This is a genomic window from Streptomyces sp. TAA486 (assembly GCF_000426165.1).
In genome coordinates this window covers 286,190-399,888 of sequence record NZ_AUEV01000002.1, presented here as the reverse complement: position 1 = coordinate 399,888, position 113,699 = coordinate 286,190, and the positions used below count along the sequence as shown (strand labels likewise).

The 113,699-nt window shown below is 70.2% G+C and carries 106 protein-coding genes and 1 pseudogene (1 of these 107 cut by a window edge); 53 read left to right on the top strand and 54 right to left on the bottom strand.

Translation table 11 applies throughout. The features are described 5' to 3' along the window. On the top strand, positions 1-447 hold the 3' portion of the coding sequence (locus tag I004_RS0105725; protein ID WP_028434686.1) for an SAM-dependent methyltransferase. 369 nt of this gene lie to the left of the window's left edge; the window shows 447 of its 816 coding nt (coding positions 370-816); its start codon lies beyond the left edge, outside the window; its stop codon occupies positions 445-447. Positions 448-526: 79 nt separating this feature from the next. On the opposite strand, the gene I004_RS0105720 is transcribed toward I004_RS0105725, so the two are convergent. After that, the gene (locus tag I004_RS0105720) at positions 527-1,444 is read right to left on the bottom strand and encodes a Scr1 family TA system antitoxin-like transcriptional regulator (protein ID WP_028434685.1); all 918 of its coding nucleotides are present in this window, start codon (positions 1,442-1,444) and stop codon (positions 527-529) included. Between the two features lie 172 nt (positions 1,445-1,616). Continuing rightward, a complete protein-coding gene (locus tag I004_RS0105715; RefSeq protein ID WP_199779332.1) occupies positions 1,617-1,859 on the bottom strand; it encodes a DUF397 domain-containing protein in 243 nt (80 codons plus the stop codon). 213 nt (positions 1,860-2,072) lie between these two features. On the opposite strand from I004_RS0105715, the gene I004_RS32455 reads away from it, so the two are divergent. From I004_RS32455 to I004_RS0105700, 3 genes are all read left to right on the top strand, one after another. Further along, positions 2,073-2,276 (top strand): hypothetical protein, encoded by a 204-nt coding sequence (locus I004_RS32455; protein ID WP_037975058.1) that lies wholly within the window; start codon positions 2,073-2,075, stop codon positions 2,274-2,276. A gap of 198 nt (positions 2,277-2,474) precedes the next feature. Next, positions 2,475-3,374, top strand: coding sequence for a universal stress protein (locus tag I004_RS0105705; RefSeq protein ID WP_028434683.1), 900 nt, complete (start codon positions 2,475-2,477; stop codon positions 3,372-3,374). Between the two features lie 124 nt (positions 3,375-3,498). Next, the gene (locus I004_RS0105700) at positions 3,499-4,971 is read left to right on the top strand and encodes a dihydrolipoyl dehydrogenase family protein (RefSeq protein ID WP_028434682.1); all 1,473 of its coding nucleotides are present in this window, start codon (positions 3,499-3,501) and stop codon (positions 4,969-4,971) included. 34 nt (positions 4,972-5,005) lie between these two features. Here the strand turns inward: I004_RS0105700 and ligD (I004_RS0105695) are convergent, their stop codons facing one another. Continuing rightward, positions 5,006-5,956 (bottom strand): non-homologous end-joining DNA ligase, encoded by a 951-nt coding sequence (ligD, locus tag I004_RS0105695; protein ID WP_051344736.1) that lies wholly within the window; start codon positions 5,954-5,956, stop codon positions 5,006-5,008. 134 nt (positions 5,957-6,090) lie between these two features. Here ligD (I004_RS0105695) and egtA point away from each other — a divergent pair, with 134 nt between their 5' ends. From egtA to egtD, 4 genes are all read left to right on the top strand, one after another. After that, entirely contained in the window at positions 6,091-7,311 is a 1,221-nt protein-coding gene (egtA, locus tag I004_RS0105690) for an ergothioneine biosynthesis glutamate--cysteine ligase EgtA (protein WP_028434680.1), read from the top strand. 120 nt (positions 7,312-7,431) lie between these two features. Next, positions 7,432-8,790 carry an ergothioneine biosynthesis protein EgtB gene (egtB, locus tag I004_RS0105685; protein ID WP_028434679.1) on the top strand — a complete coding sequence of 453 codons (1,359 nt, stop codon included), beginning with the start codon at positions 7,432-7,434 and terminating at the stop codon, positions 8,788-8,790. Next, positions 8,790-9,644 carry an ergothioneine biosynthesis protein EgtC gene (gene egtC / locus I004_RS32450; RefSeq protein ID WP_051344735.1) on the top strand — a complete coding sequence of 285 codons (855 nt, stop codon included), beginning with the start codon at positions 8,790-8,792 and terminating at the stop codon, positions 9,642-9,644. Before egtB ends, egtC begins: the two co-directional genes overlap by 1 nt. Further along, positions 9,644-10,645 (top strand): L-histidine N(alpha)-methyltransferase, encoded by a 1,002-nt coding sequence (gene egtD / locus I004_RS0105675; protein ID WP_028434678.1) that lies wholly within the window; start codon positions 9,644-9,646, stop codon positions 10,643-10,645. Before egtC ends, egtD begins: the two co-directional genes overlap by 1 nt. A gap of 4 nt (positions 10,646-10,649) precedes the next feature. Here egtD and I004_RS0105670 read toward each other — a convergent pair whose 3' ends face one another. Together I004_RS0105670 and I004_RS39800 are read right to left on the bottom strand one after the other, a co-directional pair. Beyond that, complete coding sequence (locus I004_RS0105670) at positions 10,650-10,988, bottom strand: DUF4190 domain-containing protein (RefSeq protein ID WP_486579757.1); 339 nt, start codon at positions 10,986-10,988, stop codon at positions 10,650-10,652. Positions 10,989-10,999: 11 nt separating this feature from the next. Further along, complete coding sequence (locus I004_RS39800; protein ID WP_199779331.1) at positions 11,000-11,158, bottom strand: hypothetical protein; 159 nt, start codon at positions 11,156-11,158, stop codon at positions 11,000-11,002. Positions 11,159-11,302: 144 nt separating this feature from the next. Between I004_RS39800 and I004_RS0105660 the strand changes: the two genes are divergently transcribed. Further along, positions 11,303-11,938 (top strand): TetR family transcriptional regulator, encoded by a 636-nt coding sequence (locus tag I004_RS0105660; protein WP_028434676.1) that lies wholly within the window; start codon positions 11,303-11,305, stop codon positions 11,936-11,938. Positions 11,939-11,971: 33 nt separating this feature from the next. Here I004_RS0105660 and I004_RS0105655 read toward each other — a convergent pair whose 3' ends face one another. The 5 genes and pseudogenes from I004_RS0105655 to I004_RS32445 form a co-directional block, all read right to left on the bottom strand. Continuing rightward, complete coding sequence (locus tag I004_RS0105655; RefSeq protein ID WP_037975056.1) at positions 11,972-13,570, bottom strand: serine/threonine-protein kinase; 1,599 nt, start codon at positions 13,568-13,570, stop codon at positions 11,972-11,974. Between the two features lie 150 nt (positions 13,571-13,720). Beyond that, on the bottom strand, positions 13,721-14,752 hold the full coding sequence (gene ligD, locus I004_RS0105650; RefSeq protein ID WP_028434674.1) for a non-homologous end-joining DNA ligase: 1,032 nt from the start codon (positions 14,750-14,752) through the stop codon (positions 13,721-13,723). A 128-nt stretch (positions 14,753-14,880) separates the two neighbouring features. Further along, positions 14,881-15,155, bottom strand: a pseudogene (locus I004_RS40175) (GNAT family N-acetyltransferase); the annotation flags it as partial. Between the two features lie 97 nt (positions 15,156-15,252). Further along, on the bottom strand, positions 15,253-16,461 hold the full coding sequence (gene manD, locus I004_RS0105645; RefSeq protein WP_028434673.1) for a D-mannonate dehydratase ManD: 1,209 nt from the start codon (positions 16,459-16,461) through the stop codon (positions 15,253-15,255). Then, entirely contained in the window at positions 16,404-17,819 is a 1,416-nt protein-coding gene (locus tag I004_RS32445) for an MFS transporter (protein ID WP_078510858.1), read from the bottom strand. The genes manD and I004_RS32445 overlap by 58 nt, the downstream gene beginning before the upstream one ends. A 101-nt stretch (positions 17,820-17,920) precedes the next feature. Between I004_RS32445 and I004_RS0105635 the strand changes: the two genes are divergently transcribed. The 3 genes from I004_RS0105635 (at position 17,921) to I004_RS0105625 (ending at position 20,465) form a co-directional block, all read left to right on the top strand. Next, a complete protein-coding gene (locus I004_RS0105635) occupies positions 17,921-18,700 on the top strand; it encodes a GntR family transcriptional regulator (RefSeq protein ID WP_106965267.1) in 780 nt (259 codons plus the stop codon). 78 nt (positions 18,701-18,778) lie between these two features. After that, positions 18,779-19,858 (top strand): ATP-dependent DNA ligase, encoded by a 1,080-nt coding sequence (locus tag I004_RS0105630; RefSeq protein ID WP_028434671.1) that lies wholly within the window; start codon positions 18,779-18,781, stop codon positions 19,856-19,858. 22 nt (positions 19,859-19,880) lie between these two features. Next, positions 19,881-20,465 carry a DoxX family protein gene (locus I004_RS0105625; protein WP_486579756.1) on the top strand — a complete coding sequence of 195 codons (585 nt, stop codon included), beginning with the start codon at positions 19,881-19,883 and terminating at the stop codon, positions 20,463-20,465. A 20-nt stretch (positions 20,466-20,485) separates the two neighbouring features. On the opposite strand, the gene I004_RS0105620 is transcribed toward I004_RS0105625, so the two are convergent. Continuing rightward, complete coding sequence (locus I004_RS0105620; RefSeq protein WP_028434669.1) at positions 20,486-20,863, bottom strand: thioredoxin domain-containing protein; 378 nt, start codon at positions 20,861-20,863, stop codon at positions 20,486-20,488. Between the two features lie 391 nt (positions 20,864-21,254). Between I004_RS0105620 and I004_RS0105615 the strand changes: the two genes are divergently transcribed. The 3 genes from I004_RS0105615 (at position 21,255) to I004_RS0105605 (ending at position 25,299) form a co-directional block, all read left to right on the top strand. Continuing rightward, the gene (locus tag I004_RS0105615; RefSeq protein WP_028434668.1) at positions 21,255-21,770 is read left to right on the top strand and encodes a lytic polysaccharide monooxygenase; all 516 of its coding nucleotides are present in this window, start codon (positions 21,255-21,257) and stop codon (positions 21,768-21,770) included. Between the two features lie 219 nt (positions 21,771-21,989). Continuing rightward, positions 21,990-23,063, top strand: coding sequence for an LLM class flavin-dependent oxidoreductase (locus I004_RS0105610; RefSeq protein ID WP_028434667.1), 1,074 nt, complete (start codon positions 21,990-21,992; stop codon positions 23,061-23,063). Positions 23,064-23,175: 112 nt separating this feature from the next. After that, positions 23,176-25,299: a neutral/alkaline non-lysosomal ceramidase N-terminal domain-containing protein gene (locus tag I004_RS0105605; protein WP_486579755.1), complete on the top strand. Its 2,124-nt coding sequence runs from the start codon at positions 23,176-23,178 to the stop codon at positions 25,297-25,299. Positions 25,300-25,351: 52 nt separating this feature from the next. Here the strand turns inward: I004_RS0105605 and I004_RS32440 are convergent, their stop codons facing one another. After that, positions 25,352-26,638: a S1 family peptidase gene (locus I004_RS32440; RefSeq protein WP_486579754.1), complete on the bottom strand. Its 1,287-nt coding sequence runs from the start codon at positions 26,636-26,638 to the stop codon at positions 25,352-25,354. A gap of 363 nt (positions 26,639-27,001) precedes the next feature. On the opposite strand from I004_RS32440, the gene I004_RS0105595 reads away from it, so the two are divergent. Then, positions 27,002-27,574, top strand: coding sequence for an LAETG motif-containing sortase-dependent surface protein (locus tag I004_RS0105595; protein WP_028434665.1), 573 nt, complete (start codon positions 27,002-27,004; stop codon positions 27,572-27,574). A gap of 98 nt (positions 27,575-27,672) precedes the next feature. Here the strand turns inward: I004_RS0105595 and I004_RS0105590 are convergent, their stop codons facing one another. From I004_RS0105590 to I004_RS0105580, 3 genes are all read right to left on the bottom strand, one after another. Then, on the bottom strand, positions 27,673-29,019 hold the full coding sequence (locus I004_RS0105590) for an MFS transporter (protein ID WP_028434664.1): 1,347 nt from the start codon (positions 29,017-29,019) through the stop codon (positions 27,673-27,675). Positions 29,020-29,160: 141 nt separating this feature from the next. Next, positions 29,161-30,393, bottom strand: coding sequence for an acetyl-CoA C-acetyltransferase (locus tag I004_RS0105585; RefSeq protein WP_028434663.1), 1,233 nt, complete (start codon positions 30,391-30,393; stop codon positions 29,161-29,163). A 120-nt stretch (positions 30,394-30,513) separates the two neighbouring features. Next, positions 30,514-31,437 carry a LysR family transcriptional regulator gene (locus I004_RS0105580; protein ID WP_028434662.1) on the bottom strand — a complete coding sequence of 308 codons (924 nt, stop codon included), beginning with the start codon at positions 31,435-31,437 and terminating at the stop codon, positions 30,514-30,516. 146 nt (positions 31,438-31,583) lie between these two features. Between I004_RS0105580 and I004_RS0105575 the strand changes: the two genes are divergently transcribed. The 5 genes from I004_RS0105575 to I004_RS0105555 all read left to right on the top strand — a co-directional run bounded on the left by I004_RS0105575 (position 31,584) and on the right by I004_RS0105555 (position 37,107). After that, positions 31,584-32,531 (top strand): CoA-transferase, encoded by a 948-nt coding sequence (locus I004_RS0105575; protein WP_037975051.1) that lies wholly within the window; start codon positions 31,584-31,586, stop codon positions 32,529-32,531. 108 nt (positions 32,532-32,639) lie between these two features. Next, the gene (locus I004_RS0105570; protein ID WP_028434660.1) at positions 32,640-33,407 is read left to right on the top strand and encodes a 3-oxoadipate--succinyl-CoA transferase; all 768 of its coding nucleotides are present in this window, start codon (positions 32,640-32,642) and stop codon (positions 33,405-33,407) included. A gap of 92 nt (positions 33,408-33,499) precedes the next feature. Beyond that, complete coding sequence (locus I004_RS0105565) at positions 33,500-35,053, top strand: 3-hydroxyacyl-CoA dehydrogenase (RefSeq protein WP_028434659.1); 1,554 nt, start codon at positions 33,500-33,502, stop codon at positions 35,051-35,053. Continuing rightward, a complete protein-coding gene (locus I004_RS0105560; RefSeq protein WP_028434658.1) occupies positions 35,050-36,210 on the top strand; it encodes an acyl-CoA dehydrogenase family protein in 1,161 nt (386 codons plus the stop codon). The genes I004_RS0105565 and I004_RS0105560 overlap by 4 nt, the downstream gene beginning before the upstream one ends. A gap of 90 nt (positions 36,211-36,300) precedes the next feature. Further along, positions 36,301-37,107, top strand: coding sequence for an SAM-dependent methyltransferase (locus tag I004_RS0105555; protein ID WP_028434657.1), 807 nt, complete (start codon positions 36,301-36,303; stop codon positions 37,105-37,107). Between the two features lie 76 nt (positions 37,108-37,183). Here I004_RS0105555 and I004_RS40170 read toward each other — a convergent pair whose 3' ends face one another. Continuing rightward, a complete protein-coding gene (locus I004_RS40170) occupies positions 37,184-37,450 on the bottom strand; it encodes a hypothetical protein (protein WP_158677006.1) in 267 nt (88 codons plus the stop codon). Here I004_RS40170 and I004_RS39795 point away from each other — a divergent pair. Then, entirely contained in the window at positions 37,443-37,952 is a 510-nt protein-coding gene (locus I004_RS39795; protein ID WP_486579753.1) for a VanZ family protein, read from the top strand. The two genes, I004_RS40170 and I004_RS39795, sit on opposite strands and share 8 nt — an antisense overlap. Here I004_RS39795 and I004_RS0105540 read toward each other — a convergent pair. Beyond that, complete coding sequence (locus tag I004_RS0105540) at positions 37,927-38,556, bottom strand: DUF4230 domain-containing protein (RefSeq protein ID WP_486579802.1); 630 nt, start codon at positions 38,554-38,556, stop codon at positions 37,927-37,929. The genes I004_RS39795 and I004_RS0105540 overlap by 26 nt on opposite strands. A gap of 180 nt (positions 38,557-38,736) precedes the next feature. After that, complete coding sequence (locus tag I004_RS0105535) at positions 38,737-40,026, bottom strand: FAD-binding protein (RefSeq protein ID WP_028434653.1); 1,290 nt, start codon at positions 40,024-40,026, stop codon at positions 38,737-38,739. Between the two features lie 360 nt (positions 40,027-40,386). On the opposite strand from I004_RS0105535, the gene I004_RS0105530 reads away from it, so the two are divergent. Beyond that, positions 40,387-41,289 carry a Scr1 family TA system antitoxin-like transcriptional regulator gene (locus I004_RS0105530; RefSeq protein WP_051344733.1) on the top strand — a complete coding sequence of 301 codons (903 nt, stop codon included), beginning with the start codon at positions 40,387-40,389 and terminating at the stop codon, positions 41,287-41,289. A 38-nt stretch (positions 41,290-41,327) separates the two neighbouring features. Here I004_RS0105530 and I004_RS32435 read toward each other — a convergent pair whose 3' ends face one another. Continuing rightward, positions 41,328-42,452, bottom strand: coding sequence for an MBL fold metallo-hydrolase (locus I004_RS32435; RefSeq protein ID WP_078510855.1), 1,125 nt, complete (start codon positions 42,450-42,452; stop codon positions 41,328-41,330). 224 nt (positions 42,453-42,676) lie between these two features. On the opposite strand from I004_RS32435, the gene I004_RS0105520 reads away from it, so the two are divergent. Both I004_RS0105520 and I004_RS32430 read left to right on the top strand, forming a co-directional pair. Further along, positions 42,677-43,258, top strand: coding sequence for a TIGR03086 family metal-binding protein (locus I004_RS0105520; RefSeq protein WP_037975257.1), 582 nt, complete (start codon positions 42,677-42,679; stop codon positions 43,256-43,258). Between the two features lie 369 nt (positions 43,259-43,627). Continuing rightward, a complete protein-coding gene (locus I004_RS32430; RefSeq protein ID WP_051344732.1) occupies positions 43,628-45,250 on the top strand; it encodes an FGGY family carbohydrate kinase in 1,623 nt (540 codons plus the stop codon). Positions 45,251-45,441: 191 nt separating this feature from the next. Here the strand turns inward: I004_RS32430 and I004_RS0105510 are convergent, their stop codons facing one another. The 6 genes from I004_RS0105510 to I004_RS0105485 form a co-directional block, all read right to left on the bottom strand. Continuing rightward, the gene (locus tag I004_RS0105510) at positions 45,442-45,735 is read right to left on the bottom strand and encodes a hypothetical protein (protein WP_028434650.1); all 294 of its coding nucleotides are present in this window, start codon (positions 45,733-45,735) and stop codon (positions 45,442-45,444) included. An 86-nt stretch (positions 45,736-45,821) separates the two neighbouring features. Beyond that, on the bottom strand, positions 45,822-47,690 hold the full coding sequence (locus tag I004_RS0105505) for a GMC family oxidoreductase (RefSeq protein WP_028434649.1): 1,869 nt from the start codon (positions 47,688-47,690) through the stop codon (positions 45,822-45,824). Then, positions 47,687-49,087 (bottom strand): hypothetical protein, encoded by a 1,401-nt coding sequence (locus tag I004_RS32425; protein WP_078510854.1) that lies wholly within the window; start codon positions 49,085-49,087, stop codon positions 47,687-47,689. Before I004_RS32425 ends, I004_RS0105505 begins: the two co-directional genes overlap by 4 nt. Then, on the bottom strand, positions 49,087-49,779 hold the full coding sequence (locus I004_RS0105495) for an FCD domain-containing protein (protein ID WP_028434648.1): 693 nt from the start codon (positions 49,777-49,779) through the stop codon (positions 49,087-49,089). Before I004_RS0105495 ends, I004_RS32425 begins: the two co-directional genes overlap by 1 nt. Positions 49,780-49,987: 208 nt before the next feature. Then, positions 49,988-50,806 carry an SDR family NAD(P)-dependent oxidoreductase gene (locus I004_RS0105490; protein WP_486579752.1) on the bottom strand — a complete coding sequence of 273 codons (819 nt, stop codon included), beginning with the start codon at positions 50,804-50,806 and terminating at the stop codon, positions 49,988-49,990. A 184-nt stretch (positions 50,807-50,990) separates the two neighbouring features. Next, entirely contained in the window at positions 50,991-51,899 is a 909-nt protein-coding gene (locus I004_RS0105485) for an AraC family transcriptional regulator (RefSeq protein ID WP_028434646.1), read from the bottom strand. Between the two features lie 188 nt (positions 51,900-52,087). On the opposite strand from I004_RS0105485, the gene I004_RS0105480 reads away from it, so the two are divergent. From I004_RS0105480 to I004_RS0105470, 3 genes are all read left to right on the top strand, one after another. Further along, positions 52,088-52,405, top strand: a complete 318-nt coding sequence (locus I004_RS0105480; RefSeq protein WP_028434645.1) for an antibiotic biosynthesis monooxygenase — start codon at positions 52,088-52,090, stop codon at positions 52,403-52,405. Positions 52,406-52,494: 89 nt separating this feature from the next. Further along, positions 52,495-53,466: an alpha/beta hydrolase fold domain-containing protein gene (locus I004_RS0105475; protein WP_028434644.1), complete on the top strand. Its 972-nt coding sequence runs from the start codon at positions 52,495-52,497 to the stop codon at positions 53,464-53,466. Positions 53,467-53,574: 108 nt separating this feature from the next. After that, on the top strand, positions 53,575-54,219 hold the full coding sequence (locus I004_RS0105470; protein ID WP_199779330.1) for a nitroreductase family protein: 645 nt from the start codon (positions 53,575-53,577) through the stop codon (positions 54,217-54,219). A gap of 239 nt (positions 54,220-54,458) precedes the next feature. Here the strand turns inward: I004_RS0105470 and I004_RS0105465 are convergent, their stop codons facing one another. The 7 genes from I004_RS0105465 to I004_RS32420 all read right to left on the bottom strand — a co-directional run bounded on the left by I004_RS0105465 (position 54,459) and on the right by I004_RS32420 (position 64,846). Beyond that, a complete protein-coding gene (locus I004_RS0105465; protein ID WP_028434642.1) occupies positions 54,459-54,989 on the bottom strand; it encodes a hypothetical protein in 531 nt (176 codons plus the stop codon). A 124-nt stretch (positions 54,990-55,113) separates the two neighbouring features. Then, on the bottom strand, positions 55,114-56,268 hold the full coding sequence (locus tag I004_RS0105460; protein ID WP_028434641.1) for an AAA family ATPase: 1,155 nt from the start codon (positions 56,266-56,268) through the stop codon (positions 55,114-55,116). A gap of 798 nt (positions 56,269-57,066) precedes the next feature. Continuing rightward, entirely contained in the window at positions 57,067-59,868 is a 2,802-nt protein-coding gene (locus I004_RS0105455) for a family 78 glycoside hydrolase catalytic domain (RefSeq protein WP_028434640.1), read from the bottom strand. Between the two features lie 15 nt (positions 59,869-59,883). Further along, on the bottom strand, positions 59,884-60,768 hold the full coding sequence (locus I004_RS0105450) for a carbohydrate ABC transporter permease (RefSeq protein ID WP_486579751.1): 885 nt from the start codon (positions 60,766-60,768) through the stop codon (positions 59,884-59,886). Further along, positions 60,765-61,712 (bottom strand): carbohydrate ABC transporter permease, encoded by a 948-nt coding sequence (locus I004_RS0105445; protein ID WP_028434638.1) that lies wholly within the window; start codon positions 61,710-61,712, stop codon positions 60,765-60,767. The genes I004_RS0105450 and I004_RS0105445 overlap by 4 nt, the downstream gene beginning before the upstream one ends. Positions 61,713-61,724: 12 nt before the next feature. Next, positions 61,725-63,047 carry an extracellular solute-binding protein gene (locus I004_RS0105440; RefSeq protein ID WP_028434637.1) on the bottom strand — a complete coding sequence of 441 codons (1,323 nt, stop codon included), beginning with the start codon at positions 63,045-63,047 and terminating at the stop codon, positions 61,725-61,727. A 569-nt stretch (positions 63,048-63,616) separates the two neighbouring features. Continuing rightward, a complete protein-coding gene (locus I004_RS32420) occupies positions 63,617-64,846 on the bottom strand; it encodes an ROK family transcriptional regulator (RefSeq protein WP_199779329.1) in 1,230 nt (409 codons plus the stop codon). A gap of 209 nt (positions 64,847-65,055) precedes the next feature. Between I004_RS32420 and I004_RS0105430 the strand changes: the two genes are divergently transcribed. From I004_RS0105430 to I004_RS0105420, 3 genes are all read left to right on the top strand, one after another. Next, positions 65,056-66,303: a glycoside hydrolase family 1 protein gene (locus I004_RS0105430; protein WP_028434636.1), complete on the top strand. Its 1,248-nt coding sequence runs from the start codon at positions 65,056-65,058 to the stop codon at positions 66,301-66,303. Between the two features lie 33 nt (positions 66,304-66,336). Next, a complete protein-coding gene (locus tag I004_RS0105425; RefSeq protein WP_037975044.1) occupies positions 66,337-67,686 on the top strand; it encodes an MFS transporter in 1,350 nt (449 codons plus the stop codon). A gap of 164 nt (positions 67,687-67,850) precedes the next feature. Beyond that, complete coding sequence (locus tag I004_RS0105420) at positions 67,851-68,114, top strand: hypothetical protein (protein WP_158677005.1); 264 nt, start codon at positions 67,851-67,853, stop codon at positions 68,112-68,114. Between the two features lie 39 nt (positions 68,115-68,153). Here the strand turns inward: I004_RS0105420 and I004_RS0105415 are convergent, their stop codons facing one another. The 3 genes from I004_RS0105415 to I004_RS0105405 all read right to left on the bottom strand — a co-directional run bounded on the left by I004_RS0105415 (position 68,154) and on the right by I004_RS0105405 (position 73,547). Beyond that, on the bottom strand, positions 68,154-68,531 hold the full coding sequence (locus I004_RS0105415; protein WP_028434633.1) for a hypothetical protein: 378 nt from the start codon (positions 68,529-68,531) through the stop codon (positions 68,154-68,156). A gap of 238 nt (positions 68,532-68,769) precedes the next feature. After that, positions 68,770-70,926 (bottom strand): OmpL47-type beta-barrel domain-containing protein, encoded by a 2,157-nt coding sequence (locus I004_RS0105410; RefSeq protein WP_037975248.1) that lies wholly within the window; start codon positions 70,924-70,926, stop codon positions 68,770-68,772. Positions 70,927-71,015: 89 nt separating this feature from the next. Then, positions 71,016-73,547 (bottom strand): ThuA domain-containing protein, encoded by a 2,532-nt coding sequence (locus I004_RS0105405; protein WP_028434631.1) that lies wholly within the window; start codon positions 73,545-73,547, stop codon positions 71,016-71,018. Between the two features lie 227 nt (positions 73,548-73,774). Here I004_RS0105405 and I004_RS0105400 point away from each other — a divergent pair, with 227 nt between their 5' ends. From I004_RS0105400 to I004_RS0105390, 3 genes are all read left to right on the top strand, one after another. Next, complete coding sequence (locus tag I004_RS0105400) at positions 73,775-74,746, top strand: multicopper oxidase domain-containing protein (RefSeq protein WP_028434630.1); 972 nt, start codon at positions 73,775-73,777, stop codon at positions 74,744-74,746. 195 nt (positions 74,747-74,941) lie between these two features. Further along, positions 74,942-75,145, top strand: a complete 204-nt coding sequence (locus tag I004_RS0105395) for a cold-shock protein (protein WP_028434629.1) — start codon at positions 74,942-74,944, stop codon at positions 75,143-75,145. A 253-nt stretch (positions 75,146-75,398) separates the two neighbouring features. Beyond that, entirely contained in the window at positions 75,399-75,821 is a 423-nt protein-coding gene (locus I004_RS0105390; protein ID WP_028434628.1) for an LAETG motif-containing sortase-dependent surface protein, read from the top strand. A 174-nt stretch (positions 75,822-75,995) separates the two neighbouring features. Here I004_RS0105390 and I004_RS32415 read toward each other — a convergent pair whose 3' ends face one another. Then, complete coding sequence (locus tag I004_RS32415; protein ID WP_486579750.1) at positions 75,996-77,525, bottom strand: hypothetical protein; 1,530 nt, start codon at positions 77,523-77,525, stop codon at positions 75,996-75,998. A 145-nt stretch (positions 77,526-77,670) separates the two neighbouring features. Between I004_RS32415 and I004_RS0105380 the strand changes: the two genes are divergently transcribed. Then, on the top strand, positions 77,671-78,588 hold the full coding sequence (locus I004_RS0105380; RefSeq protein WP_028434627.1) for a 2-dehydropantoate 2-reductase: 918 nt from the start codon (positions 77,671-77,673) through the stop codon (positions 78,586-78,588). Between the two features lie 92 nt (positions 78,589-78,680). Here I004_RS0105380 and I004_RS32410 read toward each other — a convergent pair whose 3' ends face one another. Then, positions 78,681-79,082, bottom strand: a complete 402-nt coding sequence (locus tag I004_RS32410; RefSeq protein ID WP_037975042.1) for an RNA-binding S4 domain-containing protein — start codon at positions 79,080-79,082, stop codon at positions 78,681-78,683. A gap of 32 nt (positions 79,083-79,114) precedes the next feature. Beyond that, positions 79,115-79,471, bottom strand: coding sequence for a PRC-barrel domain-containing protein (locus I004_RS0105370; protein WP_028434626.1), 357 nt, complete (start codon positions 79,469-79,471; stop codon positions 79,115-79,117). Between the two features lie 120 nt (positions 79,472-79,591). On the opposite strand from I004_RS0105370, the gene I004_RS0105365 reads away from it, so the two are divergent. The 3 genes from I004_RS0105365 to I004_RS0105355 are packed head-to-tail and all read left to right on the top strand — an operon-like array spanning position 79,592 to position 83,255. Beyond that, a complete protein-coding gene (locus I004_RS0105365) occupies positions 79,592-80,131 on the top strand; it encodes a 2Fe-2S iron-sulfur cluster-binding protein (RefSeq protein WP_028434625.1) in 540 nt (179 codons plus the stop codon). After that, entirely contained in the window at positions 80,128-81,120 is a 993-nt protein-coding gene (locus tag I004_RS0105360; RefSeq protein ID WP_028434624.1) for an FAD binding domain-containing protein, read from the top strand. The genes I004_RS0105365 and I004_RS0105360 overlap by 4 nt, the downstream gene beginning before the upstream one ends. Next, on the top strand, positions 81,117-83,255 hold the full coding sequence (locus I004_RS0105355; RefSeq protein WP_051344730.1) for a xanthine dehydrogenase family protein molybdopterin-binding subunit: 2,139 nt from the start codon (positions 81,117-81,119) through the stop codon (positions 83,253-83,255). Before I004_RS0105360 ends, I004_RS0105355 begins: the two co-directional genes overlap by 4 nt. A 59-nt stretch (positions 83,256-83,314) precedes the next feature. On the opposite strand, the gene I004_RS32405 is transcribed toward I004_RS0105355, so the two are convergent. Both I004_RS32405 and I004_RS0105345 read right to left on the bottom strand, forming a co-directional pair. Then, positions 83,315-84,076, bottom strand: a complete 762-nt coding sequence (locus tag I004_RS32405) for an IclR family transcriptional regulator (protein WP_037975040.1) — start codon at positions 84,074-84,076, stop codon at positions 83,315-83,317. 70 nt (positions 84,077-84,146) lie between these two features. Further along, positions 84,147-85,472, bottom strand: a complete 1,326-nt coding sequence (locus I004_RS0105345) for a flavin-dependent oxidoreductase (protein ID WP_486579749.1) — start codon at positions 85,470-85,472, stop codon at positions 84,147-84,149. Positions 85,473-85,786: 314 nt separating this feature from the next. On the opposite strand from I004_RS0105345, the gene I004_RS0105340 reads away from it, so the two are divergent. The 8 genes from I004_RS0105340 (at position 85,787) to paaK (ending at position 92,565) form a co-directional block, all read left to right on the top strand. Then, on the top strand, positions 85,787-86,755 hold the full coding sequence (locus I004_RS0105340; RefSeq protein WP_078510851.1) for an ABC transporter substrate-binding protein: 969 nt from the start codon (positions 85,787-85,789) through the stop codon (positions 86,753-86,755). Beyond that, positions 86,718-87,605: an ABC transporter permease gene (locus I004_RS0105335; protein WP_078510850.1), complete on the top strand. Its 888-nt coding sequence runs from the start codon at positions 86,718-86,720 to the stop codon at positions 87,603-87,605. The genes I004_RS0105340 and I004_RS0105335 overlap by 38 nt, the downstream gene beginning before the upstream one ends. Further along, the gene (locus I004_RS0105330) at positions 87,602-88,453 is read left to right on the top strand and encodes an ABC transporter permease (protein ID WP_078510849.1); all 852 of its coding nucleotides are present in this window, start codon (positions 87,602-87,604) and stop codon (positions 88,451-88,453) included. Before I004_RS0105335 ends, I004_RS0105330 begins: the two co-directional genes overlap by 4 nt. Further along, entirely contained in the window at positions 88,453-89,268 is an 816-nt protein-coding gene (locus I004_RS0105325; protein WP_486579748.1) for an ABC transporter ATP-binding protein, read from the top strand. The genes I004_RS0105330 and I004_RS0105325 overlap by 1 nt, the downstream gene beginning before the upstream one ends. 87 nt (positions 89,269-89,355) lie before the next feature. Then, the gene (locus tag I004_RS0105320) at positions 89,356-89,721 is read left to right on the top strand and encodes a VOC family protein (RefSeq protein ID WP_028434617.1); all 366 of its coding nucleotides are present in this window, start codon (positions 89,356-89,358) and stop codon (positions 89,719-89,721) included. A 170-nt stretch (positions 89,722-89,891) separates the two neighbouring features. Beyond that, positions 89,892-90,650, top strand: coding sequence for a haloacid dehalogenase type II (locus I004_RS0105315; protein ID WP_078510848.1), 759 nt, complete (start codon positions 89,892-89,894; stop codon positions 90,648-90,650). Between the two features lie 146 nt (positions 90,651-90,796). Then, positions 90,797-91,216 carry a hydroxyphenylacetyl-CoA thioesterase PaaI gene (gene paaI / locus I004_RS0105310; protein ID WP_028434615.1) on the top strand — a complete coding sequence of 140 codons (420 nt, stop codon included), beginning with the start codon at positions 90,797-90,799 and terminating at the stop codon, positions 91,214-91,216. Beyond that, positions 91,213-92,565 carry a phenylacetate--CoA ligase PaaK gene (paaK, locus tag I004_RS0105305; protein WP_028434614.1) on the top strand — a complete coding sequence of 451 codons (1,353 nt, stop codon included), beginning with the start codon at positions 91,213-91,215 and terminating at the stop codon, positions 92,563-92,565. The genes paaI and paaK overlap by 4 nt, the downstream gene beginning before the upstream one ends. Here paaK and I004_RS32400 read toward each other — a convergent pair. The 5 genes from I004_RS32400 to I004_RS32395 all read right to left on the bottom strand — a co-directional run bounded on the left by I004_RS32400 (position 92,554) and on the right by I004_RS32395 (position 96,191). Beyond that, positions 92,554-93,414, bottom strand: a complete 861-nt coding sequence (locus tag I004_RS32400) for an SDR family oxidoreductase (RefSeq protein ID WP_051344729.1) — start codon at positions 93,412-93,414, stop codon at positions 92,554-92,556. The two genes, paaK and I004_RS32400, sit on opposite strands and share 12 nt — an antisense overlap. 88 nt (positions 93,415-93,502) lie before the next feature. Next, positions 93,503-94,210 (bottom strand): methylated-DNA--[protein]-cysteine S-methyltransferase, encoded by a 708-nt coding sequence (locus tag I004_RS0105295; RefSeq protein ID WP_078510847.1) that lies wholly within the window; start codon positions 94,208-94,210, stop codon positions 93,503-93,505. Next, entirely contained in the window at positions 94,207-94,722 is a 516-nt protein-coding gene (locus tag I004_RS0105290; RefSeq protein ID WP_028434612.1) for a sigma-70 family RNA polymerase sigma factor, read from the bottom strand. Before I004_RS0105290 ends, I004_RS0105295 begins: the two co-directional genes overlap by 4 nt. Positions 94,723-94,786: 64 nt before the next feature. Further along, positions 94,787-95,338: a methylated-DNA--[protein]-cysteine S-methyltransferase gene (locus tag I004_RS0105285; RefSeq protein WP_078510846.1), complete on the bottom strand. Its 552-nt coding sequence runs from the start codon at positions 95,336-95,338 to the stop codon at positions 94,787-94,789. A 127-nt stretch (positions 95,339-95,465) separates the two neighbouring features. Further along, complete coding sequence (locus I004_RS32395) at positions 95,466-96,191, bottom strand: DNA polymerase ligase N-terminal domain-containing protein (RefSeq protein WP_078510845.1); 726 nt, start codon at positions 96,189-96,191, stop codon at positions 95,466-95,468. Positions 96,192-96,382: 191 nt separating this feature from the next. Here I004_RS32395 and I004_RS0105275 point away from each other — a divergent pair, with 191 nt between their 5' ends. The 4 genes from I004_RS0105275 to ulaA all read left to right on the top strand — a co-directional run bounded on the left by I004_RS0105275 (position 96,383) and on the right by ulaA (position 100,167). Then, positions 96,383-97,207 carry an LLM class F420-dependent oxidoreductase gene (locus I004_RS0105275; RefSeq protein ID WP_028434610.1) on the top strand — a complete coding sequence of 275 codons (825 nt, stop codon included), beginning with the start codon at positions 96,383-96,385 and terminating at the stop codon, positions 97,205-97,207. A 14-nt stretch (positions 97,208-97,221) separates the two neighbouring features. Continuing rightward, positions 97,222-97,653, top strand: a complete 432-nt coding sequence (locus tag I004_RS0105270) for a TIGR03668 family PPOX class F420-dependent oxidoreductase (RefSeq protein WP_028434609.1) — start codon at positions 97,222-97,224, stop codon at positions 97,651-97,653. 76 nt (positions 97,654-97,729) lie between these two features. Continuing rightward, the gene (locus I004_RS0105265) at positions 97,730-98,539 is read left to right on the top strand and encodes a PTS sugar transporter subunit IIA (RefSeq protein ID WP_028434608.1); all 810 of its coding nucleotides are present in this window, start codon (positions 97,730-97,732) and stop codon (positions 98,537-98,539) included. A 26-nt stretch (positions 98,540-98,565) separates the two neighbouring features. Continuing rightward, positions 98,566-100,167, top strand: coding sequence for a PTS ascorbate transporter subunit IIC (gene ulaA / locus I004_RS0105260; RefSeq protein ID WP_028434607.1), 1,602 nt, complete (start codon positions 98,566-98,568; stop codon positions 100,165-100,167). A gap of 46 nt (positions 100,168-100,213) precedes the next feature. Here the strand turns inward: ulaA and ssuE are convergent, their stop codons facing one another. From ssuE to I004_RS0105240, 5 genes are all read right to left on the bottom strand, one after another. Continuing rightward, the gene (ssuE, locus tag I004_RS0105255; RefSeq protein WP_028434606.1) at positions 100,214-100,798 is read right to left on the bottom strand and encodes an NADPH-dependent FMN reductase; all 585 of its coding nucleotides are present in this window, start codon (positions 100,796-100,798) and stop codon (positions 100,214-100,216) included. A gap of 10 nt (positions 100,799-100,808) precedes the next feature. Continuing rightward, positions 100,809-102,197 carry an MFS transporter gene (locus tag I004_RS32390; protein ID WP_051344728.1) on the bottom strand — a complete coding sequence of 463 codons (1,389 nt, stop codon included), beginning with the start codon at positions 102,195-102,197 and terminating at the stop codon, positions 100,809-100,811. Continuing rightward, complete coding sequence (locus tag I004_RS0105245) at positions 102,194-103,336, bottom strand: LLM class flavin-dependent oxidoreductase (protein ID WP_028434605.1); 1,143 nt, start codon at positions 103,334-103,336, stop codon at positions 102,194-102,196. The genes I004_RS32390 and I004_RS0105245 overlap by 4 nt, the downstream gene beginning before the upstream one ends. Positions 103,337-103,693: 357 nt before the next feature. Continuing rightward, positions 103,694-103,774: a putative leader peptide gene (locus I004_RS40165; RefSeq protein ID WP_486579797.1), complete on the bottom strand. Its 81-nt coding sequence runs from the start codon at positions 103,772-103,774 to the stop codon at positions 103,694-103,696. A gap of 127 nt (positions 103,775-103,901) precedes the next feature. Beyond that, positions 103,902-104,453, bottom strand: a complete 552-nt coding sequence (locus tag I004_RS0105240; protein WP_486579747.1) for a hypothetical protein — start codon at positions 104,451-104,453, stop codon at positions 103,902-103,904. 393 nt (positions 104,454-104,846) lie between these two features. Here I004_RS0105240 and I004_RS0105235 point away from each other — a divergent pair, with 393 nt between their 5' ends. Together I004_RS0105235 and I004_RS0105230 are read left to right on the top strand one after the other, a co-directional pair. Then, the gene (locus I004_RS0105235; RefSeq protein WP_028434603.1) at positions 104,847-105,791 is read left to right on the top strand and encodes an SDR family NAD(P)-dependent oxidoreductase; all 945 of its coding nucleotides are present in this window, start codon (positions 104,847-104,849) and stop codon (positions 105,789-105,791) included. A gap of 284 nt (positions 105,792-106,075) precedes the next feature. Next, positions 106,076-106,672 carry a hypothetical protein gene (locus I004_RS0105230; protein WP_037975036.1) on the top strand — a complete coding sequence of 199 codons (597 nt, stop codon included), beginning with the start codon at positions 106,076-106,078 and terminating at the stop codon, positions 106,670-106,672. Positions 106,673-106,797: 125 nt separating this feature from the next. On the opposite strand, the gene I004_RS0105225 is transcribed toward I004_RS0105230, so the two are convergent. The 4 genes from I004_RS0105225 to I004_RS32380 all read right to left on the bottom strand — a co-directional run bounded on the left by I004_RS0105225 (position 106,798) and on the right by I004_RS32380 (position 111,327). Then, entirely contained in the window at positions 106,798-107,697 is a 900-nt protein-coding gene (locus tag I004_RS0105225; RefSeq protein ID WP_199779328.1) for a carbohydrate ABC transporter permease, read from the bottom strand. Further along, entirely contained in the window at positions 107,684-108,871 is a 1,188-nt protein-coding gene (locus tag I004_RS32385) for a carbohydrate ABC transporter permease (protein ID WP_486579746.1), read from the bottom strand. The genes I004_RS0105225 and I004_RS32385 overlap by 14 nt, the downstream gene beginning before the upstream one ends. 6 nt (positions 108,872-108,877) lie before the next feature. Continuing rightward, positions 108,878-110,125, bottom strand: coding sequence for an extracellular solute-binding protein (locus I004_RS0105215; RefSeq protein WP_028434600.1), 1,248 nt, complete (start codon positions 110,123-110,125; stop codon positions 108,878-108,880). Positions 110,126-110,214: 89 nt separating this feature from the next. Beyond that, entirely contained in the window at positions 110,215-111,327 is a 1,113-nt protein-coding gene (locus tag I004_RS32380) for a LacI family DNA-binding transcriptional regulator (RefSeq protein ID WP_078510843.1), read from the bottom strand. Positions 111,328-111,569: 242 nt separating this feature from the next. Between I004_RS32380 and I004_RS32375 the strand changes: the two genes are divergently transcribed. Beyond that, positions 111,570-113,594, top strand: coding sequence for a glycogen debranching N-terminal domain-containing protein (locus I004_RS32375; protein WP_078510888.1), 2,025 nt, complete (start codon positions 111,570-111,572; stop codon positions 113,592-113,594). The last annotated feature ends 105 nt before the right edge of the window (positions 113,595-113,699 follow it).

Genomic DNA, 113,699 nt, shown 5'->3' with positions numbered 1-113,699 from the left:
ACCAACACCGCCGTCATCCAGGCGGATCTGCGGGACACGGAGAAGATCTTCGGGCACCCCGAGGTGGGCCGGCTGATAGACCCCTCGCAGCCCGTGGGCGCCCTCTTCGTCTCCGTGATGCACTGCATCCCCGACTCCTCCGATCCCGCGGCTGTACTGCGCGGGATCGTCGATCGTCTGCCCTCGGGCAGCTTCCTCGTGATCAACCAGCTGGTGAGCGAGGACAAGGCCACCCGCGACTTCGTCACGGACTTCATGGCGAAAGCCACCGGCGACCGCTGGGGCAGGGTGCGTCAGGCCCACGAGGTCGAGCGCTACTTCGACGGGCTGGAGGTCCTGGAGCCGGGCCTCGGGGAGATCAACGACTGGCGGCCCGACTCGGAGCTCGGGCCGAAGCAACTCACCGACGAGTGGTACGAGTTCGGCGGCGTGGCCCGCAAGCCCTGACGGCGAGGCGGGGCCGCCACCACCCGGTCGGCTCCGCCACACACCACGGCCCGTTCGGCCGTGCCGAACGGGCCTTCCGCTAGCTCGACTGGCGCTCGAAGCGGCTCAGCAGCCGCTCCAGGAACTCGACCGTCATGGACGGCGGTTCGGCGGTGGCGCACAGGCGGTCCATCACCACCATGTAGTTCTCCACCTCTTCGCGCTTCTCCAAGTACAGCGAGGAGGTGAGCTGTTCCAGATAGACGATGTCCGGCAGGTCCGGCTCCTGGAAGCGCAATATCGTCACGGGCCCGCCGGCCGCGGCGAGGCCCCCGATCGCGAACGGCGCGATCTGCACAGTGATGTTGGGCTGTTCCGTTGCCCACAGCAGCCGCTTGGTCTGCTCGCGCATCACCGATGCCCCGCCGAGCGGGCGCTGCAGGGCCGCTTCGTCGACGACGGCCCAGAGCTTGGGGCTGTGAGGCCGGGTGAGGATGTCCTGCCGGTCCTGGCGGAGCTCAACGCGGCGCTCGATCTCCTCCGTCGACGCGCGCGGATGCCCCAGCCTCATGACGGCACGGGAATAGTCCTCCGTCTGCAACAGTCCGGGGACGAACTGCACTTCGTACATGCGGATGACTGATGCCGCTTCCTCCAGGCCGATGAGCCTGTCGAACCACGGCGACATCACGTCGCTGTACTTCTGCCACCAGCCAGGGGTGTTGGCGTGCCGCGCGAGCACCAGGTACTCCTCGCGCTCCTCCGGGTTCGTGATGCCGTAGAGCGAGAGCAGGTCGGCGACATCCCGCTCCTTGCAGCCCACCCTGCCCAGTTCGAGGCGGCTGATCTTGGCATGGGATCCGCGGATCGCGTCTCCTGCCTGCTCACGGGTGATGCCGCATCCCTCGCGGAGCCTCCGCAGCTGTGTGCCGAGCACGATGCGCAGAATCGTCGGCCCACCGCGGGGATGGTCCAGGATCCGCCTGACCGACGAATCGGTTCCCTGCTCTGCTGACATCAGGTGTTCCCTGCTCCCGTGAGTGACGAGCCGAGCGCCCAGTGTCCCACTCGGTCAACGGCCCGTACAGTCATGCTGCTTGCACATACCCCGGCCATGTGCCACACCGTCAGGTGCCGCATACGGCCGGGGGTCACGCGCCCCCCGCTGTGTGCTCCGGCCGGCTTCCGGGTCAGCTGCCCACGGTCAGCAGGTCGTCGAAGTCGCCGTCCTTGGCGCCCTGTACGAACGCCGCCATCTCGGCGGGCGTGTAGATCAGCGCGGGGCCCGAAGGATGGCGCGAGTTGCGCACGGCGACGTGACCGCCCGGCAGGTCGGCGAGCTCGACGCAGTTGCCGTTGGGGTTGCTGCGCGCGCTCTTCCGCCACGTGACGCCCTCGAGACGGGTCGCCTCGATTCCGTTGTCGATCTGCATGAATGGCCTCTCTGTCACTTCCATCTGACAGCTGTACGGGGGGTGTTGGACCGTACTGTCTCACAGCGCGGCGTTCTTGCATCTGTAATTGCAGATGTACTTGCAGCGGTAAGTACGTGTGGGGAGAATGGCTCACGCAGCGGCACTGGAAACGGTGAACGTGCCCCGGCTTCACCGCAGTTCGGCTCATCTGTCCCTCACTCTGGAGTCCTGGTGACCTCATACGGATTCGAACGTCCCGCCTCGGCCGGGCCGCTGGACGCCCAGGCCGCCATCGCGGAGCTCGAACACTGCGACTGGGACGCCCCGTTGACGCGGCTGCTCCTGCTGCTGGAGATCGCCGACCGCCCGGCCTGGCTGCGTGAGGTGGCCCGCAGCGCCCAGCGCGGCGGCTCCGGCGGTTCCTCGGGCACCTGACCACCGGCGGGACCAGAAACACGGCCGGACGGGACGTCACGTCCACAGGGCGTCAGTTCACTCCGCGTCAATCTCGCACCGCCACACTCGGGCGGACACGTCACCTCGTCACCCCGCGGCGCCACGCCTTCTCCCGGCGTTCGCGCGAATCCCGCACACTGGGACATACGGACGAGCCGACCCGAGGAGAGCCGCCAGATGAATGACCGCTCCGCAGCCCCAGCCGCCGAAGGCCGCGTGGTCGTCGGCGTCGACGGATCCGAACCTTCGCTGCGCGCCCTCGACATGGCCGCGGAGGAGGCGGGCCGGAGAGGCGTCGCGCTCGAGATGGCGATTTCCGCCGGATGGCCGCGCCGCTCCAGGGTCCCCGTCACGGAGGCGGACACCGAACGCATCAAGGCCGCCGCGGCGACCGTCCTGGACGACGCGGGGAAGCGCGCCCACGAACACCGTCCCGGACTGCGCGTCATGGCGCAGATCCACACCGAGGCCCTGGCGGCCGACACCCTCGTCAAGGCGAGCAAGAGCGCCGCACTGACCGTGGTAGGAACCCGCGGGCACGGCGGATTCGCCGGGCTGCTCATCGGCTCGGTCAGCCTCCGCGTCGCCACGCACTGCGAGGGCCCCCTGCTCGTCGTGGGCGACAGCCGGAAGGGTGGCGGTACCGAGCGCGGCACCGTCATGGTGGGCCTGCACTCCGAGTCGGACGAGCCCGCGCTGCGCTTCGGCTTCGAGGAGGCCGCCCGCCGCGGCTCGTCCCTGCGTGTCCTGCACGCCTGGCACCAGCCCCGCATGCCCGGCAGGCTCCAAGTGCCGCCCAGCGAGGCCCAGCAGGCCCGCTCCGCGGCCTCGGACCTCGTACGCACGATGGTCGACCCGGTCACCAAGGACCACCCGGGGGTCGAGGTCAGCGCCGACGAACAGGGCGGCAGCCCGGCCGCGACCCTCATCGAGGCCAGCCGCGCCGCCGACGTCCTCGTGATCGCCGTGCACCGCCACCAGCACCGCCGCCTCGGGCTGCAGCTCGGGTCCGTCGCGCACGCGGTGCTGCACCACGCCCACTGCCCGGTCGTGCTGGTGCCCACCAAGACCGGCTGACCCGGCCCGGGCGAGCCAAGCCGCACCCGCCGGCGCTCGAATACTCCACCGGCCTCCAGAACCGTTTACGACCAGCGCCTGCGCGCACCCGCACCACTCCAGCACCGAGCATGTGGAGGCCGACATGACACGCTCCGAGGCGACCGCTCCGACCACCGGCGCGCTTGACGGCGACGAGTACGACGTCATCGTGATCGGAGCGGGGCCGGTGGGGGAGAACGTCGCCGAGCGCGCGCATGCCATGGGACTCGGCGCGGTCGTCGTCGAGAGCGAACTCGTCGGGGGCGACTGCTCCTACTGGGCGTGCATGCCCAGCAAGGCGCTGCTGCGTCCCGTCGCGGCGCTGGCCGACGCCCGGCGCGTGGCCGGCGCCGCGCAGGCCGTGGACGGCGGACTGGACGCGAACGCGGTGCTCGCCCGGCGTACCTCGTTCACCTCGAACTGGCAGGACGGGAGCCAGGTCGCCTGGCTCGAATCGGTCGCGGTCGACCTCGTACGCGGTCACGGCCGCCTCGACGGCCCCCGCCGCGTGGTCGTCGAGACGCCGGACGGCTCGTCCCGGACGCTCACCGCCCGGCATGCCGTCGCCGTCTGCACGGGCAGCCGCGCCGCACTTCCGGACCTGCCGGGCATCGCCGAGGCGCGGCCGTGGACCAGCCGGGACGCCACGTCGTCCAAGGAGGTGCCGGGACGCCTGGCGGTCGTCGGCGGGGGAGTGGTCGGGGCGGAGATGGCCACCGCGTGGCAGGCACTCGGGTCCGACGTGACGGTGCTCGTACGTGGCGACCGGCTGCTGCCCCGCATGGAGCCCTTCGCCGGGGAGCTGGTCGCCGAATCGCTCACGGAGGCCGGGGCGAAGGTGCGTACGGGCGTCTCCGTCGAGGGCCTGGAGCGGCCCTCCCCGGACCGGCCGGTCACGCTGTCACTCAGCGACGGCAGCAGGCTGGAGGTCGACGAGGTGCTCTTCGCCACCGGCCGCAAGCCACGCACCGACGATCTGGGCCTGGAGACGGTGGGCTGCGAGCCGGGCGGCTGGCTGACGGTGGACGACAGCCTCCGGGTGACGGGCGTGCACGGTGGCTGGCTGTACGCGGTGGGCGACGCCAACGGCCGTGTCCTGCTCACGCACCAGGGCAAGTACCAGGCCCGCATCGCGGGGAGCGCCATCGGTGCGCGGGCCGCGGGCGTGCCACTGCTGGAGACCGACCGCTGGGGTGCGCACGCCGCCACCGCCGACCACGACGCCGTGCCGCAGGTCGTCTTCACCGACCCCGAGGCCGCGTCGGTCGGGCTGACCGCCGCGGAGGCGGAACAGCGGGGCCTGCGGGTGCGCGTGGCGGACCTGGACATGGGGGAGGTCGCCGGCGCCGCGCTGTACGCCGACGGCTACCGGGGCCGCGCCCGCATGGTCGTCGACATCGACCGCGAGGTGGTCGTGGGCGTCACCTTCGTCGGTCCGGGCGTCAGCGAACTGCTGCACTCCGCGACCGTCGCCGTGGCCGGCGAGGTGCCGCTGGAGCGGCTGTGGCATGCCGTGCCCTCGTACCCCACGGTCAGCGAGGTGTGGCTGCGGCTGCTCGAGGCCTGCCGGGGCTGACGCGGGCACGTCCGGCCGTCCGGTTGTGCGGGCGTCAGATCCGCGCCGACAGGCGCCTGTCCGCAGCCCGCACGGACCGGCCCCGGGTGGCGGTCCCGGCCCACGGGTCGTCCTCGCCCAGCCTGTCGGCGATGTTGCGGACGTTCCACCGGTCGGGGCGCAGCTTCGGATCGTCCAGCTCCGACCACCCGATCGGCGTGGCCACGGGTGCGCCGGGCCGTGCACGCACCGAATAGGGGGCGACGGCCGTCTGCGCGTAGGCGTTGCGCTGGATGTCCAGGTAGATGCGGTCGCCGCGGTCGGCCTTGCGGGGCTCGTCGGTGAGCCGGCCGGGATGGCGCGCCACGAGTACCCGGGAGACCCTGCGGGCGAATTCCCGTACGGAGTCGAAGTCCGACTTGCGATCGAGGGCAGCGATGACGTGCAGCCCTCGCGAACCCGTCGTCATCAGCTGCGTCGGCAGCTCCACATCCTCCAGCAGTCCGCCCACGCACGACGCCGCCCACCGCACGTCCTCGAAGTCCGCGCCGCCGTTGGGGTCCAGGTCGAAGACGAGCAGGTCCGGATGGTGGGGCCGGTCCGTCTTCGACATCCAGCGGTGCGTGGTGATGCACGCCTGCCCGGCGAGGTACACCAGGGTGTCGGCCTTGTCGCACACCACGTGCCGCACCGTGCCGTTCTCCTTGGGCAGTTCGGCGGTGTGCACCCAGTCTGGGAAGTAGTCGGGGGCGTTCTTCTGCATCAGCGGCTTCCCGCCGATGCCGTCCGGATGGCGCTCCATCATCAGGGCACGGCCGCGCAGCCGTGGTACGGCGCGGGAGGCCACGCGCCGGTAGTGGTCGGCGAGTTCGCTCTTTGTGATCCCGTCGTCCGGGAAGAGCACCTTCTCCGGTCTGCTGATCTCGATGTCCCTCACGCCGCGACGAGTTGACCACCTCCTGCAGCGCAAACCGCCATTCGGCCCTCTCCGGGCTGTTTCGTCCATCACCCGTGGGTCACCCGGGGCCACACCCCGCCGGGTGCTGCCGTCTTGCGCGCAGCGCTTCCCCGAAGCAGTCTCGGACTCCACAGGGCCAAACGCACACGCACCGTCCGTATCCACAGGAGGCGCCGGATCCCATGGATGCCGTGCTGAACGAGGACGAAGCAGCCGCGTACGTCGGCGGCATCTGTTTCAAGACCGGGCCGCCGCGCCGCGTCGGAGTGGAGCTGGAATGGCTCATCCGCGACCGGTCCGCGCCGTCCCGCGCCGTGTCTCCCGGCAGGCTGGAGAAGGCGCTGGACCCGCTGTGGACCCGTGGCCTGCCGGGCGGGAGCAGACTCACACGGGAACCCGGCGGTCAGCTCGAAGTCTCCTCCCCGCCGGGCGAGACGCTCTCCGAGTGCATCGCCGTCACCGCCGCCGATCTGACCGTACTGCGTCACCGGGTTCGCAGCTCCGGGGCGCTGCTCTACGGACGGGGCCTCGACCCGTATCTCAGCCCGCCACGGGTGCTGGAGGATCCCCGCTACCGCGCCATGGAGGCGCACTTCGACCGTTCGGGCCCCTGGGGCCGGATGATGATGAGGGCCACCGCCGCCGTCCAGGTCAGCCTGGACGCGGGTGACGACTCCGACGGGCCCTCCGGCTACCGCTACCGCTGGCGGCTCGCACACCGGCTCGGCCCGGTACTGGTGGCGGCCTTCGCCAACTCGCCGCTGTGGCGCTCCCGTCCGACCGGGTGGGTCTCCACCCGGCAGAGCGTGTGGGCCCGTGCCGACCCCTTGCGCACCGCCCCACCCCGCGCGCACAGCGACCCCCGCGAAGGCTGGGCACGGCACGCGCTCGACGCCGAACTGCTGTGCCTGCGGCGGGATCCGCCGGCCGAATGGACGGCGCCGCCCCGGCTCTCCTTCCGCGCCTGGCTGAAGGGCGCCCACAGGGAACGCCCGCCCACACGCGACGACCTGGACTATCACCTGGGCACGCTCTTCCCGCCGGTGCGCCCGCGCGGCTGGCTGGAGCTGCGGATGATCGACGCGCAGTGCGGCGACGGCTGGATCGCGGCCACTGCCGTCGCGGCGAGCCTGTTGGACGACCCCGTCGCCGCGGATTCCGCGTGGGAAGCGACGGAACCCCTCGAGTGCGACCCGGTGGTGTGGCAGCGCGCCGCGCGGGACGGGCCCGCCGACCCGCTGCTGGGACCGGCGGTGCGCCGGTGCGTCGCGGCCGCGGAGTCCGCGCTCTCCCGTAATGACCACGGCAGCGTGGTGCACGAGGCGGTCGTCGAGTTCGCCGAGCGCTACTCCGAGCGCGGACGCTGCCCCGCCCACGACCAACTGGACACGATGCGCGGCTGAGACCGCGGCTGATCGCCGCGCGCCCGCCCCCGTAGGCGTGCACACCCCGAGAGACAGTCCAGCAGCCTCTGCCGTGGCTGAACTGGAACCGCCTACTCACTAATTAGGAGACACCCGAAGATGTCCGAACACTCAGCCGCGCAGGCCACCACGGCCGAGGCCGCACCCGCGGGCCGTGAGCGTGCGCTCGCTGCTCTGGAGCGGGCACGGCGGCGCACCGAAGCACTCACGGACTGCCTGGACGAGGCCGAACTGACCGCTCAGCACTCCAAGTTGATGTCACCGCTCGCCTGGGACCTGGCGCACGTGGGCAACCAGGAGGACATGTGGCTGCTGCGCGAGGCGGGCGGCACTAGCGGAGTGCGACCCGATCTCGACGCCGTCTACGACGCGTTCCGGACGCCGCGCGCCGACCGGCCCGCCCTGCCGATGCTCTCGCCCGACGCGGCCCGTGCCTACATCGCCGAAGTGCGCGCCCGCGCGCTGGAGGTGCTCTCAGCGCCACCGCCCGACGGCGTCGACAGTGCGCTCTTCGAGGGCGACTTCGTCTTCGGCATGGTCGCCCAGCACGAGCAGCAGCACGACGAGACCATGCTCGCCACGCATCAGCTGCGCCGCGGTCCGGCCGTGCTCGACGCCCCCGATCCTCCCGCGCCCACCTCCCGGGCCACGGACGCGAGGCGCGGTGAAGTGCACGTGCCGGCGGGCCCGTTCACCATGGGCACCTCCACCGAGCCGTGGGCGCTGGACAACGAGCGTCCCGCGCACACCGTCGACGTCCCGGCCTTCGACCTGGACGCCGTGCCCGTGACCAACGGCGCCTACCAGCGCTTCATCGAGGACGGCGGATATCAGGACGAGCGCTGGTGGCACCCCGAGGGCTGGGCGTATGTGCAGAAGACGGAGCTGGCCGCCCCTCTGTTCTGGCGCAGGGACGGAGAGACGTGGCTGCGGCGCCGCTTCGGCTACACCGAGCGAGTCCCGCCCGGAGAGCCGGTGATGCACGTGTGCTGGTACGAGGCCGACGCGTACGCACGCTGGGCCGGGCGCCGGCTGCCGACGGAGGCCGAGTGGGAGAAGGCCGCCCGCCACGACCCGGAGACCGGCGAGTCCCGCCGCTACCCGTGGGGCGACGCCGAACCCGACGAAGGACGCGCCAACTTGGGCCAGCGCCATCTGCGGCCCGCACCCGCCGGCGCCTACGCGGCCGGTGCCGCACCGTGCGGTGCCCGGCAGCTGATCGGCGACGTGTGGGAGTGGACGGCCTCGGACTTCACCGGCTACCCGGGCTTCAGGGCCTTCCCCTATCGCGAGTACTCCGAGGTCTTCTTCGGAGGCGACCACAAGGTGCTGCGCGGCGGGTCGTTCGGCACCGACGAGGTCGCCTGCCGGGGCACGTTCCGCAACTGGGACCTGCCGGTGCGCCGCCAGATCTTCGCCGGGTTCCGCACGGCGCGCAGCAGCGGAGGAGCGGGCTGATGTGCCGCCATCTCGCCTACCTCGGGCCGGCATCGTCCCTGGCCGACCTCGTGATCCGTCCCCCGGGCGGACTGTACGAGCAGTCATGGGCTCCCCGCATGCAGCGGTACGGGACCGTCAACGCCGATGGTTTCGGGCTGGGTTGGTACCCCACACCACAGCCGCAGGGCGGGCACGCGGCAGCAGGGGACGGGCAACTCCCCGCTCGCTACCGCCGAGCCGTTCCCGTCTGGGCCGACGTGAACCTTCCCGACCTCACGCGGGCGGTGCACAGCACAGCAGTGCTCGCCGCTGTGCGCGACGCCACCGAGGGCACCGCTCAGGACGAGACCGCGGCGGCACCGTACGCGGACGGACGGCTGCTCTTCAGCCACAACGGCGCCGTGCGGGACTGGGAGCGCCTCGTCGAGGACCTCGGCCTGGCCATGGCGCCGGCCGAACTGCTCGGGCTGGAGGCCCGCTGCGACTCCGCGCTGCTGTGGGCGCTGCTCACGAGCAGGATCCGCGGGGGTGAGCCGGCAGAGGACGCCCTCGCGTGGCTCGCGGTGCGCATCAGGGGCATACGCCCGGGCGCCCGGCTCAACTTCCTTCTCACGGACGGCCGCACCGTCTGGGCCACCCGCTGCGGCGACACCCTGTGGTACCGCACCGGGCCCGGAAGCGTGCGCGTCGCCTCCGAGCCGGACGACGCCCCCGCCGACGAATCCGAGGCCGGCTGGCAGGAGGTCCCCGAGGATTCGCTGCTCGTGGCCACTGTCTCGTCCGTACGCACCGTCCCCCTGGTCCACACCGCAGAGCGGCCTCCGGCACATGTGTCCGGAGGCGTCACCGGCATTCACGCGAGGAGATCCTGATGACGGGCTGCTTCGACCTCACCCGCCGTCTGCCCGACGGATACTTCACCGACGCGCTCCACACCGACGTGCTCAAGGGGCTCACCGGCCGCCCCAAGACGCTGCCGCCGAAGTGGTTCTACGACGGCCGCGGGAGCGAACTCTTCGAAGAGATCACGCAGTTGCCCGAGTACTACCCGACGCGGGCCGAGCACGCGATCCTCGCCGAGCGCCGCGACGAGATCGCCGCGGCGACCGGTGCCCGCACCCTCGTCGAGCTGGGTTCGGGGTCGTCGCGCAAGACGCGGCTGCTGCTCGACAGCCTGCTGCGGCACGGCACCCTGGAGTCCTACGCCGCGCTCGACGTCAGCGACGACGCGCTGCGCGAGGCCGGCGAGCAGCTGTGCCGCGACTACCCCGATCTGCGGGTCACCGGCTGCGTGACCGACCTGGAGACCGACCTCGGGATGCCGGACCCGGACGCCGCCCCGGGGCCGCGTCTGGTGGCCTTCCTCGGGGGGACCCTCGGCAACCTCGACGGTGAGGCGCGGCCCGCGTTCTACGCCGCGCTGCGCGCCGAACTCCGGCCGGGGGACGCCCTGTTGCTCGGCGTCGACCTGGTCAAGGACCCGAAGGTGCTCGTCCCCGCGTACGACGACGCTCAGGGCGTGACGGCCGAGTTCAACAAGAACGTCCTGCGGGTGCTCAACCGCCGGCTCGGCGCCGGCTTCGACCCGGACGCCTTCCAGCACGTCGCGGTGTGGAACGAGCAGGAGGAGCGGATCGAGATGCGGCTGCGCTCGCTCCGTGCGCAGGCCGTGGAGCTGCCCGCCCTGGGCATGACCGCGGAGTTCGAGGAGGGCGAGGAGATCCTCACGGAGATCGCCGCGAAGTTCCGCCGGGCCCCGTTCACGGACGAACTCGCGCGTGGCGGCTTCGCGTTGAGCCACTGGTGGACGGACGAGGAGGGACGTTTCGCGCTCCTGCTGGCCGAGCCGTCGCCGGCCCGGCCCGGAACGTAACCGCTCAGCCGGTGATGCTCCACGAGAGCGACTGGTCGGCGGCGGCGACCGTCGCGAGCACGGCGAGGTCGGCGACGCCGAGCGTCAGCCCGAGCACCGCCCGGGTGCGGCGCGTCGTGCCGCGCATCAGGGCGAGGCCGGCGAGCACCAGGGCGCACGGGCCGAGGAGGAGGTTGAAGACGAGCAGCCCGGCCAGGCCCATGACGAACGAGGCGACGGCCATGCCGTCGGCGTCACGCAGGCGTGCCGCGGCCGCGGTGCGGGGCTGTTCGCCGGCGGTCTGCGAGTCATTCACCTCGTGTGCCTTCGGGTTCGAAGTGCCGGGCCGGACAAGGGTGTTCATGGCGTTCACGGTCAGCTCCCCTGACGGTGGTGCTTGCGCTCACGGACGGCGAAGATCAGCAGCCAGGCACCGATGGCCGCGGCTGCGGCGAGGGTCGCCGGCAGCGGGATGTGCGCCGCGGTTCCCACCAGGAGTCCCAGCAGGAGGAGTGCGGCAACGATGAAGATCATGTCTGCCCTTTCGTCTCGGAGCTGCGGTGATCGCGGATTCGACCGTCCGCCTCTCCACTTCTCAGTGAACAGTTGGAGTTACAACTGTTCACTGAGAACAGGTTACCTTGGCAGAGGAGCGAGAACACCTGTTTACTCAATGACATGAGCCACACCTCCACGCCGACCGCCCGGGAGACACAGAAGGCCAGGACCCGCAGCGCCCTTCTCGACGCGGGCCTGCGGCTGCTGGAGCACCAGAGCCTCAGCAGTCTCGGCCTGCGCGAGGTCACGCGTGTCGTGGGAGTGGCTCCGGCCGCCTTCTACCGGCACTTCAGGGACATGAGCGATCTGGGAGTCGCCCTCGTCGAGGAGTCGCTCGGATCACTGCACGACGTCGTGCGCGAGATCCTCTCCGGCCCCGCCGACGAGGCCGCACGCATCGAGCGCACCGTCACCGCGATCGCCCGCTACGTACGCGAGCACCCGACGCACATCCGCTTCGTCGTGCGGGAACGCCACGGCGGTGTACCGGCCGTACGGGCCGCCATAGGCGCCGAGTTGGACCGTTTCGCCGAGGAGGTCGCCGATGCGCTGGCCGCCGACGAGGTCTCGGCCGGATGGAGCGCCCAGGACATGCGGATGCTCGGCGAACTCTTCGTCGACCACATGGTCATGACGGCGTCGGCATTCCTGGACGCCGCACTCGGCGAGGGACCGGACGAGGAGAGCGTCGCGCACACCGCACGGCGGCAGCTGCTGCTGGTCAGCACCGGCCGGCGGCACTGGCAGGACGGCTGAGCAGTGGCCGGCGGACCGCCGGCCACTGCCCCGTCAACTGCCCTTGGTGATGCGGAAGGTCTTCACCGCCATGTCGAAGTGCTTCTTGGAAGCGCCCCATTCGGCGTCCGGCGCTGAGAGGTACAGCGCGTAATGCTGCTGGCCCTCCTCGCCGAAGCCGAGGTCCACGGCGTGGTAGGTCCGTGCACGGCCCTGCCACGTGTACTCCCAGATGGCGGCCTTCCGGCCCTGGTAAGTCGTGGCGTTCATACGGAGGTTGCGGTAGCCCGGCGACTTCGCCCGGACCTCGGGCTCCAGCCGGCGCCAGTGCTTGAGCGGGCTGTTGCCCGCGAAGTCCAGCACGCTGAACTTCAGGTCCGTACGACCTGACGGGCCGCCCAGGAAGTCGACCTCCTGGCCGCCCGGCTTCTCCTGCCGCGTCCAGCCTTCGGGCACGTCCACGGAAAAGCCGAGGTCCTCCTTGACGCGCTGGTAGCCCTCCGCGACCGGTGGACGCGGAGGGGGCCCGGACTGGGACGGACCGGAGTGGGAGGCGGACGGACCCGGCTTGCCGGGACCGCCGTCCGAGCCTCCGGCCTCCCGCTTCAGCCACCAGCCGCCGCCCGCGACGGCGGCCACGGCCACCACCGCGCACACGGCCCACGCGGCGGCACGCGACCGGCGCCGCCGCGGAGCGGCGAGGGCCGGGGCGGGAGCGGGGGGAGTGACGGGGGTCGGGGCGGGGGTAGGCGTGGGTTCCCGCGCCCCGTCCCGCCTCGAGCCTGCCGCCGTCTGCTCACGTTCGTTCCATGGTGCGCCCTGAGGCAGCGCCACGGTGCCCGTCGAGCCGGCCAGCCACTCCTCCGCCTGCTGGAGCGTCGGCCGGTCCGCCGGGTCCTTCGCGAGCAGCGCTTCGATCAACTCGCCCAGGACACCGGCTTGTTCCATGGTGCGCGGCGGTTCGCTGGCCGTGGCGTACGCCGTCTCCACCCAGGTGCTCCTGTGGAACGGCGCGATGCCCTCGACCGCCTCGTAGAGTGTCGCGCCCAGTGCCCATGCGTCGGCGGCCGGGCCCGACTCGCCGCCCTGCATCCGCTCCGGGGCCGCGTAGTTGATGGAGCCGACGAACTCCCCGGTGCGAGTGAGAGTGGTCGTGCCGGAGGCCGCGGCGATGCCGAAGTCGGTGAGGACGATGCGCTCCGCGTCCTGCGACAGCAGGACATTGGCGGGCTTCACATCGCGGTGCAGCACCCCTGCCGCGTGGGCGGCACGCAGCGCCGAGGCCATCGCCACTCCCGTGCGGGCCGCGGCCTCGGGCGCCAACGGCCCGTCCTCGCGCAGGACATCGCTGAGCGAACGCGAGGGCACGTACTCCATGACGATGCACGGCAGCCCGTCCTCCTCCACCACGTCGTGCACGACGATGACCCCGGGATGGCTTATCCGGGCCGCGCTGCGCGCCTCGCGGCGCGTGCGCTCGTAGAGCCTGGTCCTCTCGTCGTCGTCCAGATGTGGCGGCACATGCAGTTTCTTGACGGCCACGTGCCGGTCCAGCAGCGTGTCGCCCGCGAGCCACACCGTCCCCATGCCCCCGCGGCCGAGCTGCCGGGAGAGCCGGTACCTCCCCGCCAGCAGCCGGTCCTCGTCGGTCACCTCGTACTCCCCGATCCCCCTTGAACACCCGTTCCAATGGTGAACCCTAGCTGCCCGTACGGGGGCTGGGGCGGCGGACCGGACAGTCGGTTCCGGCCGGGCCGCGGTCGCGGTTCGGGCACCGCTTCGCCGACGGGCCGTCAGGGAGCGTCAACTACCGGAGGACTCGGAGGTGTTGGTGCGCTTCGCCCTGCTCGGTTGTACGCGCTTCGGTTCGCCCTTCACCTTCGGGTGCTCGGGCGGATAGGGAAGGTCGCCGAGCCCGTGCTCATGCTCGTCCCTGTTGGCCAGCTCCAGGGCCGCATCCAGGCGGCAGCGGTGCGCGTCCATCTGCGCGTGCACGTCTCCGACTTCGGCGTACCGCAGCGGCATCGTCACCACGTCGAAGTCGTCGGGATGCGCGCTGCCCAGCTCCTCCCAGCGCAGCGGCGCCGAGACGGTGGCACGGCGGTTGGGGCGCACGGAGTAGGCGCTGGCGATGGTGCGGTCCCGCGCCGTCTGGTTGTAGTCGACGAAGATGCGGCTGCCGCGCTCCTCCTTCCACCACGCCGTGGTGATGCGGGACGGGTCGCGCCGCTCCAGTTCCCTGCCGATGGCGATGGCGGAGCGCCGCACCTGCGCGAAGTTCCACTCGGGCTCGATGGGCACGAAGACGTGCAGTCCGCGGCCGCCGGAGGTCTTCGGCCAGCCACGCAGTCCCAACTCCTCCAGCAGCGGCTGGAGTTGCTGCGCCGCACGTACCGCGTCGCCGAAGTCCGTGCCCGGCTGCGGGTCGAGGTCGATGCGCAGCTCGTCCGGGTGGTCGGTGTCGGCCCTGCGCACCGGCCACGGGTGGAAGGTCAGACAGCCGAGGTTCGCGGCCCACAGCACGGCCGCGGGACCAGTCGGGCAGATCTCGTCCGCGTGCCGTCCGCTGGGGAAGCTGATCCTGGCCGTGGGGATCCAGTCGGGGAGGTTCTTGGGAGCGCGCTTCTGGAAGAACGACTCGCCGCCGATGCCCTCCGGATACCGCTCGAGAGTGGTCGGCCGCTCGAAGAGCGCACGTGCGATGCCGTCCGCGACGGTCACGTAGTACCGGGCGACGTCAAGCTTGGTGAGCCCGCGCTCGGGAAAGTAGACCTTGTCCGGGCTGGACAGCCGCACCTTCTGCCCGCCGACCGTAAGCTCCACCGCCTCACCCATGCCGCAACGCTATGCGGCCCTGTGCCGGATCGCCTCCCGGCGGACGGTAAAGCTTCGAACTGCAGCCGTGCGGCGGGGCAGTGCAGGCAAGGGCGGTGCGGGGGCCGCGGCTCCCGCACCGCCGGGCCTCAGATGCCGAACGGCACGGCGTAGCGCACGGTCCCGCTCGGTAGCCGGTAGCCGGTAGCCGGTAGCCGGCGGCCGGCCCCGAGCGCGAGTGCCATCCCGCCTCGTCCGGGGCCTCGATGGGCAGGCCGATGCCGTGGAGGGAGGCCCGGGTGAAACCGAACCTGGGGTAGTAGGCCGGGTGGCCCAGGACGACGACGTGGTGCTCACCCGACGCCTCCGCCGCCCGCGGAACGGCGCGGACGGCGGCAGGGCCTGCCCCCGTGCCCTGCTCCTCGGTCCCCCGGCCGGACCCCGGCCGGACACGAACGCGCATCACTCTAGGGGAGCGGGCCCGCACCCCGCCCCGCTGCGCGGCGGCTTCCGCCGTCGAGTCACCAGTCGTGCACCGACCCGTCCAGCCGGCGGCTGACCGGCAGATACCTCGGCTCGTACGGAAAGCGCGCAGCGGCCTTCTCGTCGAGTTCCACGCCGAGCCCGGGGTCGTCCGACGGGTACAGGGCCCCGTCCCGCAGTTCGTAGGAGGGACGGAACACCTCGTGGGTGAGCGGGTCGTGCTCCATGTACTCCTGGATGCCGAAGTTCGGCACGGTCACGTCGAGATGGACGGCCGCCGCCATGCTCACCGGCGACAGGTCCGTCGCCCCGTGCGATCCCGTACGCACCTGGTACAGCTCCGCGAGGTTGAAGATGCGCCGCAGGTGGGTGATGCCTCCCGCGTGGGCGACGGAGGCACGGATGTAGTCGATCAGGCGCTCGGTGATGAGCTGCCGGCAGTCCCAGACGGAGTTGAAGACCTCGCCGACGGCGATCGGGGTCGTGGTCGCCCGGCGGATGTCACGGAAACTCTCCTGGGCCTCCGCGGGGGAGGGGTCCTCCATCCAGTACAGACGCAGGTCTTCCACCCTGCGTCCGAAGTGCCCGGCTTCCGTCGGTGTCAGCCGGTGGTGCACGTCGTGGAGCAGATGCAGCCCGAACCCGAATTTCTCGCGCACGGCAGCGAGGTAGCCGGGCGCGAAGTCGAGATACGCCTCGGTCGACCAGGGCTGCTCCTCGGGCAGGGCAGCCGCCGCGGGCTCGTAGAGCGAGCCGCGGCGGATTCCGTAGGTGCCGGAGACGCCGGGAACGGCGGCCTGGGCCCGCACCGCCCGGTAGCCCAGATCCCTGAACCGGGCGACGTCGTCAAGCAGTTCGGGCACGGTGGCGCCGCTGGCGTGCCCGTAGACCATGGCGCCCTCGCGGGCACGCCCGCCGAGCAGGTCGTGCACCGGCATGCCGGCCACCTTGCCCTTGATGTCCCACAGGGCGGTGTCGACAGCGGCAATCGCGGTCATGGTCACGGGCCCGCGGCGCCAGTACGCGCCCTTGTAGAGGTACTGCCACATGTCCTCGATGCGGGCCGGGTCCCGTCCGCTCAGCAGCGGCACCACGTGGTCCCGCAGATAGGAGGCCACCGCGAGTTCCCGGCCGTTGAGCGTCGCGTCGCCGAGCCCGGTGACACCGTCGGACGTCGTGATCTTGAGTGTTACGAAGTTCCGGCCGGGCGAGGTGACGATGACGTCTGCCCCTGTGATGGCGGCCATTCGCTCGCGTCCTTCCCTGACATGTGCGGCCAGGCCGCGTACTCCCTGCCGCCCCGGCGACCGGGGGCGGTCTCCGGCACGAAGAACAGCGCGACGATGCTGACTGCGATCAGAGCGCCGACGTACAGCCCGACCCAGGCGTACGAGCCGTCACCCGCGATCAGCAGGGCGGTCGCCGCCACCGTGAACGGACCGCTGGCGATCATCGACCCGAACTGCCAGACGACCGATACGCCGCTGTAGCGCGTGGCCGCCGGGAAGAGCTCGGGGAAGAACGAGGCCTGCGGCGCGTACGTACCCGCGTGACCCAGGGCGAGCCCGGCCACGAGCAGGACGATGATCACGGCCATGTTGCCGGTCTGCACCGCCTCGAACGCCGGTACCACCAGCAGCAGATTCAGCACGGCGGCTGCCAGATAGACCGGTCGCCTCCCGACGCGGTCGGTGAGCCGGCCGAGCAGCGGGATCATCGCCAGTTCCGCGACGATCGCGATGATGACCGCGTCGAGGACCATCGCGGAATCCACGCCCTGGTCCTCGGCGTAGGCCACCAGGAAGACCGTGTAGAAGGGGAAGACGGCCGCCTCGACGAACTTGACCAGGAGCCCGCCGAGGACCTCGCGGCGGTTGTCCCGCATCAGCGTCCGCACCGGATTGGCAGCCTTCGTCTTCGCCGGACTCCGTTCCTTCTCCGCCAGGAACTCCGCGGACTCCTCGACCCGGAGCCGGATGAACAGCCCTACGACGACCACGAGTGCCGAGAGCAGGAACGGAACCCGCCAGCCCCAGGAGAGGAAGGCCTCCTCGGAGAGCGTCCCGGTGAGGACGGCGAAGAGCCCCGTGGGGATGAGGTAGGCGGCCGGTGATCCCAGCTGCACCAGGGACGCGTAGAAGCCGCGGCGTGGCGGTGGTGCCGCCTCGGCGGTCAGCAGCACGGCACCGCCCTGCTCGCCCCCCACGCCGAAGCCCTGGATGAGACGGACGAGGACCAGGACCACCGCGGCCCAGATGCCGATCTGGTCGTACGTGGGCAGCAGACCGACCACGAAGGTTCCGAGCCCTGTGAGCAGCAGCGTGTACACCAGGGCCTTCTTCCGGCCGATCCGGTCGCCCACGTGCCCCCACACCAGGCCGCCCAGCGGCCGTGCGAAGAAGCCCACGGCGTAGGTCGAGAAGGCGGCGAGCGTGCCCACAGTGGGGTCGACGTCGGGGAAGAAGACCTTGTTGAACGCGAGCGCCGAGGCCGTCCCGTAGATGAAGAAGTCGTAGTACTCGGCGATCGTGCCGACGACGGACGCTCCCACGGTCCGCCGCAGCCCCCGCGGGCCTGGCTGCGCGGCGCCTGGGTGTCCGGACATGGATCCGCCTCCTGAACGGCTGAAAAGAGCCATACGGCTGAGTCGTGTCGGCTACCATACAAGTGTTCCAGTAAGCGTCAACAGTTCGACGGAGGCCGGGAGTGGACTCGATACGGGGACTGAGCGCCGCGCGTGCCCAGGGGCGCAACACGAGACGGCTGGTCCACGGGCTGCTGCGCTCCCGTGTTGTCGCCCTCGAACTGCCGCCTGGGACACCGCTGTCGGAGAACGACCTGGCCGCCGAACTGGGGGTGAGCCGCACCCCGGTGCGGGAGAGCCTGATCCTCCTCCGCGAGGAAGGGCTGGTCGACGTCTATCCGCAGCTGGGCACCTTCGTCTCCCGCATACGGGAGAAGGACGTGGCCTCCGCGCAGTTCGTCCGCGAAGCTCTCGAGTGCGCGGCCCTGCGGGATGCCGTCGACGTTGTGACGGAGGACGACATCGCTGCCCTGCGCGCCCTCCTCGACGGACAGGCGGAAGCGGAACGGCGGGAGGACACCGACGGCTTCTTCCGCCTGGACGAGGAGTTCCACGCCCGGCTGATGGCCGTGAGCGGACACGGGGACGCCTGGCCCGTTGTGAGCCAGGCCAAGACGCAGCTCGACCGGGCGCGCCGGCTCTCCCTTCCGCTCACGCAGCAGCTGTCCCTGCTGATCGGCCAGCACCGCGCGGTGGTCGACCTGCTCGCCGAGCGCGATCTCGACGGGGCGGAGGACGCGCTCCGCTCCCACCTCCGTCTGGTCTTCTCGGACGTCGGGAAGATCCGCGCCCGGCATCCGGAGCTCTTCAGCGACGAGGACGCCTCGGTGCCCCATCCGCCGAGGCGCTCCGCCCGTGGCCGGGCAGCGGCCCCCGAAGGAGCGGCCCCCGGAGGGGACTGACACCGCCGCGCTTGCCTGCGTTCCTCCCGTTACGCGCAGAGCAGGCGGGCGCGCCCGCGCGGGAATACAGTGCTGGGCATGGATCTGCCGGTGATGCCGCCCGTCAAGCCGATGCTCGCCAAGCTCGCCTCGAAGATTCCGGCGGGCATGCAATACGAGGCGAAGTGGGACGGCTTCCGCGCCATCGTCTTCCGCGACGGCGAGGAGACCGAGATCGGCAGCCGAACCGGCAAGTCCCTCAAGCGCTACTTCCCCGAACTGGTCACGGCGCTGCTTGCGAACCTCCCCGAGCGCTGCGTCGTGGACGGGGAGATCGTCGTCGCCCGCAACGACAGGCTCGACTTCGACGCCCTCGGCCAGCGCATCCACCCTGCCGACTCACGGGTGCGGATGCTCGCCGAGCAGACCCCGGCGTCCTTCGTCGCCTTCGACATACTCGCGCTCGGCGACGACTCGCTCATGGAGACGCCACTGGAGGAGCGCCGCACGATCCTCGAGCGCGCACTGCGCCCGGCGCGCGACCCGGTCTTCGTGGCCCCCGCGACCACCGACATCGACCTGGCCAGGCAGTGGTTCGACCAGTTCGAAGGCGCCGGGCTCGACGGACTCGTGGCCAAGGCGCCCAACCTGCCCTACCGGCCCGACGAACGCCTGATGGTGAAGATCAAACACGAGCGAACGGCGGACTGCGTCCTCGCGGGGTTGCGCCCGCACAAGAGCGGTGAGGGCGTCGGTTCGCTGCTGCTCGGCCTCTACGACGACTCCGGCACGCTCCAGCACGTCGGGGTCTGCGCCTCCTTCACCATGAAGCGGCGCCGCGAGTTGATGGACGAGCTGGAACCGCTGCGGATGTCCGACCCCGCGGCGCACCCGTGGGCGCGCTGGCAGAGCGAGGAGGCCCACATGCAGAGCCGCATGCCGGGTGCGCCGAGCCGCTGGAGCGGCACGAAGGACCTCTCGTGGGTACCGCTGCGCCCCGAGCGGGTCTGCGAGGTGGCCTACGACCACATGGAGGGGGACCGCTTCCGGCACACCACGCAGTTCCGGCGCTGGCGCACCGACCGCGATCCGCAGGGATGCACCTACTCCCAGCTCGAAGAGCCCGTCAGTTACGACCTGTCCCGCATGCTGACCGAGTCCCCGGAGACCCCCACCTGAGCACCTGAGAAGGGACGACGCCATGGGCCACCTGATGTGCCATCGCAGACATCACCGGCGCAGTCACCGCATCCACAGCATCCGCCACGACATCGGACTCCTCGCGCTGCGCCTCGGCACCGGAGGCGTGCTCTTCGCACACGGTACGCAGAAGCTCTTCGGCTGGTTCGGCGGTCACGGCCTGGAGGGGACCGGCAAGTTCATGGAGCAGGCCGGCTTCCGGCCGGGACGGGCGAACGCCCTCGCCTCCGGCCTCGGTGAGGCCGGAGGCGGAACGCTGCTCGCACTGGGCCTGGGAACTCCCGGAGCCGGCGCTGCCGTTGCGGCCGCCATGGCGGGTGCCGCCTCGATCCACGCGCCGGCGGGGTTCTTCAACGACCAGGGTGGACTGGAGTTTCCGGCGTTCATGGGGCTGGCAGGGTCGGCGCTCGCACTCTCGGGCCCGGGCGGCCTCTCCCTCGACCACCTCCTGGGTCACCGGCTCAACCAGCCCTGGATGCCGGCGGTGACGTTCGTCGCCGCGGCGGCCGCCGCGGCCTGCGTCATCTCCCGGCGGGCGCGCGTCCTGCGGGACGCCGAGGAGGAGAGGGGCACTCAGCCGGGCTGATCACCCGCGTCCGGCCGGCCTCACTGGTCGGACGGCTCGTCCTCCGGTGCGGCGGCGGACTGGCGTACCTCTTCCATGTCCAGGTTCCGGGCCTGCCCGATCAGGTCCTCGAGGGCGGATTCGGGCAGCGCTCCCGGCTGCGAGAAGACGACGATGCGGTCCCGCACGATCGTCAGCGTGGGGATCGACTGGACCTCGAAGGCCGCGGCCAGCTCCTGCTCGGTCTCGGTGTCCACCTTGGCGAACGTCAGGTCCGAGTGACGCTCGGCGGCAGCCTCGTAGACCGGCTCGAACTGGCGACACGGACCGCACCAGCCCGCCCAGAAGTCGATCAGTACGAAGCCGTCGTCAGCGACGACGTCGTCGAAGTTGTCCTTGGTGAGCTCCGTGGTGCTCATGTGCTCTCCTGCTGTTGAAGACGGTGTCGGACCGTGACGGCCCTCGGCCGGGACCGGCGCTTGAGGCCGGGAGTCCCGGACCGCGTTCCCACGGTCGCACGCGGCGTAAACCGCTCGTCCGGCCCCGATGTTCCGCAAGCGCTGTCATGAATGTCTCCCGGAACTCTTGACCGAGGGCAGACCATCGCTATGGTCTAGACTAATGGCGAGCGTGAATACCGGGTCCCCCAGCTCGAAGCCGTCAGAACTCCCCACGGCTGCCCTTCGCCGCTGACGGGGCGTGCCTTCACATCGCCTCCGTTCTCAACGAGGCCGTCCGTAAGGGTGTGCGGCACCTGTGTGTCCTCCCCTCCTCGCCGCTTGCCGTCGGCCGGACCGTGAAGGAGTTGCCATGAACTTCAAGAGAAAGCTCGCGGCCGGAATCGGGGCGGGGATCGCGCCCCTGCTCGTCCTCACGCTGCCGGCGTCCCCGGCCAGCGCGCACGGCTACGTCAACTCGCCGCCGAGCCGTCAGGCGCAGTGTGCCGCCGGCACGGTCGAGTGCGGGGACATCACGTGGGAGCCGCAGAGCGTCGAGGGGCCCAAGGGGCTCACCAGCTGCAGCGGCGGCAATTCGCGGTTCGCCGAGCTGGATGACGACGGGAAGGGCTGGGCGGTCACGAACGTCGGCAGCTCGACGAGCTTCCAGTGGCGTCTGACGGCACGTCATTCGACCAGCACCTGGCAGTACTTCGTCGGCGGCTCGAAGATCGCGGAGTTCGACGACGGCGGTGCGCAGCCCGGGGAGACCGTCACGCACCAGGTCGACTTCGGCGGTCTGAAGGGCAAGCAGAAGGTGCTCGCCGTCTGGAACATCGCCGACACGGCCAACGCCTTCTACGCCTGCGTCGATGTGAACATCGGCTGAAGAGGACCAGTCTGCTGATCCGCCGCGGCGCCGCCGGAGGAGGTCTCTCCGGCGGCGCCGTCATGTGCGGCCGGGCCCTCTCGCGGCGGGTGTCCTGGCGCTTCGCCGCCCGCGGCACCTCCGCGCGACCATGGAAGAAGACCGCGTGGGAGACTGGTGGGACTGTGTAGTTCAACAGTGAACTAATGGCTCCGCGGAGCCGGCGAGAGGGTGAGAGTGGTGCAGTTCGGGATCTTCACCGTCGGGGACGTCACGACCGATCCCACCGACGGCCGCACGCCGAGCGAGCACGAGCGGATCAAGTCGATGGTCGCGATCGCGTTGAAGGCCGAAGAGGTGGGCCTCGACGTCTTCGCCACGGGCGAGCACCACAATCCGCCCTTCGTGCCCTCGTCGCCGACGACCATGCTCGGCCACATCGCCGCACGCACCGAACGCCTCGTCCTCTCCACCTCGACGACGCTCATCACCACCAACGATCCGGTGAAGATCGCCGAGGACTACGCGATGCTCCAGCACCTGTCCGACGGACGCGTCGATCTGATGATGGGCCGCGGCAACACCGCGCCCGTCTACCCCTGGTTCGGACAGGACATCCGGCAGGGCATCCCGCTGGCGATCGAGAACTACGCGCTGCTGCACAAACTGTGGCGCGAGGACGTGGTCGACTGGGCGGGCCGCTTCCGCACGCCGCTCGAGGGCTTCACCTCCACGCCGCGCCCGCTCGACGGTGTGCCGCCGTTCGTCTGGCACGGCTCCATCCGCAGCCCGGAGATCGCGGAGCAGGCCGCGTACTACGGCGACGGCTTCTTCGCGAACAACATCTTCTGGCCCAAGGAGCACTACATGAAGCTCATCGGGCTCTACCGTGAGCGCTTCGCACACCACGGGCACGGCACCCCGGAGCAGGCGATCGTGGGGCTCGGCGGGCAGGTCTTCATGCGCAGGAACTCCCAGGACGCCGTGCGGGAGTTCCGCCCCTACTTCGACAACGCGCCGGTCTACGGGCACGGGCCGACGCTGGAGGAGTTCACCGATCAGACGCCGCTGACGGTGGGAAGTCCGCAAGAGGTCATCGAGAAGACCCTCACCTTCCGCGAGTCCTTCGGTGACTACCAGCGGCAGCTGTTCCTCATGGACCACGCCGGCCTTCCGCTGAAGACCGTGCTGGAGCAACTGGACATGCTCGGCGAGGAAGTGGTGCCCGAGTTGCGCAAGGAGTTCGCCGCGCGCCGGCCCGCCGGAGTGCCGGACGCCCCGACGCACGCGTCGCTGGTCGCTCAACGCGGCTGAGTCGCCCCGGGATTGGTTCCGACCAATCCCCGCACGCGCATTGTGGCGTGCGTTACACGATGGGATGCTCAACGGGCAGTTACCGGGAAGTAGCCCTACCGAGGAGCACCCGTTGAGTAGCACCCACCCCCACACCCCCCAGTCCGCCGGGCAACCGGAGCACGACCCCCCTCCGGGCCCCCGCAGCAGCCGCCGCACCGTACTGCGTGCCGGCGCCGCTCTGACCGGACTCGGCCTGGCCGGCATCACGCCGGGCGCCCAGGCCTCGCAGTCGCAGAACACCGTGCACGCAGCCGTCGGCAGCGGCTATCTCGTCGGTCGCGGCGTCGTCGACGCCACCGGCGAGATAGCCGAGGTCGGCATGATGGGCTACGGCCGCGTCGACCAGCAGGCGCAAGGTCTCCATACCCGCCTGCGCGCCCGTGCGTTCGTCTTCGCGGACCAGGAGACGCAGGAGCGCGTCCTCCTCGTCGTCGTCGACACGGCCATGATCTTCGAGAGCGTGCACCAGGCCGTGCTCAGCAGACTCGGGGAGAAGTACGGCGACCTCTACACCCACCGCAACGTCATGCTCACCGCCACCCACACCCACTGCGGACCGGGCGGCTCCTCGCACCACCTGCTCTACGACCTCACCACGCTGGGGTTCCACAAGAAGACGTTCGAGGCCATGACGGACGGCATCGTCGAGGCCGCGACCCGCGCCCACGAGGACGCCGCACCTTCCGAACTCACCCTCACGCACACGGAGTTGACCGGAACCAGTGCGAACAGGTCACGCGAGGCATTCGAGCGCAATCCCTCCGACCTGCGCGGCCACTTCCCCGACGGCATCGATCCGCAGAGCACGCTGCTTCGCATCGAGCGTGATGGGCAGGCCGTGGGGGCGGTCAACTGGTTCGCCGTGCACGGCACCAGCATGTCCGGCGACAACAAGCTGATCAGCGCCGACAACAAGGGCTACGCCGCCTATCACTGGGAGCGCGAGGTCGAGGGAGCCGACTATCTCGACGGCACCACGCCGGACTTCGTCTCCGCGTTCGCGCAGACCAATGCCGGCGACATGTCACCGAACCTCGATCTGAAGCCGCCGACGACGCCCGCCGACTTCGGGCACACCCGCGAGTGCGGCCTGCGCCAGTACAAGGCCGCCGCGGGCCAACTCGACCAGCGGGGAACGAAGATGAGCGGAGGCGTGGACTCGCGGCTCGTCTACATCGACCTGTCCGACGTGACCGTCGAGCCCGAATTCACCGGGGACGGCAAGCAGCACAAGACCGCAAAGCCGGCAATCGGCGCGTCGATGGCGGCCGGCAGCCTCGAGGACGGCCCGGCGTTCCCCGGGTTCGAAGAGGGCGAGAACCCCCTCTGGGACAAGATCTCGGACTCGATCATCTACGAGGCCTCACCCGAACTGCGTGAGGCGCAGGCGCCGAAGGGTATCGTCGCCCCCGTCGGCGAGATGAACCGCATCTACCCGTGGGTCCAGGAGCAGGTGCCGGTGCAGCTGGTGCGCATCGGGCAGCTGTACCTGATCGGTGTTCCCGGCGAGGTGACCGTGTGTGCCGGGCTGCGGCTGCGCCGCACGGTCGCGGAGGGCGTCGGTGCCGAGGTGAAGGACGTACTCGTCGCGGGCTACGCCAACTCATATTTCCACTACCTCACCACGCCAGACGAGTACGACTCGCAGCAGTACGAGGGCGGGAGCACCCTCTTCGGGCGCTGGCAGCTGCCCGCGATCCAGCAGACGGCGGCACAGCTCGCCCGTGCCATGCGGGACGGCAAGAGTCTGCCGCTCGGGCCGGTCGCGCCGGACATCTCCGGGAAGACGATCTCCCTTCAGCCGCCGATCGTGCTGGACGCACCGCCCCTGTCGCACGAGTTCGGTGACGTGCTCACGGCTCCGCGCGCCAACTACCGTGCGGGAGAGCGGGTGACGGTGGTGTTCGCGGGGGCCCACCCCGGCAACGTGCTCCACCGGGGCGGGACCTATCTGCGCGTGGAAGCACGGAAGGGCGGCGAATGGCGCACCGTCGCGGACGACGGTGACTGGTCGACGACCTTCCGCTGGGAGCGTTACGGCATCGCCGCCTCGAAGGTGACGGTCACCTGGGACATCCCCGAGGGGACGGCCTCCGGCGAGTACAGGATCACCTACGAGGGCGACGCCAAACCGGTCGCGGGCGACCCGAAAGCCATCTCCGGCACCAGTTCTGGTTTCACCGTGAGCGGCTGACGGGACGCCCGTGGGGGCGGCCGGGCAGTGCTTACTGCCCGGCCGGCCTTACTTACTGCAGCTGCTGCTGCTCTTCCTGCTGTCCGGCCTCCCCGCCGCCTTCGCCGATCGTCGCGCCGGTCGCCTCCAGCGCGTCGGTGACCGGCTGGAAGAAGGTCTCGCCGCCCTGCGTGCAGTCGCCGCTGCCGCCGGAGGTCAGACCCACGGCCTGGTCCTCGGAGAACATCGCGCCGCCGCTGTCGCCGGGCTCGGCGCAGACGTTCGTCTGGATCATGCCGTTGACGACGTCGCCGCCGCCGTAGTCGACGGTGGCGTCCAGCGCGGTGACCTCACCGTCGGTGACGCCGGTCGTGCTGCCGCTGCGCTGCACCTGCATGCCCACGGCGGCCTCGGCGGCGCCGGTGATCTCCTGCGTGCCGCCCTGGCCCTCACCCAGCGGGTCGAGGTTCACGGCGCTGGTCGCCTCGGCCTGCGCGTCGTCCAGCGTGGCGATCGCGAAGTCGGTCTCCGGGAACTGCGAGTCGGTGATGGAGCCGAGTGCCTGCGCCCCTGCCTCGTCGGAGGTCCAGTTCTGCGCGGCGTTGCCGCAGTGGCCCGCGGTCAGGAAGCCCGGCGCTCCGTCCACCTGGACGTTGAAGCCGAGCGAACAGCGGGTGCCCTCCGCGAAGATGGCGTCGCCGCCGAGCACACCTTCGGCAGCGGCCTGGCCGCCCTCGCCAGCGCCTGCGCCCTCGTCGCCCTGGCCGGCGCCTTCGTCCCCGGCGCCGTTGCCGGCGCCCTGGTCGCCGGCGTCGCTCTGGCCGACGCCGCCGTTGCCGTGGAACTTCTGGAACTTACCGGCGGTCCGCTTGACCGACATCATGCCGTTCATGCCTGCGGCCGTCTTGTTCAGCGAGGCCCACTCTTCGTCGTCGACGGTGCTGTCGGCGAGCACGTTGACCTTGTTCGTACGGGGGTCGACCGACCAGGCCGAGCCCGCCACCGAAGCACCGTTGGCGAGGGTGTCGCTGACCTTCTTCAGCTCCGCCTTGGAGTTCTGCACGATTCTGGCCTGGGCGCCGCTCTCCTGGACGCGCTGAGCGGTCTCCTCGTCGAGGACGTTCATGACCAGGCGTTTGGCCTTGCTGTCGATGAACCAGCCGGCCGTCCTCGCCCCGTTCTCGTCCGCCAGTTTCGTGCCCATCGCAGCGGCGGCCTTTGCGCTCATCGTGCGTGGACCCGGCTGTTCCTGCTGCCCTGCGTTCGCGTACGGCAGCATGATTGCGGCCGTCGCCAGTGCCGCGGTGCCTGCGCCGGCTATCACATACGCCCGCTTCTTGTCCTTGCGTCGATGGCTCAACTCACTGACCTCCCTGGGTGTGGACCGGCGCCTCATTGCCGGCTCGGCGCAGTGGCACGCCATGGTTCTCCACAGGTACTCGCTCCGCCCGTTTCGTAGTTGAGACCGCTCAATGTCCGTGAGTTTCCCCCGCCGTTTCCCTTGAGGCGGTAGGGTCAGCGGGTTCCAGCGGGAACGGGCGGGCAGCCACCGGACCGCACGGGGGAGCGCTAGCGCATCACACGCCACCACGCCTGAACTGCCCCTTTTTCAGGGTCTCTTGGCCCTTTGAGGGGCGGGCGCGACCGGTGATGTACCGGGGAGTACCGTGCTGTCCTCGCACGACCACCGCTCGCATCACTTCTTCATCCTCAGAGGGAGATCATGACCGCTATACGTCACAGATGGCACCGCACCGCCGCCGTCGCCACGGGTGCTGCCGCTCTCGTCGGTGCCGGGATGTTCGTCGCCACGCCGGCCTCCGCCCACGTGCCGGGCTGGGAGGTGGACTGCTACACGACGAGCATCCACCTGGAGAACTACAGCGAACAGGGCAACACCATCAAGATCACCGCGGGTGACAAGACCCTGGTGAACGAGACTTTCGGCAAGACCTTCGACAAGAAGGTGAAGCTGCCCAAGCACACCTCTCCGCTCGAACTGCGCCTGGCGATCGACGCCGTTGACGACGACAAGTTCGACGTCAACGAGACCAAGATGTCGCCGGTGTGCGAGGAGTCCCCCTCGCCCAGCGAGCCCGCCCCCTCGCCCAGCGAGTCCAGCGAGGCCCCGGCGCCGTCGGAGCCCAGCACCGCTCCCCAGGGCGGAGGCGACGACCTCGCCGAGACCGGTGCCTCCAGCGCCACCCCGATGATCGCCGGTGCCGCCGGTGTCGTCCTGGTCGCGGGTGCCGGCCTGGTCGTGGTCGCGCGCAAGCGCCGCGCCGCGCAGGACTGAGTCCGTCCCGCGAGTTCTTCAGCAAGCCCGACGAGGGCCCGGCAGCCAAGTGATCGCTGCCGGGCCCTGGTTGTGTGAGGGGTGACTGTCGTGCCGGGTCAGACGGTGACAGCCCTGGACCGCGGGCCGGCCTCCGTCTCCTGGGTCTCCTGCGAAGGCCGGTCATGGTCGGGCCGCTTGAGCAGCAACAGCATGCAGCCCAGGGTGAGGAGCACCTGGAGGACCGCGTAGCAGATCACGGCGGTGATCGAGCCCGTACGGTTCAGCAGGAACTGTCCGACGACGGGTGTGGTGCCGCCGAGCAGCGTGCCGCACAGCTGGTAGCACAGAGAGATGCCGGTGTAGCGGACGTTGGCGGGGAAGCGGCTGGCCAGCATGCCGGCCAGTGCCGCGTAGTAGAGGCAGTGCGGGACGGTCGCCACCGACACGCCGAGCATCGCCAGCCAGTAGTTCTCCGTGCCGATCAGGATGAACATCAGCGGCATCAGGACCAGTTCGGGCAGCAGCATGATGCTCACCGCTCGCGACCAGTTGCCCATCCGGGTGGCGAGGACGGCACCGAAGGGCTGCACCACGATCTGCGTGATGTTCGCGACCAGGATGATCGTGAGGAACGAACTGCGGTCGAAATCAAGGCTGGACGTCGCCCACGAGAGCGCGAACGTCGACTTGAAATAGGTGGCCGACAGCCCGATGGTGCAGGCGCCGATGCCGAGCGCGATGAGGCCCGGGCAGGTGCGCAGCACCTCCTTCAGCGGCAGCTTCGCGACGCCCCGGTCCTCGATCAACTTGGCCATCGCCGGTGATTCGGTGACCTTCATGCGCAGGAAGAGGCCCACGACGACGAGCAGGGCGGAGGCGAGGAACGGTATCCTCCAGCCCCAGCTGAGGAATTCGGGCTCCGGGAGCGCGCTCACGGCGAGGAAGGCCACCGTGCTGAGGGTGTTGCCGACGGGGGAACCCTGCTGCGCGAAGGCGCCGTAGAGAACCGACTTGCCCTTGGGCGCGTGCTCGGAGGCGATCAGGACGGCGCCGCCCCATTCACCGCCCAGCCCGATGCCCTGGATCATGCGGATCGTCACCAGCAGGACGGGAGCGGCGACTCCGATGGAGGCGTAGCCGGGCAGCACGCCGATCAGGGTGGTCGAGACACCCATCAGCAGCAGCGTGATGATCAGCGTGTTCTTGCGGCCGACCCGGTCGCCGATGTGCCCGAAGACGATGCCCCCCAGCGGGCGGGCGAGGAAGCCGACCCAGAACGTGGCGAACGCGACGAGCGTGCCGATGGCGCCCTCGAGTTGGGGGAAGAAGACCTTGTCGAAGACGAGGGCGGAGGCGGTTCCGTAGATGTAGAAGTCGAACCACTCGATCGTGGAGCCGATGAAGGCTCCGAATCCTGCGCGGTTCGCGGTCCTTCTCTGGTCCTGAGCGAGCGAGGCGCTCATGCGGCGGCTCCGGGTGAGGACATGGGCGGGCGGCGGGGCACGCCGCCCGCCTTGTGTGAAGGTGGGATGCCGGTCAGCGTGCCAGCCCCGACCTAGACGGGTCCAATACCGAATGACTGCCGCAGTGAGACCGTGCAGATATCAATAGCGCTCGAAGACCGCGGCGAGGCCCTGCCCGCCGCCGATGCACATCGTCTCCAGCCCGTACCGCGCCTGCGTGCGGTGCATGTGGTGCGCCAGTGTCGTGAGGATCCGCGCGCCGGTGGCGCCCACCGGGTGGCCCAGTGAGATGCCGGAGCCGCACACGTTGATCCGCTCCTCGTGGTCCTTCTCCGTCCATCCCAACTCACGTGTACAGGCGAGGACTTGGGCAGCGAAGGCCTCGTTGAGCTCGATCAGGTCCAGGTCGGACTCGGACAGCCCGGCCCGCTCCAGGGCCGCCTTCGTCGCGCCCACCGGGCCGATCCCCATCGTCTTCGCCGGAACTCCCCTACGGGCGAAGGAGACCAGCCGCACCATCGGTGTCAGGCCGAGGCGCTCGGCTGTCGCGGCCGTGGTGACCAGGCACGCGGCGGCGGCGTCGTTCTGCCCGCTGGCGTTGCCGGCGGTGACCGTCGACTCCGGGTCGGCCTTGCCCATCACCGGGCGCAGCGCGGCCAGTTGTTCCGCCGTCGTGTCCGGCCGCGGGTGTTCGTCCACGGACACGGTGCTCTCGCCCTTACGTCCCCGCACCGTCACGGGCACGATCTCCTCGGCGAACCAGCCCTCCTCCATGGCGCGGGCGGCACGCTGCTGCGAACGCAGCGCCAAAGCGTCCTGGTCCTCACGGGAGACGGCGTACTCACGGCGCAGGTTCTCCGCCGTCTCGATCATGCCGCCGGGCACGGGGTGGTGCTCGCCGCCCGCCGTGACACGTCCGCGGGCGAGGGCGTCGTGCAGCTGGAGACCGGGGCCCTTGATGCCCCAGCGGCCGTCGTGGGTGTAGTAGGGCGCCGCGCTCATCACATCGACGCCGCCCGCGATCACGATCTCGCTGAACCCGGCCCGTATCTGCATCGCGGCGTCCAGCACCGCCTGGAGCCCCGAACCGCAGCGCCGGTCGATCTGAATGCCGGTGACCGAGTCCGGCAGCCCGGCGTCCAGGGCGGCGACCCGTCCGATGGCCGGGGCCTCGGCGCTCGGATAGGCGTGGCCGAGGATCACCTCGTCGACCTGCGATCCGTCGACGCCGCTGCGCGCGACGACCTCCGAGATGACGCGTGCCGCCAGCGCGGCGGGCCGCTGACCTGCCAGGGCGCCGCCGAAGCGTCCGATCGGTGTGCGAAGGGGGTGGCAGATGACGACATCGGTGCGATCCGGCGTGGGGGCTGACATGGGGGGCCTTCCTGGCTGATTGCGGTCGCGGGCAGGGGGACGGCGCTTGGCCACGACCCTTCCACCGCACACTTTTCCGGTCCAATATCCGATTCGCCTCGCACTGATACGCGGGCGTACTCAATCGCCGCCCGAGCCCCCGGCGGTCACGGAACCCGGCGGGGGCAGCGCGTCCGCCGCGACGTCCAGGACGCTGCGCAGCGCAGCCGACGGGTTGTCCGTACGCCATGCCAGCGCCGCCTGGAGCACCACGGGCTGTCCGGTCAGCGGACGGTAGACAAGGCCGGTCTGCTGGATGTGCATGCAGGAGGTGAGCGTCAGCGTCACCCCGACCCCCATCGCCACCAGCGCGAGGATCGTGTACGAGTCGGGGGCCTCCTGCACGATCCGCGGGTGGAAGCCGCTGTGCTCGCACGTCTCCAGCGTGACGTCGCGCAGGCTGGAACCCGTACGGGCCGGAAAGCTGACGAACGGCTCCTCCGCCAGGTCGCCCACGGAGATGCGCCCGTGGCGGGCGAGGGGGTGGTCCGAGGGCAGCGCGCACACCAGCTCCTCCTCGGCGATCACACGGTGCTCTACTCCCGGCCGGTTCAACGGAAGTCGTACGAAGCCCAGGTCGAGCGTGCCGTCGGCGACCCGTGCCGCCGCCCTGTTCGCATACGTCTGACCCAGCATGACCAGCTCGATGCCGGGGTGCGCCGCCCGTACGGCACGGGTGAGCCGGGGCAGCGTCGTATGGCTGGAAGCGCCGGCGAAACCGACCCGGACGCGCCCGTACTCCCCGCGTCCGGCGGCCTTGGCCACCCGCGTCGCGATGTCGATGTCCTCCAGGACCGTGCGGACGGGCTTGAGGAACGCCTCGCCGGCGCTCGTCAGCCGCACCGAGCGCGTGCTGCGTTCGAAGAGCTGAACCCCCAGCTCCTTCTCCAGCTGCCGGATTTGCTGGCTCAGCGGCGGCTGTGCCATCTGGAGCCGCCTGGCAGCACGTCCGAAGTGCAGCTCCTCGGCGACAGCGACGAAGGAGGAGAGGTAGCGCAGTTCCACGTCGGCACGCTCCCGTCGGCCAGTTATCAGTTTCGCGTCTCAAACTGACCTTAATTCGGTATTGGACGCCAATCAATGGAGGGTGGGAGCGTAGTGCTGGGCGTGCCGTGACGAGCGGCGCCGAGGCGCACCGAGGAGATCTGGAGATGGCCGTGGAGACCGCCGTGGACAAGACGATGACGATGCGGGAGGCCGTCGCGACCTATGTCAGTGACGGTGACACCGTCGCCCTCGAAGGCTTCACGCACCTCATACCGACCGCGGCGGGCCACGAGATCATCCGCCAGGGCCGCCGCGACCTGACAGTGATCCGCATGACCGCCGACATCGTCGTCGACCAGATGCTGGCATCGGGCTGCGTATCGCGGCTGGTCTCCTCCTTCGTCGGCAACTCCTCCGCGGGCTCCCTGGGCGAGCTGCGCCGCCGCGTGGAGAACGACGACCCCGAGCCGCTCGCCTTCGAGGAGTACAGCCACTACGGGATGATCTGCCGCTACATCGCAGGAGCGCAGCGGCTGCCCTTCTACCCGTTGCGCAGCTACGGCGGCAGCGACCTGCCGGGCGTCAACCCGGCGCTGCGCAAGGTCACTTCGCCCTACCCCGGCCCGGACGGCGAGACCGAGCAGATCTACGTCGTGCCGCCCGTCAACCCGGACGTGACGATCGTGCACGCGCAGCGCGCCGACCGCTCAGGGAACACCCAGATCTGGGGCCTGACCGGCGTCCAGGCCGAGGCCGTGTACGCGGCGAGCAAGGCCGTCGTCGTCGTGGAGGAGGTCGTCGAGGACGCGGTCGTACGCTCCGACCCGAACCGCACCGTCATCCCGGCGCACGCCGTGGACGCCGTCGTCGTCTGCCCCCGCGGTGCACACCCTTCCTTCGCCCAGGGCTACTACGACCGCGACAACGCCTTCTACCGCTCCTGGTCGGCGATCAGCAAGGACAAGGAGCGGCTGACCGCCTGGCTGGAGGAGTGGGTCCACGGGACCGCCGACCACGCCGAGTACGTCGCCAAGCTCGGCGAGGAGTTCTGGGAAGGGCTCGCCGTCGGAGAGGCGATGAGCCTGCCGGTCAACTACGGCCGCAGGCTCTGACCCGGCCCGGCGACCGCCCGGCCCCGCAACCGGCCGCGGCCACGCACCCGATGCCGCCGCAGTCCCGAATCCGTATCCCGCACCTCCGCACACGGAAGTGAGCCGCAGATGACCACCGACACCGTGACCTCCTCCGAACTGCTGTCCGTTGTCGCCTCCCGTGAACTCGCGGCCAGGCGCACGGTGTTCGCCGGAATCGGGCTGCCCACACTGGCCGCCTCCCTCGCGCACCTCACCGTCGCGCCCAAGCTGGAGATCGTCTACGAGTCAGGGGTGTGCGGCGCGCACCCCTCGCACCTGCCCGAGACCATCGCCGACGCCGTACTCATCACCGGGGCTGAAGCGGTGATTCCGATGCCTACGCTCTTCGGGTCCGTCCTCCAGGGCGGCCACATCGACGTCGGCTTCCTCGGCGCCGCCCAGATCGACAAGTGGGGCAACCTCAACTCGTCCGTCATCGGCGACTGGCACCACCCCAAGGCCCGGCTGCCCGGATCGGGCGGTGCGAACGAGGTCATGGCCAGCTCCCGTGAGGTGTTCGTCGTCATGCGCCGCCACGACCAGCGCTCCTTCATGGAGGAGCTCGACTTCTGCACCTCGCCGGGCCCGGACCGTGCCCTCGCCGACGGCATCCGCCCGCTGGGAGCCGGAGTCACCCGCGTCATCACGGAGTTGGGCATCCTTGCGCGCGAAGGCGTCGGCGAGGAGCTGAAACTGGCCGCCCTGCACCCCGGTGTGACGGCCGAGGACGTGAAGGCGAACACCGGCTGGGACCTTCAGGTCGCCGGCGACCTCAGCGTCATCGAGCCGCCCTCGGCGGACGAACTGGCCCTGCTGCGCGAAGATGTGGACCCCGAGCGCGTGTATCTGCGCTGACGGGACGCCCAGGGACGACAACGGGACGAGCGCCGTCCGGCCGGGAGGGGCCGGGGCGGCGGCGCGTCCGGGGGAGCGGAGACGGAGAAGGCATGCGCATCAGAATCGTCGGTACGGGCGTCATGGGCCGCGGCATCGCACAGTGGGCCGCCACGGCAGGGCACACCGTCGAACTCGCCGACGCGCGCGAGGAGTCGGTCACCGAAGCCGTCACGTTCGTGGCCGGCATGCTGGAGCGTGCCGTGCAGAAGGGCCGGATGAGCCAGGACGACGCGGACGCCGCCCGGGAGCGCCTGGTGCCGCTCGCCTCGCCCTTCGCGGCGCCCGACGGCGAGGACTCCGCGCCCGCACTCGTCGTCGAGGCCGTTCGGGAGGACCTGGAGACGAAGGCCGCAGTCTTCACGGAGCTGGCGAAGGTGTTGCCGGAGACCACCGTCTTCGCGACCAACACCTCCTCGCTGTCCGTCACCGAGATCGGCGCACGGCTCGGCGACCCCGCCCGCCTCGGCGGGCTGCACTTCTTCAACCCCGTACCGCTGATGAAGATCGCGGAAGTCGTGCCGGGCGCCGCCACCCGCGAGGACGTCCCCGGATTCCTTGCCGCGTTCGTCGAGGGCTGCGGACACCGGGCGGTGACCGTGGCGGACACTCCGGGCTTCCTCGTCAACCACGCGGGGCGAGGTCTGGTCACCGAGGCACTGGCGCTGCTGGAGGAGTCCGTCGCCCCGCCCGCGGACCTTGACGCGATCGCCCGCGACGTCCTGGGCCTGCGCATGGGCCCGTTCGAACTCATGGACCTCACCGGCCTCGACGTCACCGCCTCCGTCATCGACACCATCTGGCGCGGATTCCGCCACTCCGACCGGCTGCGCCCCTCGTACCTCACGGCGAACCGGGTCACCGCCGGACTGCACGGACGCAAGACCGGACGCGGCTTCTACGCCTACGGTCCCGACGCCCCCGGCGATGCCGCCGCACCCACGGCGCCCCCCGTGGGCGGCGACGCCTCCCGCGGGGTGGAGGTCGTCGGCGAGGGACCGGACACCGACGCCGTACGGAGCCTGCTCGGCAGCCGCTCCGGGCCCGGGGGAGCGGCCGGCGGCTCCGGTACCGAGCCTCTCCTGCTCGTGCCCACGTGGGGCGGCACGGTCGCCGAGGCGGTGGCCGAGCAGGGCCTGCCCGCGGCCCGCACCCTCGGCATCGACCCGCTCTCACTGGACACGGGACGTCTCGTGCTCGCGGTGACACCGGCGACGGGGCCCGAAGCAGTCCGGGACGCGGCCGCCGTGCTCGCCTCCGCCGGAGCGCCGGTCACGGTCGTACGGGACACCGCGGGCTCCGTTGCTCAGCGCCTGCTGGCCTCCATCGTCTCGGTGGCGGCCTCCATCGCGGAACGTCACATCGCGTCGCCCGCGGACATCGACCTGGCGGTCACTGCGGGCCTCGGCTACCCGCACGGGCCGCTGGCGTGGGGCGAACGCATCGGCGCCGCCCGGATGTTCGCCCTGCAGCGCACACTTCTGGCCACTACGGGCGACCCCCGGTACAGGCCGACGCGCTGGGTCAGGGAACGCGCGCAACTCGGCCTGCCGCTGACGGCCCCGGACCTCCCGATCGACCGGCAGACTCAGGAGAACTCCCCATGACGAGCAGGGACTTCGGCCTCACGGAGACGCAGCGCGACATCCGCGCGATGGCCGCGGACTTCGTCGACCGGGAGATCGCACCGCACGCCCGCGAATGGGACCGCGCCGAACGCGTCGACCCGGGCATCCCCAAGCGCCTGGGAGAACTGGGCTTCCTCGGCCTGACCGTCCCCGAGCGCTACGGCGGCGTGGAGGCCGACCTGCTCTCCTACGTCCTGGCGACCGAGGAACTGGGGCGCGGCGACTCGTCGGTGCGTGGCATCGTCTCGGTCTCCCTCGGTCTGGTGACGAAGACCATCGCCGCGCACGGCACCGAGGCACAGCGCGAGGAGTGGATACCGCGGCTGGTCAGCGGCGACGCCCTCGGCTGCTTCGCGCTGACCGAACCGGGCACCGGCTCCGACGCCGGCTCCCTGACCACGCGGGCCACGCGTGACGGCAACGACTGGATCATCGACGGCGGCAAGATGTTCATCACCAACGGCACCGTCGCCGACGTCGCGCTGACCTTCGCCCGCACCAGCGAGAGCGGCATCACCGCATTCCTGGTGCCCACCGCCGCCCCAGGTCTGACCGCCACGGAGATCCACGGCAAGCTCGGCCTGCGCGGCCAGGCCACGGCCGAACTCGCCTTCGAGGGCGTGCGGGTGCCGGACTCCGCTCGTCTCGGTGCGGTGGACCGCGGCCTCGGCATCGCGCTCGGCGCGCTCTCCCGCGGCCGCATTTCCGTGGCGGCGGGCGCTGTCGGACTGGCCCAGGCCGCGCTCGACGCCGCCGTCGAATACGCCACGCAGCGGGAGCAGTTCGGCAGGCCCGTGGCCTCGTTCCAGCTGGTCCAGGAGCTGCTGGCCGACTCCGAGGTGGACATACGGGCGGCGCGGCTGCTCACCCACCAGGTGGCGAGGATGGCCGACGCGGGCGTCTCGCCGAAGGAGTATGCGACGGACGCCTCCATCGCCAAATACCACGCGAGCGAGGCCGCCGTGCGGGTCAGCAACAATTGCCTGCAGACGTTCGGCGGTTACGGCTTCATTGACGAGTACCCCGTCGGCAAGTACCTGAGGGACGCGCGAGTGCTCACGCTCTACGAAGGCACCAGCCAGGTCCAGAAGCTGATCATCGGCCGGAGCCTGACCGGTGTGAACGCGATGACGTGAGAACTCGACTTACGGCCGGTTCAGGAGCTGTCGCGGAGAGCCATCGGTGAGAAGGTGTGTCGCCGGCGACCGCGCGCGTAGGGGAGAGCAGTGACCGCGAAAGACGAGATCGACACCAGCAGGCCCCACCCGGCCCGTGTCTACGACTACTGGCTGAACGGCAAGACGCACTACGAGGCCGACGTGGCCGCCGGCGACCGGGTCGTGCAGGTGTGGCCCGGCGTGCTGCTCGGCGCCCGGCTCAACCGCGAGTTCATGCACAGGGCAACGCGCTGGCTCGCGCGTGAGGCGGGCATACGGCAGTTCCTGGACATCGGCTCGGGAATACCGACGGAGCCCAACCTCCATCAGGTCGCCCAGGCGGTCGCGCCCGGGACAAGGGTCGTCTACGTCGACAACGACCCGATCGTGCTCCGGCACGGACAGGAACTGCTGAGCGGCACACCCGAGGGCCGCACGGCCTACGTTCACGCCGACTTCACCGAACCCGAGACCATCCTCGAGGCCCCCGAACTGCGGGAGACCCTCGACCTCGGCCGTCCCGTCGCGCTGTCGCTGATCGCACTGCTGCATTTCATCACCGACGAGCGGGGCGCCTACGACATCGTCCGCAAGCTCATGGACGCGCTTCCGTCCGGCAGTTACCTGGTCGTCTCGCACGCCACCGCCGACTTCGACCCGGATCTGCTCACACGCGTCGCCGAGGCGTACCAGTCGTCCGTCGCGGAGGGCCAGATCCGCTCCAGCTCGGAGGTGAGCCGCTTCTTCGACGGGCTCGAACTCGTCGACCCGGGCGTCGTGGTGGCCCACCGGTGGCGGCCCGACGACGGCGAGTCCCAGCCTGACATCACCGACGCGGAGTTCCCGGTCTACGGAGGGGTCGCGCGCAAGCCCTGATCACGTGGGCCGCGCCGGCCCGGACGCGGCCGCGCATGCTTCGCCCTGCCGGGGGTAACTGCTGGCCAGACAGTACCTAGGCCCTCCGGGGGTGCAAGCAGATGGCGAACTTTCTGACCGAGATGAGGAGAAAGGCGAAGGCGGCCGCGAACGGGAACAGCGGGCGCGCAGCGACGAAGAAGACGTCCAGGAAGACGACGACCGGGACGAAGAGCACAGCGAAGAAAACGGCAAAAAGCACATCGAAGCGGTCAACTGCCGCGAGGCCGAAGAAGACCGCGAAGAGCGCCCCCAAGAAGAAGACCACGGCCCGCACACGGACCGCCCGCGAGACCGTGCTCACCAAGCACCAGCTCCCGGCCGTATGGCGCGTGCTGATCCTGCTGGTCGCGTTCGTGGCGATGGTCGGCTTCGCGGTCGTCCTCTCCAAGCTGACGCTGGGGCCCTCGGCCGCCTCCGAGTCGCTCACCCACAGCAACCTGCGACCCGGCGACTCGATCCGCAACTACCTCCAGCAGCCCGCGCTGCGCGACACGATCAAGCAGCTCGGCGGAAACATCGTGCTCGGCATGCCCTTCGGCGCGCTGCTGCCTGCCCTGGTGCCCCGCCTCCGCGGGCTGGTGCGCGTGATGCTGGCGACGGCGGTGGTCATGCTGGCGGTGGAGCTGGTGCAGGGAGCCCTCGTCCAGGGCCGCGCCTTCGACATCGACGACGTCATCCTCAACAGCACCGGTGCCGTGCTCGGCTACCTGATCATCGGGCGCCGCCTCGGACGCGCGGTGCATCCGCGGCGGCCCCACTGGTGGCACCGCTTCTCTCTCAGCGCTTCGCGTGGCCGTCCGTGAACTGGACCGACACCTTCTCGTAGCCCAGCGAGACAAGCAGCTCCCGCAGCATGTTCCGGGTGTTCTTCTCCGCCCGGTCGGTGAGGTCGCTCTTCTTCGCGGCCTCACCGATGTGGTCCTCGGCGAGCTTGTGCACCTCGCGCTCGTCGTTCGGATTGTCGGAGAACACATCGCCGAGCCGGTCGAGCAGACCGCGCTCCTTCGTCACCGCGTACGAGCGATCCGCGTCCAGCGCGGGCTTCTCCAGTCGGGCGTGGGGGAGTTTCACGGTGGCTTCCGTACGGTCGCGGCTGACCTTGACCTGGTCCTCGCCGACGTCGCCCAGGTCCACGAACGCACCCACATCGCCCTTGCCGACGAAGAGAGTGCGGTTGCCGCGCACCGCGTCCGGCAGGAACTTCGCATCCTTGTCCAGGTCGACGACGACCTGGAAACTGCCCGACGCCGCCTCGTAACGGCTCATGTCCTGGATCGACTTGAGCAGCACGGGCCCGGTGCGGTCCTTGGTCTCCGTCCCGAACGGGTTCGTCGCCTTCGGCAGGAGGTTGAACACCCCCGCGAGCAGAAGGAGCAGGAGAAGAAGGATCAAGGCCATGAAAAGCATGACCCACCACGACGGACGCCTGCGGGCATCGACTGGACGCTGCACGGGTGACATTTGACCGTCCCTTCGGACCACCGGTGGAACTCACGGACACTGTCCCGTTGCCCCGGGTTCCCTCGGTTCATGGTCGCCACCCCCGCGGATCCGCCCCGTTGCCGGCCGACCGACAGCCCGCTCACCTCAGCTGTCCAGCGCGAAGACCCGGTCGACGAAGTCGTTGGCGAAGACGCGTCCCGGGTCGCGCTCGAGCACCAACTGCCGGAAGTCCTCGGCCCGTTCGTACAAAGCCGCGATCCGCTCCGGCTCCATGGCGGTCAACTTGCCCCAGTGGGGCCGCGCGCCCAGCGGCAGCAGCTTCTCCTCGACCGCCGCGACCACCGGCAACACCGCCTGCGTGTCCTTGACCCAGGTGAAGTGGAAGGCGACGCAGTCACGTTCCCAGGCGGGGCTGAGCCACAGGTCGTCAGCGGCCACGGTGCGCACCTCGGAGATCTGAAGCACCGGTGCGATGCGGTCCCCCAGGGCGCGCAGTGCGGCCAGCGCCTCGGCCGCGGCGGCGCGGGGCAACAGCAGCTCGGACTGGAGCTCTTCGCCGTTGCTGGGCGTGAAGTCGGGCCGGAAGTGCGGCAGTCGCTCGTACCAGGGGCCCGGTACGCCGAGCTGTTCCGTGCAGTGCGTCGCGGGAATGCCGGGGATCGGGTGGTGTGCGGCGTCCGCCGGGGTCTGCCCCTCCCAGCCCGGGGGCCGAACGCTGCCGTCCCGTTCCGTGACACGGCGCTTGACCCACACCCGCGCCTCCCCGCTGCGGTAGTCGGTGAACGCGCTGACGCTGTAAGCGCACCCGAAGATCTCGTCGAAACGCGCGGCCGCCTCCGTGAGGGGCACGCCCGTGTAGATGTGCTGGGAGACGTCGAAGGCCGGCTCCACACGGAGCGTGAGCCGGGTGACGATGCCGAGGGCACCGAGGGCGACGACCGCGCCGGGGAAGCGCTGCGGTTCGTTCCTGCGGCTCAGCAGCGACAGTTCACCGTCCGCCCCGACGAGTTCGACCGACGTCACTGCCGCCGCCAGGCACTTCTCCGAGTCGCCCGAGCCGTGTGTGGCCGTCGCGCAGCATCCCGCGACCGAAATGTGCGGCAGCGACGCGAGGTTGGCCAGGGCGTACCCGGCCTCGTGCAGGATGCCGGCGACTTCGCCGTACCGCATTCCGGCACCGACCGTGACGGTCGAGGACTCCTCGTCGACGTCCACGGCAGGCGGCAGCCCGTCGAGCCGCACGAGGTCGCCGGAGGTGTCGGCGACGCGGTTGAAGGAGTGGCCGCTGCCGAGCGCCCGCACGCGGTGCGTGGAGGCGACGATCTGCTGCAACTCCTCGACGGATCCGGGACGTAGGACCCGGCGGGCGCCGAAGACGGTGTTGCCCGCCCAATTGTGTGCGGGGCTGCCGGACGCGGGAGCGGGAGTGGTCACGCGGGGGCTCCTGGATCGAGTTCTGGTGTGTCGGATACCGGCCCGCGCGCGGCGTCAACACGCCGTCGCCTGACCGGAATCGGCGGTGTTGCGGGGTGCGCCGCCCATGAGGGAACATTTTCGGCCTCCGGGATTGGCCGATCCACGCCACACAACGTACATTCCTTCCCTTGTGCAACTTGCGCAACAGTCCCGCTACGGGTGACTTCGTGGCGGGGACTGGACAGGGGCATGTGCGGGAATGAGGACGGACAGTGCCGTGGAAACGTACCCCTCGCGCAGCGCGAGGAGGAGTGGACCGGAGCGGACGCATGGTCACCGTGGCGAGACCCATGCGTTCACAGCACGGGGAGCTGAGGCATGCGCATCACTGAGATTTCGGGCGGCCTGCCGGACCGTCGCATCCCGGAACGTCCACCGGGGCCGGCCGTTCCCCGGCTGGTGCTGGGGGAGCGGTTGCGCAAACTGCGCGAGGCACAGTACATATCCCGCCAGGAGGCCGGCGAGGCCATCAAGACCTCGGACGTGACCATCGCCCAACTGGAGCGTGGCCGCTGCGGTTTCCACGAGCGGGACGTGACCGACCTGCTGACCATCTACGGGATCACCGACCGGACGGAACACGCCACCCTGCAGGCCCTCGCGGCGCAGACGAACGCCCCCGGCTGGTGGCACGCCTACCAGGACGTCGTGCCCGAGTGGTTCCACACCTTCCTCGGCCTGGAACAGGCGGCCGGCGTCATCCGCACCTACGAGGTCCAGTTCATCCCCGGGCTGCTGCAGACACCCGAGTACGCACGCGCCGTCATCGAACTCGGCCACCGGGGCGCTCCCGAGATGCAGATCGCGCGCCGCGTCGAGCTGCGCATGCTGCGCCAGCGCATCCTCCACTCCATGCGGCCCCCTCATCTGTGGGCCGTCATCGACGAGGCCGCGCTGCGCCGCCGCGTCGGCGGCGCCGAGACGATGCGCGGTCAGCTGGAACACCTCATCGCTGCCTGCGAACTCCCGCACGTCACGATCCACGTCATGCCCTTCGAGGCCGGAGGGCACGCCGCCGCGGGCGGGCCCGTGACGCTGCTGCGCCTTCCGGAGCGCGAGCTGCCCGACGTCATATACCTGGAGCAACTCATCGGGGCCAGCTATCCGTCGGAGGCGAGCGAGGTCGACCACTACCGCCACGTCGTCGACCGCCTGGTGACCGACGCCGCACCGGCACGGGAGACCCGTGCCTTCCTGCTCCGGATGCTCGACGAACTCTGACAGCGCCCTCGGCGGGACGTACCGCGCGGCGGGCGGTCTCAGGACCGCCCGAGCTGCGCCCCCATCGGCCCCGATGCCGCGGCGCGCCGCTCACCTGCGAGGTCCTGCCACCAGGGAGCGTGCGGAAGCACGGGCGCGGACGGTTCGAAGCTGCCGCCCGGCACCGGCAGCGCGGCCCGCACACCCGCCTGCTCCGCGGCGGCCAGGAGCCGCTCACCGGGCTCCGCCCAGGGATGCGGCGCGAGGTTGAAGGTGCCCCAGTGGATCGGCAGCAACGCCCCGGCATTGCCCGTCAGATCGCGATGGGCGCGCACCCCGTCCTCGGGAATCATGTGGATGTCCGGCCAGAACTCGCTGTACGCGCCCACCTGGATCATCGTCGCGTGGAACGGCCCGTACTCCGCGCCGATCTCGGCGAACCCGGGGAAGTAGCCGGTGTCGCCGCTGTGGAAGATCCGGTGCTCGGGGCCCGCCACCGTCCAGGACGCCCACAGCGTGCGCTGCTCAGTGCGCACGCCTCTGCCGCAGAAGTGACGGGCCGGAGTGGCCGTCAGCCGCAGACCGGCGATCTCCGTCGACTCGTGCCAGTCCAGCTCGGTGAACCGATCCGGCGTCATGCCCCACCTCTCCAGGTGCGCTCCGACACCCAGTGGCACGGCGAACGCCACGCCGCTCGCGGTGAGTTGGCGGATGGTGGGCAGATCGAGATGGTCGTAGTGGTCGTGCGAGATGACGACGGCGTCGAGCCGTCCCAGTGCGGCGAGAGACACTGGAGCCGCGTGCAGCCGTTTCGGCCCGATGAACGAGAACGGCGAGCAGCGCATGCCCCACACCGGATCGAACAGCACGCGCCTGCCGTCGATCTCGGCGAGGACGGTGGCATGACCCAGCCAGGTCAGACGCAGCCCTGAGGCCGGGGGCGAGCTCAGATCCGGGCGCGAGAGAGGGATGGGGCCGGTGGGTCTGCGCCCCTCGCGTCTGAACAGCGCGCGCAACATCTCCCGCCGGCTCCGCACGGCTCTGGGCGTACGGCCGGCGGGCAGGGGATTGCGGAAAGCACCGGCCTCCACGTCGTAGTTCGGCGAGCGCTCGATGCGGGCCAGCCGCTCGCCCGAGGGCTCCGCGCCGAAAGAGAGGGGATTGAAGCCGAGCACGCCGCTCATGGGGTCTCCCGTTCTGCCGATGTCACCGCAACAGGCTTGTGATGCCACCAGAACGCTGTTCGGCGTCCGGTTTGTTCCCCGGCGATGAGTTCCAGGGGCTCGCCGGGTCAACACGCGAGACCGGCGGAAGAGCCGCCCCGGACCCGCGGACCCGGGCTTCCGGACCCCCGGGCCTGACCCGGGCCCCTGAGGCACGGAGGAAGAGGTGTGTGCACGTGACGACGATGCTCGATCTGGGACCGCAGACGCGCGAGGTGAAGGCGCTGCTCGACGGAATCGGCGACGACCAGCTCGCGGCGTCGACGCCGTGCGAGGCGTACTCGGTGGGGGATGTGCTGAGCCACCTGCTCGGGCTGAGCCTGGCCTTCACCGACGCGGCGAAGAAGAACCTGGGCGCCTCCACCGACCAGAACCCCGATGGAGGTCTGCCGCCGCTCCCGGGGAACTGGCGCAGCCGGCTGCCCGCCCAGCTCGACGAACTCGCCGCCGCCTGGCGCAGCGAGTCCGCCTGGGAGGGGGAGACCCAGGCGGGCGGCGTCACCCTGCCGGGCGATCTCGCCGGCGTGGTCGCGCTCAACGAAGTGCTCCTGCACGGCTGGGACTTGGCGCGCGCCACTGGCCAGGACTACCGCGGTGACGCCGACAGCCTGGAGGCATCCATCGGCATGCTCTCGCAGGCCGACTCCATGGAGATGCGGGGCACCATCTTCGGGCCCGTCGTCGAGGTGCCCGGCCACGCGCCTCTTCTGGACCGGGCCGTCGCGCTGAGCGGGCGCAGCCCGGACTGGAGCCCGGCGTCTCGTTGACGCGGTGCGGGGTGGATGGCAGGCACGCCCGCCCGGACACGCCGGGGGGCGTGCCTGCGACTGCGCTCCTGGTGAGCACAGTCAGAGCCTCCGGCTTCCCTCGCCTGTACGGCGATCCGCCCGCGCAGCACCGCGCGCCCGCGCCGCGAGGAGGTGCGGCGACTGCGGCCTCCCGCGTCCCAGCCCGCCGATCCCGGCATGACCTGCGGGGACGTGCCCGCGAGGACGTCCACGGGCCGCATGTGCGCCGGATTCACGGAGGCGGCGCGGCACCGCCGAGGCCGGTGCCCGCCGGCCCTCCCCGGCGGGTCATCGGCCCTGTCCCGTGGGAGACGGGTGGCGGGAGGGTAAGGACCGGGAGGAGGTGACATGACAAGCCAATCGAACCCCCGCATCGGAACCGCCCCCCACACCCGCACGAGCACACCGCTGCTCGCCGGTATCGACATCGGCAGCACCCACTGCAAGGCCTTGATCTGCACCCCCGACGGCACCGTGCTGGCTCGGGCGCACCGCGCCACACCCCGCAACCCCGACCAACACACGCATGACGCCGACGAGTTGACCGGCGCGGCCCTCGAAGCACTCAGCGATTGCGTACGCGCCGCGGGCCGCGCACCCCACACCGTCGGACTGACCGGCATGGCCGAGACGGGCGTGCCGCTCGACCGGCACGGGGCACCGCTCGGCCCCGTACTCGCCTGGAACGACCCGGCGCCCGCCCCGCATGCCGAAACGTTGCGCCGCAGATGCGGCGCGGCGGAACTGCACGCACGCACCGGCGTCCTGCCCAGCGCCAAGGTCCCTCTGGCCCGCTGGTGCTGGCTGCGTGAACACCACCCCGAGCTGCTCAAGCGCATGCGGCAGTGGGCGGGCGCCGCCGACCTCGTGGCGCGTGCGCTGACCGGACGGGTCGGCACCGACGCGACGTTCGCCCAGCGCAGCATGGCCTGGGAACCCGGAACCGACGGCGCCGCACTCGGCCGGTGGAGCGCCGAACTCCTCGCCGAGGCCGGACTGACCCCCGCACAGATGCCGCACGTCCATCAGCCCGGCTGCCCCGTCGGCCCCGTCACCCGGGCGGCGGCCCGCCGCCTCGGGCTGCGAGCGGGCACCCACGTCGTCGTCGCCGGGCACGACCACCTCGTGGGCGCGTGGATCGCGGGGGCGCGCCGCGCGGGCCTGGCCGCCGACTCCATGGGCACCGCCGAGGCCGTGCTCACCGTCTCGGACGCTCCGCCGCACCGCGCCGCCGCCGCGGCGGAAGGCATGTCCTGGGGGCGGCACGCCGACGGCGAACACTGGATCACCCTTGCGGGAATGGCGAGTTCGGGAGCGCTCGTCGATTGGTTCTGCGACCGCTTTCTCGACGGACAGGCGCAGGGCCAGGGCGACGGACCCCAACCGGCAACCCGCTACGCGCAGTTCGCCCGTCTCGTCGAGCGCTGCGGCCGCCGGGTGAACGGGCACGGACCGGCCCTGCCCAGCGGCATCACCGTCGAGCCCTACCTCCAAGGACGCAGCGCTCCGCACCCCGATCCGGCCGCACGCCTCGCCGTGCACGGCATGGCCGCACGCCACGGACCGGCCGACCTCGCGCTCGCCCTGCTGGAGGGAGCCGCGTACCAGGCTCGCTGGATGGCCGATGTTCAGGCCGAGTTGACGGGAGCCGAGCCGCACGCCGTCACGCTCCTCGGCGGCTCCACACGCCAGCGGACCTGGACGGCGCTGAAGGCGGCCGTCACCCCGTGGCCCACCGAGGTCTGCACCGAACCGGAGGCGCCCGCCCTGGGAGCGGCGGCGTGGGGCGGCGCCGCCATCGGCATCGACCCGGCCTCCATCCGCCCCGCGACCAACTCCGTACGGGCCGACGGCCAAGCCGCGGCAGCGCACCGCGATGCCTACCGGGACCAATTCCTGCCCCGGGTCATGCCGCGGCAGGCGAGGTCCAGGGAATCGGAAGAGCGGGACTCACTGGACCTGACAGGCTGAGAACGCCGCAGCTGGAGGGACCTGCAGTGGCCGGGTAGGAAGGGGGCAGGAAGGAGAGGTGAAGGCGCGGCTGCCGCTGCCCCGACCCCACCTCGCTGCGCCCACCCGCGCGGCGGGCGAGTCCCCCAACTCGCCGCGATCCGCCGACGTTTCAGGACGACAGGCGCCCGGACGCCGTATGATCCCGGACCTCAACCCCCGCAGTTGAGGTCCGTCTGACGCATGTGACCCAGCGGCTTGCCGGTGTCGGCGCGGGAGACACGCCACAGGCGGAACGGACCGGCGGCGGCGACCTTCTCGCCTGCCCGCATGGTGCCGAGGACCTTGCTGTCCGTCCCGTCAGCCGCGTAACGGGGCGCCTTGTCGTGCACCACCTGGCAGATCGCTCCCGCCTGCGCTGTGCCGCCGACCGAGGGGATGGCTATGGCGCCTATGGCGAGCGCGCAGGGTGCGGCGAGACGAACCGCCAGTTTCCGTTTCTTCATCCTTCTCCCCGTATCGGTACCGCTCGGCGCACATCTTCACCCCCATCGTGCCAACTACGCACCCCGGTAGGCACGATGGGGGTGGATTAGGCACTCTGTGCCACCGTTGCGGCCGCTCTGCTGACGGCCAGAGCCGTGGCCATGATCGTCAGCTGAGGATTCACCTCCGGGCAGCTGGGCAGCGCGGAACCGTCGGCGATCAGCACCCCCTGCACGCCCCGCAACCGCCCCTCGGTGTCGGCCGGAGCGGTCTGCGCGTCGGCGCCCAGTGCCACCGTCCCGGTGGGGTGGAAGGCCGACAGATGCAGCTGCTTGGCGGTCAACCCCCGGAGCATTTCCTTGAGTTGGTCCTGCGACTGCGCCTTCGGGGCGGCGGGGATGCCCGTGAGGACCTCCTCCGCGCCCGCCGCGAAGAGGACCTTGCCCATCGCTCCGAGGGCCCGCATCAGCCGCTCCCCGTCCCGGCGTGCCAGGTCGTAGCGCAGCAGCGTACGGCGGGCTCCCATGACGCGGCCCGAGGGCAGGTCCGCGATCATCGCGCCCAGAGTGGCGAGGGACTCGGCCCCGTCCAGCTCCCGGCGCAGGGCACGTCCCACCCCGGGAAGCACGAACGAGCCCATGCCGGGCGGCCCGGCGGTCGCCTCGATGAGGATGCCGTCGCTGTGAAGCTCCTCCACACCGACGCTCTGCAGCACGCCTCGCCATGCGGTGACGGGCTCCGTGAAGCGCCCCGCCACGCTCGCGGCCGGGTGGATCGCCAGGTTGCGGCCGAGTCGCGGGTGGCCGCCCAGGCCTGACCGGCGCAGCAGCGGCGGTGAGTGAAGGGCACCCGCCGCGACCACGACGAGTGGGCTGAGGATCTCCAACTCGCTGCCGTCCGGGCGGCGTACGACGACACCGCACGCCCGCGGGCCGCCCGGCCGGTCCTTCTCGACGAGGACGCGCTGCACATACGCCCCCGTGACGATCCGCGCCCCGGCGGCACACGCGTCGGGCAGCACCGACAGCTGCACGCTCTGCTTCGCGCCCGTGGGGCAGCCGACGACGCACTGGCAGGAGCCCTTGCAGTCGGTCGCGTTGCGGCGCAGCGGTGCCGCCTGCCAGCCGAGCTTCTCGGCGCCGAGCAGCGCGGTGCGCCCGTTGCGGCCGAGGACGTCGAGGGAGGCGGTGGCGACCTGGAGGGTGCGTTCGACCTCGTCCAGGCATTCACCGAAGGAGTCCGCGTCGGCCATGCCCAGCCCGTACGCATCGCGCCAGCGAGTCAGCACATGGTCCGGAGTGCGGTAGCACGTACCGGAGTTGACGATGGTGGTGCCGCCGACGGCCCGTCCGACGGGCAGGACGACCGGCGGGTTGCCGAGCGCGATGGTCCCGCCGCCGTCGCGGTAGAGCTCCCCGAACCGGTCGAGGGGCGCGCGGCGCCCGAACTCGGCCGTGGTGTGCCGCCGGCCCTCCTCCAGCACGAGGACGCGCATGCCCGCGCGAGCGAGCGTGCGGGCCGCGATAGCGCCTCCCGCGCCGGAGCCGATGACGACGGCGTCGGCCGTCGATCTGTCCGGCCACTCCACGGACGGCACGCAGTCCAGCGGCGGATCCTCCGGCGCGGACACCGGCGGGGGAGCGGGCTCCTCGTGGATCATGCGTTCCGTGCCGGCCGCGAGCATCACCGGCACCTTCACGGCGTCCAGCACAGGCAGCAGCGTCCGGCGGGACGCGAGTGAGGCCAGCACCGTCTCGCGCTCATCCGGGGTGAGACCGTGCAGGCGGCGGCCGGTCCGGACCGCGGCGTAGGCGTCGACGGCGGCTGCCGCCGCCCGGACGCCGGCACGTGCGCTTGCGGGCATCGTGCCGAGCACGGAGCCCAGTCGGCGGGGTACGGCACCCGGCCACGCCTTGCTGCCGTCGTCCGCGAGAAGTGCGGCAACCAGGCCGCCGAGCCGTTCCTGACCGCTCATCGGTCACCCACCTCCGCGTGCGCCGTGCCGTCCAGGGTCCATTCCGCTTCGGTGCGCCACCGTCCCCACCAGCGCTCCAGGACGATCCGGGCGTCCGCCGTCTCGCTGTTGCGGCACACGGCGCCGCTTCCGTCGGGATCGGTGTAGTCGAGGGCGAGGGTGCGCTCGTCGGGCTGGGTGACCTCGACGCGGATGCGGCGCAGGCCCGAGCGGCCGGCCACCGTCCACGTCGGCAGCGACACATTGGCCTTGAAGCGGCCGAGCCCGGCCCAGCCGACCGCGGTGCGCTCCGGCCTGCGCGGCCAGGTGCGGCCGTCCTTGCGCAGCCGCAGGAACACCAGCGGCGGCAGCCGCCGCAGCCCGGGACGCATCGAGGTCGCGGCGACGATCTCCAGCACGTCGCCGCCGCCGAGCCCCGCGTGCAGCCACGCCCAGCGGCGAGCGTTGCCGTGCCCGTAGATACGGGCGGTCGCCCCGGGCGCCTCGTCGAGCCTCAGCTCGCCGCCGTCGTAGGTGAATGTCCCCGTGTACGAGGCATGCGGTGCCGGCACGATCTGCGCCGCCGGAAGCAGCTGACGGCGCCAGGACCAGCGGGGGAAGGTGAACAGCGGCTCGTCCTGCGGGTGTTCGGCCAGGTCCCAGCTGAAAGGGCCCGCTGCGCCGCGCAGCCGTCCCGGGCCGGCCTCGATGCCGTCCGAGGAGAAGCCACGCGCCTCGGCCTGCTGCTTCCAGGGCTCCGGGCCGAACCGTGCGTGCTCGACCGGGCCTTCGCCGTCGGCGGGGAAGCGGGCGACCCAGCCATGCGCGTAGGCGCCCGATCCGTCGGCCGGTGCGACGAGTTCGTGGTGCAGCCACAGTCCACTGCGGGTGGCGGGGTCGGTGACGGTGGTGTACCAGACCTCCGTCCGGCCCGCGGATCCGTCCCAGCGCGGCGCGAGTTGGGCCGCCGGGTCCTCGGAACGCGGGAAGCGGAAGCTGGCCAGGAAGGGAAGCAGCTGCGTGCTGAGGGGGAAGCGCAGCGTTCCCTTCCCGGCCTCCTCACCGTCCTCGAAGAAGGAGAACGGCAGGATGGTCATCGACTTCACGGGCCGGCCCAGGGATATCGACTTCCAGCCGTCGAGGGAGTGACGGCGGCCCTGCGCGGTGAAATCGATGCGGTAGCGGATGCGGCGACGGGCGAGCGGTGAGATCTCCAACTCGCCCGTGGCCTGGGCGTCGTCGGCCCAGCCGGCGATGCGCACCCGTCCGGTCACGGCACCGCGGATGGTGCGGTGCGGGAGCAGCACATCGCCCGCCCGTACGGACAGATCCAGGCGCATCGCGCGCGCCTCGCTCTCTCCGGCCAGAAGGACGGAACCGGCCATGACCTCCGAGAAGACCGTGCCCCGGGCGCCCATCAGGCGATCCCGAGACCGTCGAGCATGATGCGCTCGGTGGTGGCGAGGTACGCGTCCGCCGCCTCACGCGCCGCCTTCGCGTCGCCCGCGCCGACAGCCGAGACGACAGGTTCCAGCCGGCCGTGCGCCACGTCCGGATCCAGGAACGGGCCGACGAGGTGTTGGCGCATCGGCAGGTAGGCGTTGAAGAGGGTGTTGGTCAGCAGCGTGTAGACCCTGTTGCCGGTGGCGCGGGCGAGCGCGCGGTGCACCTCGATGTCCGCGAGCTGCACGTCGCCTCCGCCCTCGGCCTCCCTGACCGCGGCCAGCAGCGCCCGCAGTTCCTGGCGCTGCCCGGTGGTCGCCTTCATCGCCGCCCGCTCGGCGATCAACGCACCGACGCTGCGGCGCACTTCGAAGATCTCGCCCATCCATTCGGGGCTGTGCCGGACCAGCATGGGCAGCAGGTCGGCCCCGCCGAGACGTACGAAGTCCCGTACGCGCGTGCCGACTCCGTGGCGGGTCTCCAGCAGGCCCGACTGCACGAGCCGGCCGAACGCGTGCTTGAGCGTGGTCCGCGTGACGCCGTAGCCATCGGCCAGCTCACGCTCGGGAGGCAGATAACTCCCCGCGGGATGGGATCCGGTGAGGATCTCCTCGCGCAGTTTGTTCTCCAGTACGTCGACGATCGTCTCGCGGGGCAGAGTCTCCACGGCCCGGCACCTTCCTCAGTGACTCAGTGGATGAGCCACTGAATCACGTACCGTCCGGCGGGACAAGAGTCCGGACGGGGAAGGTGCCAGGTCCGGTTGGCGCAGCCCCCGGAGATCCACCTCGGGGCCGGCGTCAACTGCCGCCCCTGGCAGGGCAGTCACGAGGCGGAGCAGCAGGTGTGGCCCGGTGTCGTCGCCGCCCGGTGCCTCAGAGGTTGTAGCCGCCCGAGACCTCGATGTTCTGTGCGGTGACCCAGCCGCTCTCCTCGGAGAGCAGGGTGGCGATCACCTTGCCGATGTCGTCGGGTTCGCCGACACGGCCGAGCGCGGTCTTCTCCGCGAGGGCCGGGATCACTTCGGGGAACCGCTCGAACGCGTCGTCCGCGATGCGGGTACGGGTCGAGCCGGGAGCGACGCCGTTGACGCGGATGCCCCGCGTGCTGAACTCCTTGGCCATGTAGCGGGTCAGCACGACGAGGCCGCCCTTCATCGTTCCGTAGGCCGAGTATCCGGGCTCCAGGCCGGACACGAGCGCGGAATTGCTGGTCGTGTTCACGATCGCTCCGCCGTCGGCCATCAGCGGCAGCAGCTTCTGCGTCAGGGAGTACGGCCCCTTGAGCAGGACCCGCATGAACTTGTCGAAGAGTTCCTCGGTGGTGTCCTCGAACATCGCCATCTGCCCGAAGCCGGCGTTGTTGACGAGGTATTCGAAGGTGTCGCGCTGCCAGGTGTCGCGCAGCGCGGCGACCACGGCGTCGTGGAATGCGGGAAAGCTGCTCGTGTCGCTGACGTCGAGCGGCAGCGCCACCGCAGTGCCGCCTTCCTTCTCGATCGCCGCAACCGTGTCCAGGCCCCCTTGCCGGTTGGCGCTGTAGGTGAGGATCACTCCGTCCCCCCGCGCGGCGATCTGCATCGCCGCGCTCCGTCCGATGCCCGAGCTTCCGCCGGTGACGATGGCGACCTTCATGACGTCCTCCTGCACATCAGTGGAGTACTCGATCTCCACGCGGGAATCTCTGTTTCCCATCGAAGCACTCTGAACTGCTGAATCAGAAGAATGATCGTATCTGGTACTTGCACGATCCTGCCCCAGCGAACATCTCGGCTGCCAACGGGGGGAGGCGCGCGGAACGCTGGTCGCTCCTGGCGCGCAGGGCCCCACCCGACGAATTCGGTGACTTGCCGGGGCGCGGGCACCGAACCGTGATGCGTCAGGGCAGTCCGGCAGCCGCTGTCCCGGTGGGGAGGCGCAGGCGATCGGCATCCTGGCTGGGCGGTGCGCCGAACTGGCGGCGGTACTCCCTGCTGAACTGCGAAGCGCTGTCGTAACCGACGCGGTGGCCGACGCCCGTGACGTCGTGAGGGTGGGTCGCCAGCAGCAGCCGGGCTTCCTGCAGGCGGATCTGCTTCTGGAACTGGATGGGGCTCATCGCGGTCACCGCCTGGAAGTTGCGGTAGAAGGCGGAGACGCTCATGCCGGACAGCCGTGCCACGTCCTCGACCCGGAATGCCTCCGCGTAGTGCTCGCGGATCCACCTCACCGCCCGCGCTACGTGGCTGAGGCTGCTGTCGGCGAGGCCGAGCTGGCGCACGATGTCGCCCTGTTCGCCGCTGATCAGCCGCCACAGGATCTCGCGCTTGATGAGGGGAGCGAGCACTGCCCGGTCACGGCGCGGCTCATCGAGAAGGCGCAGCATCCGGATCACCGCATCCAGCAAGGGGACCGGGGCGTCGCTGACGGCGATGCCGGGCAGCGCGCCGCCCCCGGCGCGCGGAATGTCCCCGGCCCCGGCCTGCAGCAGCACCTCGGCAACGGCGGAGGGCTCCAGCGTCAGTCCGAAGCCCAGGGCCGGGCGCTCCGGGCTCGCCTCGGTGAAGTGGCCGGTGATGGGCAGGTCGACCGACGCGACGAGGTACTGGCCGGCGCCGTACTCGTACACCTTGTCGCCCAGCGCGATGCTCTTGGTGCCTTGGGCGATGACGGCCAGGATCGTGCCGGTCATGGACGGCGACGGCGGGTTCGGCCGCTCGACCTTCGAGACGAAGACGCCATCGACCGCGGTGGTCCAGTCGGGCCGCGCGTGCCGTGCCAGCAGCGAGCGGAACTCCTCGAGGTGCATACCCCGATTGCACCACACCAGCCCGGAGCCGGCTCCCGTACGGGGGAGGATCGTGCAAGGGCCTGAGATGATCGCTCTACTGTCTCCACAGGTCACGGAGGTTTCATGGAGTTGCCGGATTCCTGCAGGACATCGCAGTGCTCCAGGTTCGGCATCTTCAGTGCAATCCGTCCGACAGGAGATACGCCGTGACCGCCGACTACGGATTCAACGCCACTCTGATCGCCAGGCCCGGCATGGGCGGCCGGCTGGCCGACGTGCTGCTGTCCGGTCTGGACGAGGGCAGTCCCGCCGCGAGCGAGTACTGCCTCGTCTACCTCGTCTGTCGTTCGGCGTCGAGCCCCGACGTCGTGCACCTCGCGGAGGGGTGGACCAGCGAGGAGGACCATCACCGGATCTTCGCCGGTGAGGCCGCGCAGGCCCTCATGTCGCGGATCGAGGGGTTGCTGGCCGGGGAAGCCGAGTACGCAGACCACGTGCCGGTCGGAGGCAAGGCCGCCTTTTGACACCTCCTCCGGGTGCCGCCGCCCCGCTGCAACTGCTGCCGTCCGGCAACGACCTTCCCGACCACCGACGCCCTCCGAAAGGACCTGCCATGACGCAGGCGCGCCCCGACATCGACCCGGAACTGAGTGCGCAACTCGCCGGAATGCCGTTCACCTCCCGGCTCGACCCGCAGATCCTGGAAGAGCTGCGCAGCCAACCGTCAACACCCGTCGAGGAACTGCTCCAGGGCCGCGAGGTCGACCGGCGCGAGGTCACCGCTCCCTCGCCGGACGGGACGCAGATCCCGCTGTCGGTCTTCAGCCCCGCGGGAACCGATCGGTCCTCGATGCTGCCGTGCGTCTACTGGCTGCACGGCGGCGGGATGGTCATGGGTGACCGTTCCTGGCAGATCGACATCCCGCTGGAGTGGCTCGACCGGTTCGGCGCCGTCGTGGTCTCCGCCGAATACCGGCGGGCGCCGGAAGCCACCGGATCGGCGCCGCTCGAGGACTGCTACCACGGTCTGCTCTGGGTCGCGGAGCACGCCGACGAGCTGGGCATCGACCCTGCCCGCCTCGTCGTCGCGGGTGCCAGCGCGGGCGGCGGCCTCGCTGCCGGAGTCGCGCTGACGGCACGCGACCGCGGCACCCCCGCCATCGCGGCCCAGGTCCTCATCGGCCCCATGCTCGACCACCGCAACAACACCGTCTCCAGCCGCCAGTACTCGGGCACACCCGCCATCTGGACCCGGGAGAAGAACGAGTTCGCATGGCGGTCGCTCCTCGGCGGCGACGCCCGGGACGCGGACGTGCCGCGCTACGTCTCACCAGCGCTCGCCGAGGACCTCTCCGGCCTGCCGACCGCCTACATCGACGCCGGCTCCGCCGAGGTCTACCGGGACGAGGACGTCGAGTACGCCACCAGGATCTGGGCCGCCGGCGGGCAGGCCGAACTGCACGTGTGGGCCGGAGGGTTCCACGGCTTCGACGCGCTGTTCCCGCAGGTGGGGGTCTCCGCCGCGGCCCGCCGCACGCGCAACGACTGGCTCGGCCGGGTCCTCAATCCCGCCGCCGACGCATAGGTGCTCCTCGCGGTCGGCGGCGCAGGGGTCACTGGACCCTCCAACACCTGTGCGGTTAACGTGCGTTAGCCGATACCTCGCCACATGTCCCGCACTCGAGGAGCCACCGTGCCCGAACTGTCCGCCCATGAGCTGCTGACCACAACCCGGAGCGTGCGCAAGCGGCTCGACCTGACGAGACCGGTGGACCCGGCACTCGTGCACGAGTGCATCGAGACGGCCCTGCAGGCGCCCAGCGGCTCCAACGCTCAGCGCTGGCACTGGCTGGTCCTCACTGATCCGGAGGTCCGCCGGGAGGTCGGCGCCCTGTACCAGAAGTCCTGCCGCGCCTATCTCGACTCGCCGAACGCGGCGGGCCGCCTGTATGCGGACGACCCGGAACGCTCACGGGTGCAGTCCCGCGTGAACGACAGCGTGGCGCACCTGGCCGACCGCATGGGCGACGTCCCCGTACTCGTGATCCCCTGCCTCCAACTCCCCTCCGAGGAACTGCCCGAGGGCAATCAGGCCGGCCTGTGGGGGTCGGTCCTCCCGGCGGCCTGGAGCTACATGCTCGCGGCCCGCTCCCGCGGCCTCGGCACGGCATGGACCACCCTGCACCTTCGCTACGAGGACGAAGTGGCCCGCGTCCTGAACCTCCCCGCGAACGTCCGCCAGGCCGCTCTCATCCCCACCGCCCACTACACCGGTGACACCTTCAAGCCGGCACCTCGCGCGCCACTGTCGGAGGTGCTGCACGAGAACGGCTGGTAGGAGGCTGCGCGCGAGAGGGCCCCGCCCGGTCTCCGAGTGTGAGGCGATGTCACTCGGCCCGGGTGGGGCCTCTCGTCGTTACGGCAACGGGCGCGGATGGAGGTGGCAGCACCCGGTCCTCCGGTCGGCCGGAGCGAAGCGTGTCAGGGAGCCGACCGGGAGCCCGCGGTGTCCGGCACGGGAGGTCAGCCGGCGCGATGTTCATGCCCCGTCCTGCGACGCACCGCGGCGAGGGCGGATCAGTCAGTCGGTTCGGGGCAACGCGGCACGTGCCCCGTGATGTTGACGAACGGGGCGCTGACGTATCCGAACAGGAATCCGGAACCGGGCCGCACCTCGTACCAGGTCCTGTCGCCCTCGACGGGCTGGCCATCGGGCACGAAGCAGTGGAGCGGGATCTTCGTGCCGCGACTGAACCGTGCGACCTCCGGAGACGCCGTCGTCGGCCTCTCTCGCTCCGAGAGGAAGGTGACGATGCGGTTGTTCACGGTGGCGTACGGCTCGGCAGGCGTCTCGGTGTCCTCGCCTTCGCCCGCCTCGGTCTCGGTGGACTTGTCGATGTCTCCCCGGGCGACGGTGTTGTCGTCTCCCAGCACGATCTGGTTGTGGTTCCCCTTCACGATGATGTCGTGGCCGGCCTTGTGATGGCCGGCCTTGCGCCCGTCGTCGCCGCCGAAGCCGTCGTTGGTCTGGGCGACCGACGTGCTCCCACCAGCCAAGGTCAGTGCCGCCAGCACCGCGACGCCGATGCCGATCGTCTTCGTCTTCATATATCGCTTCCCTCCGCTGAGTCGGTTACAGGGAGTGAACGGTATATGCCGATAAGCGAACAATATGCCTATTGGTCCGTACGTGAGCGCGCCCTGACGGGTGCGCCGCAGTCGGACGTGCACCTCAGCGCTTGGGCCAGTGCCAGGCGGGCTGGTCCAGGAGCCCTTCGCGTCCGGCCACCTCCGTCTGCCCGTACTCGTCCTTGACCAGCTCTATCGAGTTGATCTCGAGCCGGTGACGCACCGAGCCGCGCTCCAGATGCGTGGCCAGCTCCGAGGCGTGGGTGACCACCACGATCTGCGTGTCCTGGGCGGCAGTGACGATCAACTCCGCGAGCGGCTGCAGCAGTTCGGGGTGGAGGCTGGCTTCCGGTTCGTTGAGGACCAGGAGCGCGGGAGGCCGTGGCGTGAGGAGCGCGGCCGTCCACAGCAGATAGCGCAGGGTGCCGTCCGAGAGCTCTGCGGCGGTGAGGGGGCGCAGCATCCCCGGCTGGTGCAGCTCCAGCTCGAACCGTCCTGCCTGGCTCGCGACGGTCAGCCGACTGCCCGGGAAGGCCGCGTCCACGGCTTCCTCCAGCCTCTTGCGGTCGCCGGTCTCGTGGATTGTCCGCAGGGCGGCGGGCAGGTCCGCGCCGTCGTGACCGAGCACGGGTGTGCGCGTGCCGATCTGCGCGGAACGTGCCGGCGCCCGCGCGTCGGTGCGCACGTGGTCGTAGAAGCGCCAGGACCTGATGTGTTCACGCAGCCGCAGCAGGTCGGGGGCGAGCTGCGGGTCGGCGAATTCGCTCAGCATGCTGTCGTACGGGCGCAGTTCGCCCGCCGAGCGATGCCAGTCGCCGTCCGCGGTTCGCGTCCGCACGGCGGGACCCTTGCGCTCCGAGAGCACCGCGGCCGGACGCAACACGGGCCCCACCCAGGTGCATTCGACCTTGATCTCCGGATCGAGGTCGAAGAGCGAATCGGCGGGAATCGGGTGCCCGAAGTCGACCGCGTAGCCGAACTCGTCGCCGGCGAAGCCGAGTCGCAGCCCCACGGGCCCGCTCCTGCCCGCGCCCTGCGCCGGATTCTCCGAGCCTGCCCACAGCGTGGATCGCAGCCCGCCCTCGCGTGCCAGCGCCGCGACCGCCCCTCCCCGTGAGGCGTCGGCGAGCAGCCGCAGCGCGCGGTACAGGCTGGACTTTCCGGTGCCGTTCGCGCCCGTGACCACGTTCAGCCGGTCCAACGGCACTATCAGGCGGCTCAGCGAGCGGTAGTTCTCGACGGCGAGAGTGGTGATCATGTGGGGGCTCTCCGTGCGCTTCGGTTCCTCAATGACCTCAGTGTGAGGGGACGGTCTGACACCCCCTGTCACGCGGCGGCTCGTCACCCCCTCCTACGGCGGAGTGTGGCTGTGGAGAGCCGACGGCCGCGACCCTCGGGCGCGGCCGTCGAGCAGGAAGGTCTCGACCAAGACGAACGGTGCAGAAGACGTCGCGGATCAGCAGCGGTACAGCGGTCGAGCCCGCTCCAACCCGGGGCCGAGCCCAGGGGAGCGGGTTCTCTCGCTGAACGGCTTGCGGCACTGCGCCGTGCTGAGGCCGACGCCAATGCATGCCGGAGGAAACCTGGCGGGCGGTTCGGAAAATACCCGCAGCCGCCGCGGGGGACACCATGGCCGTGATCCTTGGCGACCTGCACGAAGCGGGCTCACGCGGCGAGTCTGACGTTGGGACAGGAGCCGGTGACTGACTCTTCTGACCCTGTGACAGCGGATGAGCGAGACAACTCCACCGGATCCTCGCCGGCTCAGTAAGGATGAACAGTGGAGACCCTCAACTCAACTGGCAAGGGGGCCGCGGCACTCGTCCGACACGACGTTGCGCCCGTTGCTCCGACGTTCGAGCACGCGGCTCACCTCTCCGGCGACACCCGCAGTCAGCAGGAGATCCTCGACGATGGGGGCAGAGTTCGCGAAGTCCCCGCCGGCACGGAAGCTGCCAGCTCTTGGCCGCTTCAGGCGGCAACCCTACCTACCCACGGTGGTGGTGGGGGTTGAAACGTTATATCGGGCTGGCTCACTCGCGGTCGGCCTTTGGGGTCAGAGTAGATCCGCCAGCGCGCGGCGGGCTGCCTCCCAGTCCCCGCTCTTGCCCGCCAGGCGGAACGGCAGATCCAGCGGGGCAACGCTCAAGTAGCGGGCGGTGCGCCGGGCGATGTCCGAGGAATCCTGGCCGAGTCCGTGGTCGATGAACAGGGTGACGACCTCGTTCCACAGCTCCGGGGTGTCGATGAGGTCGCGGACGGTGACGATCTCCACCTCTGGTGCGGTGGGGGCGGTCACGGTCCAGGAGTGGCGGCCGTGCCGCACCTCGACGGGGTCCTGGGTGGGGTCGGCGCCCGGGAGGTGGACGGTCGCTGTGGTGCCGGGTGGAAGGACGGCCTCGACGGTGAGTTGGTCACCTTCGCGGCGCCAGGCTGCACTCGCCTCACCGTACGGGGTGAGGTGCCGCGCCTCGGCGTGGGTGAACGCCGGGTAGGGGACGGGGCGGATGGTCATGTGTCGGTATCCGGGGGCGGAGGGTGCGAGGCCGGCGAGGGTGCGGTGGAGCCAGTCGGCGACGGCGCCCAGGGCGTAGTGGTTGAAGGAGGTCATCTGGCCCGGGTTGATCGTGCCGTCGGGAAGCATGGAGTCCCAGCGTTCCCAGACGGTGGTCGCGCCCATGGTGACCGGGTAGAGCCACGAAGGGCAGCCGCGTTCCAGTAGGAGGCGGAAGGCGAGGTCGGGGTGGCCCGTTGAGGTGAGGGCGTCAGTGATGAGAGGGGTGCCGACGAAACCGGTGGCTATGCGGAACCCGCTGGTGCGCACCAGATCCGCGAGCCGCTCGGCAGCGCCCTCGCGTTGTGCGGCGGTGGGCAGCAGGTCCCAGTCGATGGCCAGCGCGTAGACGGTGGGGGAGTCGGAGAGCACCCGGCCCGCACTGGTGACGTAGTGGCGGTTGAAGGCGTCGCGGATACGGCTGGCGAGCGCGGCGTAGCGTTCGCCGTCGGCGTCGCGGCCGATGACGCGGGCGGCCTCGGCGGTGATTCCTGCTGACCGGGCGAGGCAGGCGGTGGCGACGACGTCGGGGTTTGCCTTGGCGGCGAAGGGGTTGTCGGGCGGCGCGTCCGGGTCGAGCCAGTCGCCGAACTGGAAGCCACCCACCACGACGCCGTCGGTGGTTCGGGCTGCGACGGCGTCGGTCCAGGCACACATGGAGTTGAACTGGCGGCGCAGCACCTCGGGGTCGGCGTAGCGCTGGTGGAGCACCCACGGCACGACGGTTGCGGCGTCGCCCCAGGCGGCGGCGGTCGGGCTCTCGTCGCGCAGGATGTCGGGGATGACGAACGGCACGGCGCCGTCGGGGTGTTGTTCGGCGTCGAGGTCGGCGAGCCAGGAGGAGAGGAAGCCGGCGGTGTCGAAGAGGAAACTGGCGGTCGGCGAGAAGACCTGGATGTCGCCGGTCCAGCCGAGGCGTTCGTCGCGCTGGGGACAGTCGGTGGGTACGTCCAGGAAGTTGCCGCGCATGCCCCAGACGACGTTCTGGTGGAACTGATTGACGTCGGGGTTGGAGCAGGAGAACCAGCCGGTGCGGCGCAGGTCGGTGCCGATGACGACGGCCTCCGCGTCGGCCGGGACGAGTCCGTGGAGACCGGTGACCTCGGCGTAGCGGAAGCCGTGGAAGGTCAGGCTCGGTTCCAGCACCAGCGCCTCGTCCGCCCCTTCGTTTCCGCCCGCTGAGTCAGCGGGCGGGAGGAGGTAGGTGTCAGTGGCTTCAGCGGAGCGTAGGGGGCGTACGCCGAGCTCGCCGTGCTCGTCGAGGACTTCGGCGTGGCGAACGGTGACTTCGGCTGCGTCGTGGGGAGGGCGGGCGGTGAGGCGGACCCAGCCGACGAGGTTCTGGCCGAAGTCGATGAGGGTCCTGCCCGAGGGGGAGGTCCACACCTTCACGGCGGGCACGGTCTCGGTGGCCCGCACGGGTGGCCCCTCGGGGGCGACCAGCCTGCCGAGGTCCGCCTCGACGACCTCGACGGTGTCTGAGGCGGCCGCCGTGGCGTCGGGACGCAGATCGGTGCGCTGTCCGTCGTAGATGTCGTCGGCAAGGACGTTGCTGTTGCGCGCGGACCACTCTTCGTCGGTGCCGAAGGTCTCCGTCGAACCGTCGGTGTAGGTCACCTCCAACTGCGCCAATAGTGCGAGCCGGTCGCCGTACAACGCGCGAGGCGGTTCGGCCCAGCCCAGCCGGCCCCGGTACCAGCCGTTGCCCAGCAACACCGACAGCTCGTTGTCTCCCTCACGGAGCAACTCCGTGACGTCGTGCGTGGCGTACCGCAGGCGGTTGGGGTAGCTGGTCCAGCCCGGCGCCAGGACCTCGTCGCTGACCCTCGTCCCGTTGAGGGTCGCGGCGTAGACGCCGTGCGCGGTGGCATACATCCGCGCCGAGGCGATGCCTACGCCGGAGCGCAGTGTCACCGTGTGGCTGAGGAGCGGTGCCGGGTCGCCGATGCGGCCGAGGGTGACGGGGCTGATGAACCGTGCGTTCCAGTCCTCCGGCGTGAGCAGGCCGGCCTCGGCCGTCGCGGGTTCGCTCCAGCCCGTCCAACGCTCCCCGGAAGCGACCCGGACACGGACGGTGGCGCTGGCGCGGGAGGCCAGCGGTGTGAAGGGCCAGGGCACCAGGAGCTGTTCGGCAGAGTCGATGCGAACGACCGTGCCGTCACAGTCGAGTTCGTATGAGGTTTGGCGCCAGTCCGGGTCATCGGTGGTGATCTGCCATGACAGGCGGGGGGTCGCAATCCCGATCCCGAGCGGGGAGCCGTCGCGGTGTTCGAAGCGGACGGGGCTGACGATGGTATGAGGCATGAGTGATGGGCCTCCTCAGCCCTTGATCGCGCCAGAGGTCATTCCGGCGACTATCTGCCGGTTGAAGAAGAGGAACATGATCAGCGGCGGGATCGTGATCAGCAGGATGTCCATGAACAGGAGGTTGTACTGGCTCTCGAACTGGCTCTGGAAGTTGAACAGGGTCTGCTGGACGGTGGCGTTCTCCTCGCCGGGCAGGAAGTAGAGCGGGTTGACGAAGTCGTTGAAGACGTTGACCGACTGGACGACGATCACGGTGACTGTGACCGGGCGCAGCAGGGGGAAGATCACGCGAAAGAAGAGGCGTAGCGGGCCGGCGCCGTCGATCACGGCTGACTCGTCGAGGTCACGCGGGACGGTGGAGATGAAGGCCCTGAAGAGCAGGACACAGAACGGAAGGTGGAAGGCGACCTCGACGAGGATCAGGCCGAAGAGGGTCTTGAAGAGGCCGAGTTCCTGCAGGACCCAGATGGTGGGGACGACGGCCGGGGGGATGATGAGCCCGGACAGCACGAGGAAGCTGATCGGCCCGGTCGTCCGGCTGGTCCGGCGCTGGAGGACGAACGCCACCATCGCGCCGAGGACAACCATGAAGGTGACACTGGCGACGGTGAGGATCACGCTGTTGATGAACGCGATGATCAGGATGTAGTCGCCGGTCTCCAGGACGGCCTGGAAGTTCTCGACGATCTGCCAGTCGGTGGGCAGGGAGAACCCGAGCTGGGCCGCTTCCTGTTCGCCCTTGAACGCGGTCACGGCGATGAAGGCGAACGGGATGACGAAGACCACGATGAAGGCGAGCGTCACCACCACGCTGAGTGTGTAGTTGGGGCGGCGGACCCGTTGGCGTGGGCGTGCGCTGGGAAGTACGGCCTTCACCGTCCTCGCGTCGTCGCTCACAGCTCCGCCTCCTTCCGGTTGAGGAACCAGAACAGCGGAACGACGATCGCGGACACCAGAAGGAAGAGCACGACGTTGCCCGCCGTGGACAAGCCGTAGAAGCCGGCCTGGTACTGCTTGTAGATGACCGAGGCGATGACGTCGGAGGTGAATCCGGGGCCGCCGCCGGTCATCGTCCAGATCAGGTCGAAGGTGCGCAGGCCGCCGATGAGGGAGAGGATGATGACGGTGACCGTCGCCGGGCGCGCCAACGGCAGTGTGATGTGCCGGAATTGGGTGAGCGGCCCCGCTCCGTCCACCTCCGCCGCCTCGTAGTACTCGCGGGGGATGGAGACGACCCCGGCGATGTAGATGACGGTCGCCAGTCCGACGCCCTTCCAGACGTCGACGAAGGCGACCGACAGGAGCGCCCAGGTCGGATCCGTGAGCCAGGCCGGGCCGTCCACGCCGAGCGCCCTGAGGCAGTTGTTGATCATGCCTTCGGAGGGGTGCATCAGCACGGTGAACGTGATTCCGACGCCGATGGTGCTCACCAGCACGGGGAAGAAGACGAGCGAGCGAAGGAAGCCGCGCCCGATGATCTGGCTGGTGAGCAGCACGGCGAGCAGCAGGCCGAGGACGACCTTCAGGCCCGAGGTGACCACGGCGTAGATGAGGGTGTTGGTCAGGCCCTTCACCAGGGCCGCCTCGCTGACGAACTGCTCGAAGTTGTCCAGGCCGATGAACTCGTAGTCGAACAGCGTCCAGCGGGTGAGGCTGAAGAAGAAGGCGGCGAAGGTCGGCACTACGAACAGCGTCGCGTAGACGACCCCAGCGGGAACGTAGAACCCGAACGGGTAGGCACCCTTGAGGGCCGCGCTTCCCGCCCGGGTGTTACCCCGGGATGTCTGTGTTCGCTGCTTCCTCGCCCGCCGCTTCTCGGGGGCTTCGAGCGTGGTGGTCATGGTGAGTCCCCGTCACCAGCCTTTGAGGCCGAGTTGCTTGGCCTGCTTCGCCACGTCCTTGTCGTAGAGCTGGGCGCCCTTCTTTGCGGGACGGATACCCGAGCCGACCTCGATGCAGATCTGCTCCAATGCCGGGCCCTTGACCGGGGAGAGGAATTCCAGGGCGGGCGTGACGGCGTCGTCTTCGAAGTAGCGCTGTGTGTCCTTGACTGCCTGCGGCGCGTTCGCGGGCAGCTCGCAGCCCTTCACCGAATAGGGTCCCGAGGGAGGCTGCGCCTTGGCGAAGGACTTGCAACCGGCAGGGCTCGCCATGAAGGCGAGGAACTCCTTGGCCGCCTTCAGCTTCTCTCCCTTGGTCGACTTCGGTATGTACGTCGCGGCTGGGGCCCAAGCGGTCAGCCCGTTCTTCGCGGCGTCCTCGCCGGGGAGCGCGAAGAAGCCCATGTTCTCCTTGGCCGAGGGCACGGCTTTGACCACGGGGCTGATCGCGTTGGTCAGCATCGGGTAGTGCGCGCCCTCTCCCTTGCCGATCATGCGCAGACCCTGCTCGTAGGTGGCAGAGGCGAAGCCCTTGTTGAGGTAGCCGGCGTCATGGACCTCCTGGAGTCGCTTGAAGCCCCGGAGCGCGGCCGGGGAGGTGGCGTACTTGAGGTCGTTGGCGGTGTACTTCTTGGCGAAGCCGGGCTCGGCGGCGGCGACGTTGTGGTAGTCGCCCAGAACGAACAGCTGCGAGGTCCAGGTCTCCTGATAGGTCTGGATGACCGGGGCGATGCCGGCGTCCTTGATCTTGGCGTTGTTCTTCATGAACTCGTCCCAGGTCTTGGGCACCTTGAGATCGAGGTCGGCGTAGACCTTCCGGTTGTAGAGCACGCCGCCGCCCATGCTCGAGCCGAAGGGCGCGCCGTACACCTGGTCGCCGACGGAGGCGGTCGGGACGAACAAGTCGCCGAGGTTGCGGGCCCAGTCCTCGTCGGTCACCGGCACGAGATTCTTCTCAGGGTCGATCGCCTGGAAGAGGGAGCCGGTGTTGTACTGGAAGACGTCAGCCATCTCGCCGGTGGCCAGCCGTGTCTTCACCACGTTGTCGCCCTCGCCCCCGCCGGGCCGCGCCTCCACGTCCACCTTGATGTCCGGATGCGACGCGGAGAAGTCGCGTGCCAGCTGCTCGCCCACGGGGAGGCTGTCCGGGCCGGTCGGCACCAGGAAGTCAAGGGTCAGTTTGTCCTTGTCGCCGCTCGAACCGAGACTGCCCGAACTGCATCCGGTCAGGCTGATCGAGAGCACCATCAGCGTGGTGAGCGCCGGTGAACGGCGGGCCGTGATTCCGAACCTCATGTCGTCGAACCTCCGTAGAGTGCGGGCTGCGCTGTCCGGTGCGGACGCGACGTTGCCCGGGGTTCTGGATCGTGAAGAAATGGGGCCGCGGAACGGGCCGGTGTTGAAACGTTTCAGTCGCTGGAAGTGACTAAAGGTTTGCGCCGGGAGGGTCGCTCGTCAAGTCGCGAGATGGTAACGAAAAGGTAAATGGGTGACGTGGGTCATGCGTCGCCATGTGGCGACGAAGCCCCCGATGGCTGATGTGCGTGGCGCCCGACAAGACGGATTTGTCGGCTACGTCGGTGCCCGCCACCTGCTAGGCGAACCCGGCTCACCGAGGTCAGGGGAGTCTTGGAAATCTCGTTGTGGTCATCTCTGCCGACACGACCACCACGAAGTTGCTGGCGATGTACTGGATGCGCCGCCAGCCCGTTCAACCATGCCGGGGCCAAGCTGTCGGGCTGGCCGGAATACCGCGAGCAGCTGGTAGTGCGCGAGGTTGCCGACGTTCAGCGGGCCCGAGCACGACATGAGTCAGGCAGGCAAGTCCCCATGGACGAGAGCCCTCGCGATGATGTCCGTCAGTTTCACGACCTCGGAAGTCCGTGAATGGTCTTCGCGAGTCCTGCGGGAGAACCGTGGGCGCTCCAGAGATCCAGAAGCCGGGGGGAGAGCAAGTCGTCAACGACCATGTAGGCGGCGCCGATCAGACCCGCGGCATTCCCCAGCGGCGATACGGCGAACTGCAGGTCATGGACGGCATCGGGTAGCGACAGATCGTCGACGGCTCCACGGAGTGCGGTCATCAGGGGGTCTTGCATACTCACCAGCCCGCCGCCGACCAAGAGCAGAGAAGGGTTGAGCATGTTTACCACGACTGAGACGGTCCTGCCGATCAACTCTCCAGCCGCACTGAGAAGTTCATGACTTGTCTTGTCACCGGCGAGGGCTGCTGTGAACACCTCGTGTGGGCCGATCCCGCGTCCTTGTGCCTTGATGGCCGCCAGGACCGGGCTCCGGCCCGCGACCGCTGCCTGTTCGCCCTGGATGCCGAGCGCCCGGGCTCCGGCCGCCTGCGAGAGGCAACCTGCCCGGCCGCACCAGCATCGCTCTGTGGCATCTGACGAGATGACGGTGTGCCCGATTTCCCCGGCGAATCCACCCGACCCGCGAGCGAGGGCCCCGTTCGTGACGACGGCCCCTCCGATGCCGCTCCCGATCTTGAGGAAGAGCAGGTCGGAGTGGTTGCGGCCCTCACCGGCACGGGCTTCACCGAGAGCCATCAGATTGACCTCGTTGTCGACCCAGACAGGGACGTCGTAGCGGGCGGCGAGGCGGTCGCGTACGGGGTAGTTGACCCAACTGGTGGTTGAGACCGCGCCGATGGGCCGCCCGGTGGCGATCACCACAGGGCCCGGTACGCCGATGCCGATGCCCCAGATCGGCGGCGCGTCCACAGGGCGTTGCGCAAGGAGCTCGTCGAAGAGCGCCTCGACGCAGGCGAGTGTGACCTCCGGGCCTGCCTCAGGGGCGAGTCCTTCGGTCGACTGGCTCAGAACAGCGCCTCGGAGATCCGCCAGGCCCACGGTGACGCTGGTGGCGGTGACCTCCGCGACGAGCAGGTGACCGCCGCCGGCGCGAAACCTGACCTCACGGGGCGCACGTCCGCCGGTGGACCTGGCCATAGCTCCGTCCTCGGCGAGACCGCAGGCGATCAGATCCTCGACGCGCTGGACGACAACCTTCCGTGTCAGCCCAGTCTGCCGGGCGAGCTCCGGGCGCGTGATCCCGTCCGTCGACCGGAGCAGGCTGAGCACCCAGAACAGGCTGTCAGTCAGGGACGTCGGCCGCTGGCCCTCCACGTCTGTCCCCCTTCTCGTGCTCCGGACTCGTTCCCACTCTAGGCCGCCGGGGCGATTCACTGCCGCGGGGAAACTCTTTGGTCCTTCAGGGTGGACTTTTGGCCCTCAGGGTCATATGTTCCGCCACGCCCCTACCGCGCCGTCCGCAGAGTCGAGGAGAGCGTGTGACGACCCCCGAGGATCGCGCTCCGGAATCCGGAGCCGAATTCCCCGCCGACTTCCTGTGGGGAAGCGCCACAGCCGCCCACCAGGTCGAAGGCGGCAACGTCAACAACGACTGGTGGGACTACGAACACGACCCCGCGACCGCAGCCCTCGAGTCATCCGGCGACGCCATCGACCACTACCACCGATACGTCGACGACTTCGCGCTGCTGAAATCCCTGGGCCACAACGCGCACCGGCTGTCGCTGGAATGGTCACGGATCGAACCGGCACCGGGAGAGTTCAGTGCCGCCGCCTTGGCCCACTACCGGCGCGTGCTCACGGCACTGGCGGAAACGGGAATGACTGGGTTCGTCACGCTGCACCACTTCACGGTTCCGCGGTGGTTCGCGGACCGGGGTGGCTGGCTCGCCCCCGACGCGGTCGAAGCGTTCGAGCGGTACTGCGCCCGCGTCGCCGCCGAGTTCGGTGATCTCATGCCGTTCGTCTGCACCGTGAACGAGCCGCAGATGGTGTCCCTGCACGGGTATCTCGAAGGCCGGTATCCGCCCGGCGTCACCAATGCCGCCCTATGGAAACGCGTCGGACGCGTGCTGCTGGACGCTCACCGGGCAGCGGTGCGGGCCGTGCGCAATGGTGCGGGAGAGCCCAGCACCGGTCTCGTCGTGCAGCTGCCGTTGCTGGCACCCGCCCGCCCGGACGACGAGAGTTGTCAGGCGTTCTGCCGAGCCATGCGCGAGGAGATCGTCGACCTGTACCTCGACGGTCTCGTCGGGCCCGACCGGGGTGACTGGCTGGGGGTGCAGTATTACCGCCAGCAGTGGGTCGACCCGGCATGTCCGACGCTCTTCGCCGAACCCCCGCCCGGAACACGGACGAGCCAGATGGGCTGGGCAGTTCATCCCGACGGCTTCCGGCAGATGCTCCACCGAGCCTCCGAGACCGGCCTGCCCCTGTACGTCACCGAGAACGGCATGGCCACCGAGGACGACTCGGAGCGCATTGACTACCTCACCTCGCACCTCGCCGCCCTCGCCCAAGCACGGGCCGAGGGTGTCGATATCCGCGGCTATCTCCACTGGTCGGCGTTCGACAACTTCGAGTGGTCCGCGGGCTACGGCCCGAAATTCGGCCTCGTCGCGGTCGACCGGGACGAGGACTTTGCCCGCGTGCCCAAGCCCAGTGCGTACGTCTTCGAGCGCATCGCGCGAACCGGGCGTCTCGATGCCGCGGGCGACGCCGGCTGAGCACCGGAGCGCCGCACAGGACAAGGAGTAACCATGGCGCAGGACCGACCCTCCACCAGTGGCAGTGACATCGCCGCAGCGCCCGCGACGCGACGTCCCGATAAGGCCATTTCCCGAAGGGCCGTCGTCGCGGGCGCGATCGGCAACTTCGTGGAGTGGTACGACTTCGTCCTCTACGGAGCGTCAGCGACCATTCTGGCCCGCGTCTTTTTCCCCTCCTCGGATCCCCAGGCTGCGCTGATCGCCACCTTCGCCACCTTCGGCGTGGCCTTCGTCGCGCGTCCCGTCGGCGCGTTGGTTCTGGGCAACCTCGGCGACCGCGCCGGACGTCGCAACGTCCTCGCTGCGGTGGTCCTCGCCATGTCGGCCGGCACGGCCGCCATCGCGCTGCTGCCCGGCTACGAACAGATCGGAGTGGGCGCTCCGCTGCTCCTGCTGATCATCAGGGCTCTTCAAGGCTTCACGGCGGGCGGCGAGTTCGGCGGCTCGGCCACCTTCATCGTGGAATACGCGCCACCCGGTCGGCGTGGCCGCTACGGATCCTGGCAGATGGCCACCGTCGGCCTGGGCTCCGCAGCCGCCACCGCGACCGTCTTGTTCTTCAGCGCCGTGCTCGACGATGCCCAACTTCACTCATGGGGCTGGCGTATCCCGTTCGCCCTCGCGCTGCCCCTGGGGGTCATCGGCCTCTACCTGCGGATGAAGCTGGACGAGACACCCGAGTACCAGCACGTCTCCGAACTGCGGCACGCGATGGACAGCAAGCCGTCCATGCCCGTCGCCGAGGCGATGCGCCGCCACAGGAAGCGGATACTGCTCGGTGCCGCGATCGTCACCGGCGGCACGGTCACCACGTACGTCTTCCACAACTACATACCGGCCTACCTCAACTCCGAGCGAGGAGTACCGCTCCCCGTCGCTCTGGGTGGCACTCTGATCGGCCTTCTCGTCTACTCCGCGGCCAATCTGATGTGGGGCCGGTTGTCCGACCGGCTCGGACGCAAGCCGTTCATCATCGGCGGAGCACTCTGCCTGCTGGTCCTGACGTATCCGATCTTCAAGATCGCCCAGAGCGGAAGCCTGGTCGCTGTCGCTGTCGCCCAGGCACTCTTCGGGATCTTCGCCGCAGGCGTCATGGGCATGGTGCCCACGCTGCTGTCCGAGCTCTTCCCCACGACGGTGCGCATGAGTGCGCTGTCCGTGTCCTACACACTGGCGAACGCCCTCTTCGGCGGGACCGCTCCGCTGGTGGTGGCCTGGCTCGTCAGTGCCACCGGCACGGAGAACATCGTCGTCGTGTACTGCGTGGCCGCGATGTCGTTCACCCTCGTCGGCGCCTTCGTCGTCCGGGAGACGGCGCGCGAGCCGATGGCCGACATCTGAGCCCGCTCGGCGCATCTACTCGTGCGCAGAGCCACCGGGGGGAGCTAGGGCGAGAGGGTCCGGCTCACTTCCGGGGCAGCGCGGGAGGCGATGAGGTGCAGGGATTGCACCGCGGCGGAGTGCGGCAGACCGGGTAGTCGCGCCCAGTGGGCGAAGTGGTCGTAATGGATGTCTTGGTGCAGTTCGACGAGCCTGGCTGCGACCTGTTCCGGGGTGCCGACGAGGGGTACTGGCCGGGTCTGCGGCGCGCGCTGAGGCCGCACGGGATCATCGCGGTGGACAACGCGGTGGACAACGCGGTGAGCCACGGCCAACAGCTCACCGGCTTCCGCGGCCTCCTGGAGGACGACCCCTCTTTCGCCGTGTCGCTGCAGAAGACCGGCGACGGGGTGCTCACTGCTGTACGGACCGGGACCCGCGGGGGATAGCCCTCTCCGGCGCCCTGTCGTGCTGTGTCCGAGGCCCGCTCAGCCGCCTGCCGGACCGCGTTCTTCTCCCGGCAGGCGGGGCTTGCCCGGTACGGCGATGTGCCTGTCGGCAGCACGGCGGTTGGCGCCACCGAAGAAGACGTTGCTGCACGCGATGGACGCCGTGATCACGATCATCATGGGTACGTAGTCGGGTGCCCTGTTCAGGATCGTGTCCCAGAGGGAGTCCCCCTGCGGCGGTCCGAACGAGGCGTTGTGGGCGATCATGAGGAGCGCTCCGCTGACGGCGAGACCCCCGAATATCAAGGTCAAGTGGCCCCGGGTCGGTCTTGGTGCGTCTCGTCCGCCGAGCTGCAGGGCGGCGATGAAGGCCATGGCGTAGATGAGGCATGCGGCGACGGTCAGGAAGGAGTACATAGGGCTCCAGGAATGAACGTGGTCGACAGTGACGGCGTTGCGAGGCGGGCCCGCCGGCGGGGCGTCGCCGGCCGTCGAAGCGGCGGAGCCAGGCAGCAGGCGGCGTCGTGCCAGGCAGCGTAGTTCGGGCCTCTGATCGGTGCGGGCCCATTGGCGCATTTCGACAGGACGACGCGAAGGGGCCCCGCCGTACATGGCGGGACCCCTTCGGCTGAGGGCGTCGCCCACAGCAGCCGCGTCAGAGCTCCTTGATCCGCACGTCCCGGTAGGAGATCACGTCCGTGACGCCGTGGACCTGGAGGCCGATGTAGCCCGAGGCATACCGGCGCCCGTCGGTGCCGGGGTCGTCGCCGCGTGGCGGCTCGAAGACCTGGCCGCCGGTGTTGTCGAACTCGTTGATCAGCTCTCCGTTCCGGTAGATCGAATAGTGCTGCCCGACGACTTTGATCTCGTAGTCGTTCCACGTGCCCTTCGGGGTGACGCCGGCGCCGGCCAGTCCCACGCGGTCGAAGCCGTAGACCGAGCCGGTCTTGTACATGTCGCCGTCGGGCCTGTCGAGGATCTGCAGCTCGTGCCCGAACTTGATGGCGACCCACTCGGGCCGTGACTCCTCCGGGTTGTCGTGGACGTACGGGAAGCGGGCGAAGACACCGGAGTTGGCGTTCCCGTTGCCGGGAGCGTCGTCGCGGAACTGCAGCTTCAGCGAGTAGTCGGCGTACTTGCGCTTCGGATACCAGAGCATGCCCATGCCCTCGACCTGGGTGCTGCTGGTCATGCTGCCGTCGCCGTTGAGGGAGAACGCTCCGCCGCCGACGTGCTGCCAGCGGTCGAAGGTCTCCTTCGTCCCGTCGAACAGCTTCTTGTAGCCGGTCTGCTGTCCGGGCTTGCCGATGCCCGACTTCTTCGCGGCCTGGTAGATCAGCTTGTGCTCACGCGCATCGAGCACCTTGTCCTTGAGCAGCGCGTCGATGACCTTCGTGACGTGCTTGAGGAACAGGGCATGCGAGGACCAGTCCTTCTCGTCCTCGATCAGCTCGCCCACGGTGCACCGCTGGCGCGTCATCCGGTTGGGGACGCCGGTGTCGATGTCGCCGACGAAGACGGTCTCCCGCTCGTCGTACTCGGGGCAGTCGGGTGCGGGCACACCGCCGCCGGGTACGACGTCGAAGGACTCGGCGATGGCCTGCGAGGTGTTGCCGGCCTTGTCGGTCGCCCGGTGGGCGACGCTGTGATGGCCCGCACGGTCCACCACGACGGGGTCGGTGTAGGCGAGGAACGGGCCCCCGTCGAGGGAGTATTCGACCTTCTCCACCCCTGATCCCTCATCCGTGGCGGTGAGGGTCACCGTGGCCTTGCCGAGGTAGTCGCCGTCGGAGTTGGTCGTGCCCTCCGTTTTCGCTGTGGTCTCCGGCGGAGTCGTGTCCTCCTGAGGCTGCTCGACGACCGTGAACTCCACGGACTTGGCCGCGGCGGCGTTGCCCGCCTTGTCCGTCGCCTTGTAGCGGACAGTGTGGGTGCCCGGCTCGTGCACCATCACGGGTGCCGTGTAGGGCTGGAACTCCCCGTCACCCAGGGCGTATTCGACCGTGTTGACGCCCGACCCGGCGTCGGACGCCGTGACGGTGACCGTGGCCATGCCCACGTACGCGCCGTCGCCGTCCTGTTCACCGTCGACCGTCGCGGAGGTCTCCGGCGGTGTGGTGTCATCCGTGGGAGGTGCGACGACGGTGAACTCCACCGACTTCTCCTCCGCCACGTTGCCGTCCTTGTCGGTGGCTCTGTAGCGGAAGGTGTGCGCGCCGGTTTCGTGCACCATCACCGGTGCGGTGTAGGCCTGGTAGCCGCCGTCGCCCAGCGCGTACTCGACCGTGTTGACGCCGCTTCCGCTGTCGGAGGCGGTCACGGTGACGGTGGCCATGCCCACGTACGCACCGTCCGCGTTCTTGTCGCCCTCGACCTTGGCGGACGTCTCCGGGGGAGTGGTGTCCTCGCCCTCGCCGCCGTCGGTGACGACGAGGGTGCCCTGCATCTGTCCGTGACCGGGGATGGTGCAGTGGTACTTGTACGTCCCGGGGGTCAGGGTGACTTCGACGGAATGCTTGCCGCCCTGCGCGTCCGAGGGGTTGGCGAGGATGTTGACGTTCACGTCGTCGTTGTAGTCGGGGTCGCTGGTGACGAACGTCAGCGTGTGCGGCATGGACGTGGTGTTGCCAGTCGCCTCGCTGTTCTCGAACTCGATGGTCGCCGGGCCCGCCACCGCCGTCTCCGGTGCCGAGGTGTAGCGGGTGATGTCGTCGCCCGCGGTCCACCTCAGCAGCTGTGCGGCCGCCGTGCCGGAGCCGCCGGGCGGCGCCTGCTGCCCGTACGCCGGTGCCGAGGTCAGGCCCAGCACCATGAGCAGGGACGCGAACAGCGCCGTCACAGCGGTACGGAAAGCACGCCGCCGGCGAGCGCCCGGCCTGGTGCGTGTGCGTGCGTACGGGGTCATCGTGACGCCCCCTTCGCGCTCTTGCCGACGACGTCGCCGGCAGCGGGAGTGGCCTTGCCGCCCTGGTAAGTGACGTGCCACAGGGCCGACTTGTCGTCGGAGGTGAAGAAGCCGCGCCCGTAGTCGAGGACGTAGAGCGAGCCGTCCGGGGCGAACTTCCAGTCCATCAGGTTGCGGATGCCGCCCTCACCCACCGGGATGATCTTGCGCAGGCTCTCGGCGTGCACCGGGAGCGCACCGGGCTCGTCGCCGTCGGGCATCACCACGGCGTGTCTGGGCTGTTCGGCGTCGTAGAAGTCGCCGACGAACCACTTGCCGTCCCAGTAGGCGGGCCACTTGGCCTTCGAGGCCACGGACTTGTCGAAGCGGTAGACCGGGCCGTCCATGGTGGCCTGGCCGCCGCCCTTCAGCCACGGCAGCAGCAGCTTCTGCTCGTCGGTCTTGTAGCTGGGCACGCCGTTCTCGTCACGCGGGTAGTCCGGGGCGCCGCCCTGCGGGGAGTACCAGATGTTGTTCGGCTGTGCGGGCGGGATGTTCACCAGCCCGTCGTTGTTGGGGGATTCGTTCTTCAGGTGGTCGCAGTCGTACCAGCCCAGCGGCTTTTCCGGGTCGGGCAGATTGCGGTCACGGTAGGGCTGCTTGTTGCCCATGCAGTACGGCCAGCCCTGATTGCCTGCCTTCGTGATGCGGGCGAAGGTGTCGTACTTGGCGGGGCCCCACGTCGTGCTCGGCGCACCCGCGTCGGGTCCGACCCAACCGGCGTACAGGACATCGGTCTTGGTGTCGATGGAGATACGGGCGGGGTTGCGCACGCCCATCACATAGATCTCGCCACGGGTCTTGCCGCCGCCTTCGTCGGTCTCCTTGCCCGTGAAGAGGTTCCCCTCGGGGAGGGTGTAGGTGCCGTCGTCCTCGGGGTGGATGCGCAGGATCTTGCCGTTGAGATTGTTCGTGTTGCCCGCGGTGCGGCGGGCGTCGGCGAAGGAGACACCCTTGAAGGAGGGTTCGGGGTTGTTGCCCGAGTAACCGTCGCTGAACCGCGAGGAGTTGTTGTCGCCGGTGGCGATGTAGAGGTTGCGCTTGGAGTCGAAGGCCATGCCGCCGCCCGCATGGCAGCAACTGTGAACCTGTACGGGCCACTTGAGCAGGACCTTCTCCGAGGACTCGTCCAGCTTCCCGGTCTTCGCGTCCACGGTGAAGCGGGAGACGCGGCGCTCGGCCATGTGCTTGTCCCGGTCGAGCTGCGAGTGCGGCGTGTAGTGCAGATACAGCCGGCCGTTGTCGGCGAAGTCCGGGTCGAGGACGATGCCCAGCAGGCCCTCCTCGACCTTGACGAGCTCGTCGCCGCCGCCCTTGTTGCCGAACACGGTGAGCGAGCCGACCAGGGAGACCTTCTTGGTCTCCGGGTCGTAGACGTGCACCGTGCCCTGGCCCTTGCCGATCTGCGGATCGTCCCAGTCGGTCACCACGGGAGCGTCGCCGTCGCCGCCGCCGCGTCCGATGTAGAAGACGCGGCCGTCGTTGGCCGTCGCCATGCCGTGGGGCTCGCCGATCTGATCGGACTCGCCGGGCTTGTTCGGCGAAGTGACCCGCTCCGCCTTGTAGTTGGAGGTGACGGTGGCCTGGCAGTCGGCCCGCGCCAGCCGCGTCGTCCACAGCAGCGCACCGCGCAGATGGGTGCGGAAGTCGGCTTCCTGGAAGCTGTCGGCGGTGCCGCCCATGCCGGTGTAGAAGGAACGCCCGCCGTCGTAGTCGCGGCACCAGGAGATCGGGTGGTCCCAGCCCATGGCGCCCTGGCCGGGGTCGTAGCTCCGCTCACGTACGCGGGCGACGGTGTGCACCGAACCGCTCGGGTTCTTCTCCCAGTTGAGCCACTTGTCGGGACGCTTCCACTCCGTGGGCAGTCCCTTGGCCGCCGGGTTGCGGCGGTCGCCGACCTCCACGGTGGCGCGCTGCGCCTTGGCGGGTCCGTCCGCCGCGGGACGTGCGCCCACCAGACCGGAGAACCAGTCGGAGTACGGCTCCGCGTCCGCCGCGCCGTGGATGCCCAGGAAGCCGCCGCCGGCCTCCATGTAGCCCTCCAGACCGGCTTCCTGCGCAGGGTCGAGAACGTCGCCGCCGCCGGTGAGGAAGACGACCGCGTTGAACTTGCCGAGCTTCTCGGAGGTGAACACCGAGGGGTCGGCCGTCGCGGTGATCGTGAAACGCTGTGCGGCCGGGCCGCTCCGGCCGATCTGCTCGATGGCCTCGATCCCGGCATCGACGGTGGGCGGCTCGTCCCCGGCGGAGCCGTGGAAGACCAGCACGCGGACATTCTCCCCGCCCGGCGGGGAGGGGAGTTGGAGCTTCGCGGCCGACGGGTCCTGCGGAGTGCCCGCGAGGGCCGGGGATCCGCCGAGCAGGGCGGCCGAGACCGCTCCGGCCAGCAGCGCCGCGAGCCGGCCGCGCCGGGAGATCCGCCGGAACGTGAGCCGTGACCTGCGCAACCCTCTGAGGTGTGAGGGCTTTTGAAGCGGTTCGAGCCGCATGACTGATCCACCCCTCTTAAGTCACAGAAACGACGAAGAAGTTAGACCTCTTTCGGTGGAACGCCAAGAGCTATGACCACGATTCAACGAACTTTGTCCTGGATATGGATAAACGAGGCCGACGACGCTACGGTCCTTGTCGGCTCACCTCAATGTCCAAGCGCGCAGGGGTAGTTCAGGCACGCAGGCAGGCAGTGGCGGCTCCGTCCGTCGCCGAAGGGAGACCGATGTCCGAGACGTCCGGCAGCAGCAGCCTCGCCCGTCGCAGCTTCAGCAGACGCCTTCTCGCCGGATCGGCGGCGGCCGCGCTCGGACCCGCCGTCCTCGCCTCTCCCGCGTCCGCCGCCCCGCAGGTATCCGCGGGCGTCCGCCGGGCCGGGCCCGGGGGCGAGGTGCGCCATATGAAGCTCTACGCACAGAAGTTGGCAGGCGATCAGATCGGCTACGGCCTGGAGAAGGGCAAGGCGACGGTGCCCGGGCCGCTCATCGAACTCGTCGAAGGCGACACCCTTCACATCGAGTTCGAGAACACGACCGACACCACGGTCAGCCTCCACCCGCACGGCGTCGACTACGACCGGGCCAACGACGGCACCAAGATGAACGACAGCGTCGTCGAGCCCGGCGGGAAGCGCACGTACACCTGGCGCACCCACGCACCGGGCAAGCGTAAGGACGGCACGTACCGGGCGGGCAGCGCGGGTTACTGGCACTACCACGACCACATCGTGGGCACCGAGCACGGCACCGGCGGCATCCGCGCCGGCCTCTACGGGCCCCTCGTCGTGCGCAGGGAAGGCGACATCCTGCCGGAGGAGCAGATCACCATCGTCTTCAACGACATGACGATCAACAACCAGCCCAAGGGGCCCGATTTCAAGGTGACCGTGGGCGACCGCGTCGAGATCATCATGATCACGCACGGCGAGTACTACCACACCTTCCATGTGCACGGGCATCGCTGGGCCGACAACCGGACGGGCCTGCTGGAGGGCCCCGGCGACCCCAGCCGGATCGTCGACAACAAGATCACCGGCCCCGCCGACTCGTTCGGCTTCCAGATCATCGCGGGGGAGGAGGCGGGCGCCGGCGCGTGGATGTACCACTGCCATGTGCAGAGCCACTCGGACATGGGCATGGCGGGAATGCTGCTGGTCGCGAAGCCGGACGGCACGGTCCCCGGCCACGACCATCACTGATGGGCCGATGTGAACCGAGGCGTCTGAGGTGTGCTAAGTTGCACGAGTTGCAGTTTTGGTACCCATTACTTGTGTGCGCCTGACGGTTGTGACCTCAGGCGCATTTCTGTTTTCCGGTGTTTCTGGATGGGGTCAGGGCGGCGACGGTGCCCCGCGAGGTGCGGAGCACCAGTTTTGCCTCAGAGGGAGATCGACATGGCATCCGGCACCGTGAAGTGGTTCAACTCGGAAAAGGGCTTCGGCTTCATCGAGCAGGAGGGTGGCGGCGCCGACGTCTTCGCCCACTACTCGAACATCGCCGCCCAGGGCTACCGTGAGCTCCACGAGGGCCAGAAGGTGAACTTCGACGTCACGCAGGGCCAGAAGGGCCCGCAGGCGGAGAACATCACCCCCGCCTGATCACAAGCTTCGCCCGAGGGGCCCGCACCTGCAGCTGACTGCAGGTGCGGGCCCCTCGGCGTGTGCGGGGCCATCGGCCTTCCCTGGGCTTCGGCGGTCAGGGGAACGGGTGGGGCCGCCAACTCCGGTCGGCATGGCGCGAGTTCGGGCAATGTCACAGCCATGTCCCTATGTCCGGTATCCACGGAACAGTCGTGAGGAATCCGACTACCGTCGGCGGCTCCTGTTCCGACAAGCGCCCCGAGAGGCACACGTGAACATCCTCAGATCCGTCACCCTCACCGCCGGCGCCCTGGCTCTGGCCCTGGCGCCCTCCGCCGCGTTCGCGCACGACGGCGGCCACCCGTTCGAGAACTGCACCGCCGCCTACGACGCCGGGTACTCCAACATCCACAAGGGTGACTCGCACTACGGGAAGCACCTGGACCGGGACGGCGACGGCGTCGGCTGCGACCAGCCGCCTGCCGGCTTCGTGCCCGCAAAGGACCGGGACAAGGGCGAGGACTCCGGCAGCGGCGAGTCGAACGGCGATGAGGCCACCGCGAAGCAGGACGAAGGGCTCGCCGAGACGGGCGGCAGCAGCGCCACCCCGTACCTGGCGATCGGAGGCGGGCTCGTACTCGTCGCCGGAGCGGGTGTGCTCGTCGCGACCCGCAGGCGCCGCACCGAGAGCTGACGCGCAGTCACCCACGAGGTCCCGCCGGTCTCGGCGGGGCCTCGTGGGTGTCCGGCCACGGCCCTGTGAGCTGTTGAGTCGACCGAGACGGAGTTCGTGCTGGACGCCACGCTCGACGGCCACGAGGGCGACCAGCGGGTCTTCCCGCACCTGGAACGGGCGCGTGCCCCGCGATCACCTCTGACCGGGTGCGTTCCGCCCGCCGTCGGGTGTCACGTAGACGCGGTAGCCCGGCAGCTGACGCAGCGGAAGGGAGGGCCAGCCGCGTGCCCAGCTGGGCGGCGGGCGGTGGTTGCGGGTGGTCACCGCCATCGGCTCGTTCCGCAGCGCGAGCCGCCGCAGACCGTCTCCGGTGATGTTCATGTCGTGGCCGTTGGACTGGAGCGAAGTGCATCCCGCGTAGTGGGCCATCGGCACGGCGAGCGGTCCCGTGAGCGTGCACGGGGCGCGCAGGCCGAGCCGGTGCATCGCGTCAGCGGCCTCCGTCAGTCGCCCCGTCATCGTGTAGTTGCGCTCCAGCACCGAGCCCAGCACCTGGTACTGCACGCCGAAGTGACTCCCCAGCAGGAGAGCCGGCACGAGGATCAGCAGCAGCGGGCGCGGTCCGTTCGGGCCCTGTGCGAACGCCCGCCGCACGCACTCGCCGACGGGGAGCGCGATCAGCGCGTAGGACGGCAGGAGGAAGCGGGGTGCGGCGTAACCCATGAGGAAGAGGTAGGGCAGGGCGAGAACGACCGCGGTCACCGTGGCCAGCACGGCCGTGTCCCGTCTGCCCGCTCGTACGGCCGCCACGATCCCGGCGCCTGCGAGCATCGGAAGCGCGAACCACCACACCGCGGTCTGCGGTTCCTCCCATGCCATGTCGCAGGGGCGGCACAGCATCCGGCCCTGAAGGGCCCGCACATGATCGCCGATCGCGATGTTCCAGCCCATGCCACCCTGGATGTCGCTGCCCCGGTGCAGCCGTGCGAAGAGGCCGCCGTACGCCGTGTACGCCTCGATGATCCATGGCGCGGCACCCAGCAGCGCCCCCGAGGCCAGTGCGACGAAGAGCACCGGACGGCGCCAGTTGCGTACCACCAGCGCCGCGGCGCCGAGGGCGAGCACCAGCCAGGCGGCGTCGGGCGGGCGCATCAGCGCGACCACGCCGACGGAGGCTGCGAGCCCGACGAGGATGCGGCGGTCGTCCTCGCCGCGTGCGCAGCGAAGGAAGCACCCCACGGCCGCCAGCGAGCCGAAGGCACACCACAGGTTCGGCATGGCCTGCGGCCCGTAGTAGAGGGTGACCCACAGGCCCGCGAAGAGCGCGCCGCCCCAGGTGAGTACCGGCAGAGGCAGCAGCCGTCGCCACACCCACAGGGCCGCGAGAAGCGTCGCACCGGACAGCACGGCGAGACAGACGCGCAGAACCGTCGTCGACGAGGTGAACGAGACGATCGGCGCCACGAGATAGGAGATGCCGCGGGCGCGGGGGGCGCTGAAGTACGCGACGGGGTCCTGGTCGTCGACCTGGCTGATGTAGACCGACTCGTCCCAGCCGAGGCCGGTGCCCGGCAGCACGAGCAGGATCTGCAGCAAGGTGTAGAGCGCCGCGACCGCCCCGAGATGGAGCAGAGGGCGACCGGAGGGCCCTGACCCGTATTCGGGGAGGCGTCTGAGGCGGTCGGTGACCGGTGCGCTCGGAGCAGCAGGCAGCACGTACATGGCCGAACCTCGTCCCGCTTGTGAAACCGGTGGAACCGGCTGAAGATCGGTGGGCGAGATCTATGCGTAACACCCGTTATGTCGGTTTCACGGTAATGATGGCCCCGGCCAGGTCACTCACAGGTGGGCACATACGATCGCCCGTATGAGCTCTTCAGCACCGTCCGCACGCATAGCGGTGATCGGCGGCGGCGCGGTCGGCGGCCTCACCGCCGCTTTCGCCCAGGAGGCCGGTCACGACGTCACCCTCTGTCTACGCAGTCCTCTCGACGAGCTCACTCTGAGCACGGAGGGTGAAGTGCTCCGCCCCGCCCTGCGGTTCGCCACCGCGCCGGAGGAAGTGGCGCAGCACGACTGGGTCTTCCTGACGACCAAGGCGCAGGACACCGAGGGCGCCACGGGCTGGCTGAACGCCCTGTGCGGACCGGACACGGTCGTCGCCGTCATCCAGAACGGCATCGACCACACCGAGCGCGTGGCACCGCTGCTCCCGGCCGGATCCGAGGTCATGCCGACGCTGGCCTTCATGGCCGTCGAGCGCGTCGCGCCCGGCCGGATCGTGCACCACTTCAACAGCGAACTGCACGTCCCCGAGGGCCCTTCCGCCGAGCGGTTCGAGGCCCTGCTCGCGAACAGCCGGATCAGGGTCCGCAGCGTCGCGGACTTCCGTACCGCCGCCTGGCGCAAGCTGTTCACCAACGTCGCCGCCAACCCGCTGACCGCGCTCCTCAAGCAGCGCATGCACATTCTCGAGGACCCGGAGATGCTCGAGAGGGCCGAGGAGATACTCCTCGAAGCGCTCGCCGTCGCGCAGGCGGAGGGTGCGCAGGTGGACGAGAAGGACGTACGGCGTGCACTGCGGGGGAACCTCGCGGTGGCACCCGACGGGGGGACCTCCACCTTCTACGACCGTCTCGCGGGGCGCCCCCTGGAGCACGAGCACATCACCGGAGCGGTGGTGCGCGGCGCCGACCGCCACGGGATCCCCGTGCCGCTCAACCGCCTGCTGCTGACCATGCTGCGTGCCGCGGACCGCGAGCTGCGCGAGGGCCAGAAGGGCTGAAGGCGCCGCGCGCCGGCAGGCGGGAAGCCGGGGTGGACGCACAGCCGGTGCAGGGGCCGAGGACCTCGAGGCGGCTCAACGAGCCCGGCAGCTCACGAAGTGCCGGGGCGCGAACCGCCGTCCATCCCGCGCAGCCGCTCCATCTCGCGCCGATCCCGCTTCGTCGGGCGGCCCGTGCCGCGGTCCCGGCGGCCGGCCGGCGCGACCGCCTCGCGCGGCGGCGGGGGAGGGCTGTGGTCGGTGTAGCACTCCACGGCAACCGGGGCGCCGACCCGCTTGCGGATGATGCGGGACACCACGACCACCCGTTCACGCCCCGCGTTCCGCACCCGCACCTGGTCGCCCGCGCGCAGCGGATGGGCGGGCTTGACGCGGTCGCCGTTCACCCGCACATGACCCGCGCGGCAGGCGGACGCGGCCGTCGAGCGGGTCTTGGTGAGCCGTACGGACCAGATCCACACATCGACCCGTACGGTCCCTGCGTCTTCAGCCATGGCCCCGACTCTAGAGGGACCGGCCGCACGGGTCAGCGGCGTGCGAGGCGGCGCTCGCCGCCCGCGCCCGTCTCGTAGTCCAGCTTGTAGTGCTCGAACACCATGGCCTCGTCCTCCGCCGGCAGCTCTCCGTCCGTATCGATCCAGGGGGCGGCGCGCACTTCGTTCTTCCCGTAGGCGACCCGTACGTACTCCGGACCGACCGTCGCTCCGGTCAGCGGCACGAACACCAGCTTGCGCCGCGTGGGCATGCCCGTCGTGAGGGTGGCGAAGAAGGGCTGGTCGGTGCGAGTGTCGACGTACACGGACTCGAGCTTGCCGATCTTGCTGCCGCCTGGGTCGACCACGTCACGGTCCCGCCACTCGCGGATGTCGCCTGCCTCGAACATCTTCCGCCATCCCTTCGCGCCAACGGTCCGCCGACGGTCTCCGCGCACCGGTACGTGCCCCCCCAGCGTGCCGCAGATGCCCAGGTTTGGCACTGTGCGGTCGGGTGGTACTGGGGCGGCGTGGATTCTCACCTCACCCTCCAGGTCGACGGCGAAAGACGTGCCCTGACCGTCGACACGCGGACCACGCTCCTCGACGCCCTTCGCGACCGGCTGTCCGTCACCTCGCCCAAGAAGGGCTGTGACCACGGGCAGTGCGGCGCCTGCACGGTGCTGCTAGACGGCCGCCGCGTGCTCAGCTGCCTGACCTTCGCCGTCGCACACGACGGAGCCGAGGTGATGACCGCCGGGGGGCTCGCCGACGCGGACGGTGAACTCCACCCGTTGCAGCAGGCGTTCCTCGATCACGACGGCTTCCAGTGCGGCTACTGCACGCCGGGCCAGATCTGTTCGGCAGCCGGCATGCTCGCCGAAGCGGCCGCCGGGCACCCCAGCGCCGTGACGCCGATGACGGACGGCGGCCACGCCGGGCCCACCGCCGGAGGCGCCCCGGCAGTACTCGACGACGACGAGATCCGCGAGCGCATGAGCGGCAACCTGTGCCGCTGCGGCGCCTACGTCAACATCGTCGCGGCGATCCGGGAGGTGGCCGCGAAGTGATCCCCTTCGACTACGCGGCTGCCTCCGACACCGGCCGCGCCGTCGCCACCGTGACGGCGCGGCCCGGCGCCGCGTTCCTCGCCGGCGGCACCAATCTCGTGGACCACATGAAGCTCGGCGTCGCCACTCCCGACATGCTCGTCGACGTGACGCGGCTGCCGCTCGACCGGATCGAGGAGCTGCCCGACGGGGGCCTGCGCATCGGTGCCACCGTCCGCAACAGCGACCTCGCGGCGCATCCGCTGGTGCGCGAGCGCTACCCCGTCCTCTCGCAGGCGCTCCTCGCCGGCGCCTCCGGCCAATTGCGCAACGCGGCCACCACCGCGGGCAATCTGCTGCAGCGAACCCGCTGCGGCTACTTCCAGGACGTGACGACACCGTGCAACAAGCGCGAGCCCGGCACGGGTTGTGCGGCGGTCGGCGGCTGGAACCGCTACCACGCCGTGCTCGGCGCGTCCGAACACTGCCTCGCGGTGCACCCGTCGGACATGGCCGTCGCCATGAGCGTCCTCGATGCCGTGGTGGGCGTGCTCGGCGAGGACGGTGAACGGCGCATCCCGCTACGGGAGTTCCACCGTCTGCCCGGCGGCAGGCCCGAACGCGACACGGTCCTCGCGCACGGCGAGCTCGTCACGTCCGTCGAACTCCCTCCGCTGCCCGCCGGTGCCCGCAGCGGCTACCGGAAGGTGCGCGACCGCGCCTCGTTCGCCTTCGCGCTGGTCTCCGCCGGCGCCGTCCTCGTCGCCGATGCGGAACGCGTGCACGAGGCGCGCATCGCGTTCGGCGGCCTCGCGCACAAGCCCTGGCGTGCCACGCACGCCGAAGAGGCGCTGCGCGGTGCGGCACCGACGGAAGAGAGCTTCATGCGGGCGGCCGACGCCGAACTGCGGCACTCCAGTCCGCTGCCCGGCAACGCCTTCAAGATTCCGATGACGCGCAACGCTCTCGCCGAGCTGCTGCGCGGACTCACCACACAGGAGCGGCGATGAGCGCCCCGGACGCTTCACAGCCGCTGAAGCCGCTCGACGTGCACAGCGTCGGCACCTCGCCGCAGCGCGTGGACGGCCCCGCCAAGGTCACCGGAAGAGCCCCCTACGCCTGGGAACACACCCTGCCGGGCCCGGTGTTCGTACACCCCCTTCAGGCGTCGGTCGCGCGTGGACGGGTCGTGGTGATGGACACCGGACAGGCGGAGGCGCTCGACGGCGTCCTCGCCGTACTCACCCCGGACAACGCCCCCCGCCTCGCCGACACGGGGGACGCCGAGCTGGCGGTGCTCCAGTCCCGCGAGGTCGACTTCCGCGGCCAGTTCATCGGCGCCGTCCTCGCAGAGACGCCTGAGGTGGCACGGCAGGCCGCGCAGCTCATCGGTGTCGAATACGAACAGCAGTTGCACGACACGGAGTTGAGCACAGACCGGACGGACCTCTACCGGCCGGAGACCGTCACACCCGGCGACCCGCCCGACTCCGACGACGGTGACGTGGACGCCGCCCTCGCCGCGGCCCCGGTCACCGTCGACGTGACCTACCGAACCCCGATGGAGCACAACAACCCGATGGAGCCGCACACTTCGGTCGTGGTGTGGGAGGAAGGCCCTGACAACGAAGCGCAGTTGACGGTCTACGACTCCACGCAGGGCGCGCACCAGGTCCGGCAGACCCTCGCGCCGCTGTTCGGGCTTCCCCCGGAGCGCGTCCGGGTCGTCTCACCGCACGTCGGCGGGGGCTTCGGCTCCAAGGGGATGCCGCACGCGCACAACGTTCTCGCCGTGATGGCAGCGATGCGCTGCGGAGGCAGGCCCGCCAAACTGGCGCTCACCCGGCAACAGATGTTCTCGCTCACCGGCCACCGCACCCCCACCATTCAGCGCGTGCGGCTCGGCGCGGACACCCGCGGGCGCCTGACCGCCCTCTGCCACGACGTCGTCGAACAGACAGCCAGGATCAAGGAGTTCGCGGAGCAGACGGGGGTGCATGCGCGGATGATGTACGCCGCCGACAACCGCCGCACCAGTCACCGGCTCGCGGCGCTGGACACCCCCGTACCGTCCTGGATGCGGGCCCCCGGCGAGGCACCGGGACTGGCCGTCTCGGAAGCCGCCATGGACGAACTCGCCCTCGCCTGCGGCCTCGACCCCATCGAACTGCGCGTGCGCAACGAGCCGGAGACCGACCCGGAGACCGGCAGACCATGGTCCGGACGCCATCTCGTGCAGTGCCTGCGCACCGGCGCGGAGCGCTTCGGCTGGGACAGGCGCGCCGAAGCCGGCACCCGGCGCGAGGGAGACTGGCTGGTCGGGCTCGGTGTCGCGAGCTCGACCTATCCCATGTACGTCATGCCGGGGACCGCGGCCGAGATCGAGCGCCGGGCGGACGGCGCGGGCTCACCCGACGGATACGCGGTGCGCATCGGCGCGGTCGACCTGGGCACCGGCACCTGGACCGCCCTCACGCAGATCGCGGCCGACGCGCTCAATTGCCCGTTCGGCGACGTGCACTTGGAGATCGGTGACACCGACCTGCCGCCGGCGAGCGTCGCCGGCGCCTCCTCCGGCATCAACACGTGGGGAACCACCGTCGTCGCCGCCGCCCGTGCCTTCAGGGAGGAGCACGGCGAGACCCCGGCCCCCGGCGCCCGGACCCGCGCCTCCACCCCGTCCGACCCGGCCTTGGAGAACTACGCCGCGCACTCCTTCGGCGCGCAGTTCGCCGAGGTCCGTGTGCACTCCGGCACCGGAGAGCTCCGCGTGCCGCGCATGCTGGGTGTCTTCGCCGCCGGACGCATCATCAACCCCCGTACGGCACGGTCCCAGTTGATCGGCGGCATGATCATGGGGATGTCGATGGCGCTGTTCGAGGAAAGCGTCTTCGACCACGGCACGGGCCACGTCATCAACCACGACTTCGCGCAGTACCACATCCCCACCTGCGCGGACGTCCAGGACATCGAGGCGATCTGGCTCGACGAACCCGACCTGCACGCCAACCCCATGGGCTCCAAGGGCATCGGCGAGATCGGCATCGTCGGCTCGCCGGCGGCCGTCGTCAACGCCGTGCACAACGCCACGGGGATCCGCGTCCGCGACCTGCCGGTCACACCGGACAAGCTGCTCCCCACCTGACGGGCCGGCTCCAACGGCGGCGCACCTGCCGGCTGGGGCGGACGACCACCGGGCGCAGCTCAGCGGAAGGCGCCGAAGTCGTCGCTGATCGCGAGGCCGGCGCGGTGCATGCGGATCACGATCAGAGGAATGCGCGAGGGCAGCAGCCGGTCCGTCGGAGCGGCCACCGCGATCGCCCCGACCGGCGCCCTGGTCCGGTCCCGTACGACGACACCCACCGCGGCGACGTCGTCGGCGCTCTCCCCGTGGTTGGTGGCGTAGCCGGCATGGGCCACTCCGGCCAGGTGGCTCTCGATGTCCTCGATGGACTTGAGCGTCCTGCCGGTCAGCGTCTGCACACCGCGCGGGTAGAGGTCCCGCACCTGCTCCGCCGGCATGGCACCCAGGATGGCCTTGCCCGCGGACGTGGCGTGGGCGGGAAGCACCATGCCGGTGCGCAGCCCCACTCGCAGCGGCTGTGCGCTCTCGACGCCGTCGACGAAGCGGACGCCGTTGCCCTCCAGCACCGCCAGGTGCACCGTCTCTCCGGTCTCCTCGGCGAGGGCCCGCAGGTGAGGGCGTGCCACCTGGCGCAGGTCGATACGGGTGAGTGCCCGCAGGCCCGCTTCGGCCAGTGCCGGGCCGGGACGGTAGACGTGGCTCGTCCCGGACTGCTGGGCGAATCCGCGGAATGACAGCGTCGACAGCAGACGGTGGGCGGTGGAGCGCGCCACGCCGAGAAGCGTGGCCGCCTCGGACACGCGGAGCTCTCCGTTCTCGTCCAGGGCGTGGATCAGCCGCAGTGCGTTGTCCACCGAGGCGAGGCTGTAGGGCGGCGCCACCGGCTGCGCTTCTTCCTCCGCGCGTGCCCCGCGGGCGGCACGCGGCCGTTCCCGGCGCGGTGCCGCGGCCCTATTCCTGCTTGCTGACGCGCTCTCTGTCATAGGAGGCGACCTTCTTGTAGCTGTCGGAGATCGCGGCCATTTCCTCGAGGCTCATGACGTCCTCGATGCGCCGGAAGGGACGGTCACCGGTGCGTTCGTAGACCTCCTTGAGGATCGTATCCGGCGGCCGCGTGCGGTTGGCCTGCACGACTTCCGCTGTGGCGGGCAGCCGCCGCGACTCGTAGCCGAGCAGTGCCTCGCGGGGATCGGACGAACTCTCCAGCGCGATGCGCAGCGCCCGTGCGTCGAGGACGGCCTGGCCCGCGCCGTTGGAGCCCCTGGGGACCATGGGATGCGCGGCGTCGCCGAGCAGCGTCACGCCGCCGAACGTCCAGCGGGGGATCGGGTCCTGGTCCACCATCGGGTATTCGAGGATCGTCTGCGTGCTGCGGATGAGCGCGGGAACGTCGAGCCAGTCGAACCGCCAGTCCTCGAACACGTCGATGAAGTCCTCGATCCGGCCCCGGCGGGTCCAGTCCCGCTCGGGGCTGCGGGGACGCTCCACCTCGGCCACCCAGTTGACGAGCTGCTCGCCGCCGGCGCCCACATCTTCGCGTACGGGATAGATCACCATTTTCCCGGAGGCGAGCCAGCCGGCCCGCACCATGCTGGCCCCGCTGAGGAACGGCTTCCACTCGGTGGTGCCCCGCCACATCGTCACGCCCGAGTACACGGGGGCGCCCTCGTCCGGGTAGAACTGCGACCGCACCGCCGAGTGGATCCCGTCGCAGCCCACGGCGACCGTGGCGGTCTCCTCCGTACGCGCTCCCGTCGCGGTGTCCTCGACGGTCAGCCGCACGCTTCTGCCGTCGTCGTGCACGTACGTGACCTTTCGGCCGAGCTCCACGGCGTCGTGGCCGAGCCTCTCCCGCACGGCGGCGAGCAGCGTGAACTGCACGTCGCCGCGGTGCATGGACACCTGTGGCTGTTCGTAGCCGGCGTACCGGCCCGACGGCTCCCGGTAGACGAACTGGCCGAAGCGGTTGAAGAAGACGGACTCCTTCGTCGCGACCCCGGCGTCCTCCATCCGCTCCGCGACGCCGAGCCCGTGCAGCACGCGCATCGCGTGCGGGAGGAGGTTGATGCCGGCTCCGACGGGTTCGAGCTGCGGCGCCGCCTCCAGTACGCGGCAGGGGATGCCGGCCTGGTGCAGTTCGAGGGCGAGTGTGAGCCCTCCGATTCCCGCGCCGACGACGACGACGTTCATGTGCGGTCTTGCCCTTCTCGTCACACGTCCGGTTCCGGCCGCACGGCGGGCGGCCACCAGCGGCCGGGTACGGCGGAAAACAGTCACGATTCTGTTCCGTGGAACAGCTCCGCCCGTACTCCTGGGCCGGTCGATACGTGGCTCCGGCCGTATCCGATGATGCGCGAGGTGCTCCTCCGCGACCGTGTGAGACCGGAAGATTCGCCATAGCAGAATCCGAGTGGCCGGAATCCCGAGCATGTGAAGAGGCCGTCTACGTTGCTGACGTCGGGAAGGGCCGAGACCCCGGCATCGAGGCTTTACGACGGCCTCCCAGGCCGCCCCAGGCGGCCGGCCGACAGCCGGCGGTGCGACCGCTTCGCCGGAAGCCGCCCCGGGCGGCCAGCCGGGAGAGGACAGCGATGAGAAACCGAATGAGGGCCGCGGCCCTGCTGAGCGCCGCGCTCTTCGGCGTCGCCGCCTGCGGCGCGGGGTCTCCCGGGGACCGGGAGGAGTCCGGCCGTGCCGGCAACGTCCTCCGGGTCGGCGAGACCGACGGGATGCCGTCCGCGTTCCTCCAGTTCGGCAAGCAGCGGGGCTACTTCAAGGACCACGGCATCGACATCGAGATCAAGCCGTCCGCCGGTGGAGCCGCGGCGATACCCGGACTCGTCGGCGGTGACCTCGACATCGCGGGTTCGAACGTCGTGAGCGGAATGCTCGCAGGACACCAGGGCCTGCCCGTGCGGGTCATCGCGCCGGGGACCTTCGCCACCGACGACACCGCCGAGGACTTCTCCGGCGTGCTCGTACCCCGCGGTTCCGCCATCGCCTCGGCGAAGGACCTCAGGGGAAAGACGATCGCCGTGAACACGCTGGAGAACATCGGCGACATCACCATCGAGGCGGCCCTGGAGAAGCGCGGAGTGGACACCTCCGACATCGAGTTCGTCGAGATCGACTTCCCGCAGATGCTTCCGGCGCTGAAGAACGGCCGCGTCGATGCCGCCTGGGTCATCGAACCCTTCCTCAGCATGGGCGCCGCACAGGGCGACCGCACGGTCCTGCGCCCGTACGCAGAGGCGCGCCGGGGCCTCCAGGTCGGCTCGTACCTGGCGACGGACCGGTTCATGAAGGAGAACGGCGCACGGGCGGAGGCGTTCCGCGCGGGAGTGGCCGACACGGCACGTGCCATATCGGAGGACCCGGACTCCTTCCGGAAGGCGCTGCCGAAGATCACGAAGATGAAGCCGCCGATCGCGTCGAAAGTGACGCTTCCTCAGTTCAAGAGCGACGTCGATGCCGGCTCGCTGCGGTTCATCGCCGACCGGATGCTTCGGAGGGGGTACGTGGATGAACGCATCGACGTCGACGCCGTCACCGCCCGCTGAGGGCGCGGCCGCGCAGGAGGCGTCCCGCCCCGGTCAGGCGGCAACGGCCGCCGGCTCCGCGGGCCGTCGGAAGGGGTGCGGACCCCGCAAGGTGCTGCTCGGCCTGGCCGGGATCGCCGCGTTCCTGCTGGCGCTGGAGGCGCTGCCGCACACCGGGCTCGTCGATGCCCGGTTCCTGCCGCCGTTCTCCGAGATGGCCTCCGCCCTGGGGGATCACGCACGCGCGCCCGGGTTCTGGCAGGCGCTGCGCGACACCCTGACCACCTGGTGCCTCGGTCTGTGCATCGCCGTCGTGGCGGGGACGCTGACCGGGCTGACCGTGGGCTCCGTTCCCCTGTTGCGAGAGGCGACCGCCTCCACCATCGAATTCCTGCGCCCGATCCCCTCGGTTGCGCTGATCCCGCTCGCCGTGCTGCTGTACGGCACCGGAATGGAGTCGACGCTTCTGCTGGTGGTCTACGCGTCCTTCTGGCAAGTGCTCGTACAGGTCCTCGCCGGCGTACAGGACGTGGACCCCGTCGCTCGGGACACGGCCCGCTCCTTCCGGTTCTCCCGGCGGACGCGGGCGGTGCGGTTGGTGTGGCCGACCACGCTTCCCTACGCCGTCGTCGGCTTCCGGCTGGCCGCGAGCGTGGCCCTCATACTCACCGTCACCGGGGAGTTGATCATCGGCACTCCCGGCCTTGGGCGCCTCATTTCGCTCGCCGAGACCTCGGGCGCGATGCCCTCGATGTACGCACTGGTGATCGTCACGGGTCTGCTGGGGGTGGCGGTGAACCTGCTGACGCGTTCGCTGGAGCGCCGCGTACTGCGCTGGCACCCCTCCGTACGGCGGGAGTCTGCATCATGAACGCCACCTCTGCCGGAGCGGCGCGCATCCTCCCGACTGCCGACGGGAAACGAGCCCGCCGGAACCCCGGACTGGCCCTGTGCAGGCGGCTGTTGACGGTCCTGGGCCTTCCCGCGCTTCTCGTCGCCGTCTGGTGGGCGGTCTCCGAGCGCAGCGGTGACTTCTTCTTCCCGCCGCTGAGCGACATCGTCTCCGCCTACGCGCCGACCTGGCTCGACGGCCGCATCACTGACGACGTACTTCCCTCGATGGCGCGGCTGTTCGCCGGTTACGGTCTGGCCCTCGCGCTGGGCGTCGCCCTGGGAGTGCTGATCGGCTCGTCCGCGAACGTACGGGCCGTCACCGAGCCGGTGCTCGAGTTCTTCCGCGCCATTCCGCCGCCCGTCATGGTGCCCGTGCTGATGCTTCTCTTCGGCATCGGCACCACCATGAAGGTCTTCGTGATCGCGACCGGCGCGCTGTGGCCGATCCTGCTCAACACCGTCGAAGGTGTGCGCGGTATCGACGAACTGCTGCGTGACACCTCCCGGGTCTACGGGCTCCGCCCGCTGACCCGCTTGCGGAAGGTGACGCTGCCCGGTGCCGCCCCGCAGATCTTCACCGGAGCCCGGCAGGCGCTGTCCATCGCCATCATCCTGATGGTGATCTCGGAGATGTTCGCCGCGAACAACGGCCTCGGCTACTCCATCGTCCAGTTCCAGCGCAGCTTCGCCCTGCCCGAGATGTGGACCGGCATCACGCTGCTGGGCCTGCTGGGCGTCCTGCTGTCCCTGGTCTTCCGCGCCGTCGAGCGCTCGGCACTGGCCTGGTACCGCGGGCAGCGCCAGTCACAACGAGGAGGCAACTGATGGTCACCGCGACTCCGGACACGGAAAACCCGACCCGGATGCTCAACGTGTGCGGCCTGCGAAAGGTCTACGAGTCCGCCGAAGGGCCGGTGGAGGCCGTCCGCGACCTCACCTTCGGCCTCGGCAGCGGAGAGATGGTCTGCGTCGTCGGACCGTCAGGAGCCGGCAAGACCACTCTCCTGCGGTGCATCGCCGGGCTGTTGCCACCCACGAGCGGCGAGGTCTTCCTCGAAGGCAGCGCCGTATCGGGACCGCCCAAGGGTATGGCGGTCGTCTTCCAGGACTACGCGCGCAGCCTCTTCCCCTGGCTCACCGTCGCGCAGAACGTCGAACTGCCCCTGAAGGAGAAGGGGACGGGGAAGGCCGAGCGGCGCCGCCTCGTGGACAGTTCGCTGGAGGCGGTGGGCCTGTCCGACGTACGCCGGTCCTACCCCTGGCAGTTGTCCGGAGGCATGCAGCAGCGGGTGGCGATCGCACGCGCCGTCGCCTACGAACCGCACATCCTGCTCATGGACGAGCCGTTCGCGGCCGTGGACGCGCAGACGCGCGCCGACCTGGAGGACCTCGTACGGGAGTTGTGGCACCGGCTGGGCATCACGCTGCTCTTCGTCACGCACGACATCGACGAGGCCATCTACCTGGGCCAGCGGGTACTGGTCCTCTCGGGGCGGCCGACGGAGATCATGCAGGACGTCACCGTCGACCTGCCCGACCGGCGTGACCAGCTCTCCACACGCAACGATCCGCGCTTCTCGGAGCTGCGCACCGAGGTCTACGGGCTGGTGCAGAGGGCGAAGCGGGGCGAGAGGCCGTAGTCGGGCGTGGCCCGATCCAAGCGGGTGGCCGGGCGGGCGGAAACAAACCGGGCGACAACTCTCCCGCAACCGTTGCAAGGTTGGCGGATGTTGGACCACATCGCTATTCAGGTGAATGACATCGCGGCCAGCACCGCTTTCTACGACGCCGTACTCGCCCCGCTCGGCGGCGAGCGCAAGAAGCAGTTCGGCGAGAACATCAGCTTCGGTGTCACGGGGCACCCGCTGTGGCTCGTCCCGGCAAAGGACCCCGCGCCCTCGCGCGAGGTGCACATCGCGTTCACCGCTTCCGACCGCTCCACCGTGGACGCCTTCTACGCCGCGGCCCAGGCAGTGGGTGCCGAGGTCCTGCACGCGCCCGGACTCCGGCCCGAATACCACGACTCCTACTACGGGGCCTTTGTCCGCGATCCCGACGGCAACAACGTCGAGGCCGTCTGTCACCGGCCCTGAGGACTGTCAGGCGGTCCGCGAAGTCCCCGTCAAGCTGGAGGCGTTGCGCCCGTCCCGAAAGGTGCAGCTCCGCCGGAGACGCACCGGGAGGTCCGACCGGCGCGTGCCGGTCACACACGATTCACTCGTGGCGCCCCGCAGTCGGCGGGCCTGCGGGTATCTTGCGGAACATGCCCCCGGAACAACCCGAGCCCCACGAGGCGGACTCCGTACCGCCACCGCCGTCCGGCTACCAGCTCAAGGCGATCGTCTTCGACGTCAACGAGACCCTCAGCGACATGACACCGCTGCGGGACCGCTTCGAGCAGGTCGGCGCGCCCGCGGACCTCATGCCCACGTGGTTCGCGGGAGTGCTGCGTGACGGCTTCGCGCTGGCTGCCGCCGGTGCGTATGCGGACTTCGCCGACATCGCACGGGACGGAATCCGCACGCTCCTCGTCGCCTTGGACGGGCGTGGCCCGGACGAGGCGGACGACGCCGCCCGGCACATTCTGGAGGGCATGGCCGAACTGCCCCCGCATCCCGATGTTCCTGGCGGCGTCCACGCGCTGCGCAGGGCAGGGTTCCGGCTGGTGACCATGACCAACGGCTCGGCCGATCTGACCGACGGGCTGCTCAAACGGGCCGGTGTGCGCGACCAGTTCGACGCGCTGCTGGGCGTGAGCGGGCCGCGCTGCTGGAAGCCCGCTCCCGACGCGTACCGGTACGCGGTGCGCAGGGCGGGCGTACGGACGGGCGAGGCGCTGCTCATAGCCGTGCATCCGTGGGACGTCGACGGTGCGCAGCGCGCCGGGCTCGCCGGGGCCTGGCTGCGACGCGGCACGGTCCACTACCCGGAGACGATGTCGCGGCCCAAGTGGACGGCGGAGGACCTGGAGGAGCTCGCCGAGGTGCTGGCCGAACGCGCCAACGGCCAGAGCCAGGGCTAGCCGGGCCGGAGCCCCGGGCCGGTCCCCGGCGTATGGCCGTGCAGGTCCGGCCCTTGACAGCCCGATGCCGTTGCTGGATTACTGGACCGCGCCTCGATGGTGACCGAATGGTCGGTCGGTGGAGCGAGTACGAGAGCGTGGAACGCATGACGCAAGCCATGAGCGACGGGGCGGCGCACGCGATGTTCGCCGCGGACGAGGCCTCACAGGCCCTGGGCATCGAGCTGCTGGAGGCCGCGCACGGCGCCGCGAAGCTGCGCATGACGGTGACCGCGTCGATGGTCAACGGTCACGGCATCGCACACGGCGGCTACATCTTCCTCCTCGCCGACACGGCCTTCGCCTGCGCCTGCAACAGCCACGGCCCGGTCACCGTCGCCTCCGGCGCGGACATCTCCTTCGTCAAGCCGGCCCGGGAAGGCGATACGCTCACGGCGCTCGCCGAGGAGCGCACCACTTACGGCCGCAGCGGGATCTACGACGTGAGCGTCCTGCGCGACGGCGAGGTCATAGCCGAATTCCGCGGCCGGAGCCGCACCGTTGGGCGCGTGGAGGACTCCCGATGACGACGAGCGAGACCCCGGCCTCCGCCCGCGTGCCGCGCAGGACCGGCGAGGCGATGCCCGAGCACCTGCTCGACGCCGGCGAGCGGATGGGCGCGGAAGCACTGCGCGCGTACCAACTGGCCGCCCTCCAGCGGACACTGCACACCGCCTACAACGAAGTCGAGCTGTACAGAAGGAAGTTCGACGAGGCGGGCGTGCGCCCCGAGGACTGCCGCACCCTGGAGGACCTCGCCCGGTTCCCCTTCACCACCAAGGCCGACCTGCGCGAGACCTACCCGTTCGGGATGTTCGCCGTGCCCATGGCGGACGTGCGCCGCATCCACGCCTCCAGCGGCACCACCGGCCGCCCCACCGTGGTGGGTTACACCGAGAACGACATCTCGATGTGGGCGGACATGGTCGCCCGCTCGATCCGGGCGGCGGGCGGCCGTCCCGGACACAAGGTCCATATCGCCTACGGATACGGCCTGTTCACCGGCGGGCTCGGCGCGCACTACGGAGCGGAGCGCGCCGGCTGCACCGTCATCCCGGTCTCCGGAGGGATGACGGCCCGGCAGGTCCAGCTCATCCAGGACTTCGAACCCGAGATCATCATGGTCACCCCGTCCTACATGCTCACGCTGCTGGACGAGTTCGAACGCCAGGGCGTCGATCCGCGCGGCACCTCGCTCAGGACGGGCATTTTCGGTGCCGAGCCGTGGACAGAAGAGATGCGCGCCGAGATCGAGGAGCGCCTGGGCATCCACGCCGTCGACATATACGGGCTGTCCGAGGTGATCGGGCCCGGCGTCGCGCAGGAGTGCGTGGAAAGCAAGGACGGCCTGCACATCTGGGAGGACCAGTTCTACCCGGAGGTCGTCGACCCCGTCACCGACGTGCTCCAAGCAGCGGGCGACGAGGGCGAGTTGGTCTTCACCTCGCTCAACAAGGAAGCCATGCCGGTCATCCGCTACCGGACCCGCGATCTGACCCGGCTGCTGCCCGGCACCGCACGCCCCGCCTTCCGCCGCATGGAGAAGGTCACCCGGCGCTGCGACGACATGATCATTCTTCGGGGCGTCAACATCTTCCCCAGCCAGGTCGAGGAGATCCTGCTGCGCAGCGAGGGGCTCGCACCGCACTTCCAGCTGCGGCTGAGCACCCGCGGCCGCCTCGACCACATGACGGTGCGCGTCGAGTCCCGGCCCGGCACAGCTCCGGCACAGAGCGAGGAGGCCGCACGCTCCGTCGCCCAGGCCGTCAAGGACGGGATCGGGCTGAGCGTCGAGGTCGAGGCCGTCGAGCCGGAGACGCTGGAACGCTCGGTCGGCAAGATCCGCCGGGTCGTCGACGAGCGTTCACGGAGCTGACGGCTGGGTGGTGGCGCTCCCGTCGGCACCGAAGTTGCTGGTCGTGAACTGCGGGTTGGCGATGAGGAATCCGCCGTCGACGGGATACGACTGGCCGGTCGTGTAGGCCGCGTTTTCCGAGGCGAGCCACGCGATGAGGGAGGCGACCTCCCTCGGGTCGCCGGGACGCGCAGCCGGCAGCGCCGGGCGGTGCACGGTGCGGACGTCGGCGCCTTCCAGGCCGGACATGCGGGTGGCGATGAGCCCCGGGGCGACGGCGTTCACAGTGATGCCGTGCGCGGCCAGTTCCAGTGCCATCGACTTCGTGAGTCCGCCCAGTCCGTGCTTGGCGGTGTTGTACGCGGCGGCGGACGGCAGAGGCGTGTGCTCGTGCACCGACGTGACGTTGATGATGCGGCCGCCCCTTCCCCGGCCGATCATGCGGAGGGCGGCGCGCTGGCTCAGCAGGAACGGACCCTCCAGGTCCACCTGCATCACATGACGGAAGTCCTCGAACGTCATCTCGGTGAACGGTGCGGACCGGTTGTCCCCTGCCGCGTTGACCAGTACGTCCAACGTGCCGAAGGCGTCGGCGAATTCGTCGATCACGGCCTCGGGTCCCGGCAGTCGAGTCAGGTCGAGGTGACGCACCTCCGCGCGCCGTCCGTGACTGCGGACCTCTTCGGCCGTGCGCTGCGCGTCCGCCTCGTCCACGAACCAGGTCACGCCGATGTCGAAGCCGTCCCGGGCCAGCGCGGCGGCCGTCGCCCTGCCGATGCCGGACTCCGATCCGGTGACAACGGCGGCCTTGCTTCCGGGGATGCCGGAGGCGCCGCGTCCGCTTGCGCCGCCGGTGGGGTGGTCGTCCATGGTGATGCTGCTCCTCGTCTGCGACCGGGCACCGGGGATCCGGTGGCGCTGCCGGTGCTGACAGGGTGCCCGGGGTGGGCCCGGATGATCAGGCCGCCTCCTCCAGACTCAGCAGCGTCAGTTTGGCCTCGGGGCCTCCGGCGTAGCCGCCCGCCGAGCCGTCCGAACGGACCACCCGGTGACACGGGACGACGACGGGCAGGGGATTGGTCGCGCATGCGGTGCCGACGGCGCGTACCGCCCTCGGGCTGCCCGCCGCGGCCGCCACCTGCGCGTAGCTCTCGGTGCGGCCGTATCCGATGTCGGCCAGATGCGTGATGACCTCGCGCCGGAACCCCTTCGTCAGCCGGAGATCCAGGGCGAGTTCGAAGCGGGTGCGCCCCCCCTCGAAGTACTCCTCGATCTGCCGCACGGCCGGCTCCAGCCGGTCGGGCGCCCGCAGCACGCGCGGACTCACGCGCTCGGCGAGGTCCGCCAGCACGGCGGAGTGGCCCTGGACGTCGTAGGCCACGCGAACCAGGCCCTCCTCGGTGGCGGCGAGCAGCAGAGACCCCACCGGTGTCTCCAGCGTGCGGTAGGCGACGTCCAGGAGCCGGTCGCGCCCTGCGCGGTCCACCAGACGGGAGTGGAGGCGCCCCTGCGCCGCCGCGTCAGTGGTGGGCAGCGCCGCGAACAGTCCGAGGTCGCCGTCCCCGGGTGCGGTGCCCGACGCGCCAGTCGAGTCGGGCACGGCGGACGCACCGGACGCACCGGATGCGCCGGCTGCGCCGGGCGTGGGGGTTGCAGGAGTCCTCATCGCTTCTCGCCTTCCTCCGTGCGGCGTGGAACGCTTCTGCGCAGGGATTTGATGCCGTCCGCCGCGGCCCTGCGTGCCGCGTCGGTGCTGCCGCCGGTGATGTCGGCGATCTCTCTGTAGGGCAGGCCGGCCAGGTAGTGGTACGCGACCGCGGCGCGCTGGCGCTGCGGCAGCGCCTGGAGCGCGTCCCACAACTCCCCGTCGCGCTCCCACTGCTGAGCCCCGCCCCCGGCCCCAGTGACGGAATCCGCCGGGGGCTCGGGGACCTCGGCGACGGCGACGGGACGGCGTGAGCCGGCCCGTACCAGGTCGATGGCCTTGCGGTGAGCGATCGTGACCAGCCACGCCTCGACGTTGGCGTCCTCCCGGAGCCGCGGGTACGCCTTCAGCGCCGCCAGGAACGTCTCCGACCACGCGTCCTCCGCGTCCACCGGTCCGACGACGGCTCGGCACACCCGGAGCACCATCGGCCCGTACTCGGTGACGATCTGCTCGAAAGGTCTCAAGGTCACATCCACACCCCGTAGGCGGTTCCCCGCCCCGGCTGCTGCCGTGGGCGGACGGACGAGCAGGCCCTCAGAAGAGCCGGGCCGTACGCGTCACCGACGCCGCCCCCTCCAGCTCCAGGAGGAGCCTCTTGCGCTCCAGCCCGCCCGCGTAACCCGTCAGGGCGCCGTCGGCACCCACGACGCGGTGGCAGGGCACGACCACGGAGATCGGGTTGCGGCCGTTGGCCGCGCCGACGGCCTGCGCCAGCGCCCGGTCGCCCAGTTCGCGGGCCAGCACGCCGTACGAGCGTGTCTCGCCGTAGGGGATCTTCTTCAGCAGCTCCCACACCCGCTGCTGGAAGGGCTCTCCACGCGGTGCCAGCGGCAGGTCGAAGCGCTGCCGCTCTCCCGCGAAGTACTCCTCCAGCTGCCGCAGCGCCTCGTCGAAGCCGGTCGCGTCACGCGGCCCGATCTCGTCGGGGGACGGGCCGCGCCGATGGTTCTCGAAGTAGACACCGGTCAGTGCGTCGCCGTCGGCCACGAGCGTGAGCGCGCCCAGCGGCGAGAGGAAAACCGTGTGCCTGACACTCCCGGCGCTCCTCGTGCCGCCGGTCCGGCCGGCGTGCGTCCCTGCAGTCATCGTCCCGCTCCCTTCCGCGCTGTGGCCGATTCTTCCGGTCCACACCAGGAAGACGTGACGGGAGCCCCGGGCGTGAGACCGGGACGGCAGAAATTTCCGCCGGTCCCCGGGTCGCTCCGGCTGCCGCTCAGGCGGCCCTTTCCTCCGCGGCCACCTGCTTCAGCGTGCGCCTGGTGCGGGCGGAACGCGCTCGCTGCGGATCGGGCGTGCCACCCTTACGAGCCGCCCGTGCGTCGGCCTCCTTCACCAGCAGCCAGGCCTCGCGCCCATCGTCCCCGCCGCCGCGGAACCGGGTGAGCGCATAGCCGCCGCGGAGCTTGCCGCCCTCCAGCCAGAACGTCGCATGCCCGCGCCGAAGGGCGTCCGCGAAGTTCTCGGAGATCGGCCGGTAGGTTCCCTCGTCCCAGATGATGACGGTGCCTGCCCCGTACTCACCTGCCGCGATCACGCCTTCGAAGTCGCGGTATTCCAGCGGGTGATCCTCCGTCGGAATCGCCAGCCGCTTCTCACGCGGATCCGGCGAGGGGCCCTTCGGGACCGACCAGGACTTCAGCACTCCCTCCACTTCCAGCCGGAAGTCGAAGTGCATGGTGCTCGCGTCGTGGATCTGCACGACGAAGCTGCCGCGGCCCTCGGACGGCGCGGTCCCGGCGCCGCGTGGCTCGCTCGTCCGACCGAAGTGCCGCTTGCCGCGGTAGCGCCTGAGTGTGTCCGGCTGGGCACCCTGGCCGTCCTTGGCGGCGCTCTCACCGCTCTTCCCGCTGTTTGCGGCGCTCCGGGTCCCGGTCTCCCCGCCCCGCGCGTTCTTCCTGGTCCTGGGCTCCTTCGTGTTCTTCCTTGCCTTCTCGCTCACCGCGGCTCCTTCCGGCGGACAAACACCGCGGACGGGTGCCCACAACGGCGCGACCCGCACCGCTCGCGTCAGCGGGAAGATCACGGCCGCCGGGAGCGCTGTAGTGAACGGCGCGATTCCGGGTACATCCGCCGTCCGGGGGGAGTGACCGGCACGCGCACCACGACGCGAACGGAAGGGAAGCAACCACCGTGAAATTCGGCGTATCGACCTTCATCACCGATCAGGGAATCGCCCCCGACGCCCTGGGCCGGGCAGTCGAGGAACGCGGGTTCGACTCGCTGCTGATCGCCGAACACACCCACATCCCCGTGGAGCGCCGATCGCCCTACCCCGGAGGCGGCGATCTGCCCGAGATCTACTACCGCACCCTCGACCCCTTCGTCGCGCTCAGCAACGCCGCGGCGGTCACCGACCGGCTGCTGCTCGGCACGGGCATCGCGCTGATCGCGCAGCGGGACCCGATCGTCACCGCGAAGGAAGTGGCGTCCCTGGACCTGGTCTCCGGCGGGCGGGCGATCTTCGGAGTCGGTGTCGGCTGGAACCGTGAGGAGATGGAGAACCACGGGACCGACCCGTCGACCCGCGGCCGTCTCGCCGACGAGCGGCTGCGTGCGATGCGCGAGCTGTGGACGGCCGAGAAGGCCGAATTCCACGGCGAGTTCGTGGACTTCGGCCCCGTATGGTCGTGGCCGAAGCCCGTGCAGAGCCCCCATCCACCCATCTACGTCGGCGGCGGCGAGGGCGCCTTCGACCGGGTGGCCGCGCTGGGGGACGCCTGGCTCGCCAACCGCGTCTCGCCCGAGCAGCTCGCACCGCAGATCCAGCGGATGCGTGCGAAGGCCGGACGGGAGGTCCCGGTGACGGTGTACGGAGCCGCGGACGACCCGGCGACGATCGAGGGCTACGCGAACGCGGGCGCCGAGCGCGTTCTGCTGTATCTGCCGACGCGTCCGGAGCGCGAGTCGATCGAGGTGCTCGACCGACTCGCAGCCGTCGCCGAGCAGTTCGACTGAGGAGGCCGTGCCGCATGCCGAGGATGACGGGTGACGAGGCGCGGGAGCGCTTCGCCCAGGCACGGTCCGCGACGCTGGCCACCGCCGACGCGGACGGGCGTCCGCACCTGGTCCCCGTCACCTTCGCCATGACCGGCGACGTCGTCGTCTTCGCCGTCGACCACAAGCCGAAGGAGTCGCACCGGCTGAAGCGGCTCGCCAACATCCGTTCCAACCCCGCCCTTTCGCTCCTCGTCGACTCCTACGACGAGGACTGGGAGCGGCTGTGGTGGGCGCGCGCCGACGGCACCGGCCGCGTGCTGCCGCCGGCCGGTGGTTCCCCGGCGTCCTCCGCATACGCGGACCTGCTCACGCAGCGGTACGTGCGGCAGTACGGACCCAGACCCCCTCAGGGGCCGGTCGTGGAGATCGCCGTCGCACGGTGGGCGGGCTGGCGGGCCACCTGACGAATCACCCGCGGGGCGTTCCGTTTGTCGGCCCCCGCCGCTTCCGCAGTTCGGCGAGCGTGCAACGATCCGCCTCATGGCGACAGTGAGTGAACTCCTCCCCAGTGACGCCGTGCGGCTGGATGCCGAGGCCGGGGACTGGCGTGAGGCCGTGCGGCTCGCCGGCGAGCTGATGACACGGACGGGGATCAGCACTGCTGACTACACGGCGGAGATGGTCCGGAACGTCGAGGAGAACGGTCCGTACATCGTCATCGCTCCCGGCTTCGCGCTCGCCCACGCCCGCCCGTCACCCGCGGTGCTGATCACGGGGATGTCATGGGTGCGCCTCGCGGAACCCGTGGAGTTCGGGCACGAGTCGAACGACCCCGTGGACCTGGTCGTCGGACTCGCAGCCGAGGACAGCCGTGCCCACCAGGTGGCGCTGGCCGGACTGGCGAAGCTGCTGGCGGACCCCGAGACCTCGCGGGCGCTGAAGGACGCGGCCACGCCGGAGGCACTCCTCGCCGTGCTCGCCGGCCGCCCGGGCTCCGGCAGCGGGGAGGGCGAGGGTGACGCGGGAGCCTCCGGAAAGACAGCCCGGCGGAGCGGCGGAGCCGCGGTGCACAAGATCCTCACGGTGTGCGGCAACGGGCTCGGCACGAGTCTGTTCCTGAAGAACACCCTGGAGCAGGTGCTCCAGCGCTGGGGCTGGACCTCCCACGTCACCGTCGAGGCGACCGACACCGTCTCGGCGAAGGGCAAGGCGTCGGAGGCCGTCGCCGTCTTCACCTCACGCGAGATCGCCTCTGCCCTGGCGGGCATCAGCGTCCCCGTCCGCGTCATCGAGGACTTCACGAGCACCGCCGATGTCGACGGCGCTCTCCGCGACACCTACGACGTCTGAGGACGGGAAGGGAGCAGGCGGCACCCATGGGCCCGCTCATCTCCACCGCTGAGTTTCTCGTGAACGAGATCCTCAGCCAGCCTCCGTTTCTGATCGGTCTGATCACGGCCACGGGCCTGATCGCACTGAGGAAGCCCGCCGGTCAGGTCGTCGGAGGAGCCATCAAGGCGACTCTCGGCTTTCTGCTCATCAACGCCGGTGCCGGCCTCGTCGTCGACTCCCTCGCGCCGCTGGGGGAGATGATCCAGGGCTCGACCGGGGCGCACGGCGTGATCCCGACCAACGAGGCGATCGTCGGGATCGCGCAGGAGCAGTTCGGAGCCCGCGTCGCCTGGCTGATGATCACCGGGTTCGTGCTGAGCCTGCTGCTGGCCCGCTTCACGCCGCTGCGCTACGTCTTCCTGACCGGCCATCACATTCTCTTCATGGCCACGCTGATCACGATGGTGCTCGCCACGGCCGGACTCACCTCGCTCGTGGTCGTCCTCGTCGGCGGCGTGCTGCTGGCCGTCATGCTCGTCTCCATGCCCGCCTTCGCACATCCGTGGACCAAGCGCATCATCGGCAACAACAGCATCGCGATGGGGCACTTCGGCACCGCCGGCTACGTCACCGCGGGGGCGGCCGGACAGCTCTTCGGCCGGCGCAGCCGCAGCACCGAGGAGATGAACCTGCCCGAGGGGCTGCGCTTCCTGCGCGACTCCATGGTCGCCACCGCCCTGTCCATGCTGCTGATCTACGTGGTGATGGCGCTGGTCCACCTGGCGAAGGCGGGCGAGAAGGCCGCGTTCAAGGTGTTCGCGGCCGGCGGGGGAGAGGCGGCGAGCGACGTCGGCAACTACGTGATGAGCGCCGTCATGCAGGGTCTGCAGTTCGGGATCTCCGTCGCCGTCATCCTCTTCGGAGTCCGTACGATCCTCGGCGAACTCGTCCCCGCCTTCCAGGGGATCGCCTCGAAGGTCGTTCCCGGCGCGGTGCCCTCGCTGGACGCGCCGATGGTCTTCCCGTACGCGCAGAACGCCGTGCTCATCGGCTTCATCGCCAGCTTCACGGGGGGTCTCGCCTCACTCGGGCTGCTCACCGCCGTCTTCGGGCCCGCGTTCGGCCTCGCGCTCGTACTGCCCGGCCTAGTGCCGCACTTCTTCACGGGCGGTGCGGCCGGTGTCTACGGCAATGCGACGGGCGGACGGCGCGGGGCGGCGATCGGCGCCTTCCTCAACGGTGTGCTGATCACCTTCCTGCCCGCGCTGCTGCTGAAGGTTCTCGGTGCCTTCGGCGAGGAGAACACGACGTTCGGGGACGCGGACTTCGGATGGTTCGGAACCCTCATCGGCAACGCGGCCAAGGCCGGTGAGACCGCGGGCGTCGTGCTGATGCTGCTGATCGGCGCCATCGTCCTGGGCGGGGCGGTGCTGATGCAGAAGCGCGTCGTGGAACGCGGCTGGGATCCCGGGGCCCGCCGCGACGTCCTGCTGCCGCCGCAGCAGGACGAAGCGGACGAGCCCGCGACGGCCACGGCCGCCGCGAAGCTTCCGGCGCAGTCCACGGGCACCGGCGCGGGCCACGCGAAGCTCGCACCGCCCCGTGGTGCTCCCGTCCCGCCGCCACCGCCCGCGAATCAGGACTGACAAGGCCGGGCCTCCGGGGCCCAAGGAGGCGGCCCTGCCCGGGAGTTCACACCGCGCGGGCCAGCCCGCCTCGGGCAGCCGCAGCCGCAGCCGCCGCGGGCCCCGCGGCGAGGCTGCCGACCAGCCGGGCCACGGTCTCCGTGACGCCGTCCGCGGCCTCCGCGGCGACGACAGCTGCACCCTCCGCCTCCGCGGAGACGTGCTTGTCGAGGACGAACCAGCCCCGCAGCACGTTGTCCGTGCCCAGTGAGGTCAGGACGGGCCGCAGCGCGTAGTCGATCGCCAGGACGTGCGCCGTGCTGCCGCCGGTCGCAAGCGGCAGCACCGTCTTCCCCGCCAGGGCGAACTGGGGCAGCAGATCGAGCAGCGTCTTGAGCAGCCCGCTGTAGGCGGCCTTGTAGACGGGTGTGCCCACCACGAGGGCGTCGGCCCAGTCGATCGCCTCGATGACCTCCCGGATCGCGGGATGGGAGGCGTTCCCCGCGAGCAGCGCCTCGGGTGGAAGGTCGCGCACGGCGACATGCCGTACGTCGTGGCGTTCCTCGGCGAGCAGTCCGCCGACGTGACGGACGAGCGACGAGGTACGTGAACGGGCCGACGGACTGCCGGAGATGGTGAGGATGTTGGGCATCGCGGTTCTCCTATGAGGTCTGGGGGACGGCGGGCGAGCGCGGGGCACTGGGCTCGGGGCGGTCCCCGAGGGGTCCGCCGCCGGTGACCACATAGAGGTCCCGCTCCCGCAGCCGCGACGTGGCCCACATGCTCACGAGCGCGGTCAGCGCCAGATATCCGCACGCCGCCCAGGGCGTGCCGTCACCGAGGGCGAGCAGCGCCGTCATGATCAGCGGGGTGATGCCCGAGGCGAAGATGCCGGACATCTGGTAGACGAACGACATGCCCGTGTAGCGCACCTGCGTCGCGAACAGCGCGGCGAACAGCGTGCCTTGGGCGCCGTAGAAGTAGGCGTGCACCAGGCCCAGGGTCACCACGAGCACCGCGGCGAAGCCCCAGGGCCCGCCGACGCCGAAGACCCAGAAGGCGGGGAAGACGGACACGGCGAACAGGCCCATGCCGACGAAGTAGACGCGGCGCGCACCCTGACGGTCGGTGAGCCTGCCCGAGAGGGGTATCGCGACCGCCATCACCAGCGCCGCCGCCGTGACGGACAGCAGCACCGAACTGCGGTCCAGGTGCAGCGTCGTCGTCGCATAGGTGAGCGCGAAGACCGCCCATGTGTTGAACGCCGCGCCCTCGCCCCAGCGGGCCAGCATGCCCAGCAGGACGTGACGACGTGACGGGCGGGCACGCAGCAGCTCCACCAGCGGGGCCGACTGCGTGAGTTCGCGCAGATGAGCCACGGCCCGGAAGGCCGGGGTCTCGTCGATCTTCAGCCGTACGGTCAGGCCGACGGCGACGAGCACCAGGGAGACCAGGAACGCCACGCGCCACCCGTATCCGAGGAACGCCTCGTCGCTGAGCACGTTGTTGAGCAGGGCGAACGCCCCTGTGCCCAGGGCGAGTCCGAGTGCCAGTCCGATCTGCGGATAGCTGCCGAAGCGGCCCTTGCGGCCGTTCGGCCCGAACTCCACCGCCAGAAGCACCGCACCGGCCCACTCGCCGCCGAGCGCCACGCCCTGGGCGACGCGCAGGACCAGCAGCAGTGCCGGCGCGAGGATGCCGACCTGTTCGTACGTCGGGAGCAGCCCGATGAGCGCAGTCGAGACGCCCATCAGACTCATCGTGAAGGCGAGCGTGCGTTTGCGCCCGATCCGGTCGCCGATGTGACCGAAGAGCAGACCACCGATCGGGCGGGCGAGGAAGCCCACGGCGAAGGTCGCGAACGACAGCATCGTGCCGACCGAGCCGTTCGTCGTGGGGAAGAACAGCTCGCCGAAGACCAGCCCCGCGGCGGTGCTGTAGAGGAAGAAGTCGTACCACTCGACGGTCGTGCCCAGCAGGCTGGAGAGCACGACGGTCCTGAGCTCGCGCGGTTCCGTGGGTGCCGGGGCCTCGGGCTGCACCGTGCTCACCGGCCCGCGAACGGGACGATGCCCGCCTCGGTCGAACGGGCGCCGTCCGGGTGCTGCCACAGCCCGCGCCGCTCCAGCAGGGGCAGTACGCCCTCACCGAACCAGTACGCCTCCTCCAGGTGCGGGACGCCGGAGAGCACGAACTCCTCGATGCCCAGGCGGTGGTACTCCTCAATCAGGTCCGCGACCTCCGAGTGGCTGCCCACCAGGGCCGTGCCCGCGCCGCCGCGCACCAGCCCGACCCCGGCCCACAGGTTGGGGTAGATCTCCAGCTTGTCGCTGGTGCCGCTGCCGTGCAGCTCGCGCATCCGCCGCTGCCCCTCCGATTCGCTTGCGGACAGGCCTTCCTGGACGGCCTTGATGCGGTCGGGGTCCATGCCCTTCAGGAGCCGGTCCGCCTCCGTCCACGCCTCGGCGGAGGTGTCGCGGCTGATGGTGTGCAGCCGGATTCCGAAGCGCACCTCGCGTCCCTGGGCGGCGGCGAGTGAACGCACCCAGTCGATCTTCTGCTTGACCTGCTGCGGCGGTTCGCCCCACGTGAGGTACACATCCGTGTGGCGGGCGGCCACTTCGCCCGCCGCGGGGGAGGAGCCCCCGAAGTAGACCGTCGGTGCCGGTTCCGGCAGACGGTTCAACTGAGCGCCCTCGACCCGCAGATGCTCGCCGTGATGATCGACCTTCTCACCGGTCCACAGGCGGCGCACGATGTCGAGGAACTCGCCGGTGCGCGCGTAGCGTTCGTCCTTGCTCAGGAAGTCGCCGTAGGCGCGCTGTTCCGCCGTCTCGCCGCCGGTGACGACGTTGAGGAGGAGACGGCCGTGCGACTGGCGCTGGTATGTCGCGGCCATCTGCGCGGAGAGCGTCGGGGAGATCTGTCCGGGCCGGAAGGCGACGAGGAACTTCAGACGTTCGGTGACCTGCGTGAGCATCGCGGTGGTGAGCCATGCGTCCTCGCACCACGCTCCCGTCGGCGTGAGCGCTCCGGCGAAGCCCAACTGCTCGGCGGTGCGGGCGATCTGGCCGAGGTACTCGATGGATGCCGGACGGTCGCCGCCGGCCGTTCCCGGGGTCGAGCCATGGCCGCCGCCGACGATGTGGCGGCTGTCGCCCGTCGTCGGCAGGAACCAGTGGAACGTCAGCGGCGGCGGTGGAGTGGGGGCGGGGGAGTGCCCCGAAGAGGCTGATGGCGCCGGGGACTTCGGGGACTCGGACTGGCCGGAGGACAAGGAAGACACGGAGACTCCAGAGGGGGAGAACGGGGTGCACGGCGAGGGGCCGCTGCCGGAGGCCGGGCCCCAACGCGGACACGGCACGGCGAAGCCCGGCCGGCAAGGGTGTTCGCAGATCCGGACACACCGCCGCACGCCGGGTCGAGGGCTCGCGCGCACGACGCGAACCCCCGGGCACGGCACGGGTGTTGGGAGGGTGTTCAGCCGCGGAGGATCAGCCGCGAGGCGAACGGGAGGACGGCGGGCCGAGGAGGCCCTGCCGGGGAATCAGCTGTTACAGGTCGCGCTGGACTGGCGACACAGGTCGACGTGGAGGCGCTCCACGAGGGGTCCGGCAGCAGCTGTCATGCTTCGCATTCTGTGCGAGCCGTCGGCCGGGTTCAACCCCTACCCGCTCACGTTTCAGCAGGTGAGACGGATGGTTCGCCCGCCGCGGGTGATGAGGGTCGGCCCATCGGCCCGACGGGGCGCCGCCTCAGTACCTCGAAAGAACATCCACGGCCGCCTTGAGCCGCAGCTGTTCCAGGGTGTCGGCCTGCTCGTGCGCACGACTGAGGAGCCGTGTCAGCTGCTGGTCGTGGAGGACGGCCGCCTGCGGTCCTGTCATCGCGCGCAGCGCCAGCCACATCAGCCGCTTCCCTTCGACACCGAGGCGCAGGGTCTCCAGTTCGAGGACGCTGCTGAGCGGGGCGCGCCGCACGACGAAGCCGTTGGTCTTGGCTCTGCCCGCCTTCTCCAGCAGCCACCCGGCGCCCATCTTGTACCGGCGCACCGGCACGCCGAGATCCCGCATGATCCGCAGCAGTGCGGTGCGGTCCTGCGCGATCTCGTCGGCGAGGCGGACCAGCGTCGCGCCCGCGGCGGACATCGCGTGCTGCTTCGCCACACGGCGTGCGAGTTCGCTTCCGCTGGTGGCCCCGAGGAGGTGGTCGTTGAGGTAGATGGCAAGCGGAGCCCTCATCGGCCCGGTAGCCGAGGCAGCGGCCGTGCGGGCGTTGCCCGTCCCGCGGTGCGTCGTATGGGTCATGGGTTGCTCCCATCGGTCCGGGGAACGGGCTCCTGCTCTGCCGGGCGCGTGCTCTGCCGGGCGCCTGCACACGCTGCACACGCCGCCGGGCAGCCGTGCCCGCCGTCGTCCGGGGGGAGCGGCGCACCGGCTCTTCCAGGCTCGCACCGGGGGCAGCGCTGTCAATCCGCGGACGGGCCGCCGCGGAGCCCGCGGGGCCCCTCGGCACCGTCCGCCCGCCCCGCCCGGTGCGCGGACCGCGCTGATCCGTACAGGTGTGCCTTCGCCCGAGCGGCGGACAGGCCCGTTTGATGATCGGAGTGGGCTCCGGTGAAGTGGTTCCTGCGGAGGTTCCCGCTGTGCCCCAGGGCGCCGGGCCTCCCGTTCCGGACCGCCGCGCGAGACGGGAAGACCATGACCGACACTGCCCCTGTCAGCACTCCCTTCACCGCCGACTCCACCGCCGAAGAGGTCATCGACGGCATCGACCTGACCGGACGCCGGGCCGTCGTCACCGGCGGCGCCTCCGGCATCGGCGCGGAGACGGCCCGCACGCTGGCCGGTGCCGGGGCTCAGGTGACCCTCGCCGTGCGCGATGTGGAGGCGGGGCGGCGCGCGGCCGCGGAGATCGTCGCCGCCACGGGAAACGAGCAGATCCGCGTCGCCCCGCTCGACCTGGCCGACCGCAAGTCCGTGGCGGGGTTCCTGGCTGCGTGGGAGGGCCCTCTGAACATCCTGGTGAACAACGCGGGAGTCATGGCCTCGCCCCTGGTGCGTACGCCGGAAGGCTGGGAGCTGCAGTTCGCCACCAACCACCTGGGCCACTTCGCGCTCGCCGTGGGGCTGCACAGGGCGCTGGCGGAGGCGGGCGGTTCGCGCGTGGTGTCGGTCAGCTCAAGCTCGCACCTGCACTCGCCGGTGTGTTTCGAGGACATCCACTTCCGCACGCGCGAATACGATCCCTGGTCCGCCTACGCGCAGTCCAAGTCGGCCAACGCGCTGTTCGCCGTCGGTGCGTGGGATCGCTGGGAGAGCGACGGCATCGCCGTCAACTCCTCGATGCCGGGCGCCGTGCGCACCCGTCTGCAGCGTCACATCAGTGAGGCGGAACTCGAACGGCAGCGCGCCGCGGCAGGCAGCAACGTGCCGGCGTGGAAGACGCCCGGACAGGGCGCTGCCACCAATGTGCTCCTCGCGACGTCGTCGCTGCTGGAAGGCGTCGGCGGGCGTTACTTCGAGGACTGCAACCAGGCGCCGCTCAGCGAGCCCGGCTCCTCGCGTGGGGTCGCACCCTTCGCGGTCGACCCCGAGGCTGCCGCGAGGCTGTGGCAGGTCTCCGTCGAGACCCTCACGGCCTGAAGGACGGCCCCATGGACGGCCTGACGGTCCGAAGAGCCTCGCCGTCCGCCATCAACTCCGGTGCCCTGAGGGCCCGTCGGCTTCAATGGGCGAACCTGCGGAATCCGCGGTGAATGTGTGTCAGTACAAGACGCACTCCTGTCCCGATGCCCGATTCCGCTTGTGCTCATCAGGTGAACATTCGTACACGAGGGCGGTGTTCTCGAGGAGGGCGGCACCAGGATGTGCCTGCTTCGGGCCGGAGGGCCCGGGCGAGCACATCTCCCCCCACCAAGAGGAGCGCAATGTCTCTGACGTCCATCAGCCGGAGAGCGCGAATATCCCTCGCCGCTGTGGCCGCCGGCGGCGCCGCCGTTCTGGGCTTCGCGGTCCTGCCGTCGACCGCGACGGCGACCCCCGCCGAGAAGCCCGCCGCGGCCGCCGCCAAGAGCGAGAGGGCGGCCAAGGCCGATGCGATCACGCGGGCCCAGATGCTGGAGCGCGCGGCCACCTGGCTGACCGCCAACAATGGCGCCCAGGTCCCCTACAGCCAGACGCAGGTCTGGTCGGACGGCTACCGGCAGGACTGCTCCGGCTACGTCTCGATGACTCTGGGACTGTGGAAGTCCGGTCCCAACACCGTCGAGCTGGCGGGCAACCGGGATCTGACGACCCCGATCAACCTGGGCGATCTCAAGCCCGGTGACCTGCTCATCGACGCCGACGGCTCCAACACCACCCGCCACGTGGTGATCTTCGAGAAGTGGACCGACGACTCGCACACCGCCTACTCGGCGTTCGAGCAGCGAGGCGGCCACGGCACGGACCACCGTGTCCTGGACTACGGTCTGGCCTCCGGCAGCGAGTACAAGCCCTACCGTCCGAACAACCTGACGGACTGAGGCCGCAACGCAGGCCGCTCACCGGCCTGTTGACCACAGCACAGCACAGCACAGCACAGCACAGCACAGCACAGCGCTCCCGCCCCCTGCACACGGGGACGGGAGCGCTGTGTTTCGCGCCGTGTTCACTCCTTCACGGAACCGGCGTTCGCCCCGCGGATGAAGTAGCGCTGGAAGCAGAAGAAGAGCACCGCAACCGGAATCGTCGAGAGCAGTGCCGCGCCCAGCTTCAGCGGATACTGCGTCCCCGCACCCAGGCCGCCGGAGACGAACCGCGCCAGACCGGTCGTGAGGGTCTCGTAGTCACTGGACTGCGTCGCCACCAGGAAGTGGGTGAACTCGTTCCACGAGCCCTGGAACGACAGCAGGGTCACGGTGATCAGCGCAGGTTTCGACATCGGCAGCACCACGTACCAGAAGATCCGTCCGACGCCCGCACCGTCGATGCGGGCCGCCTCCTCGACCTCCTTCGGTATGGACTCGAAGAACTGCTTCATGATGAAGATCCCCGCCGCGTCGAACAGCAGCGGCACGATCATCCCGGTGTAAGTGTCGAAGATCCCAAGGGTGTTGAGGACCAGGAACTTCGGGATGAGCAGCACGACGGGCGGCACGGCCATCACCGCGATCACGAACGCGACCAGCATGGCGCGGCCACGGAACCGCAGCCTCGCCAGCGCGTACCCGGCCGCCGAGTCGAAGAGGACGCGGCCCAGCGTCACCACGACCGTCACCAGGGTGCTGTTGCCCAGCCACCGCATGAACGGCACGCCCTCACCGTCGCCGCCGAAGCCGGCCAACTTCTCGAAGACGGCCGTCGTCGGCGCCTCCGGCCACAGAGACAGCGGGTTGGAGGCGGCCTCCGGGTCGCTCTTGAAGCCGGTCGCCAGCTGCACCAGGAACGGCAGCGCGTACAGCAGCGCGAAGCCGAGCAGCAACGTGTAGCCCGCGAGCCGGGCGGGACGGGGGAAGCGAGCCAGCACGGGCCGTTCGTCCGTGGAGAGCGGTTCGTCAGTGGTGCGCACCGGGCGCCTCCTTCCCCTCACCGGACACCTGCTGCCGCAAGGAAGCCGCAGCGAGACGCCGCGAGCTCCGGCTTCCGCCACGTTCGCGCAGCAGGAAGCGCTGAACTCCCGTCATCAGCAGCACGATCGCCAGCAGGACGAACGAAATGGCCGCACCCTGACCGAACTCCGCGTTGTCGAACGCGTAGGAGTACGAGAGGAACGCGGGCGTGAGCGTGGTGTTGGCCGGCTCGCCCTGCCCCAGCACGTACACCTGGTCGAAGACCTGCCAGGTGGCGATCAGCCCGAGCGTCGTCACCAGGAACAGCACCGGGCGCAGCGCCGGCAGCAGCACGTGGCGCAGAACGTGCCGCCGCGCCGCTCCGTCCAGGGCCGCCGCCTCCTCCAGTTCACGCGGGATGTTCTGCAGCGCCGCGAGGAAGATGAGCATGAACGTGCCCGAAGTCGTCCACACGGCAAGGATGATGAGGGTGCACATCGCCACGGACGGACCGGCCAGCCACTCCGAGAAGGGCAGGCCCAGCATCCCGTGTGCGGCGAGGAAACCGCCCGGCTTGCCTTCGGTGATCCCGAGCGCGTCGAACAGCACCCACAGGACTCCGCGCGAATCCTGGAACCAGTTCGGTCCGTTGACGCCGATCCAGCTCAGCAGTTCGTTGACGGCGCCGCTGCCCTGGAAGAGGAAGAGGAAGACCGTGCACACCGCGATCGAGCTGGTGACGGAGGGAAAGTAGAACGTGGTGCGCAGCATGCTCCGGCCGCGCAGCATCCGCTGGTTGACGACGATCGCCAGCGTGAGGGCGAGGCCCGTCTGCAGCGGGACTGTCAGCAGCACGAAGTAGGTGTTGTTCCGCAGCGACGTGGCGAGCAGCGTGCGCGCGAGCCCGTCCTCGGCCAACAGGCTGCGGTAGTTGTCCAGACCCACGAAGTCGGCGTCCGGCGTGAACGGGTTGGACTGCCCGTTCCAGTTCAGGAGGCTCACCCATGCGGCCATCAGGATGGGCAGCGCCATGAAGAGGCCGAGACCGAGGACCATGGGGCTCACGAACAGCCAGCCCCACAGCCCTTCACGTCCGCGGGTCGTACGGGATCGGGAGCGCCCGGGCAGTCCCGGGAGGCCGGGCCGCCGCCTTGCAGGCGGCGGCGCCGGGCGCTCGGTGACAGTGGTCGGCATGCGGGGTCAGTCGCCCTTCTTGATCGCCTGTTCGCCGTTGCGCTGCAGCGTGGAGAGGATGGTCGCCGGGGAACCGGTGCTCAGTCCCTGCAGATCGGCGTTGAACTGGTCGAGGACCTTGGTGAAGCCGGGGACCGTCACGGGGCTCTGGGCGTAGGAGTTGCCCTCAACCCATGCCTTGGACTCCGGGTGCTCCTTCGCGAAGGTCTTCATGATGCTGTCGCGGGAGGGCATGACGCCGATCTGGTCGGACGAGGCCAACTGCTCCTTCTTCGAGGTGAGTTGGCGGATCATGTCGATGGCCGCCTCGTGGTGCGTGCTCTCCTTGGCCACGCCCCAGCAGTTGCTGAAGGCGAGAGTTCCCTTGCCCTTGGGGCCCGCAGGCAGCGGCAGCACCTTGTACTTGACGTCCGGGAAGTCGGCCTTCATCGCGCCGGCCAGCCAGTTGCCCTCGATGATCATGGCTGCCTTGCCCTTGCCGAGCGCCTCACCGGCCCAGCCGGTGTCCACCTGCTTGGCGAACTTCATCGACCCGGAGCGCAGCAGCTTCTTCGCGAAGCCGAGACCCTCAGCGTTCTCCTTGCTGTCGGCGGTCATCTTCGACTCGCCGGAGTCGGTTATCCAGCCGCCGGCCTGCTTCATGAACACCCCGAGCCGCTGGTACTCGTTCGTGGTCACCAGCCCGGTGGTCTTGCCGGAGGTCAGCTTGTCCGCCGTCTTCTCCAGCTCGTCCCAGGTGGCGGGGTAGTCCTTCTCCGTCAGCCCGGCGTCCTTCCACTTCTCGGTGTTGATGACAAGACCGAGCGTGGAGGAGTCCTTGGGCAGGCAGACGAGCTTGCCGTTGTAGGTGAAGGCCTTGCGCAGCTCGGGGGAGAAGTCCTTCGCGTCGGGGATCTTGTCCCCGTACGCGTACAGCGAGCCGCCCTTGGCGTAGTTCGCGAACTGGTCGGAGTTGACGTAGAAGGCGTCCGGCGGCCGGTTGCCCGCGAAGGCCTGCGCGAGCTGCTGGTCCATGTCCTTTGCGAGCTGCACGGTGACCTTGTGGCCGCTTTTCTTCGCCCAGGCCGAGGTCGCCGACTTCACGGCCTTGGTCTCGGCGTCACCGGAGGTGGCGATCAGAACGCGCAGCGACTGCTTCTTGCCGCTGTCCTGCTCGGGTCCGTTCTTGCTCTTGTCGAACCCGGACGAACAGGCGGTCGCGGTGGTGGCCAGCACCGCACAGGCGGTGACTGCCACGGTGGAGCGACGGAACATGCGGGCCTCCTGGAGGAGTTGATGCGGAGATTCGAGGTGACGGTGTGTGAGGTGACGGTCGTGATGGAGCGCCGTGTGCGGCCGTGGATTCAGCCGGAAGCGGTACCGAGGCTCGTTCGTACGACGAGAGCGGGCGGCAGCAGCACCCGTTCGGGAGGTTTCGCGGGGTCGGACATGCGGGCCAGCAGCAGACGCATCGCCTCCCGGCCCACGTCGCCGAGCGGCTGCGCCACGCTGGCGAGAGGCGGGGAGAGAAGAGGGGCGACGGTGGAGTCGTCGAAGCCGACCACCGACACGTCGCGGCCCGGCACGCCCCCCGAGTTGGTGACGGCCCGGTAGCAGCCCAGCGCGAGCGTGTCGCTGGCGGCGACCACCGCCGTCACACCCGCGTCGAGCAGTGGCTGGACGGCGCGGGCGGCGGAGCCGACGTCGTCGACGCTGTCCACGCGGTGTCCGGTCTGCAGGCCGTGATGGAGCAGCGTGCGGTGCCAGCCCTCGGCCCGGTCGTCGCCGGAACCGGAGCCCGGCGGCCAGCCGAGGAAGCCGATGCGCCGGTGGCCCTCGGCGACCAGCCGCTCGACCGCGGCCTCGGTGCCCGCCGCGCCGTCGACGTCGACCCAGTCGCCCACTTCCTGCTCGGACCACATCCGCCCGAAGGCGACGAACGGGATGCCGCGTTCCTCCAGCCAGGCCTGCCGGGGGTCGCCGTGCGCGGTGTTGCTCAGCACGAACGCGTCCACGCCGTGCTCACCGAGCAGCTCTTCGTAGGCGGCCAGTTCGCGCTGCCCGGACCCCGCGGCGAACAGCAGCAGCCGGTAGCCGGCAGCGTCGGCGGTCTCTGAGAGTGCGTGCAGGAACCGGTCGAGCACCATGTTGCCGGGGCCCGCCGGCTCTATCCCGAAGCCGATCAGCCTGCTCGCACGTGTACGGAGTGAACGGGCGGCGCGGTGCGGGCGGTAGCCCATCTCGTCCACGGCTCGCCGGACGCGCTCCAGGGTCTCGGGCCGCAACAGGTCCGGGGTGTTGAGCGCGTTGGAGACGGTCTGCGTGGAGACCCCCGCACGCCGCGCGACCATCGCCATCGTGACCGAGCCGGAGCCCGAACCCGAACCGGCACCCGAACCCGAACCCGAACCCGAACCCGAACCGGCACCCGAACCCTGACCCGGTGCGGGCGGCGTTGGAGCGGAACGAGACGGCATGAGGTGGGCTCCCGGGGGCGAAGGCTGACAAACATGGACGATCTACCGGGCGAAGAGGGCAATTTGAGCCCTTGACCTCTTTGCTATGGTCGTTTTTATCGATCCAATGGCTGAGAGGTTGCGCCCACGTGGAGACAACTGTCAAGACTCATGACGGCACAGGTGCGCCGGGCGCAGCCGCCCCGCCGGCGGAACTCCAGCCATTCCTGCACGATGCCTGCATCACGCTCCGCGCGCCCAGCATGGCGGTCTCCCGCCCGGACGGTCAGATCAGCGAGGGCTCCGACGGCTTCTACCACGGTGACCGCCGGGGCCTGTCCCTGCTGAAGGTCCATGCCGAGGACGTGCCGAACGCACCCATCAGCGGCGGTCCCGACAGCGCCGAACACGCCTCGTTCCGTACGGTGCTGCGCGGCCTGGCCGAGCACAGCCCCGACCCCGCGGTCACCCTCGAGCGCCGACGCGCGGTGGAACCGGGCGAGTTGAGCGAAACGATCACTCTCCACAACGCCGGCCTGACCGGGGTGCGTGTGCGCCTGACGCTGCGCGCCGCGAGCGACCTCGCCTCGATGGAGACCATCAAGTCGGGCCGCAGCGTTTCCGAAGTCTCCCCGGTCCAGGAGAAGGACGGGCTGAGCTGGAGCGACGGCGAGCTGACCGCACGCCTCACGTGCACACCCGCACCCCACGCCGTCGAGCAAGCACCCGCCGGGACGGCCGAGTTGCGCTACAGCATCGAACTCGGCGCGCGCGAGAGCTGGCAGGCCACCGTGCGCTGCACCATCGAGGACGAGAAGGGCGAGGCGTTCCGCCCGGCAACTGCGCGTGCACGCGGCGAATTCGTGTCCGGCGCCGCTCTGGCCACCGCCGACCGCGGGCTCGACCACTGGTTCGCCCGGTCGTGCTCGGACCTCCGGTCACTGCTGCTCGCCGACCCGTTGGAGGAGAACGACACCTTCCTCGCGGCGGGCGCCCCGTGGTTCCTCACCCTCTTCGGGCGGGACTCGCTCTGGGCCGCACGCATGCTGCTCCCGCTGGGCACGAAACTCGCCGCGGGGACGCTGCGGACCCTCGCACGCCGGCAGGGCGCCGTGAGCGACCCGGCGACCGAGGAGCAGCCCGGCAAGATCCTGCACGAGATACGCCGCGACGGACTGAACTTCGGCGACGGCCTGTCCGTGCCGCCCTGCTACTACGGGACGGTCGACGCGACCCCGCTGTGGGTGACGCTCCTGCACGACGCATGGCGCTGGGGCATGCCCGCCGAGGAGGTCGAACGCCTCCTGCCGCATGCCGAGTCGGCGCTGGTGTGGATGGACGAGTACGGAGACGCCGACGGGGACGGTTTCCTCGAGTACGTCGACAGCACCGGACGCGGACTGTCCAACCAGGGCTGGAAGGACTCCGGTGACGCCGTGCGCCACCGCGACGGCCGCCTCGCCGAACCGCCCGTCGCCCTGTGCGAAGTACAGGCCTACGCACACGAAGCCGCCCTGTCCGCCGCCGAGTTGATGCGTGCCTTCGGGCGCCCGGGCGCCGAACGCTGGGAGGAGTGGGCGCAGCGGCTGCGGGTGCGCTTCCGCGAGCGGTTCTGGGTCGAGGACGCCGACGGCCCCTACCCGGCCATCGCACTGGGCAGCGACAAGCAGCCGCTGGACGCGCTCACCTCCAACATCGGCCACCTGCTGGGCACCGGGCTGCTGGACGAGGGAGAGAGCCGCCTGGTGGCCGCGCGCCTCGCCGGGCATCACCTCGACTCCGGCTTCGGGCTGCGCACCCTCGCGTCCGACTCCGGCGGATTCAGCCCGCTCGGCTACCACATCGGCACCGTGTGGCCGCACGACACGGCCATCGCCGTACAGGGCCTGGTGCGGGACGGTCACTACGCCGCGGCCGAGTCGCTGGCGGCCGGGCTCGTGAAGGCGTCGGTCTCCTTCGACGGGCGCCTGCCGGAGCTCTTCGCCGGTCACGGCACGGGCACGGACACCCGTCCCGCCCCCTACCCGGCGGCCTGCCGTCCGCAGGCGTGGGCGGCGACTTCGGCAGTCACGGTTCTCCAGGCGGTACTGGGGCTGGAGGCGGACGCACCCTCCGGCCGGCTCACGGTGCGCCCGCGCATGGCTGCCGGGTACGTGCCGCTGCGGGCCCGCGGACTGCGGCTGGGGGAGCGGGAGTTCGAGGTCGCGGTGGACGCCGACGGCACGCCGCGTGTGTCCGGGTTCCCGGACGGTGCGGTGTCGGTGGAGGCATCGGGGCCCGCGCAGTAGGACCACCTCGCCGGAGGACCGCGGGCCAGTAGCGGAGCGCCCCGGTCCTCTGGCGCACGGATCGCCGCGGACCGGATACTGGAGGTTCATCCGGACAACGGGGGT

Coding starts and splice junctions, on each gene's coding strand:
- I004_RS0105720 (WP_028434685.1), bottom strand. CDS start 1,444: ATGTCAGCAGAGCAGGGAACCGATTCGTCGGTCAGGCGGATCCTGGAC.
- I004_RS0105715 (WP_199779332.1), bottom strand. CDS start 1,859: ATGCAGATCGACAACGGAATCGAGGCGACCCGTCTCGAGGGCGTCACG.
- I004_RS0105705 (WP_028434683.1), top strand. CDS start 2,475: ATGAATGACCGCTCCGCAGCCCCAGCCGCCGAAGGCCGCGTGGTCGTC.
- I004_RS0105700 (WP_028434682.1), top strand. CDS start 3,499: ATGACACGCTCCGAGGCGACCGCTCCGACCACCGGCGCGCTTGACGGC.
- ligD (WP_051344736.1), bottom strand. CDS start 5,956: ATGGACGAAACAGCCCGGAGAGGGCCGAATGGCGGTTTGCGCTGCAGG.
- egtA (WP_028434680.1), top strand. CDS start 6,091: ATGGATGCCGTGCTGAACGAGGACGAAGCAGCCGCGTACGTCGGCGGC.
- egtB (WP_028434679.1), top strand. CDS start 7,432: ATGTCCGAACACTCAGCCGCGCAGGCCACCACGGCCGAGGCCGCACCC.
- egtC (WP_051344735.1), top strand. CDS start 8,790: ATGTGCCGCCATCTCGCCTACCTCGGGCCGGCATCGTCCCTGGCCGAC.
- egtD (WP_028434678.1), top strand. CDS start 9,644: ATGACGGGCTGCTTCGACCTCACCCGCCGTCTGCCCGACGGATACTTC.
- I004_RS0105670 (WP_486579757.1), bottom strand. CDS start 10,988: ATGAACACCCTTGTCCGGCCCGGCACTTCGAACCCGAAGGCACACGAG.
- I004_RS39800 (WP_199779331.1), bottom strand. CDS start 11,158: ATGATCTTCATCGTTGCCGCACTCCTCCTGCTGGGACTCCTGGTGGGA.
- I004_RS0105660 (WP_028434676.1), top strand. CDS start 11,303: ATGAGCCACACCTCCACGCCGACCGCCCGGGAGACACAGAAGGCCAGG.
- ligD (WP_028434674.1), bottom strand. CDS start 14,752: ATGGGTGAGGCGGTGGAGCTTACGGTCGGCGGGCAGAAGGTGCGGCTG.
- manD (WP_028434673.1), bottom strand. CDS start 16,461: ATGGCCGCCATCACAGGGGCAGACGTCATCGTCACCTCGCCCGGCCGG.
- I004_RS32445 (WP_078510858.1), bottom strand. CDS start 17,819: ATGTCCGGACACCCAGGCGCCGCGCAGCCAGGCCCGCGGGGGCTGCGG.
- I004_RS0105630 (WP_028434671.1), top strand. CDS start 18,779: ATGGATCTGCCGGTGATGCCGCCCGTCAAGCCGATGCTCGCCAAGCTC.
- I004_RS0105625 (WP_486579756.1), top strand. CDS start 19,881: ATGGGCCACCTGATGTGCCATCGCAGACATCACCGGCGCAGTCACCGC.
- I004_RS0105620 (WP_028434669.1), bottom strand. CDS start 20,863: ATGAGCACCACGGAGCTCACCAAGGACAACTTCGACGACGTCGTCGCT.
- I004_RS0105615 (WP_028434668.1), top strand. CDS start 21,255: ATGAACTTCAAGAGAAAGCTCGCGGCCGGAATCGGGGCGGGGATCGCG.
- I004_RS0105595 (WP_028434665.1), top strand. CDS start 27,002: ATGACCGCTATACGTCACAGATGGCACCGCACCGCCGCCGTCGCCACG.
- I004_RS0105590 (WP_028434664.1), bottom strand. CDS start 29,019: ATGAGCGCCTCGCTCGCTCAGGACCAGAGAAGGACCGCGAACCGCGCA.
- I004_RS0105585 (WP_028434663.1), bottom strand. CDS start 30,393: ATGTCAGCCCCCACGCCGGATCGCACCGATGTCGTCATCTGCCACCCC.
- I004_RS0105575 (WP_037975051.1), top strand. CDS start 31,584: ATGGCCGTGGAGACCGCCGTGGACAAGACGATGACGATGCGGGAGGCC.
- I004_RS0105570 (WP_028434660.1), top strand. CDS start 32,640: ATGACCACCGACACCGTGACCTCCTCCGAACTGCTGTCCGTTGTCGCC.
- I004_RS0105565 (WP_028434659.1), top strand. CDS start 33,500: ATGCGCATCAGAATCGTCGGTACGGGCGTCATGGGCCGCGGCATCGCA.
- I004_RS0105560 (WP_028434658.1), top strand. CDS start 35,050: ATGACGAGCAGGGACTTCGGCCTCACGGAGACGCAGCGCGACATCCGC.
- I004_RS0105540 (WP_486579802.1), bottom strand. CDS start 38,556: ATGCTTTTCATGGCCTTGATCCTTCTTCTCCTGCTCCTTCTGCTCGCG.
- I004_RS0105530 (WP_051344733.1), top strand. CDS start 40,387: ATGCGCATCACTGAGATTTCGGGCGGCCTGCCGGACCGTCGCATCCCG.
- I004_RS32435 (WP_078510855.1), bottom strand. CDS start 42,452: ATGAGCGGCGTGCTCGGCTTCAATCCCCTCTCTTTCGGCGCGGAGCCC.
- I004_RS0105520 (WP_037975257.1), top strand. CDS start 42,677: ATGCTCGATCTGGGACCGCAGACGCGCGAGGTGAAGGCGCTGCTCGAC.
- I004_RS32430 (WP_051344732.1), top strand. CDS start 43,628: ATGACAAGCCAATCGAACCCCCGCATCGGAACCGCCCCCCACACCCGC.
- I004_RS0105510 (WP_028434650.1), bottom strand. CDS start 45,735: ATGAAGAAACGGAAACTGGCGGTTCGTCTCGCCGCACCCTGCGCGCTC.
- I004_RS0105505 (WP_028434649.1), bottom strand. CDS start 47,690: ATGAGCGGTCAGGAACGGCTCGGCGGCCTGGTTGCCGCACTTCTCGCG.
- I004_RS32425 (WP_078510854.1), bottom strand. CDS start 49,087: ATGGGCGCCCGGGGCACGGTCTTCTCGGAGGTCATGGCCGGTTCCGTC.
- I004_RS0105490 (WP_486579752.1), bottom strand. CDS start 50,806: ATGGGAAACAGAGATTCCCGCGTGGAGATCGAGTACTCCACTGATGTG.
- I004_RS0105485 (WP_028434646.1), bottom strand. CDS start 51,899: ATGCACCTCGAGGAGTTCCGCTCGCTGCTGGCACGGCACGCGCGGCCC.
- I004_RS0105475 (WP_028434644.1), top strand. CDS start 52,495: ATGACGCAGGCGCGCCCCGACATCGACCCGGAACTGAGTGCGCAACTC.
- I004_RS0105465 (WP_028434642.1), bottom strand. CDS start 54,989: ATGAAGACGAAGACGATCGGCATCGGCGTCGCGGTGCTGGCGGCACTG.
- I004_RS0105460 (WP_028434641.1), bottom strand. CDS start 56,268: ATGATCACCACTCTCGCCGTCGAGAACTACCGCTCGCTGAGCCGCCTG.
- I004_RS0105455 (WP_028434640.1), bottom strand. CDS start 59,868: ATGCCTCATACCATCGTCAGCCCCGTCCGCTTCGAACACCGCGACGGC.
- I004_RS0105445 (WP_028434638.1), bottom strand. CDS start 61,712: ATGACCACCACGCTCGAAGCCCCCGAGAAGCGGCGGGCGAGGAAGCAG.
- I004_RS0105440 (WP_028434637.1), bottom strand. CDS start 63,047: ATGAGGTTCGGAATCACGGCCCGCCGTTCACCGGCGCTCACCACGCTG.
- I004_RS0105425 (WP_037975044.1), top strand. CDS start 66,337: ATGGCGCAGGACCGACCCTCCACCAGTGGCAGTGACATCGCCGCAGCG.
- I004_RS0105420 (WP_158677005.1), top strand. CDS start 67,851: ATGGATGTCTTGGTGCAGTTCGACGAGCCTGGCTGCGACCTGTTCCGG.
- I004_RS0105415 (WP_028434633.1), bottom strand. CDS start 68,531: ATGTACTCCTTCCTGACCGTCGCCGCATGCCTCATCTACGCCATGGCC.
- I004_RS0105410 (WP_037975248.1), bottom strand. CDS start 70,926: ATGGTGCTGGGCCTGACCTCGGCACCGGCGTACGGGCAGCAGGCGCCG.
- I004_RS0105405 (WP_028434631.1), bottom strand. CDS start 73,547: ATGCGGCTCGAACCGCTTCAAAAGCCCTCACACCTCAGAGGGTTGCGC.
- I004_RS0105400 (WP_028434630.1), top strand. CDS start 73,775: ATGTCCGAGACGTCCGGCAGCAGCAGCCTCGCCCGTCGCAGCTTCAGC.
- I004_RS0105395 (WP_028434629.1), top strand. CDS start 74,942: ATGGCATCCGGCACCGTGAAGTGGTTCAACTCGGAAAAGGGCTTCGGC.
- I004_RS32415 (WP_486579750.1), bottom strand. CDS start 77,525: ATGTACGTGCTGCCTGCTGCTCCGAGCGCACCGGTCACCGACCGCCTC.
- I004_RS0105380 (WP_028434627.1), top strand. CDS start 77,671: ATGAGCTCTTCAGCACCGTCCGCACGCATAGCGGTGATCGGCGGCGGC.
- I004_RS32410 (WP_037975042.1), bottom strand. CDS start 79,082: ATGGCTGAAGACGCAGGGACCGTACGGGTCGATGTGTGGATCTGGTCC.
- I004_RS0105370 (WP_028434626.1), bottom strand. CDS start 79,471: ATGTTCGAGGCAGGCGACATCCGCGAGTGGCGGGACCGTGACGTGGTC.
- I004_RS0105355 (WP_051344730.1), top strand. CDS start 81,117: ATGAGCGCCCCGGACGCTTCACAGCCGCTGAAGCCGCTCGACGTGCAC.
- I004_RS0105340 (WP_078510851.1), top strand. CDS start 85,787: ATGAGAAACCGAATGAGGGCCGCGGCCCTGCTGAGCGCCGCGCTCTTC.
- I004_RS0105335 (WP_078510850.1), top strand. CDS start 86,718: ATGAACGCATCGACGTCGACGCCGTCACCGCCCGCTGAGGGCGCGGCC.
- I004_RS0105330 (WP_078510849.1), top strand. CDS start 87,602: ATGAACGCCACCTCTGCCGGAGCGGCGCGCATCCTCCCGACTGCCGAC.
- I004_RS0105325 (WP_486579748.1), top strand. CDS start 88,453: ATGGTCACCGCGACTCCGGACACGGAAAACCCGACCCGGATGCTCAAC.
- I004_RS0105320 (WP_028434617.1), top strand. CDS start 89,356: ATGTTGGACCACATCGCTATTCAGGTGAATGACATCGCGGCCAGCACC.
- I004_RS0105315 (WP_078510848.1), top strand. CDS start 89,892: ATGCCCCCGGAACAACCCGAGCCCCACGAGGCGGACTCCGTACCGCCA.
- paaI (WP_028434615.1), top strand. CDS start 90,797: ATGACGCAAGCCATGAGCGACGGGGCGGCGCACGCGATGTTCGCCGCG.
- paaK (WP_028434614.1), top strand. CDS start 91,213: ATGACGACGAGCGAGACCCCGGCCTCCGCCCGCGTGCCGCGCAGGACC.
- I004_RS32400 (WP_051344729.1), bottom strand. CDS start 93,414: ATGGACGACCACCCCACCGGCGGCGCAAGCGGACGCGGCGCCTCCGGC.
- I004_RS0105295 (WP_078510847.1), bottom strand. CDS start 94,210: ATGAGGACTCCTGCAACCCCCACGCCCGGCGCAGCCGGCGCATCCGGT.
- I004_RS0105285 (WP_078510846.1), bottom strand. CDS start 95,338: ATGACTGCAGGGACGCACGCCGGCCGGACCGGCGGCACGAGGAGCGCC.
- I004_RS0105270 (WP_028434609.1), top strand. CDS start 97,222: ATGCCGAGGATGACGGGTGACGAGGCGCGGGAGCGCTTCGCCCAGGCA.
- I004_RS0105265 (WP_028434608.1), top strand. CDS start 97,730: ATGGCGACAGTGAGTGAACTCCTCCCCAGTGACGCCGTGCGGCTGGAT.
- ulaA (WP_028434607.1), top strand. CDS start 98,566: ATGGGCCCGCTCATCTCCACCGCTGAGTTTCTCGTGAACGAGATCCTC.
- ssuE (WP_028434606.1), bottom strand. CDS start 100,798: ATGCCCAACATCCTCACCATCTCCGGCAGTCCGTCGGCCCGTTCACGT.
- I004_RS40165 (WP_486579797.1), bottom strand. CDS start 103,774: ATGACAGCTGCTGCCGGACCCCTCGTGGAGCGCCTCCACGTCGACCTG.
- I004_RS0105240 (WP_486579747.1), bottom strand. CDS start 104,453: ATGACCCATACGACGCACCGCGGGACGGGCAACGCCCGCACGGCCGCT.
- I004_RS0105235 (WP_028434603.1), top strand. CDS start 104,847: ATGACCGACACTGCCCCTGTCAGCACTCCCTTCACCGCCGACTCCACC.
- I004_RS0105230 (WP_037975036.1), top strand. CDS start 106,076: ATGTCTCTGACGTCCATCAGCCGGAGAGCGCGAATATCCCTCGCCGCT.
- I004_RS32385 (WP_486579746.1), bottom strand. CDS start 108,871: ATGCCGACCACTGTCACCGAGCGCCCGGCGCCGCCGCCTGCAAGGCGG.
- I004_RS0105215 (WP_028434600.1), bottom strand. CDS start 110,125: ATGTTCCGTCGCTCCACCGTGGCAGTCACCGCCTGTGCGGTGCTGGCC.
- I004_RS32380 (WP_078510843.1), bottom strand. CDS start 111,327: ATGCCGTCTCGTTCCGCTCCAACGCCGCCCGCACCGGGTCAGGGTTCG.
- I004_RS32375 (WP_078510888.1), top strand. CDS start 111,570: ATGGCGGTCTCCCGCCCGGACGGTCAGATCAGCGAGGGCTCCGACGGC.